Genomic DNA, 114,355 nt, shown 5'->3' with positions numbered 1-114,355 from the left:
CTGACACGCAGTGGCAGGGTGAAAACATCAGCCGCTTCTGCAACGAAGAGTTTGACAAGCTGCACGGCCAACTGGCCGAAACCGCTGGTCTGGAAGCGCGCGCTGAAATCGCGAAAAAGCTGAATGACATCATGGTTGAAAATGGCGGCATGATCCCGCTGGTACACCGTGGTCGTCTGTCGGCCCACGCAAACACACTGGGTGGTGTTGTCCTGAACGTTTGGGACAGCGAGCTGTGGAACATTGCGGACTGGTACCGCAAAACCGGTTCCTAAGCCTTAACCTTGCAAAGCCGCGCCCCGACATTGATCGGGGCGCGGTCGTTTGCATCACCCCTACAAGAAGACGCATCAACAAAGGCGCCTTTGAATGCTCAACTTTACTGTTAGACGACTGGTGCTGGCGGTACCCACGCTACTCTTCATCAGCCTCGTCATTTTCCTGCTGCTCGAGCTCGCCCCCGGCGACCCGATGGCGCAGGTTCCGCTTACTGTTCCGCCCGAAGTCAAAGAAAAAATGCGCGAAGCGCTGGGTCTTGGCCAGCCGATGCATATCCGGTTCTGGAAATGGATCGTGCAGTTTTTCTGGATCGAACCGCAGGTTCTGATCGACCACATGTTTGGCACCACCTTTTCCGAAGGTGACCTGCGTGTGATTTCGTGGCAGACCCGCTCGCCCGTTATGGACATCGTCGTTCAGCGTATCCCGCAGACCCTGTGGGTTGTTGGCACCGCCTATGTGGTCGCCATCCTGATCGCTTTGCCCATCGGTATCTATTCCGCGTACCGCCAGTACTCGTGGTTCGACCAGATGGGCACATTCGTGTCGATGGTCGGTTTCTCGGTTCCGCCCTTCTTCTCGGGCGTGTTGGTGATCGTGATCTTTTCGGTCCAACTGGGCTGGTTCCCATCGATCTATGACACCACCCATGTGGTGAACAGCTGGGACAGCTTTGTCGTGCAACTGAAGCAAATGATCATGCCCGTCATGGTTCTGGCCCTTCAGATCACCGCGCAGCTCAGCCGGTTCATGCGCGCCTCGATGCTGGACAACCTCAATCAGGATTACGTCCGCACCGCGCGCGCCAAGGGCCTGAGCGAATACACCGTGGTCATGGTGCATGTTCTGCGCAACTCGATGATCCCCGTGGTCACGGTGATCGCGCTGGGTATTCCCGCTATCTTTGGCGGTGCCATCATCACCGAACAGGTGTTTAAGGTGAACGGCATCGGCCAGCTTCTGATCGGGGCCATTCAGGCCAACGACCTGCCGATGGTGCAAACTCTGACCTTTATCTTTGCCGTACTGATCGTGTTGTTCAACCTGATCGCGGACGTGCTTTACGGCATTCTGGACCCGAGGATTCGCTATGACTGATATCGACAAATCAGACACGCTGATCCCTGACGAAGGCCTGGCCCCGGTTTCAACCGCCGTTCCCGGCGCCGGGGTTGCCGAAGAACTGACCACCCCACCCCGTAGCCAGTGGCGCGACGTCTGGGACCAGTTCAAGACACACAAAGGTGCGATGATCGGGGCGATCCTGTTCATTTTCATCGTCGCTGGTGTCTATCTGGGCCCCTATCTGTGGAGCATCGATCCAACACAGATCGACATCCGCTCGCGCAATCAGGGCCCAAGCTGGGCGCATCCGTTCGGCACCGATCAGCTGGGCCGGGATATTCTGGCGCGGATGATGTCGGGCGGTCAGACCTCGGTCTCGGTCGGGATTACCGCGATGCTTCTGGCGCTGTTCCTGGGTTCTTTGATCGGTGTTCTGGCCGGGTTCTTCAAGCGTCTGGACGGACCGCTGATGCGCCTGACAGACCTGTTTCTGGCCCTGCCCCTGCTGCCATTGCTGCTGGTCATGATGCTGTTGTTCCGCGAGCCATTGTCGGCGGCCTTCGGGCTGGAGCGCGGGATCTTCATCCTGATCGTCTGCGCCATTGGCATCACCTCATGGATGCCCACGGCCCGGATCGTACGCGGCGATGTGCTGGCCATCAAGGAACGCGAGTTCGTGCTGGCCGCGCGGTCCATTGGCACCAGCAACAGCCAGATCATCACGCGGCATATCCTGCCCAACGTGCTGTCTCCGATCATGGTGTCGGCCACGCTGGGCATTGCAACGGCAATTATCACAGAAAGCGCGCTGTCTTTCCTGGGGCTGGGCTTTCCGCCCGATTTCCCAACCTGGGGGCGGTTGCTGTTTGACGGTGTGGACTATCTTCAGCAATACCCCGAACGCGTATTCTGGCCGGGCCTTGCCATCTCGCTGACAGTGCTCAGCGTGAACTATCTGGGCGACGGTCTGCGTGACGCACTGGATCCCCGCATTCGCGGTCGCTAAACAAGATCAGTCGGCGCGTTTCAGCGCGCCGGCCACCAGAATTGACAGGATCGCCAGCGGCAACAGCACCGCAAAGGCCAGCCGCAACGTCAGAAGATCTGCCAGAAACCCGATCAGAGGCGGTCCGATCAAGAACCCACCATAACCCAATGTCGCAACGCTCGCGATCGCGCGTCCCGGCGGGACCTTCGGGTCATTCGCTGCGCGCGTAAAAGCTATTGGCACCAGAAGCGCATAGCCCACACCCATCATGGCAAATCCAAACAGGACAAGCCCCAAAACCTGACCGGTCACCACGCACAGCACACCTATTGCCGCGCAGACACCGCTGAGCCGTGCCGCCAGCACAGGTCCCAGTTGCGCTATGACAAAGCCGCCCGACAACCTGCACAAAACCATAGTGATCGAGAAGGTGGTGAACCCCAAGGTCGCGATGTTCTCTGCCGCGCCCAGCTCGTCGCGCAAATAGATCGCGCTCCAATCCGTGATGGCCCCTTCGCCCAAAGTGCCGCACAAAGCAGCCAAACCAACCAGGATCAGTATGCCCGATGGCAGCGCAAAAGCAGGCGCATCGGAAGACGCTGAGCGTTTCGACACCCAAGGGAGATGCGACATGGCCAGGGTCAAAACCGCAACCGCAAGACCCGCCCAGAGAAAGTGATCAAAGACCGAAACACCATAGCCGATGGCGAAGAACCCACTCGCCGCCCCAAGCCCGGCTCCAAAGCTCCACATGGCGTGAAACGAGGGCATCAAGGGTTTGTCATAGACCTGCTCAACCTCGGCCGCCCAGGCATTCATCGCCACGTCCATCGACCCGTGAAAAACACCAAAAATGAACAGAAACGCCGCCAGCGATGCGAAATCCCCCGCCAACGCCAGCAGAACAAGCGAGGCCGGATACAAAACGGAAATGATACGCGTCACGCGAAACGCACCAAACCGATCCGTCAATCGTCCGGTGACCGGAAATGAGCAGACCGCTCCTACAGCCACAAACAACAACCCCAGCCCAAGATCTTCATGGCTCAGATCCAGCGCATCGCGTACCGCCGGGATCCGAGACGCCCAGATGCCCAACAAAGCTCCGTTCAAGACAAAGGCTGCCGTCACAGCACGCCAAGCGGAATACACGCTGATCAAGGAAAACCTCTTGTCAGAAACCAGCAAGGCAACGTCAGACACCAAAACGGCAAAGCGCCAATAAGGGTCACTCCAGCCTTTTACGCACCGTCCTTACGCTGAACCATACTGCCAATACAACGGGAATCGTCACTGCTGCCGTCAGCGCTCCTTTGCTCAGACCCATCTGTGTCAGCGGGTACAAAAGATAGCTGACCAGCGACACCGCGTAATAGCTGATGGCAACCACCGAAAGCCCTTCGACAGTATGCTGCAATCGCAGGGCAAGATCGGCGCGGCGATCCATGCTTTCCAGCAAGGCCTGGTTCTGCGCACTGCGTTCCACATCCACACGAGTCCGCAGCAATTCACCGGCGCGAATAGCCCTGTCCGACAGCGCCTTGAGTCGCCGTTCCGTGGATTTCACCGTCCGCATCGCGGGATCATAACGACGCATCATGAAATCAGAAAAGGTCTGTCTGCCATTGAACCGCTGTTCGCGCAGAACGGCGATCCGCTGGGTCACCAACGCCTCATACGCACCGGTCGCGCCGAACCGAAAGGAACACCGGGCCGCTATCGTCTCAAGCTCGGTCGAGGTGCTCAGCAACTGAGGCAACAACTTGTCAGGCGGCGCGGTATCATCTGTCATTTCCACCATCAACTCGGTCAGCTTGCCATCCAACTCTCCGATACGGGGGGACAATTGTTTGACGCGGGCAAAACCCAGCATCGACATCGCTTTATAGGTTTCGATCTCGCACATGCGCTGGATAATGCGTCCGATGCGGCGCTCGCCCGTTCCTTCGCCAACAAACACGGCAAAGCGCATATGCCCCGATGGATCGATCCGGAAGTCACTGCCACAAATGGCCGAGTCATCCAGAACCCGCGAGGCCGCCAGGCTTTCCGGTTCGAACCAATCGTTCAATGCACCTTTGATCGCATCTTCGTTCTCGGGTCGCGGAACGACACGCATCAGGATCGACGTGATCCGCTGCCCGGTGCTGGACATCAACCAATCTTCTGGAAAAACCTCGAAATCCGCCGGATCAAAGGCCCGCTCGCTGACATTCTGGGCGATCGCGGTATATGTGACAAACTCCGTATGTTGCTCCCATTTCAACCAATGGCGGCCAATTTGACCAGCGAAATGCGTCGCGCCCGGCTGCGGATGCGGAGCTCCGTGGCGGTCCAACAAATCGGTCAGATGGGCGATGTCTTGCCCCTTGTCTCGCCCAACCGCGGCTTCTGGGTTCTTGATGGCAAGAAAGATCACCGTGCACGGCGCGTTTGCCACCGGAAATGGCCGCGCGTGCAACTCATTGGCGACAGCATAGCGCAAAGGGTGGTCGTCTATCGGGGTCATTGCGGGCTCCACTTCGGTGCACGCACTATACGCCAGACGCGGATTTGATCAATTATCTTTTTATTTCATATAGTTACGAGAATACTACGGTATACATCCCCACTATCTCATTGATTTGGCTCCCAGAGCTCGATCGGATTGCCCTCTGGGTCATGAATGCGCGCAAATTTTCCGACCTCACTGTCCCAGTCCGGGTTGGTCTCGACCACGATTCCCGCCGCTTCAAGCTGCGCAGTCAAAGCCGCCAGATCATCGACACGGAAATTGATCATCCATTGCTGTTCGGCGCGACCAAAATAGTCGGTGTCCTCAGCAAAGGGTGCAAACACCGTATAGCCTTCGCTCTGTTTCCAGGGCATCGGGTCAAAGTGATTGACCCCAAGATGTGTTTCATACCAGGCGCTCAGCGCTTGCGGATCACGTGCCCGAAAGAACACCCCGCCGATACCGTTCACTTTCTCCAAGACAGATCTCCCGCAGCTTCGATTTTTGATCAGTATACCATGCCCCCGGCTTCTTCTGTTCAAAAATACCTTGAAGGTCAGAAGGCATAGCTTCCTGCAAACCAAAATAGAAAAGGGCGCCCGCAGGCGCCCTTTGCAATTTGCTCAATCCAAAGTTCAGTCGATCATGGGCAACAGCTTGTCCAGGCTCGCCTTGGCATCGCCATAGAACATGCGCGTGTTTTCCTTGAAGAACAGTGGATTTTCGATGCCCGAATAGCCAGTACCCTGACCACGTTTCGAAACAAATACCTGCTTGGCCTTCCAGCACTCCAATACCGGCATCCCGGCGATGGGGCTGTTGGGATCTTCCTGCGCCGCAGGGTTCACGATGTCATTCGAGCCGATGACGATGGCCACATCTGTGTCGGGGAAGTCCTCGTTGATCTCGTCCATTTCCAGAACGATGTCGTAAGGCACCTTTGCCTCGGCCAGCAGAACGTTCATATGGCCCGGCAAGCGTCCCGCAACCGGGTGGATCGCAAAGCGGACGTTCTTGCCCTTGGCGCGCAGCTTGCGGACCAGTTCAGACACTGATTGCTGCGCCTGCGCCACCGCCATCCCGTATCCGGGGATGATGATAACACTGTCCGCGTCGTTCAGCGCGGCTGCAACGCCATCCGCCTCGATGGCAACCTGCTCGCCCTCGACCTCCATCTGCGGGCCCGAGGTGCCGCCAAAGCCGCCCAGGATCACGCTGACGAAATGGCGGTTCATTGCCTTGCACATGATGTAAGACAGGATCGCACCGCTTGAGCCCACCAGCGCGCCGACCACGATCAACAGGTCATTACCCAGCGAGAAGCCGATCGCAGCTGCGGCCCAGCCCGAATAACTGTTCAGCATCGATACAACGACCGGCATGTCAGCACCGCCGATGCCCATGATCAGGTGATAGCCGATGAAAAGCGCCGCCAGCGTCATCAGGAACAGAGGAAAGAATCCACCCGAACTGGTGTACCAGATCAGAAAGATGAACGAGAGGCCAGCAGCCGCCGCGTTCAGCGCATGGCCACCGGGCAGCTTGGTCGCCGCCGAGGTCACCTTGCCCGCAAGCTTGCCATAGGCCACGACCGAACCGGTAAAGGTGATCGCCCCGATGAAGATGCCCAGGAACAGTTCCACATGCAGGATTGCCAGTTCCGCCGCCGTCTTCTTGGCAATAAGCTTGGCAAAGGCGCCCAAATCGGACAGGTCCGCCTGACTGGCACTATCGGCAATCGCCAAGACCTGCGCGACATTACCGATCTCAAAATGCGCGTTGAAGCCCACGAAAACTGCCGCCAGACCAACCAGCGAGTGCATCGCGGCCACCAGTTGCGGCATCTCGGTCATCTGCACACGCTGCGCCACATATTGACCGATCAGGCCACCGCCAATGATCAACAGCAGCGACAACAGCCACAGGCCCGAGCCAGGGCCAACCAGCGTCGCAAAGACCGCCAGCGCCATACCGACGATGCCGTACCAGACCGCGCGCTTGGCGCTTTCCTGGTTCGACAGACCGCCGAGGGAAAGGATGAACAGAACAGCCGCAACAACATACGCGGCAGTGGTGAAGCCAAATTCCATGTGCCCGGCCTCCTTAAGATTTCTGGAACATGGCAAGCATGCGCCGGGTTACGAGGAAGCCACCGAAGATGTTGATCCCGGCCATGAAGACGGACAGCGCCGCCAGCAGAATAACCAGGAACGACCCTGACCCGATCTGCATCAAGGCCCCGACGATGATGATCGACGAGATCGCATTGGTGATCGCCATCAACGGTGTGTGCAAGCTGTGCGAGACGTTCCAGATCACCTGGAAGCCCACAAAGATCGCAAGCACAAAGACGATGAAATGCTGCATGAAACTGGCCGGAGCAACCAGCCCCACCAGCAGCATCAGCGTACCGCCCACACCCAGCAGCGTGAATTGCTGTTTGGTCTGCGCCTTGAAGGCTGCAATCTCTTGCGCCTTTTTCTCTTCCGGGGTCAGCTCCTTGACCTCGGGCTTTTTCTGCGCCGCAATCGCTTGCACCTTGGGCGGCGGTGGCGGGAAAGTGATGTCACCTTCAAAGGTCACGGTTGCACCGCGGATCACGTCATCTTCCATGTCATGATTGATCTGACCGTCCTTTTCAGGGGTCAGGTCAGTCATCATGTGACGAATGTTAGTGGCATAGAGCGACGAAGACTGCGCTGCCATCCGGCTGGGGAAATCGGTATAACCGATAATGGTCACGCCATTATCCGTCACGATCTTCTCATCCGCCACCGTCAGCTTGCAGTTGCCGCCCTTTTCCGCTGCGAGGTCAACAATGACCGAGCCCGGCTTCATAGCCTCAACCATATCCTTGGTCCACAGCTCTGGCGCTTCGCGGTTTGGGATCAACGCGGTGGTGATGACGATGTCCATTTCCGGGGCAAGCTCACGGAATTTGGCCAACTGTGCTTCGCGGAATTCTTCCGACTGCACGCTGGCATAACCACCTGTGGCCGCACCGTCCTGCTGTTCTTCCTCGAAATCCAGATAGACAAACTCGGCCCCCATGGATTCGACCTGCTCAGCCACTTCGGGGCGCACGTCGAAGGCATAGGTGATCGCGCCCAGCGAGGTCGAAGTACCGATGGCCGCCAAACCGGCGACACCGGCACCCACGATCAGCACCTTTGCAGGCGGCACCTTACCGGCTGCGGTCACCTGCCCTGTGAAGAACCGGCCAAAATTGTTGCCCGCTTCAATCACCGCGCGGTAGCCAGCGATATTGGCCATCGAGGACAGCGCGTCCATCTTCTGCGCACGACTGATGCGTGGCACCATCTCCATCGCGATGACGTTGGCGCCTTTGGATTTGGCGGCCTCCATCCCTTCTTCATTCCCGGCAGGATTGAAGAAGGAAATCAGGGTCTTGCCTTTGGTCAGGCGTTTCAGCTCGGTCTCATTCGGCTGGCGCACCTTGGCCACGATATCGGCCGCTTTCCACAGCGAGGCCGCGGTTTTCATCACCTCGACACCGGCTTCTTTATAGGCTGCGTCCGAAAACCCCGCCGCAGCACCAGCGCCTTTTTCGATCAGGCATTGATAGCCCAGCTTTTGCAACTGACGAGCCGAGTCCGGGGTCATCGCCACCCGGTTCTCACCGTCAAATACTTCTTTTGGTGTTCCTATCTTCAACGGTGTTCCCCCTAATTTTCGAACTGTTCGCGCGATTGGCAGGTATTCTTCGTCAACGCTTGGTCTAACTCGCGAAAGATTATTTCGCAAGCGCAGCATCCATTCCGTTGTGTCACATTCATCACAGGCTTAGATCCAGCGTCGGGTTTGGCGTTCATACCGGGCAAAATCGGCTCGGAACTTGCGACGCAACCGGTCTTCTTCGGGCAAGATGAAACGGCGTTCCAGCACCCAGACAAAGATCGGAACCAGAACCAGAGACAGCACAGCGTCAAAGCGCAAGATCAGACCGGTCAGGATCAGCACATCCCCCAGATAGATCGGATTGCGACTGCGTTTATAGATCCCGGCCTGCACCATGGCGCTGGGTGTTTCATGAGGCAAAACCGTTGTTCGGTGGCGCCGGAACTCGACCACAGCCAAAATGGCAATCACGATCCCGGCTCCGATCAATAGGCCACTGAGCAAATCGGTCACCGCACCCTCAAGCGACAATCCCAACGACAGGTTGCGCGCCTGCAGCCATGCCAGCGCTGCAAACGCGATCAGCCAAACGGGTGGAATGTCGATTCGACGCAAGTGTATTCCCTAGGGTAAAGTGTCGCTTTTGACCGTTGTCCTACCGCTTTCCGTCCCCGAAGGCAAAAGCTCAGGTTGACGCAGATCAGGGATTTGGCAACAGGCAGCCGCTGAGCCTTGCGTTTCAGCACGATAGACAGTTGCACCACTATCAGATACGCCGAATGCACCACCCAACTCGCAAGGGCTCAAATGACCGATTTTGCAGCGACCAAATCCAAATTCCATCTGCCGGAAGGTATCATCTATCTCGACGGCAATTCCCTTGGCCCCCTGCCCAAAGCCGCCTCGGCGCGCGTCACCGAAATGGTTGAAGACGAGTGGGGTGAGATGCTGATCACCGGTTGGAACAAAGCCGGGTGGATGGCTTTGCCCCTGGCACTGGGCGACCGGATTGGCCGGCTGATCGGAGCAGAGCCGGGCAGCGTCGTTGTCGGCGACACCTTGTCGATCAAAGTCTATCAGGCCGTCGCGTCAGCGCTGGAACTCGTTCCACAGCGCCGGGTGATCCTGTCAGACAACGGCAATTTCCCGTCTGACCTCTATATGGCCGAAGGATTGCTGCGCTCGCTAGGGCCTGAATACGAGCTGCGGGTTGTCGAACCCGAAGACGTGGCCGCGCAGATGACCGAGGACGTGGCGGTTCTGATGTTGACCGAGGTGGATTACCGCACAGGACGCAGGCACGACATGAAGGCTCTGACCGAATTGGCCCATGCAAATGGTGTGATGACGGTTTGGGATCTGGCGCATTCAGTCGGAGCCATCGAAGTGGATCTGGCCGGGTGCAAGGTCGATTTTGCCGTCGGGTGCACATATAAGTATCTCAATGGCGGCCCCGGTGCTCCGGCCTTCATCTATGTGGCACCGCGCCTGTCAGACAAGGTGCGCCCCGCCCTGTCGGGCTGGCTGGGCCATGCCTCGCCCTTTGCCTTCGATCTGGACTATCGACCGGGCGCGGGGATTGAACGGATGCGCGTGGGCACACCGCCGATCATCCAGATGTCTGCGCTCTCCGCCGCCATGGATATATGGGATATGGCCGACATGGCCCAGGTTCGGGCGAAGTCAATCGAACTGACTGAGCTGTTTATCACGCAGGTCGAAGCAACCTGCCCGGGCCTGACCCTGGCCAGCCCCCGCGATCCGGCCTTGCGCGGCAGTCAGGTTTCGTTCCGGTTTGACGAAGGGTACGCCGCCATGCAGGCGCTGATCGCGCGAGGGGTGATCGGAGATTTCCGCGCACCGGACGTGATGCGCTTTGGTTTCACACCGCTTTACATCGACGAAACAGACGTCGAACGCGCTGTGGATATTCTGGCTGATATCATCGGTAACAGATTATGGGACCGCCCTGAATACAAGATACGTCAGCGCGTTACCTGACCTCAAGCGCTGCACCAAACAGCGCCGCCAGCTGGGCGACCCTCTGTTCGAACTCATCCGCACCAGAGGCCGTCATTTTGATACCTTTCAGCGCGGCGGTCATCGTCTTTGCAGTCTCATAGGCCTCTGTGGTCAGATTGACCCGGCCCGCAGCGGCCTCGCGCTGCAACCAGTTGGCATAGAGGCGGGTCAACTCGGCCTCGCCCGTTTCGACGATATCAGTTGCCATGGACTTAGTGGCATCCAACATCTCAAGCCCGTGGGGTGAGGCCAGGATCGCCGCCATCCCGTCCGATTGTGCATTGATCGCGGCGGCCAAAACGTCAGGAATTGTCCCCTCTTGCGCCAAGGCCTGCCCGACTTCGGTGATCTTCTCGCCGTAGTAGAACTCGGTCAGATGGCGGACGATCGCCTCTTTGTTCTTGAAATGCAGATAGACCGCTGGGCGCGACATCCCCGCCCCCTTGGCGATGTCATCCATCGAGGTTTTTCGAAACCCGTAAGAGGCAAAGGCCTGAAACGCCGAATTCAGGATTGCCGCAAGCTTCGGATCGTCAATCGTTTTTTCCATAACAAACCCTTTGACAGTTTTTGTTTATTTTGTCAATTGACGCCCTGACACTTTTCGACAATTATGTCAGAAACCAATTCCAACCGAAAGAGGTGCGCCATGGCGACCGCTCTGAAGATCAACGGAAAGACCCATCAGGTAGATCTGCCTGATGACGTTCCCCTTTTGTGGGTACTGCGCGATGAGGTCGGCCTGACCGGCACCAAATTCGGCTGCGGTGTGGCCTCATGCGGCGCTTGCACCGTTCACATCGACGGCGAGGCCGTACGATCCTGTCAGGTGGCCCTGTCGGATGTCTGGGGGGACGTGACCACGATCGAAGGCTTGGGCACACCCGACGCGATGGCCGCGATCCAGCAAGCCTGGGTAGACAATCAGGTGGCGCAATGTGGCTATTGCCAGTCCGGTCAGATCATGCAGGCCGCCGCCTTGCTGGCCGAGAACCCGGTGCCGACAGACACCGACATTGACGACGCGATGCAGGGCAACCTGTGTCGCTGTGGGACATACCCCCGGATCCGAGCGGCCATCCATGATGCCGCCGCTAAGCTGAAGGAGGCCTGATCCATGGCAAGCATAGGAAAAATCCTGCGCCGCACCTTCCTGATCGGATCTGCCGCTGTTGTGGGTGGTGTCGCCTTTGGGGCCTATTACGTCACCCGCCCTGCGGCCAACCCGCTGAAACCCCAAGACGGTGAAACTGCGCTCAGCCCCTTTGTGATGATCGACCAAGAGGGGATTACCCTGTTCGCCCCACGCGCGGAAATGGGCCAGGGCGTGATGACAACATGGGCCGCTTTGATCGCCGAAGAGCTGGACGTTGAGCTGGACGACATTCGCGTGCTGCACGGGCCCGCTGCGGCGGCCTATTACAACTCGGCCCTTGTGGGTGAGGGCCTACCGAACAAAGGCTATGACGTCACCGACTTCCAGCACAATCTGGGCGAAGCCCTGGGCGTTCTGGGCCGAACGCTCAGCCTGCAGATCACCGGTGGATCAACCTCGATGAAAGACGGTTTCGAACGGATGCGTCTGGCCGGAGCGTCAGCGCGCGAGACGCTGAAACAGGCGGCAGCCGACCAATTGGGCGTGGATCGCGAGCAGTTGAAAACGGCAAAAGGCGGAGTCATCGCACCCGATGGCACACAGATCCCTTATACCGAACTTGCCGCCGCCGCAGGCCAGATCGAAGCGATTGAAGCCCCTCTGCGCGACCCGTCTAAGTGGCGGCTACTGGGACAGTCGCAGCCGCGTCTGGATATGGCAGGCAAGTCCACTGGGACAGCCGAGTTTGGCATCGATGTCCGGCCCGAAGGTCTGAAATTCGCCAGCGTGCGGATGAACCCAAAACTGGGTGGCGACATGAAAGGGTTTGACGCCAGTGCCGCCGAAGCCATGCCCGGCGTGGAAAAGATCGTTGATCTGGGGACCGGAGTTGCGGTGATTGCATCCAACACCTGGCTAGCCATTCAGGCGGTCGAGGCTATCGACGTGGATTGGGGCGATGCTCCATACCCGCCTGAAACCGAGGGCATTTTCGCCGAAATCGCCAAGGCGCTCGACACCGAGCCGAACTCGACCATGCGCGATGATGGCGATGTGTCGGTGCTGCCCGAAGGCGCGACCGAGATCACGGCAGAATACACTGTACCCTATCTGGCCCATGCCACTATGGAGCCGATGAACGCCACCGCGCTGTTCACCGGCAGCAAGCTGGATCTGTGGTGCGGCAATCAGGCCCCGACCCTGATCCAGATGCGCGTGGCGAATGTGGCCAATCTGGACACTGAGGCGGTCGAGATTCACACCACCTATCTGGGTGGTGGATTTGGCCGCCGGGGCGAGCTGGACTTTGGTGAGATCGCCACCAAGGTCGCGATGGCTATGCCGGGCGTACCGGTCCAGACCACATGGAGCCGCGAAGAAGACATGCGCCATGATTTCTATCGCCCTGGCGCGATGGCCCGGATGCGCGGCGCTGTCAAAGACGGTCAGGCGGTGCTGATCGACGGCAAGGTGGCCGCACAATCCAGCACACAGCAAGCGATGGAACGCTATACCGGTTTTCCCGGCGGCGGCCCCGACAAGGTTCTCGTCGAAGGGTTCTTCAATCAGCCTTACGCAATACCGAACTACCGGATGAGCGGCCATATCGCACCTCTAGACATTCCTGTGGGGTTCTGGCGATCTGTCGGCAACAGCCATAACGGCTTCTTCCACGAGACCTTCATGGACGAAATGGCCCATGCCGCAGGTCAGGATCCGTTGGAATTCCGTCTGGCTCTGGCCAAGTCGGAACACGCGCCTTCGGCCGGATGTCTGGCTGCGGTCAAAGAGATGTCTGGCTGGACCGGGCAAACACCCGATGGCGTAGGGCGCGGCGTGGCTCTGACCTACAGCTTTGGCACTCCGGTCGCGCAGGTGATCGAGGTGGTCGACGAAGACGGCAGCATCCGCATCAGCAAGGCCTGGATTGCCTGCGATATGGGTCTGGCACTGGATCCGGCGACGGTCGAGGCACAGATGATCGGGGGCATGATCTATGGCCTTTCCGCCGCGGTTCAGGGCGAGATCACCTTTGCCGATGGCGAGGTCGAGCAATACAACTTCCCCGACTATGACGGGTTGCGGATGCATAACACTCCGCTCACCGAGGTACGCATCCTTGAGACCAACAAACATATGGGTGGCGCCGGAGAGCCCGGCACACCGCCCTCAATGCCCGCGCTTGGCAATGCGCTTTTTGACCTGACCGGCGAGCGCGCACGCACGCTGCCGCTGAACCGGCAGTTCGATCTGCTGATCTGATCTGAAATGCGGGGCCGGCCCTTGGGGCCGATCCCCTTCGACGCTAGGCCATGCGTTGCAGCGGTGTGGACCGCTTGCATCCGGCCCAAGACCGAGCGGCCTCTCCAAAGGCCTGAAACAAAGGCCGCGACACCGGATCGTTGGCCGCATCCCATTCCGGGTGCCACTGGACCGACAGGGTAAAGCCGGGCGCGCCATCAACGTAAATCGCTTCGGGTGTACCGTCCGGCGCGTGGCCGTCGATGACGACATTCTGCCCGACGCTCTTGATGCCCTGCCCGTGCAGCGTGTTGGTCATCACCTCTTGCGCCCCGAACAGCCGGTGGAACACGCCTCCTTCGCTGAGCGTCACCACATGGCGCAGCGCAAATTTCTCTTCCAGCGTCCCATCCGGCGGCATCCGGTGGTTCTGACGCCCGGGCAGATCACGGATCTCGGGATAGAGCGTGCCGCCCATGGCCACGTTGACCTCTTGAAACCCGCGGCAAATGCCCAGAAACGGCTGACCGCGCTCTACGCAAGCCCGGACCAGAGGCAACGTGATCGCATCCCGTGCGCGGTCAAACTCGCCATGCGCCTCGGTTGCAGACTCGCCATATTCCTCGGGATGCACATTTGGGCGGCCACCGGTCAGCAGAAACCCGTCACAGACCTCAAGCAGTTCTGCGACAGAGACAAACCGCGGGTCCGACGGGATCAGCAATGGGATACAGTCCGAAACATTCGCCACAGCATCAGAATTCATCGTGCCGCCTGTATGGGTCGGGTATTCATCGTTCAGCAGATACGAGTTTCCGATAATTCCGACAACCGGACGCGCCATTCAGTTTTCTCCATGCTCCAAGACGGCTTGTGCCTTAATGCCAAATCCGTTGCAGGTTTCAAAGTGCATGGGCGCAGCTTCGTCTGTGAATTTCTCAACAACCGCATCAAAGCGACAAATATGCGCTTCAAATGCGTGTATTTTTGTCACGAAGACCAACAATTGAACCAGGCAAGATGTCGACCACGGAATCTCAGTTAAAATCACGCAAGCGTTTCGTGGTTCGACACGCACTGCGCCGCCCCGAGCTGTTTCTGGCGGGGTCGCTTAGATCTCGCCGATCAGGCCAGCCGTTTCGATCCCGGCCATCGCCGCCACTGCGTCATTGTCCGAGGTATCGCCGGTCACGCCAACCGCGCCGATGACAGCCCCCTTGCGATCCCGCAGCAAGACGCCACCTGGCACCGGCACCACCTGACCACCGTAAACGCCGTTCACAGCCGCCATGAAATAGGCCTGCGCCTCGGCCCGCTGCATCTGCGCGGTGCCCGCCATGCCCAGCATGACCGACCCATAGGCCTTGCCCTGCGCAATCGCGAACCGTCCGGGTGCCGCGCCATCTTCGCGCTCGAACGCGATGACATGACCACCGGCATCCAGAACCACAACCGAAAGCGGCTTTAGTTCCAGTTCACGCCCTTTTTCCAGAGCCTTGCGAATAATCGTACGCGCCTTGCGCAAGGAAACTGCCATGCCTGATCCCTTTCATTTGACCAAATAGTATACTCGAACGAACACGAGGAGGCAGACAGACTCCTCGTTCCCTATACTTTTCTCTCAGCCCAGGCTGGCCTTGAGCTCTAACCGACGGGCATGCAAAACCGGCTCGGTATAGCCCGAAGGCTGGACACGCCCTTTGAACACCAAATCGCAAGCGGCTTGAAAGGCGATCCCGTCGAACCCAGGCGCCATCGGCTGATAAGACGGATCACCTGCATTCTGACGGTCCACCACAGCGGCCATCTTCTGCATCGCAGCCATAACCTGCTCTTGGCTGATCACCTCGTTGTGCAGCCAATTGGCCAAGGCCTGACTGGAAATTCGGCACGTCGCGCGGTCTTCCATCAAGCCGATATCATTGATGTCGGGAACCTTGGAACAGCCCACGCCCTGATCAACCCAACGCACCACATAGCCCAGAATGCCTTGCGCATTGTTTTCGATCTCACGCGTGATCTCGTCATCGCTCAGGTTGCGCCCGCCCAACAACGGGATGGTCAGCAGATCCTCAAGCGTGCCGCGCGCGCCACCTGCCGCGATCTCGTCCTGTCGGGCCAGTACATCGACCTTGTGATAATGCGTGGCATGCAAGGTTGCGGCTGTCGGCGACGGCACCCAGGCGCAGGTCGCGCCGGACATCGGGTGACCGATCTTGGCCTCAAGCATATCGCCCATCCGGTCGGGCATCGCCCACATGCCCTTGCCGATCTGCGCCTTGCCTTTCAGCCCGCAGGCCAACCCGATATCGACGTTGCGATCCTCATACGAGGCGATCCAGGGCGTGTTCTTGATGTCACCCTTGGGCAACATCGGACCGGCTTCCATCGACGTGTGGATCTCATCCCCGGTCCGATCCAGGAAACCGGTGTTGATAAAGGCGACACGCGATTTAGCGGCCCGGATACATTCCCGAAGGTTGGCCGAGGTGCGACGTTCCTCATCCATGATGCCCAGTTTTACGGTGTTGCGCGGCAAGCCAAGGATGTCCTCGACCATGTCAAAGATCTCAACCGCAAAAGCCACCTCTTCCGGCCCGTGCATCTTGGGCTTGACGACATAGACCGAGCCTTCGACCGAGTTGCCGCCATCGCGGCTCAGGTCGTGCATCGCGATCAACGTGGTACAGAGCGCATCCAACAACCCCTCGCCAATCTCGCGCCCTTCGGCATCCAGAACGGCAGGGTTGGTCATCAAATGCCCGACATTACGTACCAGCATGAGCGACCTGCCTTTCAAACTGGCCGCTTCGCCGCTGGCGCCCGTATAGGCAACATCATCGGCCAGCTTGCGCGTAAAAGTTTTGCCACCCTTGCTGACTTCCTCTGTCAAATCGCCCTTCATCAGGCCCAACCAATTACCATAGGCCACGACCTTGTCGGCCGCGTCCACGCAGGCCACCGAGTCTTCGCAATCCATGATCGTGGAGAGCGCAGATTCCAACCGCACATCCGAAATGCCAGCCGGGTCGCTTGCCCCGATTGTGCTGGAGGCATCAACCATGATCTGAATGTGCAGCCCGTTATTCTTGAGCAGAATAAACTCGGGGGCTTCTGCGCCACCGCCAAAGCCCACAAACTGTGTCGGATCTGCCAGTGTGGGGGTCAAAGCACCATCTGCAACGCTCAGAGCGGACGCATCTGTCCAAGACCCGGACGCCAAAGGTACGGCCTCATCCAGAAACGCCTTTGCCCAGGCAATCACACGCGCACCGCGCACGGTGTCATATCCGCCGCCTGAGGGCAGATCACCCATTGCGTCGGTGCCATAAAGCGCATCGTAAAGGCTGCCCCAACGGGCATTGGCTGCGTTCAATGCAAAGCGCGCGTTGGTGATGGGCACAACCAGCTGCGGGCCCGGAGTTTTCGCGATTTCGGGATCGACATTTGCTGTTTCGATCTGAAAAGCGTCACCCTCTTCGACCAGATACCCAATCTCTCGCAGAAAACCGTGGTATTCGGCGGCGTCAATCTCCTGCCCCTTGCGTGCGGCATGCCAGCCATCAATACGGCTTTGAATATCGGACCGTTTGGCCAGTAGGTCGCGGTTCTTTGGTCCCAGCTCATTGACCAGCTGCGCAAGACCCGCCCAGAACGCCGATGCGGTGACACCCGTGCCCGGCAGCGCCTGTGTCTCGACGAAATCTACAAGCACCGGATCAATTTGCTGCCCGTTTCGGTTTACTCTGTCACTCATATCGATCCCTTTCCGACTGTGCCGAAGTTTCCTCTCGACCTCAGTTAGGGGGAAAATTTCCGATAGGCAACAAAAACGCGTAAATTTTGGTAAAAATAATTTACCAAAATATCAAGAAGCAGTTTCAAATGGCACGATCCCGGTGGCTTGCAGCCATCTTGCGATGCCCCTAACGTCTGCGCCGACCCAACTGATACGAGGCCCCGATGCGCGACGCTGCTCCGACCACAATCTACCTCAAAGACTACACACCCTTTGGATTTCTGGTCGACTCTGTACACCTGACCTTTGACTTGGCAGCACATGCCACGCGGGTCACGTCCCGTATCGCGTTCAGACCCAATCCCGACGCCAGTGATCACCAGTTCTTTCTGCATGGTGAAGAGCTGAAACTGATCCGCGCCGCTATCGACGGCGCGACTATCTCGCCCGAAGTGACTGACAAAGGCCTGACCGCCGATGTCCCAAATGCGCCTTTCATATGGGAGGCCGTGGTCGAGATTGACCCAGGCAACAACACCGCGCTTGAGGGGCTTTATATGTCAAACGGCATGTATTGCACCCAATGTGAGGCAGAAGGGTTTCGAAAGATCACCTTCTATCCCGACCGACCTGATGTGATGTCTACCTTTACCGTACGCATCAATGGCGACCTGCCGGTGCTGCTGTCCAATGGCAACCCGTCAGACCAGGGTGACGGATGGGCTGAATGGGTCGATCCCTGGCCCAAACCGGCCTATCTGTTTGCGCTGGTTGCGGGCGAGCTCGTCGCACACTCTGACCACTTCACCACGATGTCGGGTCGCGATGTTGTCCTTAATCTCTGGGTCCGCCCCGGCGATGAAGGCAAGTGTGCCTTTGGGATGGAGGCGCTCAAAAAGTCGATGAAGTGGGACGAGGACGTCTATGGCCGCGAATATGATCTGGATGTGTTCAACATCGTGGCCGTCGATGATTTCAACATGGGCGCGATGGAGAACAAGGGGTTGAATATCTTTAACTCCTCTGCCGTGCTGGCCAGCCCTGAAACCTCGACCGATATGAATTTCGAACGGATCGAGGCGATCATCGCGCATGAGTATTTCCACAACTGGACCGGCAACCGCATCACCTGCCGCGACTGGTTCCAGCTGTGTCTCAAAGAGGGTCTGACGGTCTTTCGTGACGCACAGTTCACATCCGACATGCGCTCGGCCCCGGTCAAGCGCATTCACGATGCCATCGACCTGCGCGCACGGCAGTTCCCCGAAGACAATGGCCCCTTGTCCCATCCAGTTCGGCCCGAAAGCTTTCAAGAGATCAACAACTTCTACACATCAACCGTCTATGAAAAAGGCGCCGAGATCATCGGCATGCTAAAAACGCTTGTGGGTGACGACAGCTATGCCAAGGCGCTTGATCTTTATTTCAAGCGTCACGATGGTCAGGCCTGCACAATCGAGGATTGGTTGCAGGTCTTTGAGGATGCCACCGGCCGCGATCTAAGCCAGTTCAAGCGCTGGTACAGCCAGTCGGGCACCCCGCGCCTCAGCGTCAGCGAAGACTGGACCGACGGCACCTATACCCTGACCCTGAGCCAGCGGACCGAGCCCACGCCCGGTCAGGATGAGAAGCTACCCCAAGTCATCCCGGTCGCCGTTGGCTTGCTTGGCCCCAACGGAGATGAGCTGCGCGAAACGGAAATTCTTGAGCTGACAGAGGCGGAGCAGAGCTTTGTCTTTTCCGGCCTTCCGGCCAAGCCGATGGCCTCGATCCTGCGCGGGTTTTCGGCCCCAGTGATCCTTGAACAAGACCACAGCGACGCCGAGCGCGCCTTTTTGCTGGCCCATGACACCGACCCGTTCAATCGTTGGCAAGCGGGGCGGTCGCTGGCTCAGGATACGCTGCTGCGCATGATCACGCAGGATGCAACACCTGGCGCGGATTATCTGGATGGGTTGCTGGCCGTTTTGCGGGATGCGGATCTGGATGCGGCCTACCGGGCTTTGATGTTGGGCTTGCCGACCCAATCCGAACTGGCCGCCGCGCTGCACGAACAGGGCCACACGCCCGATCCGATGGCAATCTGGACTGCGATTGAGACTCTGCGACAAACAACCGCCCAACATGTGCAAGACCTGCTGCCGCGCCTGCACAGCGAAACGGTGGTGGACGAACCTTATGCGCCGGACGCCCGCCAATCGGGCAAGCGCGCCCTGGGAGGAGCAGCTCTGGCGCTGACTACGCGTCTGGATGGCGGGGCCATGGCGGCTCAGGCTTATACACGGGCCGACAACATGACCCAACAGCTCGGAGCGCTGTCGTGCCTGCTGCGCGCGGGCAAAGGTCAAGAGGAATTGTCGGCCTTCTACGATCAGTGGCGACATGACAGGCTGGTGATGGACAAGTGGTTTGGGCTTCAGGTCTCGTTGGCGGCGCCTGATGCGGCGGTGCAGACCGCGCGGGCCCTAACCGAACATGCCGATTTCAACTGGAAGAACCCCAACCGGTTCCGCGCTGTGATGGGTGCTTTGGCGATGAATCACGCGGGGTTTCATGCGGCAGGTGGAGCGGGCTATGCGCTATTGGCTGACTGGCTGGTTCGGCTTGATCCGGTCAACCCACAGACCACAGCGCGCATGTGCAGTGCGTTCCAGACCTGGAAACGCTATGATGCCGACCGACAAGCACTGATCAAGACGCAGTTGCAGCGCATCGCAAACACGCCGGATCTGTCACGCGACACCACCGAAATGATCTCGCGGATTCTCAATGCATGACCAAGCCAGTGTTCGAATTCACCCGGCAGAACCGTAACCAGCGCACCGTTACGGTTTTGATCTGCATTTATGCGGTTCTGGTCGGGCTGATTATCGTTCTGAATGCAGCCTGGTGGTTGATGGGCCTTTTGGCCCTGGCGACCCTCCCCGCCCTTTGGGACGTCGCCATGGATACCCGTGCCGGAATGTCCATAACCGACGACAAGCTGAGTTGGTACAGTGGAAAAAGAGAGGGGTCGCTTACTTTGGCCGAGGTAAAAAAGTTCCGGTTCGACACCCGTTGGGACTTTTCCGTCAGGGTTTCGGCCATCTTGAAGACCGACAAGAGAATACGATTGCCAGATGAATCTTTGCCACCCCACAAACAACTCGAGATCGTTCTGCAAAGCGCCGGATTCGACGTTGAGCGGCATCATTTCCGCGTTTTCTAGAAACGATTCACTGGAATCTTACGATATTGGTTTCGGATTCAGAGGTTTTCGGGCGGATTTCTTGAATTAAAAACAAATACTCGTCAAACTGAATACGTTACGAATGTTCAGTTAAATACGAGTTCACTATGTTACGGTCTCTTGGGGCAATGTTCGCCCGAAAACCCGGTCGTTTAGACCAATCCAATCCCGAAACGCTCTCGGCTACTGCTGATGTGCCCGCCCAGCTTTTGGCGTCGGGACAACTGAATATTCCAATTGCCCAGATGCAACCTGAAGATGTAGTCGGTCACAAGCTGATCGAACGCGGAAGATACCTAGCGCGTCAGGACCTTTGGGACGAGCTGTCGCAAGAAATGCACGCCGCCGACGCGGCGCGAAAAGTGACACCGTGCGGCCAACCCGTGGTGGATCTTTTGGCCTTTGGCGCGCGTTCCGACGTAGTTCTGGCTGTCGAACACGCGCTGTCAGATGGGAAAGCCATTCAGGAATACGACCTGTTGTGCGGGATCTCAGAGCTTGAGAATGAATACCGCCTGCATTCGGGCGATCCGATGATCGGCCTGGTGGTTGCCTTGACCCATATCGACATGGCCTGGGCATGGCGCGGAACGGCGACCGACGCGACGTTGCCCCCGCTCCACAGCGCGCGTTGCGCAGCGCATTTCGACCGAGCGGCAGCGGTTCTGCCTTTGTGCCAGTCCAGATTGGCTGACAGCCCGGCTTTGGCCGCAGCCGAATGCGCGCTGCTGGCCTCTCAGCCACAGGCACAGGCGCGGGTTGCACAGAAATACGAGGCGCTGATCGCGCTGGATCCGCAGAACCAACGTCACATGCGCGCCATGGGTACGCATCTGTTGCCGCGCTGGTTCGGCAGCCACCAAGAACTCGAAGTTCAGGCGCTGCGCATTGCAGCTCAGACCCATTCGGTCTGGGGCGCAGGTGGATACACCTGGGTTCAGTTTGACGCGATTGCGCTGGATGACGACGCGCTTGCACAGGTGGATGTTGAGTACTTCCTGGAAGGGTTGTGCGACATCGTTCATCGTCGCCCGGATCAGCAGATGATCAACCTGCTGGCCGCTTATTGCGCCATCACCTTGCAGAAACGCGCGGGGATCAACCCCAAGGCTGATGAAGCGCGTGAACAGATCTGCGAAGCCGCGCAATGGCTGATCCGTGATCACATGACCGAGCTGCACCCGATGATCTGGGCCCACGCCGCAGACGGGTTCAACAACAGCCTGCGGATCAATTCGCCCGAACGTTTTGCCGCTCGTGGCCACACTGACGCGCTGCGCGCCATTTCGGACCTGTTCCGCGAAGAACTGCGAAGCGGTCAAAGCGTGACTTTCACGCCTTCGGGCCTTCAGTTTTCGGGGAACTGATCCTGCGGGGGCGATTTCACTGAATTGCCCCCATTCCCCCTTGCTCCTTTGCCGCACCGGGCCTAATACGCTGGCCTAGACGATTGCGGATATGAGGCGCGCCATGCTCGACCTGACATACGAAATGCCCAAACCAAAGACCATTGCCGGGGCCAAGCACGATTGGGAATTGGTGATCGGGATGGAGGTGCATGCGCAGGTCTCGTCCAACGCCAAGCTGTTTTCGGGCGCATCGACCCAATTCGGGGCCGAGCCGAACTCGAACGTCGCTTTCGTGGACGCCGCGATGCCTGGAATGCTGCCGGTGATCAACGAGTATTGCGTTGAACAAGCCGTGCGGACGGGGCTGGGCCTGAAAGCGGATATCAACCTGAAATCGGCCTTTGACCGCAAGAACTATTTCTACCCTGACCTGCCGCAGGGCTATCAGATCTCTCAGCTGTACCACCCCATCGTGGGTGAAGGCGAAGTGCTGGTTGAACTGGGTGACGGCACCGCGCGCATGGTTCGGATCGAGCGTATCCACATGGAGCAGGACGCGGGCAAATCGATCCACGACATGGACCCTAACATGTCTTTCGTCGATCTGAACCGCACTGGCGTTTGCCTGATGGAGATCGTCAGCCGCCCCGATATCCGCGGCCCCGAAGAGGCCGCCGCCTATATCGCTAAGCTGCGCCAGATCATGCGCTATCTGGGTACCTGTGACGGCAACATGCAAAACGGCAACTTGCGGGCGGATGTGAACGTCTCGATCTGCCTGCCCGGTGCCTATGAGAAATATCAGGAAACGCAGGATTTTTCGCATCTGGGCACGCGGTGTGAGATCAAGAACATGAACTCGATGCGCTTTATCCAGCAAGCGATTGAGGTCGAGGCCCGCCGTCAGATCGCCATCGTCGAGGCCGGTGGCGAGGTCGAGCAAGAAACGCGCCTGTACGATCCGGACAAGGGCGAGACCCGCTCGATGCGGTCGAAGGAAGAGGCGCATGATTACCGCTATTTCCCCGACCCCGATCTGCTGCCGCTTGAGATCGAGCAAGCCTGGGTGGACGATATCGCCGCCAAGCTGCCCGAATTGCCTGACGATAAGAAGGCACGGTTCATCAGCGCGTTTGGCCTGACCGATTATGACGCCTCCGTGCTGACAGCCGAGGTGGAATCCGCCGCCTATTTCGAAGAGGTGGCACAAGGCCGCAATGGCAAGCTGGCCGCAAACTGGGTCATCAACGAACTGTTTGGTCGCTTGAAGAAAGAAGACCACGACATCACCGACTCGCCCGTGTCTCCGGCGCAGCTGGGCGGGATCATCGACCTGATCGCATCGGATGCCATCTCGGGCAAGATCGCCAAGGATCTGTTCGAGATCGTCTATACCGAAGGCGGCGACCCGGCGCTGATCGTCGAAGAGCGCGGTATGAAGCAGGTGACGGATACCGGCGCGATCGAGGCTGCTTTGGACGAGATAATCGCTGCCAACCCGGCGCAGGTCGAAAAGGCCAAGGTGAACCCGAAACTGGCTGGCTGGTTTGTCGGTCAGGTGATGAAGGCCACTGGTGGCAAGGCCAACCCCAAGGCGGTCAACGAGTTGGTCGGCAAAAAGCTCGGGTCCTAAACAACCAATCCAGTTCTGAGCGGAGTCAGGCCATCTGCTTGACTCCGTTTTCGTTTGCGCTCTTTCTTCGGCACCAGAGAGGTAGGTGCCATGAAAAGCAGATTTGATCAGGAACTCGAAACCCGGCTGGTGCGCTACGCGGCCATCGACAGCCAAAGCGACGAGACCTCGGCCTCGACCCCCAGCACCGACATTCAATTCAATATGCTGAACCTGCTGCGTGACGAATTGAAAGAGATTGGCGCGCAGGATGTCGAAATGACCGGTGACAGCGTCGTTGTGGCGACGATTCCGGGCACGGCTGAGGGGCCGACCGTCGGTTTTCTGGCCCATGTAGACACCGCGCCGCAATTCAACGCAACCGGCGTCAAACCGCGCGTGATCAAAGGGTATAACGGCGGTGATATCACCTTTCCCGATGATGCCGAACTGGTGCTGTCCCCCGGTGAACATCCCTATCTGGCGGACAAGATCGGGCATGACCTTATCACCGCGTCAGGAACCACCCTGCTGGGAGGTGATGACAAGGCGGGCGTATCGATCCTGATGACAATGGCCCGGCATCTGATCGAAAACCCTGACATCCCGCACAGCCCGATCCGCATCGCATTTACACCAGACGAAGAAATCGGGCGCGGGGTGACGGAACAATTGCCCAAGGATCTGAAAGCGGATTTTGCCTACACCCTGGACGGGCAGGAAGTGGGGGAGATCGAATATGAAAGCTTCTCGGCTGACCGCGCCGTGATCAAGATCACCGGAGTGTCGATCCACCCCGGGCTGGCCAAGGACAAGATGGTCAACGCGGCGCATCTGGCAGCCAAAATCGTTCAAACTCTGCCACAGGCGACCATGACTCCCGAAGTCACCGACGGGCGCGAGGGCTTTATTCATGTCACCGACATGAATGGCGGCTCATCCGAGATGGAGATCAAACTGATCCTGCGTGACTTTGAAATGGAAGGGCTGGAAGCACAGCGCGACATTGTCCGTCAGGTCTGCGCAGCCGTTCAGGCGACCGAGCCGCGTGCCCAGATCAGCTGCGACATCAGTCACCAATACCGCAACATGCGCTATTGGCTGGAAAACGATATGACACCGGTGGATTTGGCCCGTGAGGCCTGCCGCGCCCATGGGATCGATCCGATCTCGGTTCCCATTCGTGGCGGCACCGATGGCTCGCGCCTGACAGAATTCGGCACGCCCACACCGAATATCTTTACGGGCATGCAGTGCATCCATGGCCCGCTTGAATGGATATCAGTGCAGGATATGGCACTGGCAACCGAGGTTTGCCTGACCCTGGTCGAGAAAGCAGCGCAGGGTTCGCGCAACAGTTCACAGTGAAATTGCAGAATATGCCGAGAGTGCTTTCACCTGCGTGATGGCATGTTAATTTGCGCCGGTAAAAGATCAGGACCAAGTGATGTCGCGTTACGAATACAAAGTTGTTCCCGCCCCGCAGAAGGGCACCAAGGCCAAAGGTGTGAAGACCCCGGAAGGGCGCTTTGCCGTTTCGGTCGAACAGATCCTGAACCAGATGGGTCGTGACGGTTGGGAATATCAGCGCGCGGAACTTCTGCCCAGTGAGGACCGGTCTGGCCTGACCGGATCGTCCACCAACTGGCGCAATCTTCTGGTGTTTCGCCGGCGCGTCGAAGAAGCCGTGCCCCAACCGTTGGTAGAACCCGCATCCGCGATCGAAGACGATGGAACGCCTCGCGCGGTGCCCGTTCCGGGGCCCGAAGAATCGGTTCCAGACCCAGAACCAAAAGTTTCAGCCCCTGCCCCGATTGCCGCGGAAACCAACGACCCACCCTTGACCTTGAGGGCCGAAGACAGCCCCCCCAAGGCCGACGAGTCTGATCCAACCCCCAAGGCCTAGGTCCTTTCGTTTCAATCGCGGCGCGATCACGCGCCTGTTGCGTGAACGTGAGCGCGTTTGCGGGCACACTCTGTCCAGATGCGATTGGAGAGAGAGCCATGATGATAACTCGCCGCCATTTTGCCAGCCTGCTTGGGGCCGGCGCGATGCTGCCCAATATCGGATGGGCCCAGGAAGACCCCGTGCTCGAAGCCGTGCGGTCCTCCTTATTCGGGATCACCTCGGAATTTCAGTATGGGATGGATTTTCTGCGCGAACGCGGCGAGCCCGACGTTGTTGCCGCCCTGTTGACCGGACTACGTTATTCCGGCAGACGTCGCGACGAAATCGCCGCCGTCATGGCCGAGTTAAGCGGGCAGGATCTTGGAACAGATTGGTTCGAATGGATGCTCTGGCAAGAGCGTAATCCGCAGATCGTACCCCACCCCTCGCTGATCCCGTTCAAACGTGAGGTTCTGCTGGGTATCGACGAGAATTTTGACGTCTTCCTGCGCCCCGAGTATTTGCAGCGCGACAAGATGAAAATCCGCCTTGAAGAAATCACCTGGGGCGGGGTCAAGAAAGACGGTATACCGTCGCTGGACAATCCAACGCTGATTTCGGCCAAAGGAGCCTCATACCTCAAAGACGACGATCTGGTCTTTGGTGTTTCAATCAATGGCGATGTGCGTGCCTATCCGCTGCGCATAATGGGCTGGCACGAGATGTTCAACGAGGTGATCGGAGGTGTGCCCGTCGCTCTGGCCTATTGCACCTTGTGCGGATCGGGTATCCTGTTTGAAACGCAGGTTCCCGGACAGCGCAAACCGCTGGTTTTCGGCTCATCCGGTTTTCTCTATCGGTCCAATAAACTGATGTTCGACCGCACCACCCATTCACTGTGGAACCAATATACCGGCAAACCTGTGGTTGGACCTTTGGTCGACAGCGGGATCGAGTTGAAGCAGCGCCCGGTCGTGATAACCCGCTGGGACAGCTGGAAAGCCTCGCATCCCGACAGCAAGGTTCTTTCGCTCAGCACCGGACATCGCCGCAACTATGGGTCGGGCGTTGTCTATCAGGAATATTTTGCATCGCCCGAGTTGATGTTCCCCGCACTGGTGGATCAATCGCAGCACCGCCAAAAGGACTATGTATTTGCCATCCGCCAGTTCGGGGCTGCGCGGGCCTGGCCACTGGATGCGTTCCAGGGCAAACCCGTTATCAACGACGCCATCGCTGACAGACCCGTTGTTCTGATGGGCGATCCCAAGAAACGCAGTGTGCGGGCCTATGAACGCAAGTCGCATAGGTTCAAGACTGTGGATGGCACTTTGCAAGATGCCAAGGGCGTACGCTGGCGCGTTACCGAAGAGGCTTTGATCAGCCCCGATGGCACGGAATTGCCGCGCGTGGCGGGCCATATTTCGTATTGGTTTGCCTGGGACAATTACCTTGGCGATGCGGCCAGCGTCTATGGCGGCTGATCAGGAATGTTCTTCCGCAGCCGTGGCCGCAAGCGCGCGGTTATAAGCCTTTAGGGCGTCCACATGATAGAGAGCCCCGACCGGGTTCTCTTGCCCCGTATCATCCTGAACGACAACGGGGATACACGGTATGTCAGCGCGGTCGAAATAGGGCATCGCGGCCTCAAGCGTTGCGCTGGCGCTGACACACAGCCCCTGTTCGATCAGAGCCTTGGCCTCGTCTTCGGAGATCGCGCGCGGATCTCCGATTGGGCGCATCACCGTGCCCGCTCGCAGCATCGCCAGCAAATAAGCCTGTGGGCCTGCCGCCAGATGCACGTTCCGCCGTTCCAGCTGTGTCAGGAAGAACGACCGATCCACCAGGCGCGAGGCCAAGGCTGTGGACATCGAGACCGAAACCATAACGGCCAGACCGATCTGCCAATCACCGGTCAGTTCAAACACAATCAGGGTCGTTGAAATTGGCGCGCCTAAAACAGCTGCTGCCACCGCCCCCATGCCCGCGAAGGCGTAAAGCGTATGGGTTCCCGACACATCCGGCAGCAAACCGGTAGCAATCAGGCCAAAGGCCAGCCCTGTCAGCGCGCCAATCATCAAGGCCGGAGAGAACACCCCGCCCCCCATACGACCGCCCATGGTGATCGCCAAAGCCACTGTCTTGATCACCGCAAAAAGGATGGCTGTTGTCAGAACCAGATCCCCGGTCAAGGCGCGGATCGTGGTCTCATACCCCACACCAATGATATGCGGAAACCAGATGGCCAGCAGCCCCAGCATCGCCCCCGACACCGCCGGTCGCAGCCAGCGCGGCAGGGACAGCCGGTTCTGGATATGGGTGCCAATGTCCTCGGCAAAAAAGATCGACCGCATCAGGAGCAAGGCCACCAACCCACAGATCAGTCCCAGGATCAGAAAAGCAGGTAGCTCTACGTAGAACTGCAAAGATCCCGGCGTATTGAGCGTGAATTCCGTAACATCGCCATAGGCCAACCGGTTGATCACCGTGCCCGCGACCGAGGCAATGACAATCGGTGCGAACGCATGGACGGCGAAATGGCGCAGCACCACTTCCAACGCAAACAGGGCCCCCGCGATGGGCGCGTTGAAACTGGCTGAAACCGCAGCCGCGACGGCGCAACCCAGCAGGTCGCGCCCGGTGATGCCATCCGCGTGAATTCGATCACTCACCCAGGTGGAAATCACCCCGGCCATGTGAACCACTGGTCCTTCCCGACCGCTTGAACCACCCGAACTGAGCGTGATCAGCGATGCAAAGAAAGAGGCGATGCCAGCCTTCGTCTCGACACGACCATCTGTAATCGCCGCCCCTTCGATGACATCCGCGACCGACCGCACACGTCCGTCATCGGTGAACTTGTGCAGGATTATCCCAACAACCAGCCCACCGAATACGGGCAACAGCAGGATCCACAGCCACGAAAGCCTTTCAGCATGGCTGTGCAGGAATAGAATGTTGTCGGTTTGGTAGAGGAATGCCTGCAGCCAGGTGATCGCCATCCGAAACCCAAGCGCCATAAAGCCAGCGGCGATCCCGATGGCCAAAGCAATGAACCAGAATTGAACCTGACTGGGACCGCGATGGCGCAGGACGCGCCAGGCGTCTCGCAACGCGGAAAGCGCCTGATTGAGCTGATTGCGCAGCACGGTGCGGGTTGACTGGGTCATTGATCCTCGGAAGGTGGTCCTTAACCCTTACTAGGCGACGTGCCTGACCGTGGGAAGACGCTAGGGCGCTGAATTGGCCATCATGCGTCCAACAAAGCACGGGCAGCAGCGCGCGCCTCGTCGGTGATTGTGTCGCCTGCGACCATGCGAGCAATTTCGTCCACCCGGTCAGGATCATCCAGCGGAATCACGGTCGAGAGGGTCTGATCACCTGTCACATGTTTCTGCACCCGCCAATGATGCGCTGCGCGGGCGGCGACTTGGGGTGAGTGGGTCACCACCAACACCTGACCACCCTGCGCCAAAGCGGCCAGGCGGCGCCCCACCGCGTCGGCTGTGGCACCACCGACGCCCCGGTCGATCTCATCAAAGATCATCGTGCGGGCGCTGTCGTCCCCGGTCAGGCAGACCTTGAGCGCCAGAAGAAATCGGCTGAGTTCCCCGCCCGATGCAATCTTGTTCAGCGGTCCAGATGGCGCACCGGGGTTGGTGGCCACAGTAAAGGCCACAGCGTCGATCCCTTCTGGTCCTGGATCGCTTGTGGTGATTTCCGTCCGGAAAACCGCGCGCTCCATCTTCAGCGGGGTGAGTTCCGCCATCACCGCATCGTCCAAGGCGGTGGCTGCCTCTTGCCGCTTCGTGCTCAGCGCAGCTGCTGCGTTGTCATAAGCGACTTGCGCGGCTTCAACAGCCGCGCGTTTTTCCGAGAGATCCGCGTCACCTGCATCCAACCGCCCCAGCCTGTCGCGCAGCGTTTCCGCATACGCGCCCAAATCATCCGGGGCCACATCATGCTTGCGGGCCAATGCACGGATGGCAAAAAGACGTTCTTCTGTTTGCTCCAGCTCGGCCGGGTTGAAATCAAGCGCTTGCAGGCAGGCGTTAACACCATCTTGCGCCTCTCCCAATTCGATCAGGGCGCGCCCCAGTGCAGCGATCGGCTCTTCCAGCTGCCCACCGGCACTGTCTGAAACACTCTCCAGCCAACGCACAGCATCGGCCATCGCAGCTTCTGCACCGTCACCCCCCAACAATGAGAACGCGCGGGCCACATCATCGCGGATCCGCTCGGCCCCCTGCATCATGCGGCGGCGCGCATCCAGCTCGGCATCTTCGCCGGGCTGCGGGTCGAGCTGATCCAACTCGGCAACCGAATGGCGCAAAAACTCTTCTTCGGCACGCATCGCGTTCAACGCCGTTTCGGTCTGTTCCAGCGCCTTGCGCGCCCGCGACATTTCAGACCACGCCGCGCGCACAGCCACCAGTTCGTCCCCAGCAGCCGCATAGGCATCCAGCATCGCCCGATGGCCCCGAGGGTTCAGCAGGCCGCGATCATCGTGCTGGCCATGTAACTCAATCAGCGTCTCCGACAAAGCCCGCAGCACCTCGCCCGAGCAACGGCGATCATTGACCCAAGCAGTCTTGCGCCCCTCAGCCGTGTTGATGCGGCGCAGAATCAACTCGTCACCGCCGGGCAATCCAGCCTCTTCAAGAATAGCATGAGCAGGGTGATTGGCGGGTAGATCAAATTCGGCCACAACCTCACCTTGGGCCGCGCCTTGGCGCACCAATTCCGCACGCCCGCGCCAGCCCAGAACAAAGCCAAGCGAATCCAGCAGGATCGATTTCCCCGCACCCGTTTCGCCAGTCAATGCGTTCAAGCCCGGTTGGAAACTCAGCTCCAACCGGTCGATGATAAGCATGTCGCGAATATCCAAGGCGCGCAGCATCGGGTCTTTAGCGTCCCAAGCCAAAAGCCATAGCGATTACAACCACTCACCCTTGATGGTCTGACGGTAGATCGTGGCAAGCCAGTTGTTGCCCCGGCTCTTCAGATCCAGGCCGCGTGAAGTCAGCAGGGTATAAGCGTCATCATACCATTCGGACGACTGGTAGTTGAACCCAAGGATCGCGCCAGCGGTCTGCGCTTCATCGACCAGACCCAGAGACAGGTAAGCTTCAACCAAACGATACAGCGCTTCGGCCGTATGTGAGGTGGTCTGGAAATCTTCGACCACAACACGGAACCGGTTGATCGCAGCGGTATAGTGATCCTGACGCAGGTAATAGCGACCGATCTCCATCTCTTTGCCAGCCAGATGGTCAAATGCCAGATCAAATTTCAAAACAGCCGAGGTTGCATATTCGCTGTCGGGATAAACCTCGATCACGGTGCGCAAGGATTGTAGGGCCTGGAATGTCAGCCCCTGATCGCGACCAACTTCGTCGATTTGGTCATAATAACTGAGCGCAAGCAGGTATTGCGCGTAGGCAGCATCTTCGTCGGTAGGATAGAAATCGATATAGCGCTGTGCGGCTGCGCGGCTTTCTGCATAGTTCTGATCGGAATGGAACGAAAACGCCTGCATGATCAGCGCGCGTTTGGCCCAATCGGAATACGGATAGAGGCGTTCGACTTCCGAGAAATACCACGCCGCGTCATCCGAGCGATTCTGCGAAAGCTCGTACTCGCCTCGGGTATAGATTTGTTCCGGCGTGAACCCTTCAAGGTTCTGGCTGCGGTCCGCCCCCCGGCTTTTGAAAAGGCCGCCGCTTCCGCATGCCGTCAAAGTTGCTGTCAGAAGAATCGCAACCGCGAACCTGACTGCCGCTTTGGTGCCAACCATTCCGCCCATCCTTGTCGTCTTGCTTATCGGGGCACGCCCCTGATCGGAAACGGTCTAGCACATAAAATTCCGGTGCAAAACGCCTTATAGGGTCTCTGACGCAATTGTTGCCAGAGCTGATCTTTCTCAGGCGACCTGCGGAATTTCACTCGCGACAAGCCCTTGGCCGGGTAAACGCGCGGCTTGTTCAGGCGTGCACAGTACCGGGCGCACCGCACCCGGGGTCTCGAACAGTTTGCGCAACAATTTGTTGGTTGCGGTATGGCCGGACCGTTCACCGATATAGCGACCCAAAATCGGACCACCTGCCAGATAGAGATCACCAAACGCATCAAGCATCTTGTGACGAACTGCTTCGTCCTCATGCCGCAAACCACCCGGTGTCAGGACGGTTTCGCCGTCAACAACGACCGCATTGTCAAGCGTACCACCCTGCGCCAGTCCATTCTCGCGCATCATATCGACATCGGACTTACGGCAGAAAGTACGGCTATCAGACAACTCGCGCGCGAAAGCTCCGTTGGACATGTTCAGAAAAGCGCTTTGGCGTCCGATAATCTTGTCTTCAAAATCGATTGTAAACTCGATTTCAAAATTCTCAGAGGGGACCAAGCTGGCTGTGCCGCCATTGTGCTCTACGCTGACGGGCTTGAGAATCTCATAGGCCAAAACCGGAGCCGCCTGGCGACGCAAACCCGCCGCCATGATGGTGCGAACAAAAGCAACGGACGAGCCGTCCATCACAGGAACTTCGGGGCCATCTATTTCGATCAGAACGTTGTGCAATCCACATCCAGCAAGCGCCGCCATGATATGCTCGACCGTCGAAACCGAAACACCACTGGCATTCACCAGACGCGTACACAAGGGCACATGCTCGGTCATGTCATAGGCGGCTGGAACCATCGTGTCGCCGACCTCGATATCGGTTCGTTTGAACCAGATACCGTGGCCGACAGCTGCCGGTTTCAGAATCATTTTCGCGGGCTTGCCGCCATGCAAACCGTAACCAGTGAACGTGACCGGAGATTTGAGCGTATGTTGCAAATTGTGCCCCCGAGAGTGGTGTCCCGCCGAAGCGGAGTTAACGCATCCTCACCTAAGGAACAGGGCGTCTAGGCTCAACTCACTCTTTGCAACCGATTGAAACATGAATGTGACAGATAAGCGAAACCCTGCTTACCGGAGGTTAGTAGATTGTTTTTAAAATAAAAAGAGCCGCCCGGCGGCGGCTCTTTCCAAGGATTTTGTGACCAGCCTTAGTTCGCTTGACGGCGTAAGAAGGCCGGAATTTCGATGCGATCCTGGTCTGGATCCGCCTCTTCTGCGACAGGTGCCGTAGCGTCAGCTTGGCGCAAACTTGGCTGATGACGCGGTGCTGGGGCCGGAGTGTCACCGGCATGACCGGTCATGCGATCAATCAACCGGTTGAAGCCAAAGCGGGGGCGATCTTCGGCTTCGACCGGGGCCCGCTCGACCGGTGCTTGCGGGCGCTCGGCTGCGAAACGACGCTGTCCGCCCGGTACGTTTTGTACGGCTTTCTGCAGTCGCTCAAGCGCCTCTGGCGAAGGGGTTCCCGGGACAGCAGCAGCGGGTGCGGCATAGGGCTCGGGTTCAACCATTTCCGGCTGCGGTTCGAATGCGGCGACTTGCGGCTGATAGGCCGGTGGAGGCAAACCATCATCCTCTGTTTGCCGCGCAGCAGGTTCCTCACGCCAGTTGTCCTGTGCGTCGGAATTCTCCATCGATTCAAAGAGCGTCGGGGCCACCGTGGTTTCCGCAGCAGGTGCCTGTTCCAGCTCAGCGACCTGCGTCTCGGCCGCCGGAGCTTCGGCAGCGACCGTTCGCGTCAAGGGCTCGGACATGGAACGCCGCGCGACCGGAGTTTCGCCTTGGTCTTCGGCTGCGTCGATCCCGGTTGCGACAACCGATACCCGCATTCCACCTTCCATCGCGGTGTCGAGGGTTGAGCCGACGATGATGTTGGCCTCGGGGTCCACTTCCTCGCGAATGCGGTTGGCGGCTTCGTCCAGTTCGAACAGGGTCAGATCGTCGGACCCGGTGATGTTGATCAGCACACCCTTGGCACCGCGCAGGCTGATTTCGTCCAGCAGCGGGTTGGCAATGGCTTTTTCAGCCGCCTGAATGGCGCGATCCTCGCCGGTCGCTTCGCCGGTGCCCATCATGGCTTTGCCCATCTCATCCATCACGGCGCGGACATCCGCAAAGTCGAGGTTGATCAGACCCGGACGGACCATCAGGTCCGTCACACCTTTGACACCTTGATAGAGAACATCATCGGCCATCGAGAATGCTTCGGTGAAGGTGGTTTTTTCATTGGCCAGACGGAACAGGTTCTGGTTGGGGATGATGATCAGCGTATCGACCACCTTTTGCAGCGAGTCGACACCGTCTTCGGCCTGACGCATCCGCTTGGCGCCTTCGAATTGGAACGGCTTGGTGACAACACCGACGGTCAGAACACCCAGCTCACGCGCGGCCTGTGCAATGATCGGCGCGGCCCCGGTGCCGGTGCCGCCACCCATGCCCGCGGTGATAAAGCACATATGCGCGCCGGCCAGATGATCGACGATCTGCTCGATGCTTTCCTCAGCCGCAGCAGCGCCAACAGCGGGACGCGCACCCGCCCCCAGGCCTTCAGTCACTTTGACACCCAGTTGAACACGGGCAGAGGACTGGCTTTGCTGCAGAGCTTGAGCATCCGTATTGGCAACGACAAAGTCGACACCGTCCAGCTGCTTCTCAATCATGTTGTTAACAGCGTTGCCACCCGCACCACCAACGCCAAAAACCGTAATCCGTGGCTTCAATTCGTCGTGCCCGGGCATCGAAAGATTCAATGTCATGCTCTGTCCGCCTGTCTATAAGTTTTCCGCAAAATGCGGTGTTTTTCTGACCTATCCTGCAGGGATTTTAACTTTCGAATCCGCAAAGGTCACGCCAAAAATCGCGGATTCCTACAAAATATGGAGGAATTATGGCAGTGACCGGCGACATTTCGCGCCATGCATCATATGTTGGGGTCGATAGCAAGCGTACCACAACAACCATGACGTGCACATCGCCGAAAGGGCCATGCGCCATGCAAACTGATTCACATATCTGTGCGGATCACTGCTCAAAGCTCTGCCGCTGGGCCTCTGTCGGACCCTGTGGATATTTTGGGGGATAAAACCCCCGTCCGCAACCACTTTCTTCAACCTATCGGAGTGGCTGGGCAGTCCAGACTGTCTTCGGTGATGCTGCGCACTTCTTGTATCTCGCTGCGTGGAAATTCGACCAGACGTACCATCAGACGATCTTCGTGCAGAAAGGGCCACCAGCACACGGGCAAACCGTCTTCATCATCATCGTAGAGGAAACACAGCTGCCCGTTCGGGGTGGTGATACGCCCGTAAACACAGCCTCTGCCCTCCGCCCGCCAGACGGACAGCGAAGGATTTAGAAATTCTTCGGTGCCGACAAGAATCCCTGACCGTATCTCGTAAAACTGGATCGTCTTACCAACAACGGCCTCCAGAAACGCCTCGGGAGAGATTATCGTTTGCGCTGCGGCCAGCGAAGGCAAGCTGGCCGCGATGGTGCAAGCTGTCGCTTGAAGGCGCTTACCAATTGTCACGGAACCAGCGCACGGCGCGCTTGAAGGGTCGGGCCGAGTAGGTATCGACCGGGATTTCGAAATCCCACCATTCGTCTTGCGGATGCGCTGCAAACAGGCTGAGCCCCACGGCAGAGGAAAAGCCCGGCCCAGTAGCCGATTGCGGCAATCCGTGCACGCGCAGCGGTCGACCGAGACGCACACGCTGGCCAAGGATCCGGCTGGCCAATCCGTCCAGACCCATGATCTGACTGCCTCCGCCCGTGAGCACGATCTGCTGGCTTGGCAAATGGTCAAAGCCTGCGGCATCCAGACAGAGGCGCACCTCTTCCAGAATCTCTTCCACGCGCGGGCGCATGATGCCGATCAGTTCGGCCCGACTGACGGTGCGGCGGTCATGCTCCCAATCGCCGGTGTCGCCTCCGATATCGATCATGTCGCGGTCATCCGCGCCGGTGGCATGAACGCCACCGTTGAAGGTCTTGATCCGCTCGGCCACGCTGGCGGGCACACCCAAGCCCATCGAGATATCGGAGGTCACATGATCGCCGCCCATCCGGACGCTGTCAGCATAGATCATGTGTTTCTTCATAAAGATCGAAACGCTGGTGGTGCCGCCACCCATGTCGATACAGGCCGCGCCCAGTTCCTGCTCGTCCTCAACCAGGGCCGATATGCCCGAGACATAGGCCGAATTCGCAATGCCCGCCAATTCCAGGTCACAGCGTTTGATGCACCGCACCAGATTCTGGATTGCCACGGCATCAACGGTCAGCATGTGCATATCCACCGCAAGTGATTGCCCCAACTGCCCGCGCGGATCAATCAGGCCCGAGCGATTGTCGAGCGCAAAGTTCACCGGCTGCGCATGCAGCACTTCGCGCCCTGCACCGTAATCGGGCACATCGCAGGCATTCAGAACCCGGCCCACTTCGGCCTCGGTGACCAATTGGCCTTCGATATCCACCTGCGCGTCCAGACCGTATGAGCGTGGGTTTGCCCCCGAGAAACAGGCAATCACGTGATCCACCCGGATATCGGCCATCTTCTGCGCCGCTTGCAGGGCGGTCCGAATGGCGCGCTCGGTTTCTTGCATTTCGGTGATTTCACCAAAGCGCACGCCCCGCGACCGAGTTGTCGCTGCTCCGATGACGCGAAACCCGGTCTGACCGGCCATCGAGCCGATTGTGTTGTCCTCGCTTTGCGGCGCGGCACCGTCAAACCGCAAGACAAGACACGAAATCTTCGAGCTTCCGACATCCAGGATCGCAATCACACCGCGCTGCATCGCCTGACGGCGCATTTGCCGCATTGCCCGTTGGGACTGATAAAGGTCGGTCATCATCACGTTATTGCTCGTCACTCACTGTCACTTTAGTATTCCACCACAGGTCACTCGCGACCTGGTTCATCCGAATGGTCGGGCGCTGCCCCAGACGCATATCCACGGCAGCCACATCGCGCTCCAACAGATCCTGAACCTCGTTCACCGCCAGCACCCGTTCCAGAGCACGAACCGGGCGTTCGGTCGGCAGCATGATGCGCTGGTCGCGATCCAGAACCAGATCCCAACGGCGTTCACCAACCCGCACCAGCCCGCGCACGCGACTGCCCAGGCTGCTGGCGGTACGCAAAATCTCAAGCGCTTCGCCAACATGCCGATCCGCGCCTTTGCCCGCGATAACAGGCAGATCGGGGTGATCAGCGCGGGTCGCAATCATTTCGACATGGGCGCCGGTTTCGTCCAGCAATTCGATCCCCTGCCGCGTGCGCCACAGGATCACGGGCTGGCGTTCGATCACATCGACCTGAAGAATTCCCCCGGGCCGAATACGCACGGTGGCAGATTTAACCGGGTCCAATCCGGTAATCGTGTCGCGGATATGCTCGACATCCAGATCCCAGGAACTGATTGGGAAATCCAGCGGCACAAGCTCACGAATATCTTGTGACAACCCGGTACCAGCCCCGTCGATGGCCATTAGATTGACCATGAATTCTGGTCGCTCCTGGATCGAGGTCTTGATATCCGCGAAATAGCTGGCCACCTCGGCGCGCCTGTCTTCAGAGGCAAAGAAACCACCAATTCCTGCGGCCACAATCACAATGGGCAGCCCAATTTTCAGGCCACGACGCACACCGCGCGTCAAAAGCCAGCGTTGCAAGCGATAGCTCAGCCGTGATGGGGCCGGATCGCCTCCCTGTGTTGCGCGACCAAACAGCTTGACCCCGCGCAAATGCAGAACCGGCTGGCGGTCCGTTTCACTGGCGTCACCCGAGGCAAAATCTGCATCGGGGCCCGCCAAAGGTTTGGACCGATGAATCGTCAGACTGCGTGTGGCTTTCAGCGGTCGCATGACGCGTCCTCCACCATCCAGGCGCAAAGTTCACCGAATGTCATGCCGCAATGGACGGCTTGTTCGGGCACAAGCGAGGTCGGTGTCATGCCAGGCTGCGTGTTGGTTTCGAGCAGGAACAACCCTTCGGCGCCCTGGCTGTCATCCCAGCGGTAATCGGTACGCGTTACCCCCCGGCACCCAAGCGCATTATGCGCCGTAACGGCATATTCCATACAGCGGTCAAAAATGTGCTGCGGGATGTCCGCAGGCAGCACATGCCACGAGCCGCCGGGTTTGTATTTGGCATCATAATCGTACCAACCGCCATTGGTCATGATCTCGGTCACGGTCAGCGGGCGGTCACCCATCACCGTCACAGTCAACTCGCGACCCGCAACATATTTCTCGACCATCACATGCTCGGGCATCGTCTCGTCCAGTTGCGGGGGCCCATTCGCGCTTTCGTGCACGATATAGATACCAACGCTGGAGCCCTCATTGTTGGGCTTGGCCACATAGGGTGGCTGCATCACATGCGCTTCGACAACTTCGATTTTGGGTACAATGATGCTTGGAACAACCGGCAGCCCTTCGGCCTGATAGACCTCTTTGCTGCGCTGCTTGTCCATCGCAAGCGCCGAGGCCAGCACGCCGGAATGGGTGTAGGGAATACGCATCCATTCCAACAGGCCCTGCACGCAACCGTCTTCGCCCCAACGACCATGCAGCCCGTTGAATACCACATCCGGCTTGATGTCCAAAAGGCGCGCGTAAAGGTCGGGACCTGCGTCCAGCTCGACCACTTCAAAGCCTTCTCCCCTGAGGGCGGCTGCGCATTCGCGCCCGCTGCTGAGTGACACCTCGCGTTCCGCCGAGGGGCCGCCCATCAATACCGCCACTTTCGGGGTTGTCCTGCTCGACCTACCCACTTAGCGCCTCAATGTCCCCGGACCTTATCTGGTGGCCCGTACTGCGTTTATGCCTTTGATCCGTCGCCTGAATTTGCCTGAGAACGGTCTGACGGATGGGGCTTTATTCTGTCACCGGGTCGCCGACCCGCATGATTTCCCACTCTAGCGTGATGCCGCTTGTTTCGTAAACCTTTTTTCGAACCTCTTCGCCCAGTCCTTCAAGGTCTGCCGCTGTCGCGCTGCCGGTATTGATCAGGAAATTCGAATGCTTTGGGCTCATCTGCGCCCCGCCCCGTGAGGCCCCGCGCATACCGGCGTCATCAATCACCTTCCAGGCTTTCAGATCATGCACGTCGTCCGCCTGCCCCGTTGACGAAAACCCTGCCGGATTTCGGAACGTCGATCCCGCACTGCGGTCTTTGGTGGGTTGGGTTTCGTCGCGCTTTTTCAGTTGCGACTCCATCCGGGCGTGTAACTCTTCTGGCGTGCCCAAGGGGCCTTCAAAAACCGCCGAGACCAGCACGGCGCCATCTGGCAGGTCAGACTGGCGATAGCGAAAGTTCAGCTCTTCCGCGCTCAGGTCCAACAGCTCGCCCGCGCGCGTCACAATGGTTGCCTTGCGCAGCACATCTGCGGTGTAACTGCCATAACACCCCGCATTCATTCGTACCGCGCCGCCAACCGAGCCGGGGATCGTGCGCAGGAACGTCAGATCAACACCCGCATCCGCCGCCCTGCGCGCTACATGCGCATCCAACGCAGCGGCCCCCGCGGTGACGGTGTTGCCGTCGATCTCGATGCTGTTGAACCCGCGCCCCAACCGGATCACCACCGCACGCAAGCCACCGTCCCGAACAATCAGGTTCGAACCTACGCCCATCGGGAAGACTGGGACATCCGCAGGTAGGGTGCGTAGAAAGCTCTGCAAATCCTCAAGATCGGCAGGTTGGAACAGATAGTCGGCCGGGCCGCCCACGCGTAGCCAGGTCAGATCGTTTAGCGGACGATTTTCAGTGAGCTTGCCACGAGGAGTTGGGAGATTGGTCATCCCCGCTAGATCGGAGATTTGGCCCGGCAAGGCAAGGCGTTTTCTCAGATGCGCTTGCGCAGCCAACGTCCCAGATAGATCACAGGCCAACGCAGAACCGACATGCCTGCGGCCAGAACGATCAGCCCGATCCACGGGCCGTTCTGATAGGTGACATAACCCAGTATCGGAATCCCAATGGCAATCAGGAAATGGGCCCGGGTCCAATGATTGTCTTTGCTGGGAATCATCGCCAGCACATTTGCAGCCAGCCCCCAAAGACAGGCCAACAGAAGCGAAGTGTTCATTCCGACACCTCGTGCCCTGTCCATTTCCGCCAATAATAGCGCAGTGGATATCGGAACATCGACAAAAAGCCTGCCAAAGCCAGCAGCCCAACGATCACACCATAATCGTATCCAAGCCACACGATCAGCACCGGCGCACAAATCAGCAATAGCACCCCTGGAGGGAACTGCATACGCATCGGCAGCAAGGCCACTACCGTCGCGCTGATCACCCAAAGCGCGGCAAAAACCACCGAGTATTCCATACGATCCCCCACTAAGAGGTTATTTTTTCGGCAAACTAACACAATTCAAGCAGTTGCGCTACATTCGGGTCAGATCAAACCGCCTCTTTACGCAGCAAACGATCAGGCAGAGCGTTGGCCCAAGCGCTGATCGTGCCCGCACCGAGACACACGACCATGTCGCCCGGACGTGCTTGTTCGCGCACCAAACGTTCCAGATCGTTTTCGTCCAGCAAGGCCCGCGCATGGCGGTGGCCGTGGCGAATTAGACCCTGAACCAGACCGTCCCGGCTGGCGCCGTCGATTGGGTCTTCGCCTGCGGCAAAGACCTCGGCGATGGCAACCACATCGGCGTCGTTGAAACAGGTGCAGAAATCATCAAACAGGTTGGACAGGCGCGAATATCGATGCGGTTGATGCACGGCGATCACACGACCCTCGGTCGCTTGACGGGCGGCTTTCAGCACCGCTGCAATCTCAACCGGGTGGTGGCCGTAATCGTCGATGATGGTGACACCCTCGACCTCGCCGACTTTGGTAAAGCGTCGGTTGACGCCCCCAAAATTGGCAAGCGCGTCGCGGATCTCGGCCGTTTTCATCCCTAGATGACGGGCCACAGCCACCGCTGACAGTGCGTTCGAGACGTTGTGATCGCCGGGCATCGGCAGGGTGCAACCTTCGATCACCTTGTCTTCGTATTGCAGATGAATGTCGAAATGCGCGACGCCCCCCTTATAGGTCAGGTTTTCGGCACGCACATCAGCCTGCGCGTTGAACCCATAGGTGCGCACGCGGCGGTCGGTGATCCGGCCCACCAGCGTCTGAACCTCGGCATGATCCGTGCAACAGACAGCCAGGCCATAGAATGGAAGGTTCGAGACAAACTCGTGAAACCCGTCGCGCAGCCTGTCGAAATCGCCCCAATGCTCCATATGCTCGGGGTCGATATTGGTGACGATGGCAATGGTCGCGGGCAGGCGATTGAACGAGCCATCGCTTTCATCAGCTTCAACCACCATCCATTCACCCTGCCCCATGCGCGCGTTCGAGCCATAAGCATGGATGATGCCGCCATTGATGACAGTAGGGTCAAAGTCTCCGGCGACCATGAGCTCGGCCATCATGGTGGTGGTGGTGGTTTTGCCGTGTGTCCCCGCAATCGCGATATTCGATTTCAAACGCATCAGCTCTGCCAGCATATCGGCGCGGCGCACCACCGGCAGGCCCTGCCTGCGCGCTTCGTCCAGTTCCGGGTTTCCCGGCTTGATCGCGGTCGACACGACGACGACGGCTGCGCCTTCCAGATTCTCGGCCTTTTGACCGACGAATATCTCGGCCCCCAAACCAGCAAGCCTGTCTGTAATCTTGGACGCCTTCAGATCCGAGCCCCTGACCTGATAGCCAAGGTTGAGAAGAACCTCGGCGATGCCGGACATCCCGATCCCGCCGATCCCGACAAAATGGATCGGCCCCACATCTTGCGGCAGTTTGGTTGCAGGATTCATGTGCTCTCCTTCTGCGCCAGCTGTTCGACAAGAGCGACCAGACGCTCGGTTGCGTCAGGCGCCCCAACCGACAGGGCAGCATGGGCCATTTTTTGCGCGGCTTTGGGGTTATTCAGAACCAGCGCGATTTGCGCGGTCAACGCGGGAACGTCAAGTGCATTTTCAGGGATCATGATCGCAGCCCCTGCCTGAACCAACCCGCGCGCGTTCGCGGTTTGGTGATCGCCTGCGGCAGCGGCAAACGGAATCAAAATCGAGGGCCGCCCGATGACAGAGATATCGGCGACGCTGGACGCCCCTGCGCGCGAGATGACAAGCTGAGCGTCCGACATGCGCCGGGGCACATCGTCAAAGAATGGCTTCACCTCAGCTCGAATGTTGTGGTCGTTGTAGAAAGCTGTCACCCGGGCACCGTCTTCGTCACGCGCCTGATGGGCCACACGAATGTGGCTGCGCAAGCCTTCGGGCAGGGCTGCTATCGCGCCGGGCACAATGTCGCTGAGGATGCGCGCGCCTTGCGAGCCGCCCATGACCAGTACCGACATCGGATAGTCACCGGGCGGGATATAGCCCGCCTCGGCGCGTTCCAAGACAGCGCCACGCACCGGGTTGCCGGTGTGAACGCCTTTGGCCCCGTCGGGCAGATCGGTGGGCCAGACACCACAGGCCACTTGGGCAACACGTGACGCGAACAGCTGATTGACCCGACCCAGAACACCGTTCTGTTCGTGGATCATGCGCGGGATCTTGAGCAAAGTCGCGGCGGCCAGAGCGGGAATGGACGGATAGCCGCCAAAGCCCACAACCACATCCGGCTTGTCCCGCATCATCTGCGCTACCATACCACTGGCCCCGGCGGCGATCTTGGGTCCGACCATCAGCTTGGCCACCACTCCGCCCCGGGCGAATGTGGCTGAGGATGCCTCGACGATCTCGGTCGCTGGTGGGAACGCACCAGTATAGCGCGCGCCGCGCTCGTCGGTTGACAGGCGCACACGCCATCCCTTTTGCAACATCGCCTCGGCCAGCGCCTGGGCCGGGAACATATGCCCGCCAGTGCCTCCGGCTGCGATCAAAAGGTACGGTGCCGCCATCACCCTCGTCCGCGCAAAATGTCACCCAGCTCGCCCTGCGGGCGGATACGGGTAAACGCCAGCAACATGCCCACCGCGATTCCACCCGCAATCAATGAGGACCCGCCATAGCTGACAAAGGGCAGCGTCATACCCTTGGCCGGCAACAAGCGCACGGCAACCCCCATATTGATCATCGCCTGAACGCCGAACATACACGCCAGACCGGTCCCGGCCAGACGGATGAACATGTCGCGTTCACGCATCAGGCGCAGCAAGGAGCGCACCACGATGATCGAATAAAGCGCGATGATAATCAGCACGAGGATCAAACCGTATTCCTCGGCGGCAACGGCGATGATAAAATCGGTATGCGCGTCAGGCAGCGACCATTTCACCTGCCCCTCGCCCACACCCACACCGAACAGCCCGCCCTCACGAATTGCGTTGGTGGCATATCCCAGCTGGGTGGTCGGATCGACCTCCTGGTTCAGAAAGCCGTCGATGCGGCGGGCGAAGTGTTCCGAGTTGGAATAGGCGAACATCCCGGCCAAAACCACGATACCCGCCATGCCCACCAGCAACAGCATCGGTGCCCCGGCGACGAAATACATCACGCCCCAACCAAAGAGGATCAGGCAGGCTTGCCCGAAATCCGGTTGCATGACCAGCATCCCAACAATCGCCATACACAGCGCGAACGACCACAACCGTCCCGGTGGACCGTTGATTTCCTGCGAGGCAGCCAAAAGCCACGCCGCAACAACAATGAACCCCGGTTTCAGAAACTCAGACGGTTGCAACGATGCAAAGCCCAGCGAATACCAACGCACCGCGCCCTTGCCAAAATCCGTCCCGAAAATGGGCAAAAAGGCCAAAGCAACAAAGGCTGCGAGAAAGCCCAACACAGCCAGACGCCGCACCAAAATGGGCGACATCATCGAGGTCAACAGCATCGCGATCAAAGCCAGAATGCCAAAGAAGGCCTGCCGCTCGACATAGTGGAAAGGATCAAACCCGTTGCGACCTGCCAGCGGCGGAGATGAGGCCAGACCCAAGAGCAGCCCGATGGCAAACAGGATCAGGACGCATGTCATCGTCCAGCGATCAATTGTGCGCCACCATTTTGGTAGAATCGGTTCGCCGCGCTGGTTCTGGACCGCGCCATACACCATCTCAGTCATGAGATACCGCCACTTTCTGCCTCGTTCACGCCCCGTTTTCAGGGTCTGACTGAAAGTGTATCGCGAAAATCTTGTTCAGGCCAGTAGAATAAGGGGCATCCGGGGGGATTTCCGCCGGTCGAGGCAGTGCTCTATCGCGTTCAGCGCATGGCCTCGACCCTAAGAGAGGATAGGTTTGCTGTTCTTCACGTGACGGTTGACCAACGCACGCATCTCGCGCCCCTTATGAGGGACCAGTCGCGCGGTTTCAGGTGAAAAATCTTCAGCCAAAAGCTCGGGGAACAATTCCGCAATTTCCGAGATTGACGCATCCCCGACTGCTTTGCGGGCCTCGCTGCCCAGATACAAGCTTTCGCAAGGTGCACCTTCGGCAAAGATGATCTCGTGGTGGTCAAACAGGATGTGAAAATAGCTGACTGCAGAGGTCTGTTCATCAATCGAGACGCTGGGGATGTCGACCAGTTTGATCGCAGGGATCAGCACTTCGGATTTCGCAAACATTCTGACCGCAATCGGTGAACGCACCAGCATCCGGTGCTGAGGCGAAACCCGAAGATCCCGTTTGGGAAAACCGCCGCCCAACGCGCCCTGTGCGATGCAAACAGGCCGTAGCTTCGGCTTGGCGTGCAGGTCGATGCTGTCCAACTGCCGCGACCCGATCCAGCGGATCACTTGCTGGCCGTTGTCCAGCGTCATGACTGCGTCACCAGGGCAAAGCGTTTCGACCGGTTTGGGACCCTCTGCCGTCTCGATCAGCGTGCCCGCCGTAAAACAGGGGACAACGGTATCGATGTCGATGCTCGGGCCATTGTCGATAATCGCCGTGATCGTCAGCGTCGTGTTCAACGGCGGCACCGTTCCACCAATGAAACCCATGAAGAACGCGTCTTCGGCATCTACGCCGATAGAATTTCCGTCCCCGTCGATATCGTAGTCAAAAAAGCCGACCTCGTACGTATTGGTTCCATCCGTCACGGTAACGGTGAAGTCCCAGAAAATGGTTTCGCCAAGGTAAGTCTGCGTCGGGTCGTTGGCGGTTTCGTTCGAAACGCTGTCACCGGCAAAAATCGTCGGGTCCACACCAGTGTCGATATCAATCTGGCTGTAGGCCGAGATTTCGAAGGTCGACCCGACCACAGCTGTCGACGCGCCTGCGTTGGACAATGTCGTGTCGCTGCGAAAAGCTCCGAAGACAGGCGTTGGCATAACTGAAAACCCTCTTACTCTGGCGCATATCACCCAAGCGTGGGCTGCAACTTGCTGGCCTTCAGGTGCGAGGTCAAGCACGGCGTCAGATTTTTGCAATGACTGTCGTATGGATGCCTGTATTCGATCTGTCGCCAAGATGGCCCGGATCCTGACTAAGCGTATTCGCGCAGGTTCTACCCCTTGTCATCGCCGTCATTCCGCGCCATGGGCCTTTTCATGAAGTTCGACACAATCATACTTGGCGCCGGTGCTGCCGGCCTAATGTGCAGCGCACATTGCGGTGGACGCACGCTGGTGATCGACCACGCAAAAGCACCAGGTGAAAAGATCCGTATTTCTGGAGGCGGGCGGTGCAATTTCACCAACCTTTACGCGGGGCCATCGAATTTTCTGTCGAAGAACCCGCATTTCTGCAAATCAGCACTGGCGCGATATACGCAATGGGATTTCATCGATCTGGTCGATCGGCATGGTATCGCATGGCATGAGAAGACGCTGGGACAGTTGTTCTGTGACGGCTCATCGAAACAGATCATTTCGATGCTTTTGGCCGAGAAGGAGCGCGCAGGCGCTCTACTCTGGCTACAAACTTCGGTGCGTGGCTTGTGCAAACTCGAAACGGGGTTTGCGCTCGACGTCGAAAAAGACGGCCAGTCCCATAGCCTGATTTGCAGGAACCTGGTGCTGGCGACCGGGGGCAAATCCATCCCGAAAATGGGCGCCAGCGGTTTGGCTTATGACATTGCGCGCCAGTTTGGCTTGAACGTCACGGACACACGCGCGGCATTGGTGCCGTTTACCTTCACTGACGGTCGGTTCAAAGAGTTGTCCGGCGTGTCCCTGCCCGTCCGCTTATCCAATCAACGCACCAGCTTTGACGAAGCATTGCTTTTTACTCATCGCGGGCTCAGCGGCCCTGCCGTGCTGCAGCTTTCGTCCTATTGGCGGGAAGGCGAGCCCATATGCGTCAACCTGCTGGCCGACCTTCCGTTGGTTGATATTCTACGTCGGGACAGGCAGACCTCGGGCCGCAAGGCGCTGACCACCGAATTGGCAAAACACCTACCGGCGCGTCTGGTCGAATACCTCAGCCGAAGCATCAACATGCAAGGCAATCTCGCTGATCAATCGGACGCTGCCCTGTGGTCGCTTGCTGATACGTTGTCGAATTGGCAGCTAACGCCCTCTGGCACCGAAGGCTACCGCACGGCCGAGGTAACGCTTGGCGGGATCGATACCGATGGGCTGTCGTCCAAAACAATGGAGGCCAAGGAAGTCCCTGGCCTCTATGCAATTGGCGAAGCGGTGGATGTTACCGGTTGGCTCGGAGGCTACAACTTCCAGTGGGCTTGGTCGTCGGGTTATGCCGCTGGAACTGCAATTGCTGCCCGTCAGCCGACGACGTTATAACCGCGACCGCGCATGCAATTGCGCACGATGACTTCCTGGTTTTGGGTATTTTGCAGAGCGCTGGCTCCGGCACCCACCAATGCACCGGCCACAGCAGCACGCCCCAGATCGCTTGCGCTGTCGTCAATGATGGCCTTGGTTCCCGCAGCGCCTGCTGCACCTATCGCCGCCGCTCCGGCGGTATTGCCGTCCACGGTGGGCTGCGTCCGTGCCAACGCCTGACATTGAGCGAGATCCGCGTTGTAGTTCGGACCAACTGGGCCGTCGACAATCGGCTGATAATTGGCGCCCACATTTGTGCAGGCCGCAGCCGTCAACAAGATCGGGAGGATCAAAGCAGATTTACGGATAAGCATTTTCAGAACCTCTTTCTTCAGCCAAAACTATGTAATGTCCGCCTGCACTACATCAAGCAATCTGGTCTACAGACTTGCCGAACCAGTGACCAAATGCAACCTGCCCGTTATTCTAGGCCCTCTTGCACTCGCGAGACGAAATCATCGCCGCGCTGCTCAAAGTTGTCATATTGGTCAAAACTTGCCGCCGCCGGGGCCAACAGCACAACATCACCCGGTTCTGCATCGGTCATGGCTTGTGCGACAGCGGCCTCCATCGTCGTGCAAACAGCGCTCTCAACACCCAGCTGCATCGCAAACCCTGCGGCTTCACGGCCGATCACATAGGCCTTGATGACCGCGCCCGTCGCGTCTTGCAGAGCATCAAGCCCACCTTCTTTCTCCAACCCACCGCAAATCCAGCGGATCTTCTTGAACGCGCTCAACGCTTTGACCGCGCTGTCCACATTGGTGGCTTTGGAGTCGTTGACATAGGTAACACCGCCAGCTTCGGCGATGATCTGGCTGCGATGCGGCAGGCCGGGATAACTGTGCAGCGCATCTTCGATCACGCGCGGTGCCAATCCAAGCGCACGGCAGGCCGCATAGGCGGCGCAGGCATTCTGGTGGTTATGACTGCCCGGCAGGCTCTTTATTTCGCGCAGGTCAATCGCACCGGTCTGCCGCCCCTTGCGGTATTCCGACAAGAACCCTTTACGGGCAAAGACCTGCCACCCGGGACCGGTCAGCTTTCGTGTCACTGACAGACGGATAACCCGATCATCGGAAGGGCCCTCCGCCAGTTGACCGGCTAGAAATGCGCCTTCGTTTTCATCGACGCCAATAATGGCCCGGTCCGGCCCACCTTCGGCGAACAAACGCCTCTTGGCCGCGAAATAGCCACCCATACCGCCGTGGCGATCCAGATGATCCGGCGACAGGTTGGTGAACACCGCCACATCCGGGGTCAAGGCGCGCGCCAGCTCGGTTTGGTAACTGCTCAGCTCCAGCACCACGACCGATCCGTCCTCACCCGGTTCAATATCCAGCACCCCGCGCCCGATATTGCCGGCCAACTGAACCGGACGCCCAGCCTCGTTCAGGATATGGTGGATCAATGCCGCCGTGGTGGATTTCCCGTTCGAGCCAGTGACCGCGATCACCCGAGGGGGTGTATCGAACTGATGCCATTCCGGCCCTGCGAAGGATCGGAAAAACAACCCGATATCATTATCCACTGGCACCCCGGCCTCAAGGGCTGCGGCGACAATTGGATTGGGCTGCGGGTAAAGATGCGGAATGCCAGGAGACACGATCAAAGCAGAGACATCGTCAAATGCGCCCGCGCGCCGCAGATCAACACAAAGCAGCCCATCCTCTTCCGCAGCTTCACGGGCCGCAGGGTTGTCATCCCAACACACGGGCTCTGCCCCGCCTGCCCGCAGCGCGCGCGCAGCCGCCAGGCCCGAACGGCCCAACCCCAGTACAGCAACCTTCTGTCCGGAATACCCTTTCACTGGGATCATTCTGCTTCACCCCGATCGCTTCTTTGATGTTGCGCCACACTGCACTCAGGAATTCCACAATGGCAAGAGGCACAAAAAGGCTCGCGCATCTTCGCGAGCCGGGCCCAACAGGTGGCAGGTGAACCGAAGGTTCGCCGAACCTGGCGGGAGCGCTACCTGACTTTAAGTGTCGCCAAACCGATCATCGCCAGGATCAGCGATACAATCCAGAAACGGATCACGATTGTGGGTTCGGCCCAGCCCTTCTTTTCATAATGATGATGGATCGGTGCCATCAAAAACACCCGTTTTCCCGTACTCTTGAAATAGAGCACTTGAATGATCACGCTCAGCGCTTCGACCACAAAAAGCCCGCCGACAACGGCCAAAACCAACTCATGTTTGGTTGCGACCGCGATCGCTCCCAATGCCCCTCCAAGCGCCAAAGATCCGGTATCGCCCATGAAAACCGCCGCCGGTGGCGCATTGTACCACAAAAAGCCCAGACCTGCCCCAAACAGGGCCGAGGTGAAAATGAAGATCTCACCCGTCCCCGGCACGTAATGCACATCCAGATATTCGGTAAAGTCCACACGCCCCACAGCATAGGCGATGACCCCTAGCGTTGAGGCCGCGATCATCGCAGGCATGATGGCCAACCCATCCAGGCCGTCGGTCAGGTTCACCGCATTCGCAGCTCCGACGATTACGACAATCGCAAACGGAATATAGAACAGTCCCAGATTGACCAGCGTGTCCTTTAGCACAGGTACAGCCAACTGGTTTTGCAGCGCTTCGGGGTGATGAAACGTTGCCCAAAGCGAGGCCAAGACCGCGATTACTACCCCCAGCGCCAGGCGCATCCGGCTGGACACACCTTTGGTGTTTTGCTTCGACACTTTGGCATAGTCATCGGCAAAACCAATACCCGCATAGGCCAGAGTTACGAAAAGAACCATCCAGACATAAGGGTTATCCCATCGCGCCCAGACCAGCGTGGACGTGACCAACGCACCGACGATCAGCAAACCGCCCATGGTAGGTGTACCAGCCTTGGAGAAATGGCCCTCTGGCCCGTCATCCCGGATCGGCTGGCCTTTGCCCTGTTTGCGGCGCAGCACATTGATCAGAGGTTTTCCAAAGATGAATCCAAACACCAGCGCCGTCAGAAAAGCTCCGCCAGCGCGGAAGGTAATATAACGAAAGAGGTTCCAGAAATCGCCCCCGTCCGACAGGGCGGTCAACCAATACAGCATTACAAAACCTCTCTCACAAAGCGCCTACGCCTCAGGCGCGCTCCCTTGCCCCAATTTCCGAAGACCGTCAACAATATGCGCCAGCGCCATGCTGAGCGAGCCCTTGGCCAGCACAACATCGCCGTCCCGGATCAGTTCGGGAAGGTGGCAAGCCATGTCCTGGCTGGTTTCAGACCACTTCCCGCGCTTGTCTTCCGGCAAAGCCTGATGCAGCGCCTGCATCAACGGGCCGATGCAATGCACCTGATCGACACTCGCGATGGCATCAATATCGGCCAAGGCCGCGTGCATTTGCATTTCATCCGGCCCGAGCTCTTTCATGTCGCCAATGAAAGCAATCCTGCGCGCACCTTTCGCCGCAGCCAGCACATCCAACGCAGCAGCCATCGATGTTGGGTTGGCATTGTAGCTGTCATCCAACAGCTCTAGGGATCCACCGTTTGAAAGCGAAACAACCTCGCGCACGCCGCGCCCTTTGACCGGAGCCCATGCCCGCAGACCTTCTATGGCCTGCTCCAGATCTACGCCCAGTTCGACACAGGCGGCCAGCGCGCCTAGGGCGTTCATCGCGAAATGCGTGCCCGCAGACTGAACTTCAAAGGTGATCTCTGTGTCACCTACTCTGGCCTGCGCAGCGACAGCGGTGTCGGATTGCGCGACGTCCAGCAACGGATAGTCAGCCGCACTACGCCCAAATTCCACGACCTTCGCGCCGCAACCGAGGGCATGATCGCGCACGATAGCGGCATGCTCGATATCCGCGTTAACAATGGCCGTTCCCCCGGCGACCAACCCATCAAAGATGGCAGCCTTTTCGCGGGCGATACCAGCAACCGAGTCGAACGCCTCAAGATGAACCGCCGCCACCGTCGTGACCAAAGCCACATGCGGGCGCGCCTGTTTGGCGAGGGGTGCGATTTCCCCGGGGTGGTTCATGCCAATCTCGATCACCGCAAATTCGGTCTCGCGCGGCATCCGGGCCAATGTCAGCGGCACACCCCAGTGGTTATTGTAACTGGCCACGCTGGCATGTGTCGCGCCTTGCGTTTCCAAAATGGTGGCCAGCATTTCCTTGGTCGAGGTCTTGCCAACGCTGCCAGTCACGCCGACCACGCGTGCCGAACAGCGCGCGCGCGCGGCTTGGCCCAAAGCCTCCAGCCCGGCTTGCACATCCTCAACGATCAGCAATGGCGCGGTCTCATCAACACCGTCGGGAACATATGAAACCAAGGCGGCACCCGCGCCCTTCCCAAGCGCTTGTGCCACGAAATCATGCCCGTCGCGGGCCGCTTTGAGCGCCACAAACAGATCGCCGGGTTGCAATGTGCGCGTGTCGATCGACACGCCGTTGGCCTCCCAATCGCCAGTGGCGCGCCCGCCGGTTGCGGCGGCGGCCTCTGCCGCTGTCCAAAGCGTCATGCCACCCTCCCGTCCAGCGCCGCAACGGCGATGCTGGCCTGTTCGACATCATCAAAGGGCAGAACCTGATCGCCAACAATCTGCCCGGTTTCATGGCCTTTGCCCGCAATAAGTAATGCGTCACCGGGTTGCAGCGCGTCCACGCCGCGCAGGATCGCCTCGGCCCGGTCGCCCACTTCGGTTGCTTCAGGCGCGCCCAACATCACTGCTGAGCGGATTTCTGCGGGATCTTCGCTGCGTGGGTTGTCGTCGGTGACAAAAACCACATCCGCATTCGCCGCAGCTGCCTGCCCCATCAAAGGCCGCTTGGTGGCATCGCGGTCTCCGCCCGCGCCCACAATCGCAATCAACCGCCCCATCACATGCGGACGCATGGCGCGCAAGGCAGTGGCAACCGCGTCAGGCGTATGGGCATAATCGACAAAAACCGCCGCGCCATTTTCCCGCGTGGCGGCAAGCTGCATCCGACCGCGCACCGTTTTCAGATGCGGGAGCGTGTCAAAGACATGCTGAGGCTCATCGCCGCTGGCGATCACCAGCCCGCAGGCCAGCAGCACGTTTTCAGCCTGAAACCCGCCGATCAGGTTCAGACGGGTCTGAAACACCTTACCCTGCCAGGAAAACCTCAGATCTTGCCCGGTTGCATCAAAGCGCTGATTGAGCAGACACAGGTCCGCCTCACCCAGCCCGACCGTCAACACCTGTTGACCTCGCGCTTCGGCAATGCGGCGAACCTGGGCACCCTTCGGGTCGCTCATGTTGATCACAGCGGTGCCATCTTGCGGCAGAACCCGATCAAACAGGCCGGCCTTGGCCGCGAAATACGCCTCAAACGTTTCGTGATAGTCCAGATGATCCTGCGTAAAGTTCGAAAACCCTGCGGCTGTCAGATGCACACCGTCCAACCGTCGCTGTTCCAACCCGTGCGACGATGCCTCCATCGCAGCATGGGTGACACCGTTTTGGGCGGCTTCAGCCAGGCAACGATGCAGCGTAATAGGCTCGGGCGTCGTGTGGGCCAAAGGTGCGGTCCATGCACCTTCAACACCAGTGGTGCCCAGATTGACGGCCTTGTGGTCCAGCTCGGCCCAGATCTGGCGCACGAAACTGGCCACCGATGTTTTTCCGTTGGTGCCGGTCACGGCCACAATCGTTTGCGGTTGCTCCCCAAACCAAAGGGCCGCCGCACCCGCCAAAGCTTGTCGAGGATCCTCGACAACAACAAGCGCAGCCTCCGATCCGGCCAGCTCGGCAGCGGCGATTTCGGCCCCTTCCGCATCGGTCAGAATCGCCGCAGCCCCCATGCGCAAGGCGTATTGGATGAACTCCCCACCATGCACGCGGGTTCCAGGCAATGCCGCAAACAAAAAGCCGTCTTGCACATCGCGGCTGTCAACGGCCAGACCGGTGATCTGCGGGTTCGCCCCTGCGCGTGCGGTCAGGGCCAGTTGGCTGAGTTTCTTTGACTGTTTGCCCATGCCCACCTCGTGTCAGACAGCCTAATTTGAGGTCAGCGTTATAGCAGCGCCCGCCTCAGGCTCAAGCCGGGGACGCAGCCCCAAAAGTGGCGCTATGCGCCCGATCAGTTCCGAGGCCACTGGCACCGCAGTCCACCCCGCCGTGCGACGCTTTTCACCATGCGCCACAATCGAAGGTTCGTCCAACGTGACGACCAGTACATATTGCGGATCATAAGCCGGGAAGAAGGTCGCGAAAGTTGCGATCACCTTGTCATCATAGTACCCGCCGCGCGGCTTGGGTTTGTCCGCCGTTCCGGTTTTGCCCGCCACCGCATAGCCCGGCACATCGCCGAAACTGGCGGTGCCATCGGTGACCACCTTGCGCAACATCTTCTGCGACTGCCGCGCTGCATTGGCCGACATCACGCGCGGGCCGTATTGCGGGCCGTTTTTGCGCAGGATCGTCGGGCTGACGTAATGCCCCCCGTTGGCAATCGCCGCATAACCCGCCGCCAGATGCATAGGGCTGGTCGAAAGCCCGTGGCCATAGGAAATCGTTACGGTGCTCAGCTCACCCCATTTCTTGGGCTTCAAAGGTGCTCCACCCTTGGCTTCGACAATCTCGAACGGTGTCGGCTCAAACATCCCCAACGTTTCCAGAAAGCTCTGCTGCCGCTTGGCCCCGATCATCAAAGCCAGCCGCCCGGTTCCCCGGTTCGAGCTGTGGACAATTACATCCGCAACGCTGATCTCGCCATAATTCTTGCCGTTGAACTCTCCAATTGGAAAGCGTCCGATCTTCATCGGGCCAGAGGTATCGATGATGGTTTCGGAATGTACCAGACCCAGTTCAACTGCCTGAGCGGCGGTAAAGATCTTGAACACCGATCCCAGCTCATAAACGCCCTGCACGTAGCGACTGAACAAAGGGCTATCTGACGGATCATAGCCCGAGGTCGGTGGGCGCGGTCGGTCGTTGGGATCAAACGAGGGCAAAGAGGCCGCCGAGACGACCTCGCCCGTATGCGCATTCATCAGGACGGCTGATGCGCCTTTGGCATTCATGATCTTCATGCCGCCATAGAGCACCTGCTCGACCGCAGCCTGAATGGTCAGGTCCAGCGACAGCTGAAGCGGCTTGTTGCCGTTCGCCGGGTCGCGCAGATAGTCGTCGAACTGCTTTTCAACACCCGCAACGCCAATCAGCTCAGCCGCGCTGACGCCTTCGCGTCCAAACCCTGACCCGCCCAGAATATGCGCCGCCAATTGCCCGTTGGGATAAAGCCGCATTTCGCGCGGGCCAAACAGAATGCCGGGATCACCGATGTCATGCACCGCCTGCTTTTGCTCGGGCGAGATCCGCTTTTTAATCCAAAGGAATTTACGATCACCGGTGAAGTCTTTGACCAGACGCTCTTTTTCCAGATCCGGGAAGATTGCAACCAGCTGATCCGCTGCGGCCACCGGATCAATCATCAAAGGCGGCTGCGCGTAAACCGAATAGGTTTCCAGATTGGTCGCCAGAATACGCCCATCCCGGTCGACTATATTGGCCCGCTGCATCGCAATCGACGCCCCTTGAGCACTGGCCAAAGGCTCTTGCGCCTCGGACGTGGCCAACATGCCCATGCGCACGCCAACCACACTGAAAGCACAAAAGAAAAAGAGCCCCAATACCAGCAACCGCCCCTCGGCCCGGGCTCGGGCGCGGTCTTTCATGTCTTCGTGGCGCTGACGAATATTCTCGCGCTCGATGGCCTTTGGGTTTTCGCCCTTGGCACGGGCTTCCAGAATGCGGGCCAGAGGGCGCAGCGGGGTACGTGTCATGGCACTTGCACCTCAACCAACGCCTGCGTCCGCGTGATGGCCTCCAGCTCTTCCGGGGTCGCCACAGGCAAATCAGGGTCCTCACCATAGGCGATCATGTCTGCACGCCCGAATTGCTCGGCCCGTAAAGGCAACAGTCCCAAACGTTCGAAATTCAGGTCCGCCAGTTCCCGCAGCCGGTCGGGGCGGTTCAGGTAAGCCCATTCCGCGTTCAAAACCGCCAACCGCGCCTGCGCCATCCCGATCTGCCGTTGCAGCGCCTGGGTCTCCTTGACCACTTGCTGCGTGCGATAGTTCTCTTGATAGGCCCACAGCGCCAATCCGAACACCGACAACGCTGTCAATACATACAGAATGCTCTTCATTTTGCCCGCCCCCCCAGTTGTGGCATGCCGATTGCGCGCGCATCAACTTCGCCCGCCGGAGCCTCAGTTCTGATGGCCACACGCAGCTTTGCAGATCGCGCGCGTGGATTATCCTGCAGTTCCTGCGCATCAGGCCCAACGGCCTTGCGCGTCTTTAACGTGAATTGCGGCTGCTCTTGCTCAAGTTCGGGCGCATAGCGATTTGCTCGCCCAGTCTTGCCCGCCCGCGCCTGAAAGAACCTTTTGACCATGCGATCTTCGATCGAATGGAACGTCACCACCGCCAATTGACCACCGGGCTTCAAGGCACGTTCCGCCGCCATAAGCCCCTGAAACAGCTCGTCATATTCTGCGTTCACGGCAATCCGCAGCGCCTGAAAGCTGCGCGTCGCGGGATGGGACTGGCCCGGTTTGGGGCGCGGCAGACAGGATTCGATGATCTCGGCCAAGGCAAGCGTGGTTGTGATCGGAGCTTCGGCCCGCGCCTTGATGACAGCCTTCGCGATCCGGCGGCTGGCCCGTTCCTCTCCGTAGTGGAAAAGGATATCTGCCAATTCGGCCTCGCCTGCTTCATTGACCAGATCCGCAGCACTTGGTCCGTCCTGACTCATCCGCATATCCAACGGACCGTCCTTCATGAAGGAAAACCCGCGCTCAGCCTGATCCAGCTGCATCGACGACACCCCAAGGTCCAGAACAACACCGTCCAGACCCGAGGCATATTCATCCATGCGCGAAAACACACCCTGCTGCAGAACCAGCCTGTCGCCAAATTGCGCGACCCAGCCTTTGGCCATCTCAAAGGCCAAAGGATCACGATCCACGCCGATGACTTTGCTGGCTCCGGCCTCCAGCAATCCGCGTGTGTAGCCCCCCGCTCCAAAAGTGCCATCCAGCCAGACACCTGTAACTGGTGCGACTGCCTCCAACAGGGGGCGCAGCAGAACGGGGATATGAGATTTTTCGACTTGAGTTTCCGCAGCAGCCATTCCGTCAGGCTCCGGGGCCGTCCAGGAATTGCATCGGATCGAAGTCTTCCGAGTATTCCTCGACCCACTCTTCCGCATCAGATTCAGCCTCTGCCTCATAGACTTCGGGCTTCCAGATCTGGAAGGTATCGCCTGCCGCGATAAAGAATGCCTCTTTCTCAAGCCCGATCTTGTCGCGCAGCTTTACCGGCAAAACCAATCGCCCGGTTTCATCCACGGTTGTCGGGAAGGACTGACCATGGAACATGCGTTGCAACATCTTTCGCTGAGTCGAGCCACGCGGCAATGCATCGATCTTGGCGTCGACCTCGTCAATCGCCTCCATCGAATAGCATTCAAGGAATTTTCGGTTGGGGCCGCCGTAGACAATTACAAGCTCGGGGCTGCCGCCAGGTTGCCAGTTGGGATCAGAGGCCTCAAGCACACGGCGAAACAGGGCCGGGATCGAGACCCTGCCCTTCGTGTCCACCTTATGGTGGCTTTCACCTCTAAACCTGCGCGCCAAGACGACTGTCCCTTTCGCTTGCGCCTCACTTCAAAACGCTCCCCCCTTCAAGAAAAACGGCGGGTTGATCTGCTGCCACTGATCAACCCGCCGCATTGACCCGCTGTGCGGGATGTCCAGCTGCGCGCGCCACCTGGGGGGATGTCTGCTCGCTCGCGCGCCGGATCTGTTGACTGATGAAAGCGAGATGCCTGTATGAAACCTAATTTTGTATTCTTGGTTCGGGGTCGTTTAGCGCCCCATGTGCCTCGTCCTCATCGGATGAATAAGGGATGCCACGGGATTTCATGGAAATCAATAGGAAATTACACCACGACATGGCCCCAGCTACCGTTTGCAGCAGGACAGCAACGACGAACGAGCGCCGAAACACACCCTAAATTGACATACAAGACAAAAACGCCACCACATATAGTGCCAACGCAGCAAGTTGGCGCTTCCCACGATTTCCCATTTTTTTCTCATTAAATGTGAAAAATGGCGCTGAAACCCACCGAACTGACCCAGATGGATCGAATCAAACACCCACAGTTCAGCGCCAGATCAGGGTGAAAACGCATCTCGCCCATGGTTTCCCATGCAGGAGCGTTCGCGCGGTGAATCGCGGTCACGCGATTTCTTTCCGCACAAATTTCAGCCAAATCCGATCAATCAGGCGGCAGTTTCACAGCTGATGTTAGCGCCCAAAAAATCGTACCGCAAAACCCGACCTCGAAAAACCCATATTTTAAAGGCGCTTTTCTTCGTTTCAGGAAATCTTCATTTAATCTATGCACTTGCTGCATAGCAGCATTGTCTCTGCGCCCTATTGTGCAAACGCAGCATTTGCCTATCTTCAATCTCAAGCAAGGGCCGGACAGTTCCGGTCATACGGAAAAAGCGGGTAACCAAAATGGCAATCGCAACACATCCTACAGCGCTGAAAAGCGCATCTTCGAGCGGGCTGAACACTGTTCTGGGCGGGCTGAAACTGCGTTTCAACCGGTACCGGACTTTCCGCCAGACATATAACGCTCTGGCCGCGCTGTCGAACCGCGAATTGGCGGATCTGGGTCTGAACCGCAGCATGATCCGGCGTTTGGCGCTGCAGGCCGCGGAAGAATACTGCGCGAAGTAAGCGCACAGAGAATTACGAGATCAGGTCCATCCTCCTCCCTTGGGCCTGTACTTAAGCGGCAACGTCTCTCCTCCTCCCTGACGTTGCCGCACCATATACCGGCCTCAGATGTCGGAAACTGATACATCGGGACTCTCCTCCTCCCTGTCTCGATGTTGAAAGTGCGCGGTGACGTCTACCTCCTCCCTGACGTCACCGCGTCTGTCACGTACCGGGCTCAAACCCGGAAAAGGATACTTCGGGGCTCTCCTCCTCCCTGCCTCGGAGTTGAAAAGAACGGCGGTTCCCTTCCTCCTCCCTGGGAACCGCCGTTTTTGTTTTGTCACAGCATGATGTACGTTGGGGTCGTGAACGCGTTTCAGGAGTACCTCATGGCCGCCTATTTCATCGCCCAGATTTCCATTCACGACCCCGACGGGTACCAGAGTTATCTTGAAGGCTTCATGCCAATCTTCGACCGGCATGGTGGGCGCCTACTGACGGTTTCTTCAAAACCTGTCGAAGTCATTGAAGGCAGCTGGGCTGAAGACGGCATCGTATTGATGGAGTTCCCCGACATCGCCTCGGCCCGGGCGTGGAAAGATGATCCAGACTATGTTGAGCTCGCCAAAATCAGGCAGGAAACAGCGACTGCCAATCTGGTACTGGTCGAAGGACTGTAAGCGTCAGAACGGAACATCGTCCTTATTGGTCAGAAAGCGTGAGACCACCTTTTTGACACCGGCCTTGTCAAAGTCGACCTCGACCTTGTCGCCTTCAATCCCGATCACCGCGCCATAGCCGAATTTCTGGTGAAACACGCGCTCACCCAGCGTAAAACTGGCCACAGCGGTTGCATCAATCACCGTGTTGCGGCTTTCGCGCGGCTGCGACATGCCATATTGCCCTTGCCGCGCCTGCATCCGTTTCCAGCCCGGCGAGTTATACACATTGGCTTCGGCCGCGCGGGTTTCGATCCCGGCACTTTGCTGGCCACCCCCATAAAGCCCCGGAGGCGTCAGAATCTCCACATGCTCTTCGGGCAACTCGTCAATGAACCGCGACGGCATGGAATTCTGCCACTGCCCGAACACCCGCCGATTACCGGCAAACGAGATGGTACAGACCTCCTCGGCCCGCGTAATCCCCACATAAGCCAGACGCCGCTCTTCCTCGAGCCCCTTGATCCCGCTTTCATCCATCGAGCGTTGCGACGGGAACAGCCCATCCTCCCAGCCGGGTAGAAAGACCACCGGAAACTCCAGCCCCTTGGCCGCGTGCAAGGTCATGATCGAAACCTTTGCCCCGTCGCTCTCCTGTTCGTTATCCATGACCAGGCTGACATGTTCCAGAAACCCTTGCAGGTTCTCGAAATTGTCCAACTGGTTGACCAACTCCTTCAGGTTTTCCAGCCGTCCGGGCGCTTCGGGGCTGATGTGCACAAGCGGATCACCACGTTCACGTTCCTCTGCTGTCTGCGGCTTGAAAAAGGACAGTGTATAGCCTGATTCATCCAGAATCGTCTGGGCAAGTTCGACATGATCTTGGCGCTGCGAAGCCTCCGATGAGATCACCTCTACCACTGGTTCCAAAACATCATCGGCGCCTTCATCTTGACGATATGAAGCATCATAGTCTTCACTGATGAGCGAACGTGGGGATTTTTTTTGAGTTTGCGACGTCAGCGGTCGTCCTGCAGCGCCAATCATCGCGTTCCACCGCTCCAGCCCGTCCACTAACTCGCGCAGAGCATTGACGCCTCTTGCGCCGATTAGCTTTTTCTCGACCACAATCCGCGCGCCTTCGACCAAAGACACACCGTTTTCGCGCGCCACCACCTGAATCGTCTGCTGCGCCTTGTCTCCAAGGCCACGTTTGGGTGTATTCACGATCCGCTCAAAGGCCAGATCATCCTCGGGGCTGACCACCAGCCGGAAATAGGCCATGGCGTCGCGAATCTCCATCCGCTCATAGAACCGAGGGCCACCGATCACCTTATAAGGCAACCCGATGGTCAGGAACCGATCCTCAAACGCCCGCATCTGATGTGAGGCACGCACAAGAATGGCCATTTCATCCAGGTTCATCGGGCGAATGCCACGTGTGCCGCCCTGCATCGCGTCGATCTCTTCACCGATCCAGCGCGCCTCTTCCTCACCATCCCAATGGCCGATCAGCCGAACTTTGTGCCCCTCTTCGGCGTCTGTCCAAAGTTCTTTGCCCAACCGGTTCTCATTGCCTCGGATCACATTCGAGGCTGCGGCCAGAATATGCGGGGTCGAGCGGTAGTTCTGCTCCAACCGCACGACAAAGGCACCGGGGAAATCCTTCTCAAAGCGCAGGATGTTGCCCACTTCGGCCCCGCGCCAGCCATAGATCGACTGATCATCGTCGCCGACACAGCAGATATTCTTATGCCCCCTCGCCAGCAGACGCAGCCAGAGATACTGAGCGACGTTGGTATCTTGATACTCGTCCACCAGGATATAACGGAACCAACGCTGATATTGCTCCAACACGTCCGCGTGGGTCTGGAAAATCGTGACCATATGCAGCAGCAGGTCACCAAAATCCACTGCATTCAGCTCGCGCAGACGGGTCTGGTATTGCGCGTAAAGCTCAATACCTTTGTGATTGTACGCACCCGCGTCAGCGGCAGGCACTTTGTCGGGTGTCAGTGCCCGGTTTTTCCAGTCGTCGATTATTCCGGCCAGCATCCGAGCCGGCCAGCGCTTGTCATCGATATTAGCCGCCTGCACCAACTGTTTGAGCAAACGCAACTGGTCATCGCTGTCCAGGATCGTGAAGTTCGACTTCAGGTCCACAAGTTCCGCATGACGACGCAACAGCTTGACACAGATGGCGTGGAACGTGCCCAACCACGGCATGCCCTCAGCAGGCTGGCCCAATGATCGGCCAACTCGGTCTTTCATTTCGCGTGCGGCCTTGTTGGTAAAGGTCACCGCCAAAATCTCGTTTGGGCGTGCCCTGCCCGTGGTCAGCAAATGCGCGATCCTTGCCGTCAACGCCTTGGTCTTGCCCGTGCCCGCGCCTGCCAGCATCAGCACCGGGCCGTCCAGCCGTTCAACCGCCTCCCGTTGCGCCGGGTTCAATTCGTCCAGGTATGGTGTAGGGCGCACGGCCATCGCCTGTGCAGACAAAGATGCGCCCTCAAAGGCGTCCATATCGTCAAAACTGCTCATGGCTCCAAACTACGCTGGATACGCGCCAAGGGTAAAGAGTTTGTTCACGGCTTGTTCACGTCCAATCCGAAAAAATTTGACGCTTATTCTTCCAACACGCCGCACGGGCGTTAACCCTCTGTCAAGTCGCTGAGTTGAAAACTGCCCTTGTCGAAGTGCAGGAGGCAAAGATGGAGCACAAGCATACTGCAGGCCGAAAAGGAGGCCTGCTGGCGCAGACTGCGACTATCATCAGCCTCATTTGTGCCATCGGCCTTGCTGGCTTGATCGCCATATATGGCGCCATCCCGATCGTGAACCGCATGGTCGAAGCCGATGTCCGGCATCGATCCGAGGCCTGGAGCGAACAGATCATGACGTTCATTCCTGACCTTCAAACAGCTTTCGGCGAAGGCCAAATCGCGCAACCCGACGCGGCGTTGCTGCGGCGTGTACTGGGCGCGTCCGAAATCTACCGTCTTCAGATATATGACGCGACTGGCAAGATGATCTGGTCATCGGCGGGGCCGCACAGTCACGCCGCCCCACTTATGCCCGAGCGGCGCAATGCGACTGTTTTGGGTGATATGTATTATGCCTTGTCGCAAAGATCTGCGCTTGAAGTGCTCTATCGCGAGACAGAGAACCTCAACACGTCCGACCAGATGCGCGATGTGGCCGAAGTGGTTAGCGCGGTGACCAACGGTGGTGCCTATTTGGGCGCTTTGGAGTTCTTTACGGATGTTACAGAACTCAGGCGCGCTTTCATGGTGCAGGTCCGGCCTCTGCTTGCGCTGATCGGCGCGCTTGTGGTTTCGGCAGTTTCGATCGTGTTCTTCATGTCGTATCGCGGAAACCGGCTACAACTGCGCGCGATGCGCAACCGGTCTCGGGCTGAACGCAAGCTACTGGACGATCAGCTTAAGCTGGCGCGAGAAGTGCAGTTTTTGGGCGAGTTGAACGAATGGCTGCAATCGAGCCGCAGCCTGGATGAACTGTTCGATATGGTTGGCCGGTTCATGACCCATATTCTGCCGCAGGCAGAAGGCAGCGTTTATGTCTATTCCAATTCGCGCGACGTGCTGGATGGCTGTGCCAGTTGGAACGGTGGGACGCATAAGGCGCATATTCACCCCGAAGGCTGCTGGGGCCTGCGCCGTGGGCGCACCTATCAATATGGCGCCTCAGAGATTGACTTTGTCTGTGAACATGCAGAACCGCATGACGAGCGACCTTATTTCTGCTTCCCCATTCTCGCTCATGGCGAAACGGTCGGCCTGCTGCATTTGCGTGCCATCGAGGGGCAGAAAGAAGGTTTTCGTGACAGCCGCAAACTGGCGCAGCTTTGCGCCGAACAGATCAGCATGGCCATCGCCAATGTACGGATGCGCGACCAATTGCATGACCAATCGGTGCGGGATCCTCTGACTGGCTTGTTCAACCGCCGCCACATGACCGAAACGCTGCGCAAATCGATCAGCCGCAGCCAGCAAACCGGCGCATATCTCAGCCTGATCGCGGTCGATGTGGACCATTTCAAAAAGTTCAACGACACCCATGGCCATGATGCCGGTGACATGGTTCTGCGGGCCGTCGGTGCCGCTTTGGAGCAAGGCTGCGAACGGGATGAGGTCGCCTGCCGGATCGGTGGAGAAGAGTTCATGCTGATCCTGCCGGACAACAGCCCCGAAGATGCAGTATCGCGCGCCGAACAGCTGCGCCAAGCGGTCGAGGCGGTGACCGTCCGCTATGGTGAAAAGGCGTTGCCGCGCATCACGATCTCGGTCGGTGTTTCCCATTACCCTGCGCACGGAACCATGCCGCAAGATCTAATGCGCGCGGCGGATGACGCGCTCTATCAGGCCAAGGATAAGGGGCGGAATCAGGTTCAGGTCGCTGGCTCAAAAGAGACATCTCAAAAGGACAAGAACCCAAAACAGATCAAATCACCGCCCGCGGCATCTGCGGCATAATCCGGAGCCGGGGAAAGGTTTGATGCGCAATCTCGGGCTTGGCGCCTTTGCTGAACAACAATATTTGCGCCCGTCAACATCGCATGGCGCGCCAAAGGAAAACGGTGCTGCGCAGTCAAATAACCGCCAAGGTCCCGAGTTTTCGACGGCTTCAATCGGCAATTGCCCGGAATAATCATAAAAATAGGAATAAAACGTTACAAAACGTTGATGCTGCACCGCCGCATGGGTAAAAGGTCGACACCAACACTTGGCGTTTGCGAGCGTTAACATGCCGGTTCTACCCAAAAGAACGGATATGTCAGCGCGTATTCACGCGCTAGAGCAACGGCCAAACGTAAAAAAGACCGGGACCAGACATGACCGACTTCAAGAAAATTCTGATCGCCAATCGCGGCGAGATTGCCATCCGCGTCATGCGTGCCGCCAACGAAATGGGCAAGCGCACCGTTGCGGTCTTTGCCGAGGAGGACAAGCTGGGCTTGCACCGGTTCAAAGCCGATGAAGCCTATCGCATTGGTGAAGGTCTGGGGCCGGTTGCGGCCTATTTGTCGATCGACGAGATTATCCGCGTCGCCAAGGAGTGTGGCGCTGACGCGATCCACCCCGGCTATGGTCTGCTGTCCGAGAACCCGGATTTTGTTGATGCCTGCGTGCAGAATGGTATCACCTTCATCGGCCCCAAGGCCGAAACCATGCGCGCCCTGGGCGACAAGGCCAGCGCCCGAAAGGTGGCTATTGCCGCCGACGTGCCAGTCATCCCTGCAACCGAAGTGCTGGGCGATGACATGACGGCGATCAAGGCGGAGGCGGCCGAAATCGGTTACCCGCTGATGCTCAAGGCAAGCTGGGGCGGTGGCGGGCGCGGCATGCGTCCGATCCTGTCCGAAGATGAGCTGGAAGAAAAAGTGCTGGAAGGCCGCCGCGAAGCCGAAGCGGCTTTCGGCAATGGTGAGGGTTATCTTGAAAAGATGATCACCCGCGCCCGCCATGTCGAGGTGCAGATTCTGGGCGATAAGCATGGCGAGATCTATCACCTCTATGAACGCGATTGTTCGGTCCAGCGGCGCAACCAGAAAGTGGTCGAACGCGCACCGGCCCCTTACCTGACCGAAGACCAGCGCGCCGAGCTATGCGAATTGGGTCGCCGCATCTGCGCGCATGTGAATTATGAATGCGCGGGCACCGTTGAATTCCTGATGGATATGAACACCAGCAAGTTCTACTTCATCGAAGTGAACCCGCGGGTGCAGGTCGAACATACGGTGACTGAGGAAGTCACTGGCATCGACATAGTGCAGGCCCAGATCCTGATTGCCGAAGGCAAAACCCTGGCCGAAGCCACGGGCAAAGCCAACCAGGATGAGATCCGTTTGAACGGTCATGCGCTGCAAACCCGCGTGACAACCGAAGATCCGCTGAACAACTTCATCCCCGATTATGGCCGGATCACCGCCTATCGTTCGGCCACCGGCATGGGCATTCGTCTGGATGGCGGCACCGCCTATGCGGGCGGCGTAATCACACGCTACTACGACTCGCTGCTGACCAAGGTCACGGCCTGGGCGCCCACACCGGAAAAGGCGATCGCGCGGATGGACCGGGCCTTGCGAGAATTCCGCGTGCGCGGTGTTTCGACCAATATTGCCTTTGTCGAAAACCTGCTGAAACACCCGACCTTCCTGTCGAACGAATATACCACCAAGTTCATCGACGAGACTCCGGACCTGTTCCATTTCAAAAAGCGCCGCGACCGGGGCACCAAGGTTCTGAACTATATCGCCGACATCACGGTGAACGGGCATCCCGAAACCAAAGACCGCCCGACGCCCAGACCCGACCTGAAAGAAGCCCGCCCGCCCGCGCTGAAGGCCGAGCCGCAAATGGGCACGCGCAACCTGCTGGAGCAGAAAGGCCCGCAGGCCGTTGCCGACTGGATGAAGGCCCAGCGCCAGCTGTTGATCACCGACACCACCATGCGCGACGGGCATCAGTCGCTGCTGGCCACAAGGATGCGGTCGATCGACATGATCAAGGTGGCACCCACCTATGCGGCCAACCTGCCGCAACTCTTCAGCGTCGAATGCTGGGGCGGCGCCACTTTTGACGTGGCTTATCGGTTCTTGCAGGAATGCCCGTGGCAGCGTTTGCGTGACCTGCGCGAGGCGATGCCGAACCTGATGACCCAAATGCTGCTGCGCGGCGCAAACGGGGTTGGCTATACCAACTATCCTGACAACGTGGTGCAGGAATTTGTGCGTCAGGCCGCGCAGAATATCGATGTGTTCCGCGTGTTCGACTCGCTCAACTGGGTCGAGAACATGCGCGTTGCCATGGATGCCGTGGTCGAAAGCGGCAAGATCTGTGAAGGCACGGTTTGCTACACCGGTGACATCCTTGACCCGGATCGTGCCAAATATGACCTGAAATACTACGTCGGCATGGCGAAAGAACTGCGCGATGCCGGTGCGCATATTCTGGGCCTCAAAGACATGGCGGGCCTGTTGAAACCAGCCTCGGCAAAGATCCTGATCCGGGCGCTTAAAGAAGAGGTCGGCTTGCCGATCCACTTCCACACGCACGACACTGCCGGTATCGCAAGCGCCACCATTCTGGCGGCCTCTGAAGCAGGCGTAGACGCCGTGGATTGCGCGATGGACAGCTTCTCGGGCAACACCTCGCAAGCGACGCTGGGCACCGTGGTCGAGGCCCTGCGCCATACCGAGCGTGACACTGGGCTCGATATCAAGGCCATCCGTGAGATCAGCGACTATTTCGAGGCAGTGCGCGGCCAGTATGCCGCCTTTGAATCCAGCCTCCAGGCCCCGGCATCCGAGGTCTATCTGCATGAAATGCCCGGCGGTCAGTTCACCAACCTCAAGGCACAGGCTCGCAGCTTGGGGCTTGAGGAGCGTTGGCACGAAGTGGCGCAGATGTATGCGGATGTGAACCAGATGTTTGGTGATATCGTCAAGGTGACGCCCTCGTCCAAAGTGGTGGGTGACATGGCGCTGATGATGGTCAGCCAGGGCCTGACACGCGATGATGTTGAAAACCCGTCAACCGAGGTCGCCTTCCCGGATTCGGTCATCGACATGATGCGCGGCAATCTGGGCCAGCCTCCGGGCGGGTTCCCCAATACTATCGTTCATAAAGTGTTGAAGGATGAAACCCCCAACACCGAGCGTCCGGGCAAGGACGTTCCAGCCGTCGACCTTGAGGCCACGCGTGCCGAACTGTCCACACAACTGGAAGGGATGGAGGTCGATGACGAGGACCTGAACGGATATCTGATGTATCCCAAGGTGTTCCTGGATTATATGGGTCGCCACCGCCTCTATGGCCCTGTCCGCACCCTGCCGACACGCACCTTCTTTTACGGGATGGAACCGGGCGAAGAGATCACCGCCGAGATCGATCCGGGCAAGACGCTGGAAATCCGCTGTCAGGCCATCGGGGAAACCGACGAAAAGGGTGAGGTCAAAGTCTTCTTCGAACTCAACGGTCAACCGCGTGTGATCCGTGTTCCGAACCGCATGGTGACCGCTGCCACCGCACAGCGCCCCAAAGCCGAGGTGGGCAATCCCAACCATATCGGCGCGCCGATGCCTGGTGTTGTGGCCACGGTCGCGGTCACAGTCGGGCAAGAGGTCAAAGAAGGCGATCTGCTTCTGACCATCGAAGCGATGAAGATGGAAACCGGCATCCATGCCGAGCGCGACGCAGTTGTCAAAGCCGTTCACGTACAACCGGGCGGGCAGATCGACGCCAAGGACCTGCTGGTCGAGTTGGAATAGCAACCAAATCTGATTAGACTTCGTGGGGCCGGGTGCGAAAGCATGTGGCCCTTCTTTTTTGCCAGAGGTTCAAATGCTTACCATCACACCGATCTACGCCGCGCTGATTGCATTGCTCTATGTCTGGCTCAGCATCAATGTGATCAAGTGTCGACGGGCTGAGAAAGTCTCGGTCGGCGATGGCGACAACAAAGCGGTACGAAAGGCCATGCGCACCCATTCGAACTGCGCCGAATATGCGCCTTTCGGGTTGTTGTTGATCGCTATGGTCGAACTGCAGGGCGCCGGGGGGCTGCTTGTGAACCTGTTAGGATTGGCGCTGCTCGCGGGGCGGCTATCACATGCTTATGGCTTTGGTCGCACACCCCAAATCGTCATACTGCGTCAGATCGGTATGGTGCTCACCTTTTCCGCCATAATTCTGGCCGCTATTGCGAATTTGATACTGGCGATCTGAGGTGTCGGGCCCTGGATGAGGCTTACCCTTCGGCAAGCTCCTCCAGTTCTTCCTCGACAGGCGCACCATCTTCATCCTCGGCAAGCTCTTCGGTCTCGTCTTCGTCCAAGGGTTCGACGCTGTCATCAATGGACGCCTCGTAATCTTTGGGTGCAGGCAAATCCAGAAGATCATGCAGTTCGTTCAGAGCGTCTTCAGACAGGTCACGCCCACCGGTCAGAGTGTCCAGCGCTTCTTCGGGGTTGGATTCATCCAGCGCCATTTCCGCTTCGGTCACCGCCTCTTCGGCATCTTTCAGCGCAGCATCATACTTGTCTTGTGCTGTCAGATCCGGGTCTTCGGCAAGCTCTTCCTCAGTCGGCGCAAACGTGTCTTCGATTTCGTCATCTGTCAGTCCCAAGAGATCTGACAATTCCTGCTCTTTGTCTTTCAGATCCATTGAAGCTTCAGAGTAATCCAGGACGCTCTGCTGGTACGAGTAAAGCTTGCCCGGCATACTGTTCGGAGAAGCGTTTTTCAAAGCATTCGGGTTGGCATGGGCCGCGTTCAGCCCTTTCAACTCGGACGAGATCTTTCCGTGCTTGTTGGGATGTACCGGCTCTTCCTCGACAATTGCGGGTGCGACCACTGCTGTGGCTGCAACTTTTTTCGATTTCTTTTTACCGTTTACCAGGTTTTCGAGCGACGCAATCAAGCCAGGCTTCTTCTTGCCTGAATTGGCGGTCGTGGTGGTGTTCTTTTTCTCGGCTTTCTTTTTCTCCAGATTTCCAAAAAGCCCGCGCCCCTTCGAGGCAGATTTCTTGTCGGCACCGCTTTTGCCACTGGCCTTGGATCCACCGGACTTATCACCGCTATTCCCGTTGCCTTTTCCGCCGCCTTTGCCACCATCGCCGCCGTTTCCTCCACCGTTACCGCCGCCGTTGCCATTACCGCCGCCGTTGCCATTTTTGGCGATGGCGACATCCGGGGCGGCCAGAACAGCGACAAAACCGACTGTGCCGGCAAGCATCAATGATGTGGCGAGAATGCGGGAAAAACGTTTCATTTTTTGTCTTCCTTTTGTCACTGGAGCGGCAGAGGGCACCAGGTTGAGCAGACGAATTCAGGTTAATGCATAGATATCTTGTCAAAAAGGCAAAATCTGGGCAAAAAACCCGTAAACAAAGGGTTAATAGGTCGACAATACAACCCGCTTTCTTCGAATTGTTCTGCAGTTAAGCGACAATCTGGCAAAATCTTTGAGCCCGTTCGACTTCTCGGATTTGCGAAGGTGATGGGTGAATATGTGGGGCAGAAAGCAAATCCGGCTGCGACAATGCCGGAGACCGCTCTTCAAGCCATGCCACCGCGAAGGCCAACGAGATCATTGCCGCCAGCAAAATCAGTTTCAGGTCTTGCATGCGCACAATAAGGTCCCCCTCCACAGTCTTGTCACGTTGCTGCATCCTGTCTTCAACGGGCACAGAGCATCTTTCCGTCGAAAGATTTTTGCATTTTTTTGTGCTTTTCCGCTTGCAGGCTTGCGTGGGACTTTATACATCCCTCCTCACTCAACGGCGCGGGCGTAGCTCAGGGGTAGAGCATAACCTTGCCAAGGTTAGGGTCGGGCGTTCGAATCGCCTCGCCCGCTCCATTGAGAGGTCTTTGGACCACATGTGTATCTGATGCGGGCGTAGCTCAGGGGTAGAGCATAACCTTGCCAAGGTTAGGGTCGGGCGTTCGAATCGCCTCGCCCGCTCCAGATACCAAGCCTTTCGATCATACTGGTCCTTTCGCAAGCGATGCGCCATTCTGGCCGCATTCCAAAACGCAGGACCGTTCCTTATGTCTGATTATGAGATCCGCCCCCTTACCGCCGATGAAGTGCAACATGCTGTGGATTGGGCGGGGCGCGAGGGGTGGAACCCGGGTGTTCATGATGCAGAGTGCTTTCGCCCAACCGACCCCGATGGGTTTTTGGGCGGGTTTCTGGATGGCGAGATGATCGCCTCGGTCTCGGCCGTGAATTACGATGACAGTTTCGCCTTTCTGGGCTTTTACATCGTGAAACCCGAATTCAGGCATCATGGCCATGGGCTTGAGATTGCCCAACACGCGCTGGCCCATTGCAAGGGGCGCAATATGGGGCTGGATGGCGTGGTCGAACAGCAGGACAACTATCGCAAATCCGGCTTTACATTTGCCTACAATAATTACCGTTTTGCAGGAACGAAAAGTAGAATGCTGGGCAAGTTGGATGTCGGTTCAAACGCCCCGATTGTTGACCTGACACAGGCCTCGGACGCTTTGAAAGACTATGATCGCGACCTGTTCCCGGCACCGCGTGATCTGTTCTTGAACAGTTGGCTGAGCGCGCAGCACCATGTGTCCAAAGCTTATGTCCAAGACGGCGAGATCAGAGGATACGCTACCCTGCGACCCTGCCTGACCGGATATAAGGTGGGGCCGCTATTTGCAGATACGCCCGACATCGCCGAAGCGTTGCTGGCAGCGCTTTTGACCTCGGTTCCAGAAGACCACAACGAACACGAGATCTTTGTGGACATGCCGCAGCCGAATGAATCGGCCTTTGCTCTGGCCGACAAACTGGGGCTGGACAAGGTGTTTGAAACGGCACGGATGTATTCCGATCATGAGCCGGACATCGATCTGAGCCGTATCTTCGGTGTGACAACGTTCGAGCTGGGCTAGAACGCCTTGAAGGTCATGGTGGTCAGCGACCGCTCGATATTCGGAATATCCAGCAGGTTTTCATTGATGAAGTGACCCACATCCTGATCTTGCGGAATGTAGAGCTTGAGCAGCAAATCATACTCTCCGCTCGTGGAAAACAGCTCGGAGTGTATTTCGCGCAGCGCTATATCTTCGGCGACCTGATAGGTGGTGCCGGGTTTGCAGCGGATCTGGATGAAAACGCAGGTGGACATGATCTGACCCCGTCGGTTTGAATTGCCTGCACGCTGGCACGGGTCGCGCCGGGGTGCAATCCCCTGCAACAGTTTGCGTCGAAGGCACCAAGACCTCTGGATATACCCGGGGGACCGCGTCTATAAGCGCCCTGTAGCAAAAGGAAGTCGCCCATGCGCAGCGCTCAGATCAGCCGTCAGACCGCCGAGACCGAGATCTCGGTTGAGGTCAATCTTGACGGGACAGGCCAGTATGACAACCAGACAGGTGTCGGGTTCTTCGATCATATGCTGGATCAACTGGCGCGCCATTCGCTGATCGACATGACCGTTCGGGCGAAGGGCGATTATCACATCGACGACCATCACACGGTTGAGGATACCGGCATTGCGCTGGGTCAGGCATTGACGCAGGCTCTGGGCGACAAGAAAGGCATCCGTCGGTATGGCGAGTGTCATCTGCCCATGGATGACGCACAGGTGCGCTGCGCGCTGGATCTGTCAGCCCGCCCCTTTCTGATCTGGAATGTGGATCTGCCGACACCAAAGATCGGCACTTTCGATACCGAGTTGGTGCGCGAGTTCTTTCAGGCGTTCAGCACCCATGGTGGCATCACGCTGCATATCGATCAGATACACGGGTTCAACAGCCACCACATTGCCGAGGCCGCCTTTAAGGCTGTCGCGCGCGCACTGCGGCAGGCGGTTGAAACCGACCCGCGGAAGGCGGATGCGATTCCGTCCACCAAAGGCGCGCTATAGGCAACCGGTGTGAGGGGCGCTGCCCCTCTTGGCCTTCGGCCAATTCACCCCGCCATATTTGGAACAAGAAGAAGAGTGGAACTGCGCTATGCTGACTGCGATCATTGATTATGAATCGGGCAATCTGCACTCGGCGGAAAAGGCGTTTCAGCGCATGGCGCGTGAGGTGGATGCGGGTGAAGTTGTTGTGACCTCGGACGCGGATGTTGTCGCGCGCGCCGACAGGTTGGTATTACCCGGCGACGGTGCCTTCCCTGCCTGCGCGGCAGAGCTGCGCGGGCATAAGGGCATCTATCAGGCCATGGTTGAAGCGGTTGAGCAGAAAGGCCGCCCCTTCCTGGGTATCTGTGTGGGGATGCAGCTGATGGCGACCACAGGCCACGAATACACCGACACGGAAGGTTTGGGCTGGGTTGCGGGTGATGTTGTCAAGATCGAACCTTCAGACGGCGCTTTGAAAGTGCCGCATATGGGGTGGAACGATCTGGTTCTGGAAAGCGACCACCCGGTCTTTGACGGGGTCAGCGCGGGTGATCACGCCTATTTCGTGCATTCCTACCACTTTCGGGTGGCCGATCCGGCACAACGTCTGGCCTATGTGGACTATGGGCAGGAGGTCACGGCCGTGATTGGCCGCGACACTATGGTTGGGATGCAGTTCCACCCTGAGAAAAGTCAGGATGTCGGACTGCGCATGATTGGAAATTTCCTGACCTGGGCGCCCTGAGGCTTACTCGATACGGGTCCAGGTCTGGCCGCGACACACAAGCCCGCCTGCAACGCATCCTTTGACGGTCAGCTCATTCTGGCCGTCCAGCGACATTTTCGACTTATAGGTCTTGTCACTTTCCGGATCCCAGATCTTGCCGCTGTCGTAGCTGCCGTCGCCTTCGGGCACCATATCCCAGATGATTTGCTTGCCGAGGTTCGCATATTCCAAATTCTGGTTTCCGTCGGCGCTGAAGGCGCTGTCGATCGTCCCACAAATCGCACTGCCACATTCCGAAATCGAAACGTGCAAGTATCCGCCGGTTTCGCCCGGCTCAGTCTTCCAAAGGCCGTCAACCGAATCCTCAGCAAGTGCTGACGTTGCAAACACCGCAAAACCTGCCGTCACAAGTGCTTTTCTCATCTTTTTCTCCCTATTTGTGCCCGAGTCTTACCGGTGATGATCCATCCGGCAAGATTGACTTAGCGTCGCGTTGATCCCCTGCCCTGCCTGTGCCATACGCCCCGCGTGTAACAGTGATATAGGGCCTCTCGACATGATCCTCTACCCCGCCATTGATCTGAAAGACGGTAACGCCGTTCGCCTGCTGCGCGGTGAAATGGACAAAGCCACCGTTTTCAATGAGGATCCTGCCGCTCAGGCCCGTGCTTTTGTCGAAGCAGGCTGTGCGTGGTTGCATCTGGTCGATTTGAACGGAGCTTTTGCGGGCGAGCCTGTGAATGCCACCCCGGTCGAGGCGATTCTGCGCGAATGCAAGGTACCGGCCCAGCTTGGCGGTGGCATCCGAGACATGGCCACCATCGAAACATGGGTCGAAAAGGGTCTCGCGCGCGTGATTCTGGGCACTGTCGCCGTCGAAAACCCGGATCTGGTGCGCGAAGCGGCCAAAGCTTTCCCCGGCAAGGTCGCCGTCGGCATCGACGCGCGCAACGGCATGGTTGCGACAAAGGGCTGGGCCGAAGAGACTGACGTTCAGGTCACCGATCTGGCACGCAGCTTCGAAGATGCCGGTGTGGCCGCCATCATCTATACCGACATCAACCGCGATGGTGCGATGCAGGGACCGAATATCGAGGCGACAGCAGATCTGGCCCGTGCAGTGTCGATCCCGGTGATTGCCTCGGGCGGCGTCAGTTCACTGGACGACCTTATCGCATTGCGCGATTGCGGGGTGTCCTTGAACGGCGCCATCTCTGGTCGGGCCCTTTATGACGGCGCGATTGACCTGGCAGAGGCCATTCGCGCCCTGAGTTGAGTTATTGCGCAGCCGCTGCGGTCAGTTTTGCCAAAGCGCCGCGCATTTTTTCGATGACCGGCGCGTTTTCAACATCGTCAAGATCGTCCATCGTTTCCTTGGGGTCTTCATAGGCCAGCCAGACCTGCCCGTTCGCGTCCTCATACGCCTGCACCTTCAGCGGCAGGAACAGACCGGCCCGCGCGTCGATCTGCATCGCCGGTGTACCCAGAGCGGGGTTGCCGAAGATCAGAACCTGATTGGGCGGGATGGGCGTTCCAACCTTCTCGGCCCCTGCGGCGTGATCGACGCGGGCAAAGACGGTCGCGCCCGCATTGCCCACAGCGGCTTCTAGCGCGTCCAACGCTTCAGCCACCGATTTGTTGGTTTCCACTTTGATGATGTCGTCTGCCATTGCAGCCCCTACTCCTGCCAATAGGAATGTGGTGGTGAGAATGAAGTTTCGCATAACATTGATCTCCGTTTGAATTTAAGACCAGTTTTCACAGGTTTGAGAGGCGTGACAATCACAAGTCTGGCATCGGCAGGGCTTTGCCGGTAGAGGTGCAGGCAACAAAGGAAAGTCTATGCTGAAAACCCGTATCATACCCTGTCTGGACGTCGCTGATGGCCGTGTGGTCAAAGGGGTAAACTTCGTTGGCCTGCGAGATGCGGGTGACCCGGTGGAATCGGCCAAGGCCTATGATGCAGCAGGGGCGGATGAGATCTGCTTCCTGGACATTCACGCCACCCATGAAAATCGCGGCACCATGTTCGATGTGGTTCAGCGCACGGCTGAACAGTGCTTTGTCCCCCTGACCGTAGGTGGCGGTGTTCGCACCAAGGATGACGTGCGCGCCTTGCTGTTGGCGGGGGCAGACAAGGTCAGTTTCAACTCTGCCGCAGTGGCCGACCCGGATGTGATCGCCGACGCCGCAGATCAGTTCGGAAGCCAATGCATCGTGTGTGCCATAGACGCCAAAACCGTGAGCCCCGGCAAATGGGAGATTTTTACTCATGGCGGGCGCAAACCGACCGGGATTGATGCGGTGGACTTCGCCAAAACCGTCGTGGCCAAAGGCGCCGGTGAGATCCTGTTAACCTCGATGGATCGTGACGGCACCAAAGCGGGTTTCAACCTGCCCCTGACCCGCGCGATCAGCGACGCGGTAGACGTGCCGGTGATCGCCAGCGGAGGGGTCGGAAATCTGGATCACCTGGTCGAAGGCGTGACCAAGGGCGGTGCCAGCGCCGTGCTGGCGGCCTCGATCTTTCATTTCGGCGAATACACCATCCGCGAGGCCAAAGAGCACATGGCCGCTGCCGGCATACCGATGAGGTTGACATGAACATTCTGCAAGACCTTGCTGCCACGATCGAGGCGCGCAAAAGCGCTGATCCCGACAGCAGTTGGACAGCCAAGCTGTTGGCGAAAGGCCCCGAAAAATGTGCCGAGAAATTTGGCGAAGAGGCTGTTGAAGCAATCATCGAAGCTGTCAAAGGCGACAAACCCGGGTTGACGGCTGAAGCGGCAGATGTGCTCTATCACCTGCTGGTTATGCTCGCCGCGCGTGATGTGGCGCTCGAGGATGTGCTGACCGAGTTGGCCCGCCGTCAGGGCACCAGCGGCATCGCGGAAAAGGCCGCGCGACCCAAAGGGTAAGCCTGACTTCCACCCAAGCGCCCTGCCCGATATACTCCAAAGCTATTGGACTTCGGATTTGGGACACCTGCATGATCAGAGCATTGCTGTTTGCAGCTGCGTTGGGCGTTTTGGCCGCCTGCGCCTCGGCACCACCGCAGACAGGCGATGAGGTTCAGCGCCTTGCAACCCAAATCCAAAGCCTCGGCCCCGATATCGACCCGGAAGAGGCACAACGCGCCGCTCAGGTTACCTATACCTATACTGCGCAACTGGTGCGGGACTATCAAATCACAGACCCGCCCTTGATCCACAACGCCAAGGTCAACGCAGGCCTGCGTCCGCGCGGACTGTGCTGGCACTGGGCTGAAGATATTGAACGTCGATTGGCACAGGAAAACTTCCAAACTCTGGACCTGCACCGTGCCATCGCAAACGCTGATAACCGGTTCAGGATTGACCACAGCACCGCAATCATCAGCCGACGCGGCGCACCGATGCAAGACGGTGTGGTTCTGGATCCCTGGCGCTATGGTGGCGTTTTGTTTTGGGCCCCTTTGCAAGACGACACGCGCTATGACTGGGTGCCGCGCGAGATCGTGCTGGAAGAGCGCCGACAAGATCAAGCTGCTAGGCTATCGACCAGAGGCAACTAAAGCTTAGACGATATGATCCCGGTTGAGAAACCGCCCATGCGCAGTTCTCCGAACAAGCGTTGATATTCGATCTTGGGACAGCGGTTCATCACGACGTCCACACCTTGGGCTTCCGCTTTGGCCGCAGCTTGGGCATGTTCCACACCGATCTGCATCCAGATCGTGGCCAGATCCGGAAAGGCCGCTAACGCTGCATCGACAATCGGTGGCACGGCTTCTGACCTGCGGAAGATGTCGACCATGTCCACCGGCTCGGAAATCTCGTCCAACGCGCCCCGCACTGTCTGGCCAAACAGATCCTTGCCAGCATGGCCCGGGTTGACCGGTATCACCGTATAGCCTTTCAGCGACAAATACCGCGCGACGTAATAGCTGGGCCGCACCGGGTTCATTGATACGCCGACGACGGCAACTGTCTTGGTCCGCTGCAGGATGCTTTTCAGGTACGTGTCGGTGTAGTTTGTCATGCCCGCACCCTAGTCATAGTCTGCAAAAGAAAAAAGCGCCCAGGTCTTACCTGAGCGCCAGTTGTTGGAACGAGGGACAGTGAAATGACCCGCGGCAGTTCCGTTCCGCGGTCACTGTGACATTTAGGCATGGATTTTCGAAAAAAAAGAGGCGGCGCGCTTTTTTGTGATGACAGCTCACAAAAACGTGGAATCGGACGGTTATCCGTAGAGCACCTTGGGCCAGTAGCGCTCTGCTCTGATAATGTTCACCTTGGTGTTCTGCCGCCAGACTTTTTCAATCTCAAGGCTGCTTGTCAGATACAGGCTTCCATCCACGATCTGCCATGCCAGAGGGTCTGTGGCGCTTAGCTGACCGGTGACCATGGCATAGGCGCAGTAACCGCCAAATGCCGGGGCAAACGCCCGTGGGTTACGCTCGAAACGGTCGCGGTTTTCAACCGATGCAAAACGCCAGGTTGCCTCTTTCCACCTCAGTGAAATGTCCTCACGGCCGATTTGCGGCCTGCCCAATTGGAAATAGGACACGGCGTCATACCCGGTTAGGGCTGCGCCATCCGCAGAGAAATACAACGGCGCAGTGCGTGCTTGCGCAGCTGTCACGAAGACAGAACCAGAGAGGCCGGTCAGAAATGAACGTCGTGTCAACATGGGCGATTCAGCAGTGTTTCGGTTTGAGGGCCCAAACATGCATGTTTATATCACCATTAGAAACCCTGTTGACGGGGATGTGAACCAATGTTTCGCTGTCAGTCAAACACGTCCTCGACGATATCCCAGGCCTCATCGATGAACCGTGAAAACATGCTTTTCTTCTTTTTCTTGCGCTTCACGTTCGGATTTCCACCGTATTTCTGTAACTTCTCGGGTTTTTTCTTCAGCTTTTCTTTCGGAACCATCTTGAGATTGTGCAAGGGCGCGCCACAACTGGAACAGCTGAGTTCATGCTGCTCTTTGCCCTTCAGCACCAATGCGGCGCGCGTCCCGCAATAGCAGCAGGTGGCAATTTTGGATGGAATTGAAATGTTAGCCTCCTGTCATCTTTGCTGTGATGCATATAGGGCAATTGCGGCAGCATTTGAGACGTTGAGCGATCCAAACCCACCTGCAGCATCAATTTTCACCAATTGATCCACCGTTTCTTTGGTTTTCTGCCGCAGCCCTGGCCCCTCGGCCCCCAGAACCAGTGCAACCGGTCTGTCCAGCCGGCCTTGCAGGGCGGTTTCAATTGTCTCCTCCGCCTCGCCATCGAGTCCAAGAACCACAAAGCCCATGTTTTGTAACTCGACAATGGCGTCCGCAAGATTTCGAACGCGGAGATAGGGTTGCCGCTCCAACGCACCGCTGGCGGTCTTTGCCAATGCGCCGGTTTCTGGGGCCGAGTGGTGGCGTGTGCCTATCACAGCACTGGCGCCCAACACTTCGGCTGAACGCAGAATTGCACCCACGTTATGCGGGTCGGTGACGCGGTCCAGCATCAACACACGCGGTCTTTCCTGACCAATGCAGTTTTCCGTCAGACCTCCCCATTCCAGAGGTTTGACTTCAAGCGCAGCACCCTGGTGCACAGAGCTTGGATCAAGTGGCGCGTTGAACTTTCGCGGATCAACGATTTCCGCCTCGATCCCGGCTGTCGCAATGGCTTCGTCCAACTTGTCTTTGGCGTTACGGGTCACGATCAGTCGGATTTTGTGCCGTTTTGGGTTCATAAGCGCGTCACGGACCGCATGAAGGCCAAACAGCCAAACCGTTTCCGAGGCGGCAGCCTTGCGCGCCTGTTCCTTTGCGACAACCCACTTGGGTTTCTTCATTTCATGGGCCTCCGGGCCGTGGAATACGTTTCTGCGCCAAGGTCGTATTTTCCTGTTGACGCTCCTTAGACGCGCTTGTAATCACGCCTCCACGTCAGGTGCAACGCCTGACAGTGGGCGACAGGCCGCAAGGTGTGGCAGGGGACTGTAACTCCCTCGCGGAGACGCACGCCTGGTTCGATTCCAGGGTCGCCCACCACTTAGTCTCCACAAAACCTTAGCATACGCGCGCCTCCCGGATAGTGTCTATATTTCCGTGAGTTACGATGGACGGTGACGATCGAGTCCTCACTTATTGCCTCTGATCCGGTCCATTTTGGCTCGATTTCGACAGAAGTCTCAGTGGGGCATTCGCGCTTGAGGTCTTGGGGCAAGCCCAGATGCTCTATTGATGTGGAAAGCCCAGAATCCTCCGCTGTTCATACCAGTCAAGCGGTAGCTCCGGAAGACTACGCAATTTCTTTGCTGTGAGATGTTCTGGCTGACGGCCTTCGAGAATGGCAGTTGAGATATCCGGTGCTAGCCAGGCCAGTGGCAGGGCGCGACTGACCGATCCACTTCGGAGCCCTTCGCGGTTTTCGATCTGGCGGATGGTGCCGGACGTGCCGTCAAGAAGTTCAGCTGACCACCGTATCGCATCAGCGACGAGGTTGATGAGGTCTCGGTCTGGCCGCGGTGCATCCGGCGGCGCAATTATGATCGGCCTTGCCTGTCCGGCCTGTCGCTTTTGGAACGGGATCTCGAAGTCCACATGGATTGGCAGTTCAGCTTTCTCAGTTGGCTGTATCGCACCTAAATCCAACCGAACACAAAACTGTTCCTTTGATAGATCAATACGATCAACCAAGCCGCTTAGGTGATGTGCATCTGTGTGTTCACTCTCATCGGCAATCTGGTTGCTCAGAGAATCCGCTGACCGAAGGATGTCCGTGATCGATGAAGGATCCAAATCGACAGCCGATCTGATCTGCCGGGTCAGCCATGACTGATCGTCCAGGCGGGTCTTGAGCCCCCTCAGAACCAGCCGCTCGACTTCTCCGGCCGGAAAACGTTCAATACGGCATTGGTCGTCTGAACTGGTTGGCTTGGATGTGTAATACCAGTACCGCTGCGATTGTTCTGTTCCTCCCGAGCGCTTCGACTTGATGGCGTAGGTCGTGCGCATCGGGCGGCCTTTTGAATCGTAGAGAAGCCCATCCAACAGGCGCTTCGCCGACCGTCGGGACGCTCTGATCTTCTTGCCACCGTGGTCTGCAAGTTGGTCCTGCACCTGCTGCCAGGCGGCATCGTCTATGATGGCGTCATGTAAGCCATCATGGAGCTCATCCTTGTGACGAGTCTTGCCGATGTAGACGGGGTTGCGCAGGATGTTGTAGAGCGCGCCACGAGAGAAGGACTTACCTCCAGTAGTCCGACCGTACCGGTCGGTCCGGCGTTTGCTTACGATACCAAGCGCGCCAAGCCTATCGGATAGTTCGCGTACCGATCCAACCGCCAAATACTCAGCAAATATGGTGCGGATCGCTTCGGCCTCAACCGGATTAACAATCAACGCTTTATCGTTGACGTCGTACCCCGTTGGCACCGCACCCCCCATCCACATTCCCTTACGTTTGGAAGCTGCAACCTTGTCCCGGATACGCTCAGCCGTCACCTCACGCTCGAACTGGGCGAATGACAATAGGACGTTAAGGGTCAGGCGACCCATAGACGAGGTTGTATTGAAGGCTTGGGTGACCGACACGAACGACACCCCTGCCTCGTCAAAGACGATCGACCATCTTAGCAAAGTCCGCCAGCGACCGGGTCAGGCGGTCAACCTTGTGGACAACGATGACGTCGATGCGGCCTGCCCCGACATCGTTGAGCAATTTTGTGAGTCCGGGTCGGTCCATAGATCCGCCGGAGAACCCGCCATCGTCATAGAGATCGGAGAGCTCTGCCCAGCCCTCGTGCTTCTGGCTGAGTACATAGGCGGCACAGGCCTCACGTTGCGCATCCAGCGAGTTGAAGTCTTGCTCCAGGCCCTCTTCGGTCGACTTGTGGGTGTAGATGGCGCAGCGTTGGCGGATCACGGCTTTGCGACCTCTCGCAACCCGAAGAACCTGGGTCCGTTGCGGTTGGTCCCGGTCATCGCCCGCGCCACCGCCGACAGCGAGGAATAATTCTGGCCGTTCCAGATCGCACCACCGTCCGCTGTGATCATCACTTCATGAGTGTCCCCGCCCCAGGCCTTCAGGATCCGGGTGCCGTCGCTGACCCTTGCCGGTACGGCGCCCCTACAGCTCTTTTGGAAACGCGAGCCAGTCCGGGCCTGAATGACCCGCTTCCAGGCATGGCGTGCAAAGGCGCTCCCGCCTCCCGCCGAAACAGCTTGTGCGTCCCATGCCAGCGACAACCGCATCAGGCGCGCGGTAAAGGTTTTGGGCGGCGCGGTGCCCTTGGTCTCCTGCCAGAGCCGGCGCAGCGTTGCGGCGTCGGCGTCTGCCAGTCGGCAGATATCGGGGGCGGTCACGGTCAACGTCATCGTCCTTCCCCGGGCACGGTAAGGTAGCGGGCCACCCTGCCCGACCGGTCAATTTCGACAGGTACGCCTGACGACCGCAGCCACGAGATTACCGCGCGTATCGTATGCAGCTGCCAGTCCAACTGCTTTTGGATCTGCACGACTGTTGCTCCGGTGCTGCGCGCCGGGAGTTTGCGCAGCGTCTCAGTCTTGGGCTTGGCAATCGGTCTCGCCGCTTTGTGTTTGGCCGGATCGGAGGTAAGGTTTTCGATGGGTTGAAAGGTCATCCGGGTCTCCTCTTGGTTGCGGGCATTCGCGCGCCCCGTACTGACCAAAGCCCGGCGTTCCGGGCGGGAGACTCAAATTTATTTGTCGACGTCAGTGACGCTTACTCTTGCCCGGAATTCCAGTGGAAGATCGTGAAACAAACGACAATCGAAGGCACGGAATGGCGAGCGGCGGTTGCCGCCCGCGTGAGCCTCATATATCGATCCGTTCCGCAATGCTCAGTGCGTCTTCCAACTCAACACCAAGGTATCGCACCGTACTGTCCACCTTGGTATGGCCAAGCAGGAGCTGAACAGCGCGCAGGTTGCCCGTCTTGCGATAGATCAGCGCCGCCTTGGTGCGCCTCAGAGAATGCGTCCCGTAACCGCTTGGATCCAGTCCAATCGCACCCACCCAGTCCCGGACCAGACGTGCATATTGCCGGGTCGATACATGCGGCCTGTCGTGGAAGCGGCTGGGAAACAAGAACCCGCAGCCCAGCATCTCCGGGCGACACACCCAATTCCAGATAGAATCACGGGAGTTCTCGGACACCTCGAACCGGACGGGTCGCCTAGTCTTGCTCTGGATCACTGTCACGCGTTCACGAACCCGGTCACCAATTACAAGATCGTTGACTTTCAACCGAACGAGGTCACAGCCTCGCAGCTTGCTGTCGATTGCAAGATTGAACAGTGCCAGATCCCTGAGATTTCCCGCAAGTTCCAGCCGGGCGCGGATGGCCCAGACCTGTTTGGCAAGAAGCGGGCGTTTCTGACCGATCAGGCGCCTTTTGTTCCATGGTGTGCGTTTCGGTTTGATAGCGGGAAATAGAATATTGGACATTGATCGTCCTCCATCCGTCCCTCCCGCTCCCTGCGTCGACACAACGTCAACCAACCAACACTACCAACCGATGAATTGCCGGTTCTTCCCGATAAGCGACCTTCGTGCTGCACGCGGCGGAAGGTCCAGAAGAGCCCAATGCGGAACTGTTAAGTCTGAGCTGCGTGCTCCTGCAGCAAGAATTTTACTGCAGAAGCAAAGCTGCTTATGCTGCCTTGCAACAATCAAACCAGTCATTTGTTCAAGCCATACTCAAAGCCGGGTCAACAGCTGACAGGCAAGGCTTGGACGTCTCATGGGGAATACGATAACTTGCATCTCTGTCTGGTTACTCAAGAGGAGCGCCTTGGCTGTTACGGTTCTGACGGTGGTGCTCGCAGCATAAGTTGGAATCATGGTGTCTCGTTGCTTCAGCAATTCCGGGTCTTGCTATTTATTGATCTTTTTGACCCGGTCGACCGACGTAAGATGCAGTGCTGTGTGCGGTGATTCGGCTGCGCACTACCCCCAGAGAGTGCCCAACAACAAGTTTACCCCCAGCAACGAAAATGCGCCCAGGAAAAAGCCTTTGAAGGTTTCGGGATTTGCCCCATAACGCAGTCGTTCACCTGCGGAAAACCCAATCAGGGTCGGAACCAGCAAGAAGACAGAGACTGCCAGATCCGCTGGCGAACTGTGCCCGACAGCTATGAACATCGCCAAAACGGACACACTACCAGCCGTGATTAAGAACCCGAGTGCCTGAACAAATGCGTCACGCTCCAGTCGGAGACCGGTCAGGTACATAGCCAATGGTGGTGCCCATGCGGCAGTCAACCCACCAACCAGCCCGGCGACCACAGCGCTGATCACTTCGAATAGGCGCACACTGCTTGACGGGATCGGAGGCACCATGTCACGCCAGCTGAAAAAGCAAAACGCCAGTACAAATACACCTAGCACAGCGCGCAAAAACCGATCTGGAGTAGATTGACTGAACCAGACGGTTCCAGCGACGCATACGATCAAAACGGCAGCGTAGCGCCAATGCCGTTTCGCACATCCGATCATGTCAGGTCCGCGCCAGAACTGCCAGACGTTGCTCAGCAACATTGGGATCAGGATCAATGTGACGGCAGATCTTGCGTCTAGCTGAAACGTTAACAGAACCAGCGCGACGGTCGGCATTCCTAGCCCCACGAAACCTTTCACCGCGCCTGCCAGCAGCAGGACGGCGCTGGCAAACGCGATCAGGGAAAAGTCATGCATTGCTGCTTCGATTTACTTCATCTGCCCGCCGCGGCTTTCGCGGCAAAGCTTGAGAGCCGCAGGTTTCGTCTTATCCTAGCCCGGCGATAAATTTTCGGCAATGCTTGCAGGTTTATGTGCGAACAGGCGATTGCCGTTCATGACTGAATAGAAACGACGCGGAGCGTGTGCCGTTGGAACATCTTACAGTTGCTAAGCAAGCAAAAAACCGTTCAGCTTCTGAGTGTACATTAAGAAACAAGCAGCTAAAGAGAAGGACCAGCATGTCGAAGGCACCCCAATCGGACTTGCAGCGCGCCCTCGCGGCGCGTTTCAGCGATGCACCTTCACAAATTGAAAGCACCGCACAATCGGACCTTTTGTATTCCATGGCGGCCCGTGGGTCTTGTCGTGCATTCATGGATAAGCCAATCCCATCCGATTGGGTCCGCACCATCGCTGCGATCGCCCTATCGGCGCCTACAAAGAGCGATCTGCAACAGTGTGATATCATCTTGCTGGAATCTGAAGACATCCAAAGACGTCTTGCATCACTTGTGTCTGGTCAGCCTTGGGTCGCGGATGCGCCGATGATTGCCGTTATTTGTGGCAACAACCGTCGCCAAAGGTTGCTGCACGAATGGCATGGTGTCCCCTTCGCAAACGAACATCTTGACGCGTTTTTCAATGCAACAGGGGATGCAGCAATTACGCTGGGCGCTTTCGTGACAGCGGCAGAAGTGCTTGGACTCGGCTGCTGCCCGATCAGCGCTGTGCGAAATAGGGCTGCAGCGGTCTCTGACCTGCTTGATCTGCCGGACCATGTTTTTCCGTTTGCAGGCCTCGCATTTGGTTTTCCCGCGCAAACGCCAAAGATCTCTAAGCGGCTGCCACTACAGGTCACATGTCACGTCGACCATTATAGGGAGGTCAATTTGAAAGAGGCAATTATGCAATACGATGAAGAGCGCGCGACGTCGCAGCCTTATGAAAAACAGAGATTTCCAAAGAAATTTTCGGACAGCGAAAGGTATTGCTGGTCTGAAGACAAAGTTCGACAGTATAGCGAGCCCGAACGTGCTGACTTTGGTAACTACGTTCGGTCATGCGGCTTCGAGCTTAATTGATTTGTACGATAGGATGCTAAGCACTTCAGGACGCGGAGGGTTGATGTCAGAAGTCGTAACACACGAGCCAGAGAACGTCCTTTGCCAACAATTCACAATGGGCGAACAAATTCCTTCACAGTGGGCTTTGGAGGAATACATTTCGAAGACTGTGGTGCAGCACGGTTGGCATTTGATTCCCGGGAGTCGCAACAAGGTTTGCTTTGACGCTTACGGGTACCGAGCTATCACAACACTTGCAAGGTCAGAACACGAAACTGAATTACTGTCGGCCGAAACCATTTTTTCTCCGTTGCCCAATAAAGGAGCTCGGTGGGTTGACGTAGGACTGATCCTGATCTGCTGCGTTCTGGTCTTCATTCTGCCGGAGTGGTGCTTGGGTGCCATAATGTTCGCCGCAATCGTTTATGTTGCAGCTCCTATTTTCCTTCGCAACAGATATGCGAAGGCAGAAATCAGAAAATTTGTGATGTCGCTAATGGACTGAAGCAAATACCTTCTCGGGTTCACTACCGTGATATTTTTTCATCAGGTCAAAGTGAGACGGCTCTTGAAATAAGATACTTTGTTTATTTCGCGATTGTCACTTTTTGCGATATCTCAATGGCATGCATGAGCGCCTCGAATAACTCGTCGAGAACCCGCTTTTTGACTTGGTTGTCTCTGTAAACAAGGCCGAGCGTTCTTATTGGCGCACCCGGGCCGAGGCCAATGCGCATTACTGGGACGGCATCAAACGGCTTGACCGCAAGATCAGGGACGATGGATACGCCAAGGCGGGCGTGTACCATCGATACAATCGCTTCCGGGCTATCCAATTCCATTGTCTCAGCCACCTGAATACGTTTCGAGAGAAGCCAATTGTCTATTAGTGTCCCTGCAACAGCATTCCTATCGTATCGAATAAATGGTCTGGATTTCAAAAGAACCACCGGGTCCACTTCTGTTTCGTCGATGGATGCGATCAGTTGCATTGGCTCTTGCGCCAGTTCTCGAAAGGTGAGACCGGCAGGCATCAAGTTTGGTTTGACAACAATTGCAGCGTCCAGGCCTCCTCGTTCAATCTCTGTTAGCAAGGCGCCTGTCAGCCCAGGGCGAATGTGAAGCCCAATCTCAGGCCACTTGGATTTCAAGGCTGCCATCGCCTTTGGCGTTAGCCCTGTCAGTGTCGTACGCAGAGTTCCAAGAGTGATAATGCCTTTGAGGCCGCCGTCTTCTAAGGCGGACGGTACTAGATTGTCATACGCATCGACTAGCGTTCGGGCCTTTGCAACGATCAGATGCGCCGCTGGGGTAAGCTTTGGCGTGCGCGTGCTCCGATCAAACAGTTCAATGTCCAGCTGGGCCTCAAGTGCCTGCATTTGCTGACTGATCGCGGCATGGGTCACGTGAATGACATTCGCGGCTTCACCAAATGTTCTGGTGTCAGCAATAGCAACTAGCGTTCGGAGTTGCCGGATCGTCATGTCCAATCCTTTCACCTATTGGGTCGATTTTTCAGCCAATGTAGGGCCGCTTGAGGCCTTAGATTCGCAGGAGCTAATGACTGTCTCTAAAACGACCGCATGGGATTTTGAAAGCTTTACTAAATTTTATTTAAATATTTTTTCGCTTATTTACAGATTGTCTTACTGTTAATCAGGGTCACTAACGTGGCTTTTCGGCTGTGTCCGGTGCGCTTTTGATAGCTTGTTTAGAGGGAAATTCCATGAGTGATTATGGTGACATGTTGCAACAGGCCAACTTGATCGGCGGCGCTTGGAGCGGATCGGAAAACGGTGAGACCATTTCGGTGACGAACCCGGCAACTGGTACAGTCATCGGACATGTGCCTAGTTGCGGCACAAGCGAGACCAATCGCGCGATTGCGGCAGCGACGGAAGCGTTCGACGGCTGGTCAACCAGCAATCTGTCTTTCCGTGTTGGTCTGCTGCATAAGTTGCACGACGCTGTGATGGACAACCAGGAAACCCTGGCGCAGCTGCTGACAGCAGAGCAAGGCAAGCCGCTTGCCGAGGCGCGTGGCGAAATAGCCATCGGCGCGGCCTATGTGCGTTGGTTTGCTGAAGAGGTGCGGCGCGCCAAAGGCGAGATTGTGCCGTCTCCGACCGCCGATCGCAAACTCATGGTGACACGCCATCCTGTGGGCGTTGTGGGGGCAATCACACCGTGGAATTTTCCGTCTTCCATGTTGGCGCGAAAGCTGGCACCCGCGCTTGCCGCAGGATGCACGATAGTTGCAAAACCAGCGACGGCTACGCCTTTTTCTGGTCTTGCCTGGGGCAAGCTGTGCCAGGATGTCGGTTTTCCTGACGGTGTCGTCAGCATCCTGACCGGCTCCGCCCGAGAAATCGCCGGAGCCATGATGGCCAGCCCTGATGTGCGCAAGGTCACCTTTACCGGGTCAACAGACGTTGGCAAAGTGTTGATCCGCCAATCTGCAGACACGGTCAAGAAAGTGTCGATGGAGCTAGGGGGCAATGCACCGTTCATCGTTTTTGACGATGCAGATATTGATGCGGCTATCGAAGGGGCAATGATCGCGAAGTATCGCAACATGGGCCAGACCTGCGTGTGCACGAACCGCTTCTACGTACAGGCAGGTATTCACGACGCCTTTGTCGCGCGGCTAAAGCAGGCGTCCGAAGAATTGGTTGTCGGGGATGGCGCGCAGGATGGTGTCGCACAAGGGCCGATGATCGACATGGCAGGCGTCGAGAAAGTGGAAGATATGATCGCGGATGCGACTTCCAAGGGTGGCAAAATCGTCTCTGGTGGCAAAAGGCACGAGATAGGCGGCACCTTTTTTGAACCAACAGTGATCATCGCTGCAAACGCCGACATGAAATGCGCAACCGAAGAGATCTTTGGCCCGCTTTCCGTTGTCTTCAAGTTCGAGACCGAAGAAGAAGCTATTGAAGCCGCTAACGCCACGGAGTTCGGCCTTGCAGCTTACGCCTACACCAAATCGCTCGGGCGCACTTTTCGGCTAAATGATGGGCTTCAGTATGGGTTGATCGGGATCAACTCCGGCCTGATCACGACCGTCGAAGCTCCGTTCGGAGGAATCAAGGAAAGCGGTATGGGCAAGGAAGGCGGTAGTCAGGGTTTGGAGGATTACCTGTCTGTCAAATACATGTGCGTTGCCGGTTTGGACGCCTGACAAGAAACCACCGCGTCCCGAGAGGACAGAGCCGCAGAGAGCTTGGCTCAACAAATAAGGGAATGAACGATGCGCGCCGCTGTTGTCAGAGACTTCAATGAAGATCTTTCCATTGAAACGGTAGAGGACCCAAGCTGCCCCGAGAACGGCGTTGTTCTCGAAGTGGCTGCCTGCGGGGTGTGTCGTTCTGATTTTCATGGATGGGTGGGCGGTCATCCCAAAGTCACCAGTGGTTCAATACTAGGGCATGAATACTGCGGAACAGTGGTCGAGGCAGGCGCGCTGGCCAAACACAAGATCGGCGACAAACTGATCGCCCCGTTCATTTTGGGCTGTGGTGATTGCCTTGCGTGTCAGACGGGTCACTCGAACACCTGTGAAAGTGCTATTGTCCCCGGTTTTGGCGCGCCGGGCGCCTACGCAGAATTTGTTGCCGTTCCGTTTGACCACAATCTGGTTCACTTGCCTGAAACAATGCCAGAAGCACTGGCCGCTGGTCTTGGCTGTCGGGTCACAACCGCGTGGCACGCATTGACTGATCGCGCTAATGTGCGGGCAGGTGAATGGGTCGCCGTACATGGCACGGGCGGCATTGGCCTGTCGGCTTTGCTTCTGGCCAAAATGCTGGGGGCGCGGGTTGTTGTCGTCGATGTCGTTCAGGAAAAGCTGGATCATGCGCTGACGCTGGGCGCAGATGCAACCGTGAACGCAGCGACAGAGAATGTTCCGGACGCCATCCGCGAGATCACCAAGGGCGGTGCGCAGGTTTCACTTGAGGCGCTTGGCATTGCGCAGACGACGAACGCATCTGTTGAATGTCTCGCCACCCTTGGTCGGCACGTGCATGTGGGCATGCCCGCCGGTGATGGCATGATGGAGGTTAACATGCGTGCCATCTATTCCAAACAATTGGCCTTTTTCGGGACCCGCGGCATGCCTGCATGGAAATACCCGTCTTTGTTGGAGATGATCGAACGGGGCGACGTGGATCTTACCCCCATGTTGGATCGCGAAGTCACCCTATCTGGGGCAAGTGCTGAATTGCGCTCGATGAAGGGCCCGACGCGTCCCGGAACAGCAGTGATTACGGATTTCTCCAAATGACGGCAGAGGTTCTGAAAGTCACCATTCAGCGCGATGCAGACCGCGTCGAAATTTTCGATGTGCCCGCCTATGAGAACCAGACTGTATTGGATGTAGTGTCCTGGGTGCAGCAAAACGCGGACCCGACCTTGAGTTATCGGTTTGCATGTCGTGTCGGCATGTGCGGCAGCTGTGCGATGATGGTCAACGGTGTCCCGCGCTGGACTTGTCGCACACACATCTCCAAGGTTGTTGATGGCAATGCGGTGATGATCGGACCGTTGCGCAACTTGCCCGTCATCAAGGATCTGGCCGTTGATATGGATCCGTTTTTTGACAAATGGGTTGCCGCCGAAGGTGTGCATCACGGCGCTCTCACACGAGATGACGAGATTGCCCCGGTGGATGAGACAAGCGCCACGAGGGTTGAAGCGAATGCCGGAATTGAATGCATCAATTGTTCTGTGTGTTACGCCGCTTGTGACACAGTTGCGAGCAACCCCGACTACCTCGGTCCGGCTGCTTTACAGCGGGCCTGGACACTACTGAACGATGCGAAGGACGAAGGGAGCGTCGCGATTTTGGATGCTGTTTCCGGCAGTGGTGGATGTCACAACTGTCACTCGATGGGATCATGCACGATGTATTGTCCGAATGAGCTGGACCCAATGTCAGCTATCGCGGGGCTGAAACGAGAAACCGCAAAAAACTTCTTCAAGAAGGGGCGCTGATGCTGAGTTTGCGGCTTTACATGTTTCAACGGCTAAGCGCGCTGCTGATGGCCCCTTTTGTGGTCGGGCATCTGGCGGTGATGATCTATGCCATTCAGGGTGGGTTGAGTGCCGCCGAGATTTTGGGGCGTACCCAAGGGTCTGTGCTCTGGTTTCTGTTCTATGGCATCTTCGTAGTAGCGGTTTCCATCCATGGCGCCATTGGCTTGCGTGCTATCGCGTTGGAATGGGGCGGATTGAAAGGCGCTGCGTTGGAAGGGTTTATGTGGCTTGTTGGACTGGGTTTGTTCGCGCTTGGCGCGCGCGCCGTTTGGGCGGTGACTTTTGCGCAAGGAGTGGGCGTATGAAGGCGGCAAAAGGCATCACATCCCGCGCGCATCCCCTGTGGCTTGCCTATATCCTGCACCGCCTGTCCGGGCTCGCGCTGGCCTTGTTCCTGCCCCTACATTTCTGGGTGCTGGCCATGGCGATGACAGACCCCGTTAGGCTGGACGGCTTCCTTCATCTCACCGAAGCGGCCGCGGTGAAGATCGCCGAGTTTGGTCTCGTTTTCCTTCTGGCTATTCACATGTTTGGTGGTTTGCGTTTGATAGCGATGGAATGGCTGCCGTGGAGCGCACCCCAAAAGACACTAGCGGCAGGTGCAACGGCGGGATCATTTTGCATTGCGATTCTCTTTTTCATGAAAGCGATTTGACATGAAAGTTTCTGACATTGAACGCCACGACACCGACATTCTTATCCTCGGCACCGGAGGCGCTGGCTTGTTCGCTGCACTTCACGCCCAGCAGACGGCACCAGAGGGGACGAAAATCACCATCGCGGTGAAGGGCTTGATCGGAAAATGCGGCTGCACTCGAATGGTTCAGGGCGGGTACAACGTGGCCCTTGGGGGCGGCGATACGGTTGAACGGCACTTCATGGACACGATCAACGGCGGCAAATGGCTGCCCAATCAGGACATGGCATGGCGCTTGTGTGAGCAGGCCGTGGTCCGCATTCGCGAGTTGGAAAACGAGGTCGGGTGTTTCTTTGACCGCAACGCGGACGGGTCGCTACACCAAAAGGCATTTGCCGGACAAACGGCGGACCGGACGGTTCACAAGGGTGATCTGACGGGGATCGAGATCATCAATCGGCTGATGGAAAAGGTCCTCGCCTCCGGTGTTGAGAAACTGCAAGAACACCGCGCGGTGGGTCTGATCCCGACCAAAGACAGCCGTGCGATGGCGGGCGTTCTGATGATCGACATGCGGACTGGCAAGTTCCGTCTGGTGCGTGCCAAAACGGTGATGATGGGCACGGGCGGCGGGCCGACCATGTACAAATACCACACTCCATCCGGTGACAAGACCATGGATGGTCTGGCCATGGCTTTGCGTGCGGGGCTAACTTTGCGGGACATGGAAATGGTGCAATTTCACCCAACAGGACTGCTTGCCGGGGATCATACCCGCATGACCGGCACCGTTCTGGAAGAAGGCCTGCGCGGCGCTGGCGGACGGCTCATCAGCCACACTGGTCAGCGGTTCATGTTCGATTATGACGACAGAGGCGAACGTGCCACCCGTGATGTGGTCAGTAGGGGTATCTATGCCGAGATGCGCAAGAACAACAACCCCGAACAAGAGGGCGTATTCATCTCAATGGCACATCTTGGGCCGGATAATGTGCGTAAGAAGTTTAGAGGCATGGTAAACCGCTGCGCTGACAGCGGCTTTGATCTGGCCGCCGGTAAGGTCGAAGTTGTGCCAACGGCGCATTACTTCATGGGCGGCGTCGTCGTCGATGTCGACACGCGCACAGAGATGGAGGGGCTCTATGTCGCCGGCGAGGACGCCGGCGGCGCCCATGGGTCCAACCGCTTAGGCGGGAATGGTGTGGCCAATTCCACTGTCTATGGTGGTATCGCAGGCGACACGATGGGGCGCGATGTGGCAGGCATGAGCCTACGTGACCCAGACGAAGATGTGCTGGCGGCAGAGTTCGAACGCGCCATCTATCCGCTGAGCCGCAAGCCGGATCTTGTCCTACCGCTGCGAAAGCAGTTGCAGAATATCATGTGGGACGACGTGGGTGTCATGCGCACCGAGACTGGCATGAAGCGCGGGTTGAAAGGGATAGCAAGCGTTTCTGAGGCCTTGATGGATGTAGGTGTTGAGGACAGTAGTCTTGCGTTTAACCTGACCTGGCATGACTGGCTCAATCTGCGTTCACTGTGCGATGTATCCGAGGTCATTGCCAAAGCCGGGATTGCTCGTGAAAACTCCCGCGGTGCGCATTTCCGTGAAGACTATCCAGAGCCTGGTGCGATGGAAGACAGCGCATTTACGGTCGCAACACTGCAAAACGGCAAGGTGGCCGTGAACAATGAACCCGTTCAATTCACCATCGTGCGCCCGGGCGAGACTGTCTTGCCCGAAGGTGCGCCTGAAACATTGGTTGCAGCACAATGATACCCATAAACCTGATCCAATCCACCGCCGAAACCCTGATGGACAAGGCCGCTATTGAAATCCCGCAAGACTACCTTGATGGCTTACAAGAGGCCGCTAGGACAGAAGACGGCGATCTGTCGTCATTTGTTCTCAAGGCGATGCTGGAAAATTACGAGGCCGCCAAGGAAGACCGCCGCGCGATGTGCGGCGATACTGGTGTGCCGCGCTGGTTCGTCAAGATGGGCAACGAAGCGCAGGTTGAAGGCGGTATGGTCGCACTTGAAGCCGCTCTGCGCCGAGCAACGGCGAATGCCACCAACGGTGTTCCGCTACGCCCGAACCGAGTGCATCCATTGTGGCGGACGGATCACAACAACAACGTGGGTATCGGCGCGCCGGAGATCGAATATGGCTATGAGCCCGAGGGCGCATGGGTAGATCTGATCACCGTCCACAAGGGCGGGCTTTTTGGTTCGGATTACCGGATGCTGTTCCCGTCTGACGGTATTCAGGGGATCAAGCGTTTCTACCTCGACAGCCTTATGGCTTTCGGCAAACGCGGCCTTGCCTGCCAGCCTGCCATCATCGGCATCGGGTTGGGGGGATCCAAGGATATCTGCATGACACTGGGCAAACGCGCCTCGACGTTGCGGATCGTCGGATCGCATAACAGTGATCCAGAAATCGCCAAGATGGAGGATGAATTCAAAGAACTTGGTAACTCTATCGGTATGGGTGCCATGGGGTTTGTCGGCAAGAACATGGTAATCGATTGTAATATCGAAGTTGGGTATTGCCACACGGGCGGAATGCCCATGTCGGTGCATGCGTTCTGCCTAAGCTCGCGCCGCGCCGTCGCCCGCATCCACGCGGACGGGAAAGTCGAACATCGCACGGACCCAGACTGGTTCACCGACTATCAGCGTCGTGAAACCATTGACTGGGAACCTGTGCGGGAGGCAGCAGAATGAGCGCACCACGTGAAATCATCCTGTCCACCACACCCACCGACGAAGAAATCGCAGATCTGCGCCTGGGCGATGTCGTCTACCTTGATGGCCTGATGTACACAGCTCGAGAAGGTGTCTATATGCGCGCGTTAGAGGATAAGGCGAATATCCCGATGGAATTGCCCTCCCAATCCGCCGCCAACTTCCACTGCTCACCCGCCGCTCGAATCAACCCGGATGGGTCTTTTGACATGGGCGCTGTGACGGCGACGGCATCTTTCCGCTTTGCCAAATGGTTGCCTGAATGGATGGCCAAGACCGGGGCAAAGTTGATCGTCGGCAAGGGCGGCATGACATCGAAGGACTACAAAGAATACTTCGTGCCTAATGGCGCAGTCTACCTGTCGACCGTCGGATACGGCACGGGTGCGCTTCTTGGGCGCGGCGTTGAGAATGTGGAGGCTGTGCACTGGAACGAGGAACTGGGCCTCGCGCAGGCGATGTGGGTTCTTAAATGCAATCGCATGGGCCCCTTCATCGTCGCCTCCGACATGTACGGCGACTGTCTTTTTGAACGGGAAAACGCAAAAATCGCTAAGAACGTAGCACGGCTCTACGAAGGCACCAGGCCTGCAACCCTTAAACGCTACGGCGAAAGTGATGACCGCACAGATGAGGTCATTTGAAGGTATGCCTATCGATGCGCACAAAGATGAGGTCGCACCGGAATCGGAGTGCCTCATACCATTGTTTATCCTAGTGACATTGGCGAAATCAGATCGACCGATGTCCGTGGCTGACATAGGTAAATCCTTGGATGTAGAGACAGCGATGCTGTAACCGCATTTCGAGGCATTGGAAGTGCAACAGTTCATCCAGAGTTCTGGATCGCAGAGTGTCTTTGTTTTGTCATAGATTGGTGATGCTTTGTACGGCGTTAGGAACCGGTGATTTCACTTAGGGCGCTAACCTTCAGGCAACTGGCATGTGAAATACGGTCAAGTATTCGGCGATATTCAGGGTACCTGCAATTTCTCACATTCGCGCGAAGACCTTTCATTAGGGTACCTCGAATTAAGTAATCAGCGCGCGCAGCATAAGAATGATGCCCGACAGAAACATCATTGCGATGATCAAGCGACGAAATTGATCATCGTCCAGCCGCTTGAACAACGTGATCCCGATTTGAGCAAAGATCATCGTTACAGGAAGCGCTAAGCCGATGAGTATCAAAGTATCCCACGAATAGGCTCCATTGAAAGCAAACATGATACAAGCGAGCGCCAGTACAGCCACGTTAAAAGGCTGAAGCACGGCACGGGTTTCAGCCTTAGACCAAGGGCGCATGGCGCACCACATCGTCGGCAATGCGCCCGACAAAGATGCGGCACCTCCAAGTAAACCACCAAAGAATCCGATGATACATTCGATTATTGGTAAGGGGCGTTCGAGTTTTGGCAACGTGGTGCGGAAAGTGAAGAATCCGCCATAGAGCAGCATGAAACCTGCGATGATCATCTTAAGTGTCTCCACCGGAATGTACGAAAGAGCTGCTACGCCCATCGGTATCCCTGGAAGAGCGGGCAGCAAGAAGCGCGCAAGGCGCCTTGGCTGATCTGCAATGGACCTTCGTACCAACCAAACGCCTTGCAAACCGCTGGCGACGGACATCACAACAACCACTGAAACCGCCTGAACCGGCGGCATGACATTTAGCCAGAAGCCAAGTGAAAATAGAGCTGTTCCGAATCCCGCCAATCCGTTGATGAGCCCACCAGCTGCCGCCCCCATGAGAAGGTAAACATAGAGCTCAGTTGGCAATTGCAATGTCCTTAATTTCAAAGCCCAGCGAGATAAAACGTAGTCTTAATAGACTATGAAGACGCCCAGCAATTTTGCGCGCTTTCGCCACCAATTCCAAGCCCAATCGACAGCGATTGCGGTTTTGGTTGCAACCGACAAAAATTCTTAACGCCCCGTATTTCTCTCTGAATCTTCATCCTCCCACCGATGCTGGCCGGTGGCACCAAACTTTGGGTGATTTTCAACTGCTTCCCCTCGTAGTTCATTTTGCTCGGTCTGATTCCGTACAGCACACTCAGCCAATTTGCCTCGGTGCCAAATCGCGATCTTAGTGGTGCTGTAGCGGTAAATAACGAACATGATTTTGATCTCAACGCTTCCCATGGCTATGCAAAACCCTTTGGCGCTAAAAAGTCCGTATTGTCGGCGTCTTTCGATTCTAAACACAATTCGGAGAAAGCTCGGTCTCAGGTCTAGCAAGATCAACACTCATGAATGGCCAGATTGACGACACGCGCTGCGTTGCATCAGCACATGTGCCGCAGCCGCGAACAAATGCTGCGCTAGCAAAGCGCGAAAAGCGAATGTCGGGAAGGTCCGCATGTGAGACGCTCGAACCCGGCGCAGCGAAGGTCCGGTTTGGATTTCGGCCATTTTGACTATTTTGAATGACCGCTTTCGGGGAATCGCGCGGCGGTGGAGCGATCAGCTACGAAATTCGGCTATCGCGAGGAGGCCGATTTTGCGGCATCAGCAACCGGCAGAAATGTCCGAAACTCGGACGTTGGTCCTGTTCAAACCGTTGAGCAGTTTCAGTTGCTTTCTGAGTATTCGACAATGGTGCTCAGATGGCCGCGTCGACTCGGCGCGCCTCTGGGTTTGAAATCGGAACACTGCTAAGTCCCCAAGAGCAGCGCAACGAAGGAGCACATCATGAAAATTCACCGCGCCGGGGACCGGCCCTCTCAATTTCCCGGCAATGAGTATTTCACCGGCACGGTCCGCTTTGATCCCGTTGTGACAGGGAATGATCCCTCGCCGGTCAAGATCCTCACGGTGACTTTTGAGCCCGGCGCACGGACAGCGTGGCACACACACCCTGCCGGTCAAACGCTGCATGTTTTGTCGGGCGTGGGCCTAGCTGCGTCTGAAGGGCAACCAGTGCAGGTGTTGCGCCCTGGCGATACGGTGTGGTTCGCGCCAGGAGAGCGGCATTGGCACGGTGCGTCGCCAGACTGTGCGATGACCCATCTGGCTGTGCAGACGTCTGTCGAGGGCACGACTGCAGACTGGATCGAGCATGTCTCAGACGAGGATTACAGCGCAGCGCGCACACAATGAAGCGCGTGAGCCCTGCCGAGCAAGTCGCAGCAGAATATACCTTCAGAATCCTTCCTGAGTTATTCGACGCCCATTAAAAGGAGGGTAACGGATTTTTTTCGCATCCTAGGCAAATGCGGCCTTCGTGTCGTTCCTGAGCGGTCTGCACGGCGCGTTTTCACTTTTCTGGATTTCTGGCTTCCTAGGCCACCCATTTACCCCGCAAAATTCCATCGTTGCAGAACGTCTCTCGCCCGTGCCATTTTCTGCGCGTTGGCCACAACCTCATGCGCTCCGTCGAGCACCTCATCATCAAGCAGAAAAGGCTCCTCGTACCCACATGCATTACAGGCAGCTTTCTCACCCGTAATCACCGTATCCGGCGATCCACATTCCGGGCATCGAGCCTGGACGTCATCGTTGAACATATTTCGACCTCTCCTTCGACTACCGATTGGCAGAACCGGGTCCACCCGCCAGCATCGCTGATTGGCGCATCCGCTTGAACTCGCCTGGGGTGACGGTTCCGCTGCTGACATCGATACCTTTTGGAATCCGCGCTCTCTTGTGTCCGATCGCGCGAACGCTGCCCCTCGTGATCTCCAGACATGTCGACTGGTAACATGTCAGCCCGCTTGTGTTGATTTGGATGGCAGACTGACCGTTCGCGTCAGTGACCAACGGAGCCTGGGGAGGTGGGCTGCACGCTGAAACCAGCAAAGCGAACCCAAAATAAACCCATCTGTTCACACGAAATTCCCTTTTTCTCAAAGATAGGCCGGCATCTGTTCAGTCAAATCTGTCGGATGTCAGCTTCAAGCCACCATAGGCGACCTTACGGTTGCTCGCCGTAAGCATGAACACTATGGTGGCGCATGACTGATATTGAGATTACATCCCGTGATCAGCTGTGGGAGTGGCTGAGCACGCATTTTACCCAACGAGATAGCGTCCGCCTGATCACGTGGAAGTCGGCACATCCGCAGAAATATGTCAGTCGGGGAGAGGTGCTGGATGCGCTGATCGCGCATGGTTGGATTGATGGAAGACGATTTATGATCGATGAAGACCGGACGTCGCAACTGATCAGCCCGCGAAAACAGCAAGCTTGGTCCCAAAGCTACAAGGACAGAGCAGAGCGCCTTAGGCAAGCAGGCTTAATGCACCCCGCAGGAGAGGCGTCCATACAATCCAGTAAGGCATCAGGATTATGGAACTTTTTTGATGACGTCGATGCTCTGATTGTGCCAGACGATTTATCGGGTGAGTTGGACATGGACAAATGGGAGCAATTGCCCCCGTCTTACCGACGCAACGTCCTTCGCTGGATAAAGATTGCCAAGAACCAAACAACGCGCCAGCGGAGGATCAACAAGACGGTCGAAACAACGCATGCTGGAAAAAGAATGCAGCAAATGTAACGCCTTCTGGTTTGCCTTTGGTTTTCAATCGCAATCTGAGATTTCGTGGTGAATGCGTGTGGACACCAAACGAGCCTGCGCTGAAGACGAACCCGTTGTTTTGCCGTCCTATCAGACTTGGCACGGTGGTCTGGTGGACTCGGGGATCGATTTAAGTGCGGTGCATGGGAATTCGATAGGACCTGTTGGCTGAACCGCTATATTCAAAAGGCACAAGTCTGATCCAAGGAAGCTGCCAGAGCGTATTTGTCAGGTACATGTCGAAAGGAGACAAACATGATTCCGACCAGAATTATTGCGATGTGCCTCGTACTTTTCGCAGCTACCTCGCTTCAAGCCGGAGTTCAAATTCGCTTCATAGAAGGTGCACCCAAGGACCGTTTTGTCCTGACGAATGTCGGAACGTGCGAAATAGAAACCTCGACCCTCAAAATTGACTTGTCGCAATCTGCCGGACGCCTGATTTTCGATGTCACCGAAAATGGTGCAGGAGTAGAGGTGTTCCAGCCGCTTGAATTCGTTGAGGGCGTTGAAGCACTGCGGCAAATTCCTTTGGTGGTGGACGGGCAAAATACAGTTGAACTTGAGATCGCCTCCCTCGCAGTCGGGGACAATATCGCCTTTACCATCGATGTTGATGATACAATCGGGCAACGCGAAATCACCGTAACCGGGTCTGAGATCGAAGGCGCCACAGTGTCCTATGCAGATGCAGGTGAGACCAATACTGCAACCTTCTCGTCCGAAGCGGTTGTCAACGTATCGACCCAGGACTGCTGAAAGCTGCGTTACAATGTCGAACTGGATGCTCCGCATATCATTTCTTGCACTCGTGATCGGAGGCGGCATGCTAATCGGGATATTGACCGCACCCGCCGATTGGTATGCGCAGCTTTCTAAACCTGCCTTCAACCCACCAAACTGGATTTTTGGCCCGGTTTGGACGGTGCTTTAAATCTTGATCGCTGTGGCGGGTTTCTTTGACATTATTCGAGATCGAAGTGTGTTAAAACAAACTGCAAAACTTGATTTTGGATGTCGGCTTTGGGCTGACTGCGATCCTTTGGAGCAATACTGCGAATGTCCGCAAAGTCCACGGAGCAGAAATTCGCCCAAACTCTGCGAGCGACCGCTTCGAGCCCGAAAGAGCCGTTTGGCCAGTCTTCCAACACTGCATACAAGGGCAAACGTCACCGGTGGATCGCGCAGACGCAGGCCACGCAAAGCGTACGTCGGAAACATCTATTGAAGCTCTACTGATTGATCCTGGCCTAAGAAATCCAATACTGCTTGGCAGAACTCTTCTGGCCTCTGAACGGGTAGCAAGTGTCGGGCACCTTCAATCACTTTCAACTCGCTTGATGGGATCGGAGCGTGCGCCGTATGAGCTGTTATTCTGTAGAAAGAGCGACTTTGGCTGCCCAGAGCGATAGTCACAGGCAATGCTAAATCCTGAAGGTCTTTGTCTTTGACTGGTGGTGGCGGTGGTCCAGTAAAAAGCAGCGGCAACATCCGAGCATTCTCAGTCATCACCTTCCGAACATCCGTCGAAAGCCCACTGAATGCGCCGGTCTGTGAGTTCACGCCATCCATGAATTTGTGTACCGTGCCTTCAAGAGCTCCCGCTTCGGCCAGCATTCGAGCTTGTTCGCTCATGGCAATACGATCCTGCAGAGCTGCTTGTGAAGTCTTCTTGTCCGCGACAAACGTTGCCAACGCAGGTTCGTACAGAAACATGCGCTTAACGAGGCTAGGATCCTGGACAGCCATCGTCAGACACACCCCTGCGCCCCATGACCATCCGACAAGCGTTACGGGCTCGAGCTTCAGGCCTCGAATGAAGGCAGCGAGATCCTCAGCATGGACTTGCATGCTGAAATTCTCTCCATTGTCTGGCCATGCGTCTGTCCCAAAGTATCGCATGGTCAATCTGATCATGCGGCAGTGTTGTGCCATTAGATCCCGGTGCGCATCCCAAACTCGGTGATCCGCGTTCGAACCGTGAACGAACAGGACAGGGTCTCCCTCGCCGTCTTGGGCGTAAGGCAATCTTACTGCATTGATCGAAACTTTGTCTTCTATCACGGTAGTGAACGACCCTTATTGCGTCTGTTTGTGGAAGAATAACTGCGCAACAATCCGGGCGCGATCGAAGCAATAGCTCAGCTGTGTTCGGCCAAGAAAGCCAAAGCGTCTCTTTCAAAACGTGGCCACTCTGGATCGTTGTCCGGGATGGTATGGTTAGAGCTTTCGTAGGCGATGAACTTCGCGTTGGGCAATCCCTTTGCAAACAATCGGCCTTGTTCGACTGGTTGCATCCTGTCACCTGTCCCATGACAAACAAGGCACGGAACCTCGACCTTGGACAATATCGGTGTGATATCGATATTATCAATCACGCCGCGATATCGCCCCATGTTTTCGGGTGAAATCATCTCGCGCATATCTTCGGCATATTGCCGCTGTTCTTCATGGCTCGCGCCCGGCACGATAATTTGCGCCATTAAATCGCGCAGAGACGGATAATCATCGTCCCAACCGGCAGTCATCATTTGTTTAATTGCGGTAGCGCGTTTCACATCTTTTTGTGACGTTCTCTTTGCCCGACCAATGGGGAACCCACCTATCATTACGATCGCAGACACGCGGTCAGGCCGGCGCGCTGCGAAGGCGGCTGCCACCGCGGATCCCTGCGATATCGCAAGGATTGGCGCGCGCTTGATACCCGCTGCGTCGAAAACGGTTTCCAAGTCATCAACGAACCGTTCGAACGTGCATGTTGCGGCGATCCAGTCAGATAGACCGTTGAGCCTGGCATCAAAACGGACCAAACGATGTCGTTGAGCGATGGAAGTGTAAATTGGAGCTTTCCCCGGGTTGCGCCAGTCAAGCTCCAAGTGTCCAATCCAACTTGGCGCCTTTACGACCGGAGGACCGTCTCCAACTGAGCTCCAGGCCAGACTAATGTTGTCGTCAGTTTTGCAAAACCGAATTTCCTGTGTTTTGGAGAAGTTAGCGCGCGATTTGGACACATGTTCATCGGTGAAGTTGATCGACAACACTTCGATCGGCTGTTCAATGCCTTTGAACGTGTGTAGCCCTTCTCGGCGCAAACGTTTAGCGTAATCCGCTCCGGCAAGATCACAAAGTACCTTTGAGGCCAGAATGCCCCCGGGTTCAGCTGACGATTGGAGCCGCGCAGCGATGTTGACTCCATCTCCGAAGATATCGTCGCCGTCGACGGTGACGTCGCCGACGTGCAAACCCGCTCTAAGCTGGATACGTTCCGGAACCAGATAAGGATGGTCTGGCTCTCTCAACTCGGTTTGAATTGCAATTGCCGCTTCTAGGGCGTTTCCTGCTGACGGAAATTCAATCAATGCTCCGTCGCCCAACAGTTTGACCACCCGGCCAGATTTTTGTTCAACGATCGGCGTTACCAAATCGCGGTACAAGGTGTTCAGTGTTTTGAGAAGTGGCTTGGAGCCACCCTGCATCATCCGACTGAAGCCGACGACATCGAGAGACACGATTGCAGCAAGGCGAAGTTGACTCATTGTTACTTCCCGAGGTGTATCTCGAGGACAATATCATGTTCATGCTTTGTTAGAACCGGCAACTTGCCCAGTACCTGTATTTATGCTCGCAAACGGCGGCTTCGTCCGCATGGCAGTCGTTCGGGTCATGTTCGCTATGTGGCTGCTTTTGCCCAAATCGGTCGATGCTGCTGCAAAAAACTACAAAGCACCGACCAAGTGTGTTTTTGCCACTTATTGAAGTGCCGCGAGGCTTCTTGCTCTGTTTGGAGAAAGATCCAGCGTCGCCCGATAAGCGACCGCAGCTTCATTGGGTTTTCCAAGCTCCATCAGCATGTCCCCAAGAAGTTCTCGAGCCGGAAGGACGTGGCCGGGTGTGACCGGGCTTTTGCCAATCTTATCCTCGAGATCAGACGCGGCTGCCTGCTTAGCAAATGCGGTCTCAGAGTCCCCACCCGCCAGTTCAATCCAGGCTTCCACCGACATGATCTGTGCTTCAGTCAACTGCGCCCAATAGCCCTGCTCACGCTCTTTCATCACAGCGTGCAAAGACTTGAGCTCGGCAAGCGCACTCTTCGCTGTATCGACATCACCGCTGCGGGCAGCTCCGATACCGATCGCGAACCACCGCATGGCAACAGTTTGTGGAAATTTCTCCCATGGAATTACCGGATGCATCTCAGGCGACAGTGCCGCCGCGACGTCCCATTGTCCCTGCTCAAGAGGCAGGCGAACGGGTGCAGCCGCTAACGCATATGCGCTTCCGAAACTGGCCTGATGATTTTGAATTTCGAGCATTTCGTCGACCAGCCCTGCAGCTTCGTCTGTATTCCCAAGTTGTAGGTGGCCGTAAACCATGTAGTCGATCGCATGCGCATAGTGGCTTTGTATCACGTCCTTTGATTGCTCAAGAGCTGCTTCGGCGGACCGGCTGTTCAGATCAATTGATTTTTCCCATTCTCCTGTTCGTGTAAATATATGAGCGGGCATATGCAGCGCATGTGGAGCGCTTGGAGCCGTTTTATCGTAAATCTCGGCGTACGGCCTGCCTCGCTCCTTGAGTGGCGGATTGTCATAGGCGTGGATCGCGTAGTGAATGACGCCAGGATGTTCTGGTGCCTTTTGATGAAGCGCGTCCAGCGTATCTCCCACCTGCGATTTTACTTTGATTCCGTCGGCCCCTCGCGGCGCCGTTGCAAGGCGCGCCAGCGCCGCAAACGCCGCGGCGTCCAAGTCGTCTGCATGTTGGTCCGCAGCTGCAACCTGTTTCTCCGCCCACGATTTAAGCTGAGCGCGGTAGCCTTCCTGGCTTGAGGCGTAGAAAGCCACGGCGGCGTCGATCAATGCTTGTTCAACGGCGCTTTCGGAGGACATTGACGCGAGTTTTTCTGCTGCAGCAGAGCCTCTCTCTGTTTCGGCTTCACTGGGAGTGCCCGGCCAAAGAGGATGAAAGTTCGACATCGCGATTCCCCACTGTGCCATGGAACAAGTTGGATCCGCGGACGCTGCTTTGTTGAACGCTTCTTCGGCTTGAATGTACATCATGTTGTGAATGAGATTCAGACCTTCGTTGAAAGCCTGGTCCGCTTTTGGGTTGCATGTCGTCTGGAAATTAGCCTCCGCCGAGACTGCGGGCACGAAAACAAAAAACGAGCTAATACAGGCGACAAAAGTATTGCGGGCTTTGGTTTGCAAATGCTGCATCTATCGTCTCCACATTAAATATTGTCCGAAATTGTTTGAGCGTATGGCTCGGCGGCATCATACACAAAATTGTGCGATGTGTCCGAACAGTCAGCTGAGCGGTGATGCGCTCTGTTCGATCGAATATTTTCTTCCGCGGCGTATCAGCGTTATCCGCTGAGCAGTCGTTCAAGAAAAGCAAACGTGCCGCAGCGCAGCTAAGGGCAGCTTAGTCCTGCATTGCGGTCGTTCGCGGCAACTTGCTTGAACGTCTACTTTGCGGACTTTGCAGACATCCGCAGTATTGCTCCAAAGGACTGCAGTTCAGCCCAAAGCGGACCTTCAAAACCGAGTTTGCAATGTCCGAGAGGCGAACAAGTCCGTTCATTCGCATTTACCGCTGCAATACCCGCAACCGGTCCGGCCGGGCATTTTCGGCTAAAAGTCCAGCCGAACAAACCTTAAAGCAGTTTGTTAATTGGGTTTTGAAACAAATACGCTGGTTTCTGGGTTCAGATCATCATTCGGATCCGTCAAAATGCCAGCTGGAAAGGAAACCGAGATAGGTCGATCCTTAGTATCAAGGCAGAGCATGTGGTTATTGTCACCGTCACCCAGATCGGCAAGTTCGGCGGGCGCAACTGTGCGTTGAGATCCATCTTCGGCCTCTACGACGATCCTGTACAGATCACGTTCCGCATCGCCAGGCTCCTTGCCGTTCGCCAGCGTAACGCCACCCGCCCAAGTTACCCGAATGGCCTGTACGACGTTGTCACTTGGACAAAGGCTTCCTCTGGTTCGGCGTGGCCCCAAGTTTCCGACCAAAGTCCAATCTTCAACAACCTCGGCAAAGATCAATGACGGCCCGTCTTCCAGCGGAGTCACGGCTACAGTGGCACCTCGAAAATCAAGCGTTCCATCGATGGAATGAAGGTGTCCAATAACCTCGACTTGAACCGGTGGATCCTCGGAAGCGTTCCCAATATCCCCGATGAGAAGCACCGTGCGCAACTCACCGGGATCGGTGGCAGGCAATACTGATGCGCAATGCATTGTTCCGATCTGACCTGATTTTGTTACGACTCTGAAGTCGCCAGCTTGCAAAGTTTCCAGATCTACCTCGGCAGAAAAAATAACAGGCATCCCATCTTTGCCCCTAGAACCTCTGCAAATGAGATTTGCTACTCGGGGCAACGCCTCGAGCCCGTGGAACGCAGAAAGCAACTCGGCATCTTGTCCTCCAGCTGAACTCGGCAATCCGAGATTTGCGGTTGAGTCTTCAAGCTCTCTACTTGAGACGTCCTGCGCGCGCACAGCCGTTCCCGACAGGGCAATCGCAGTGGCAAGTGCAAGCAATCTGATCGCTTGGCTCCATTTCCTAAACTGCTTAAGCAATAGGGTATTTCTCCACTTTTTGGTCCTCAGCGCTGCGGGCTTTCGAGCTGTTACGTGTTGGAATTCAAGAAAAACACGCAAACAAGTTTTGTCGAACATGCCGCTATGCGCTTGCTAACAACGCATCGGAAAGCTCGTAATCCGAAAGAGCTCCGGGTGCACCTATTGCAACAAGCCTTGTTTCGGGTTTTCGGTGGCCCCATGCGCCATCCCTTGCGATGTCCATGCGTTTTCCGACTACCTGTACAAGAATGCGATGATCCGGATCCTCCTCGCTAAAAACAAAGCCCTTGAGGCGATAAACGTCGCCTGGAAGCTTTCGAATTGCACTCCGAAGAGAAGACAAGCTTATCGGGCTTTCAGCTTTCATCATAGTTGTTGAGAAGCTGTCCGAGTGATCAGAGTGGTGGCAACCACAATCCGGTCCATGCTCGTGATGATCGGGTACTTCTGTTTCTAGCTGTTCGGCGGCAAAGCGACCAACGGAAAGAAGTATATCCAGTGGGACGTCTGCGTTGATGGCTTCGACCAGACGATATCGACGGAAGCGAGACCCAAGCCAATCGTGCACCCTTTGAACAGCTGCCCTGTCGACGAGGTCGACCTTGTTCAAAATAACCATGTCCGAGAACGCGATTTGACGGAGCTTCAGTTCCATTTGTTCCGGCGCAGAAAATAGCTGTTCCGCATCGACCAGGCACATGAGGCTGTCCAAGCGGATCATGTCCCGAAACTTTTGATCGGTGAATGTCATTGCAATTGATGACGGGTCCGACACTCCGCTTGCTTCAAGGACGATGTATTCCGGTTTCTCGGGCCGGGCGAGAACGGCCTCTACCGTTTCGATCAGGTCATCTCGGATCGAGCAGCACACGCAGCCATTTGCCAAACTCATCACATCATCTTCGAGACCGACTACCAAGTCGGCGTCAACGTTTATTGATCCAAAGTCATTCACCAGAACCGCAACCCGCAACCCGTGATTGCCGGTCAGGATGCGGTTCAAAAGTGTTGTCTTACCGGCTCCAAGAAAGCCGGTAAGGATCGTTACAGGGATTGCGGATGACGACCCAAATTCGATCATGCCGTTACTCCGCCTTCTTCTTGCGATTCGGGATGACGTCATCGACCTTGATTACGAAATCGCTGGGCCACTCGGGATCGGGAGCACGGAATACGTCAGCTGGATAGTATTCTTTCGGATCGATCTCCATATCGCGGTATTTCTGGTCCTGCTGTTCGGCACGTGATGACCGCGGTGCTGGCGGCTTGATTTCATCCGGCAACGTGATCTTGCCTTCTGCTTCCATCTTGCCCAATTCGCGGAATGGCGCGACCGAACCAGATTTTCCGGGAAGTGTCGCCTTGCGATACCAGATTGCATCTTTGGTGACGTTGACGACAGCGACGTCCAAACCCCAAGCGAACAGCCCATCATAGTGGGCACGGATTCCCGCCAGCATTTCGGCATCGATATCCTCGTCTTGCGTATAGTGGGTTACCATTGCAAGCCGTGGGCGCGCCTCAGCCATCATCTTACCGACCGCATAGTGCGATGTATGATGCGTATCGATTGTGTAGTTGAACAGCTCTTGCGGCAGGCCGTACTTGTAGGTCATCAACTGACCGATATCCTGTCCAGACATTTCGGTCACAAACACATCGACGCCTTTTCCGTATTCAAGGCTCAGTTCATCGGGGCGGCCGTCGCCGGTCCAAACAAAGCTCAGTCCGTTCCAATCCAGCCGATACCCGACTGCACCGTCTTTGGCGTGGCTACGAGGCCAGGACCGAACAGTCACGCCATCTTCGTCATAGACGATGCCGCCTTCTTGACGGAAATCGAATTCGTTAACTTCGATCTCGTAGCCGTCCCCAATCGGGAACACATCGAAGGCCTCAAGATGCCATTTGAGCATCTGCTGCATGCCTTTCACCATTCCGGCTGTACCAAGCTCCGGTGTCCGACCAGAAGGGCCGTGAATGCGCAGCGGCGTGTATCCACCAGACCAAGCCCGGAACGGGTAGATGTAAGGGATGTCTGCATAGTGATCGACATGCAGGTGTGTGATGAAGATGTCGTTGATCAACTGCCCCGGAACCTGCATCCCGATAATGTTGCGGACGCAGCCCGAGCCAAAGTCGAAGAAGAACCTCTTTCCATTACCCAATTCGACCATAATGCAAGTCCCAGCCTGATCTTCGCGGGGCGGAAAGGGCGTCGAACCACAGAACGATATCCGCATTTCGTCGGGCCCGAGGTCCTCGGAAAGCGGGAAATAGTTCGCATTCGAGCCCGTCATGTATTTGGTAGGACGGAAGTACTCCGGCAGAGTGATGCCCCCGGCAGGCCTGCCGCCGTACGGGTTCTTTAGGCTTTCGCCTAGTGGCCCATCACCGGGGTGCGCCTGTGCAGTTCCTGTACCGTAGCTAACGGCACCGGTTGCGACCGCACCTGCTGCCAGTCCCTGCATAACGTGTCGCCGGGAAGGGTTTTCGATGTCGTCAGATTTCTGGATCTGTTCGTTCTTAAGTTCTTTGCCGTTGTCTTCTTTTGTCATGGCTGTGCCCTCAGTTGGAAATGCTACGAAAGTTGCGCTTCATCATCCGGCGAAGCTCGTTCACGAGTTCGGATCTGATGTGGGCCCATTCCGCGCGCTCTTTGGCTGTGATCGATGTGTCATCCAACAGCGCAGTAACTTTCTTTAGGTCTTCGATTGCCTCGTTGAGTAACGCATCCGTTTCGGTACGCCCTGAAAGCGCATCGGAAAGATCTGGAAGCTCGTCACTCTGTTCCCAAGTCACTGGATAATCCCCGGTTCCCACTATCTATTCTCACATCAAGATGAGTGCGGTTGACGACATGCGCCAAGTGAGTCACCGTGAGTTGGGGGTGAGTTTGCTTTGAACCAAGCTAATGAATTGCCGATAGATCAAGATGTTGCACCGCCATCGCCGGAGCTTGTCCGACAGGCACTTCAGAGCGTTGTCTCCAGCGTCGCGTTCCAGGCTTCGCCTCGACTCCAACAATTTCTTACATACGTGGTCGAAGAAACTCTCGCGGGTCGTGGTACCCAGATCCGGGGTAAAGCAATCGCGGTCGAAGTCTACGGTCGGAGTATTGATGGCACTGGTGGTCGAAACCTTGTCCGCGTCGAAGCCAGGCGCCTGCGGCGACTGCTGCATGAGTTTTATGAAGATCAATGGGACGGTGAGGGAGTTCGAATTTTTGTTGATTCCGGCGGATACAAGCCACGGTTTTCGCAAGGAAGAAAGACAGGAAGCGACGACTCAACCGCTCAGGACAGCGATCTGATTGGTGGGAATCAACGTCTGGTACAACTGCTGCCAATTGGGCTGGGTTGCCTAGTGTTGATTGCGGTGGCTGGCTTTTGGTTCACTCGGGATAACAAGGTAGCTTTGCCCTCAGCCCAATCTATCGAACAGGCTGAGCGAACTGCTCTTGGTGAGCAATCTTTGACAAGGCTTCAGGCGGCTAATCTTGCGGATCAAGCCCGAGGGATGTTTTTCCCTGTTTTTGATATCAAGCGCCAGCAAATAGCACTGGGAATGTTTCAGCATGCCGCGGAGCTCGACCCCGCACTCTCCGACGGTTATGCCGGATCGGCACAGGTCCTGGCGACTTTGGCCATGCTGTCCCCTGATGAGGCACAAAGAGACGACCTTTTTAGCCAAGCTGCCGAGATGTCGGGAATAGCGCTTGATCTATCTCCCACTGATGCGTGGGCAAACGGTGCAAATGGTTGGGTTTTGGCCGCCCAAAACAATCCAGTCGAGGCTATGAAATACGCAAGACTTTCGGTCAAGCTTGCGCCGAATGATGGTCACATTCTGGATCTTGTCGGCATCACCGCCATCATGGCGAACGCTCCGGATCTTGCGGCTGAGGTCAGCAATCCAGAAAGACTAAGGTCAGGATCGGGCCGCTTTGGCGCACGAAATATTTGGGGTGTATCGCAACTGATGCTCGGGAATTACAAAAAGGTTGTCGAAGCTTTTCAAGGAGCGCCCGCAGCCGGTGCGCCTGTAAGTGCTCCTTCCCTCCTATTCCAAGCCGTTGCGCAAGATCAGTTGGGACATACCGAAGAAGCTCAGCGACTTATCATCGAAATGCGCAAAACGTGGCCGGAGTTTCCATCTGAGTTTCTGGCCGGCAGGATTTTCCAAAATGATGACGCAACGCGGCAAGCGATACTGGATACTCTGATCAGATACCGATGAAACGCGTCGCATGTTTGTCGACGCAAAGTCTGCTTTCCGCGCATAGCTGTCATTGGGGCAACGCGCAGCACCGGCCAAAGTGGGCTCGGAGCAGACGTTCGGCAGAATTCAGTGAATGTCTGCTACGTGGACATTGCTGCCATTGACTTTGGTTTTCCGAATGTCCGCTTGCAAAACGGTACTTGTCGTACTAGCTCACTTTCACCTGCTGCACGAACGCAGGGCGATGGAGAATTTATGTCTACGATTGCGGCCCGCCGCTAAGGTCCACCTGATTGGACCAACTTGAACCAGAAGACTTCTGCGCGAGATGCTGGAAGCCTTTTCTGCTGACATAAACTAAAGAGACAATCTGTTGAATATCTCAAAACACGAACAGCGTGTTTTGCACGTTCTGGCGCAAGGTGTAGCCATCCATTTTGAGCGTATGGCGAACGGCAAAGTGTGCGAAGTTTCATGCTTCACCAGCGACGGCCACGTATTGGCTGATTGCTCGCTAAAGCTCTTTGACCGCCTGAAGAAACGGCGGCTCATCAAATCTGAAAACGGACGACCCTACCGCGCCACAAGGCTCGGCATTCGCTCCGTGAACCCTCAATACGACAACCGATCAGGATAAACAGAAAATGACAAACACAATCATTAAAGCGACTTCAACCGACGACATTGCAGGACTTCAGGCAGTGCTGGATGGGACAGAGCTTTTCCCGAGCGAAATGCTCCCAGACATGCTGGCGCCATCATTGGCAGGCGAAACAGAAGCCTTTTGGCTGACCTGCCATAGCGACGGAGAAGCTGTGGGCCTGTGCTACACAGTGCCCGAGGAACTCGCCGACGGGACGTGGAACATGCTCGCCCTCGCGGTGCACCCTGATTTGCAAGGCAAACGGCTGGGGGCGGCATTGGTAAGTGCAGCCGAGCAGCGCCTAAAGGAAAAGGGGCAACGCATCTTGATTGTAGACACGTCCGGCACGGACGACTTTGCATTGACGCGCAAGTTCTACGCTCAGAATGGCTATGAAGAAGAAGCACGTATCCGCGACTTTTGGGCCGATGGCGACGACAAGGTGGTCTTCCGCAAAGCGCTTTAAACGGCAAAGCCCTCCGCCATTGTTGTGGCGGGGGCACTTCGTAGCCGACATTCGCTACGATGCAACAACTCGGTAAGTTTGGGCTCAGAGCAGTCATTTACGCAATCGCGACGAATGACCGCTCTGCGGACTTTGCTGCCGTTCATCCCGATGGTCTGAAAGACCGCTTAGGTTCCTAGGCAGTCAGTTATCTTCGGCCGAGCGCGCCTTAAGCCACGTCACGACATTGATGACCGTCTCGCTGTTCTTGGCTGTTCGCGGCATGAGGACATAGAAATCACTTCCACCCGCGTCCAGCGCTGCGCCAACCTCGACCAAGCGTCCAGCCGCAAGGTCATGAGCCACCAGAAACCGGCTTACTAAGGCCAGACCTTGCCCGGCGATAGCGGCATCGACCGCAAGAGACGTTTGGCTCAGACGAAGGCGCCGAGGCGACTGTTCCTGTACACCCAAATGCGCGAGGTAGCTGGGCCATTGGTCGTGGGTGTCATGGATCTTCGGCATACTTGCAAGTTTATCTGGTTCAAGAGGAGTGTCACCCATGTCCCCAAACTGCGGCGCAGCGACCGCGATCAGCGATTGCCTGAACAAAAGCGTTACGTCCAGTGACGCGCCAAACGGCGGCGATCCCTGACGCACTGCAAGGTCAATCCCGTCGCTGTGGAAGCTGGAAACTCTTTCGGTCGCCATAATCCGCAAATCGATATCAGGATGGGCTACGGTGAAGTCCGGCAGATTGGGGATCAGCCATTTCGCAGCAAAGGTCGGTGTGACGCTGATGACGACTTTGTTTGGCTCCGGCTTCAATTCTGCCGTTGCGGATCGAAGGTCAGCGAAGATCCCCGCAATCCTGTTGTGATAGCTGCGCCCGACCGATGTGAATGCCAGACCCTTTGGAACACGCTCAAACAAGATCAGATCAAGATGCGCTTCTAGTTGGCGCACGTGCTGTGCAACAGCCCCTTGCGTAACGCCCAATTCATCAGCGGCAGAGCGGAAACTGAGGCGGCGGCCTGCAGCATCAAACGCACGCAAACTGTTGAGCGGGGGAAGTTCAGTCATTCTGCAATAGTATTTCTACTGTCATGTGACATCAATTCTGAATCGAAATTTCTCAGATAACAGACAATTTGGGAATCAACCAGAAAGGATTCTCGATATGACAGTAGAAAAAGTAGCTTTAATTACAGCAGGCGGAAGCGGCATGGGTGCAGATGCAGCACGCAAACTGGCAGAAGATGGCTTCAAAGTTGGCATCCTGTCCTCGTCCGGCAAAGGTGAGGCACTCGGTGGCGAACTTGGTGGCTTTGGCGTTACTGGCTCTAACCTTGATGGAGAAGCGCTGAACGCTTTGGTCGAAGGTGCGAAGGATCGCTGGGGTCGCGTCGATGTCTTGGTGAACTCTGCCGGCCACGGACCAAAAGGTCCGGTTCTCGAAATCAGCGACGACGACTGGCATCAAGGTATGGAAGTCTACCTGATGAACGCGATCCGTCCGACACGGCTTGTCACCCCCTTGATGCAGGCGCAGGGCGGCGGAGCAATCATCAATATCTCAACCTTCGCGGCATTCGAACCTGATCCTCTTTTCCCCACGTCGGGCGTCTTCCGGGCCGGGCTCGCCGCGTTCACAAAACTCTATTCCGACAAGTACGCGACAAAGAACATCCGCATGAACAATGTTCTTCCGGGTTTCATCGACAGCCTGCCCGAAACCGAGGACCGTAAAGCGCGGATTCCTATGGGGCGGTATGGCAATGCCTCTGAGGTCTCGTCCTTGATTTCGTGGCTCGCCTCAGCGGAAGGCGGCTACATGACAGGGCAAAACCTGCGCATCGACGGTGGGTTAACCCGTGCCGTCTGACATCTTGGCCTTCGCGTCATCGCGCGAGCGCCTGGTTTTCGCGGTCAAGTGGGGCGCATCCGCCGTTCAAATCATGGGATACACCGCGACGGGGTTTGGCTGGACGCCTTGGAACCTCTACTTGTTTCTTGTGGGTGTCGTGGGGTGGTTCGCAGTCGGCGCACTGTGGAATGACAAAGCGCTCATGCTTGTCCACCTTGTCGCCCTGGGCGCAATGATTACTGGAATGGCAAGCGGCTGATGAGCAAGAGCAGTCATTCGGGCGTTGCGTAGCATCTGGGAGGTTTGGGCTCGAAGTGGACATTCGCCGCGCCAGGCATGAATGACTGCTCTGCGGGACAAAGTTGCCGTTTATTGCCACTGGCAATCGCTTTGTGAAATCGCAGAAGTTGCAGTTGCGCACGCTGCTCTGGGCCGAACTGCCAGAAGACGAGGAAGACGGCGGCCTCAAGGAACTTGGCATCCCAGGCTTCCGGTGATCGAATTGGCTGTATTAGTTTCGGCCCTTGGCGCGATCCCTGTTCCCGGCAATCGCTTCCCTGTTCACACCGGCGCAATCCCTGTTCCAATGCGCAAAATCCCCTGTTCCTGAAAGAACAGGGAATTGCCCCCTAAACCCCTGTAAAACGTCATTTAATCTGAGCAGAAATCGGCGGAATTGGCGTTTCCGAGGCCAAAACCTCAGATTTTCCCTGTAAATTCCCTGTAAACAGGGAAATCCGAGGCAGAGACCGGTTCGCCGAAGACTGCGACCACCACCACTTCTCTTAACCACATGACACCTTTCATTACAGGTGCCACCGATGGTGCTCGCAAGGTCTTGGCCTCAAATACTTGCAAGCCTGTCAACTCCTCCGCCGGTGCACAGACCGTGCGAGCTAACAGCCAACTTCGGGTAGATCAGCAAAGGGTCAAACTTCAGCCGCACGTGTTGCGTCGACACGGTCAAACCAGTCGACGATTGCGTCTCCGTTTGGCTCCAGTTGCTCGGCCTGACCGCCTGTGAAGTCTTTGAATTTTTCGGCATTCAGACCGTTTACACCAAGCAACACTGGTATGCCCAAAGCCAGCGCCTCGCCGATGACCGGGCGGAACCCGCGCCCGTCTGCTTCGTGCTTGCCGAATTTATTGATGATCAACAGTTGCGGCGCTTGTGACAACGACCCGCTGACATAGCCGACCGCCTGCTCCAACGCTGCGGGATCCAGGCGACAGCCGCGCGAATGCGACCCAAGCGATTGCGAAATGCGAATTGTATCGCCATCAGGCAAGACCCGCAGGTCCATGTCACATTTGGCATCGTCGGCGCATTCCGTATTGGTCTGGACCACACCCGACAATAGGATACCACGCGTCAGAAGACGTTCGGCCACAGCGCTCAGCAGGCGATCGGTAGCGCCGCGATCCGTGGTTGTGACATAGGCCAGGTGCATCAGTTGGCTCCGTTGGTTCATTGCGTGACGGTCCAAATAGCACGGAACAACACAGTCGACCAGTTTTTGCAGAATGGAATCAGGCAGGGCGACGGTATCGCCCCTGCCTGTTACTCAAAGCCCCAACGCCTTCCGGCGCTCTTCCGCAAAGCCCTGAACCATGCGGTCGGCGATCAAAGCCAGAATGGCCATTGCGGCCCCTGCCGAGACCCCAAGCCCCACATCCGCCTGGCCCAGCGCCAGATAGATGGATTGGCCCAGCCCCGTCGTTCCGATCAGGGCAGCGATTACCAACATGGCAAAGGCATAAAGGATCGTCTGGTTCAGCCCCAGCAGAATGGTCGGTGCGGCATAAGGCGCGCGCACGTCGCGCATGATCTGCCACTCGGTCGCGCCGCTCGAGATTGCGGCCTCCATCATCTCGTCAGGCGTGTTGACCAGCCCGTGCCGCGTATAACGGATCATCGGAACAATCGCGTAGGCACAGATCGCTAGAAAGGCAGAAAACTCGCCAATCTGGAACACCATCAGGACCGGGATCAGGAAGACAAACAGCGGGATCGTTTGAAGCATGTCACAAATCGGCCGCACAACCTTCCAGACCGGCGCCCAGACAGCGCTGGCCAGACCGATCAACCCGCCAAAGACCGCGCAGCTAAAGACCGCCGCACCACTTAAATACAGCGACAGCAAAGCCCGTTCCCACAGGCCGGACACCAAAATTGTGCTGAGCAGCCCCACCGACAGAGCAGCCAGACGCAACCCGCCCGCAACATAGCCCAAGGCCGCTGCTCCGGTCAGGACAAAGGGCCAGGGTAGGTTCGAGATACCGGTTTCCAGAATACCGATCAGGATCATTACGATCAGCCCGCCGGTCAGGTGACCACGCCAGGCCATCAGGCCAGCAATCACAGCGCCAACAGCAAACAGCCCAAAGCTCATGCCAGAGGTCCATTGGAACCCCCAGGTGAACGGCAAAACAGCCTGGTCCAGACCAATGCGCAGTGGCAGCAGCACATAGAACAGCGAGTTGTTCTTGAGAGCATCCAGCCAGGGCCCGTTGTTCTGGGTAAAGGCGGTCAAGCCGCTGTCAACAGCCTGGGCCATCGGGTCCAGTACCGTCAATTCCGAGGGGTTGGGCAACCAATTGCGGAACGCCACGGTGAACAGAACCGCAAAGCCCAGCATCGCCCACACCACGCGGCGGTCATAGCGTTTTCGTTCGGTCGCCAAGGTGCCGCTCATCCGGTCAATGACCACAGCAAACACCACGATCACCAACCCGGCCATCAGGGATTCGCCAAATTGCGCCTTACGCATGGTCAGAAGAACTTCCCAACCGATATCGTTGAACCCGCCGATCACAGCCGCGATGATCACCATGGACAGCGCCGCCATCAGGCATTGGTTCACACCCACCATGATCTGCGTCGTGGCGGCTGGAATTTCGACCTGAAACAGCTGTTGCAACCGCGTGCCACCGGACATGATGGCCGCTTCCTTGATCTCGGGCTCGACCCGTTCCAGCCCCAGCAGCACGTTCCGGGCCATGGGGGGTGCCGCATAGATGGCCGAGGCGATCAGGCCAACAACCGGGCCAAACCCAAAGAGCAGCAACAAGGGCGTCAGATAGGCAAAGGTCGGCACGGTCTGCATGATGTCCAGAACCGCCTGCACGGCGCTTTTGACGCGTGGGACTTCATTGGCCAGAATGCCGATGCCCCCGCCCATGATCAGCGCGACCGGCACGGATACGGCCACAAGCGCCAGCGTGTTCATGCTTTCGGCCCAATAGCCCGAGGCCAGCACAAAGCTGAGCCCTAAAAAGCCCAAAGCGGCCATAGGCAAACCACCCAGATACCAGCCCAGCGCCGTCACGATCCCGATCACAATCGGCCAAGGCGTGTTGCCAAGAACAAAATTGGCCCAATTCATCGGGTAGGCCATCAGGTCCGAAAACATGCGCATTGCCGGTTTGATCAGATTCAGAAACCAATCGAGGAAAGCTCCAACCCATTTCGTCGCAGGCAGTTCCCATGCCGCAGGCCATTTGACCAACCAAGGGGCGACGCCTTCGAGCGCGAGGCAGACGGCGCCGACAACCACCGTGATCAGCGCGGCTTTGGCACCAGTTGTCAGATGAAGTGAAGGCTGCGTCGGCAGATCTGTAACGGCCGTCATGCCTCGTCCACCTGCAACGCGGCGGCCAGATCAGACGGGTTCACAGTGCCGACAACCTTGCCATCGGCATCGCGCACCGGAACCGGCTCATACAGCTCCATACACCGCGCCAGGGCGGCATCCAGCGTCATGGCAGTTGTCAGCCCCGGATCATCAGGGCCCTGCGCCTCACCCTCTCGCATGACCGAGGCGACCTTGGCATGCTGGCCTTTGGCCACATCTTTGGAAAACTCGCGCACATAGTCATCGACGGGGCGCAACACGATATCCGTCGGCGTTCCAATCTGAACAATCTTGCCGTCGCGCATGATCGCAATGCGGTCAGCCAGTTTCAGCGCCTCTTGGATATCATGAGTGATGAAAACGATGGATTTCTTCAATGTCGCCTGAATGCGCAGGAATTCGTCCTGCAACTGGCGGCGGATCAGCGGATCGAGCGCCGAGAATGGCTCGTCCAGAAACCAGATATCGGGGTTCACAGCCAGGCTGCGTGCAATCCCCACACGCTGCCGCTGCCCCCCGGACAGTTGGCGAGGAAAGCTGTCTTCACGCCCTTCCAGCCCAACCAGTGAGATCACCTCTTGCGCGCGGGCCAGACGTTCCTTGCGGCCAACACCTTGCACGCGCAGCGGGTAGGCTACGTTTTCGGCAACGGTCATATGCGGGAAAAGGCCAAAATGCTGGAACACCATTCCCAGCTTTTTGCGGCGCAGCTCGGTCAGCTTTTTCTTGGAGGCCCCGACGACATTCTCTCCATCCACCCGGATTTCGCCACCGGTGCCCGGCAACAGCTGCGAAATGCAACGGATCAATGTGGATTTGCCCGAGCCGGACAGGCCCATGATGACAAACAGCTCGCCTTCCTTGACCTCGAAATTGGCGTCCTGCACAGCCGGGATAAACCCGTTTTCGCGAAGATCAGCGGCGGCTTTGTCAGCGTCATTCCCTGACCGAGACAGCGCGTCGGTCAGGGCTTTTTCGGCGCCATTGCCAAACACCTGCCAGAGGTTCTGGCAGGCGATGGCTGGCGGGTTCGTTTCAGTCACTAATGCAAGCTCACTGCGTTGCGGCGTCAACAACCGGGCGCCATTTGCCTTCGTTTTCCGACATCCACGCCGCGACAACCTCTTCAACAGAGCCGCCGTCAACGTCGATGGCCCCCATCATCGGCTGCTGATCTTCCACGGCCAGTTGATAGTTGCTGAGGATTTCGTAAGCCGCAGGCCATTTGTCTTCCATGCCGCTCCAGCTGGCTTTGAAGATACGCGAGGGTGAAAAGTCGCAATCATTGACGGCGTTCGGGTTCGGACCCCAGGCAGGATCGTTAAAGCAGGCTTCTTCGCCTGCAGGCAGATCAACGAATTGCACATCATAGGCCGACATCGCCCAATGCGGCTGCCAGAACGTAATCAGCAGCGGCGATTTGC

General features: G+C 57.2%; 110 protein-coding genes and 3 tRNA genes (2 of these 113 only partly in view). 48 read left to right on the top strand and 65 right to left on the bottom strand.

What is annotated here, in order from left to right:
- The 3 genes from GOV38_RS11265 to GOV38_RS11255 form a co-directional block, all read left to right on the top strand.
- A protein-coding gene (locus GOV38_RS11265; protein ID WP_171096901.1) for a peptide ABC transporter substrate-binding protein crosses the window boundary here: on the top strand, positions 1-275 show its 3' portion. 1,432 nt of this gene lie to the left of the window's left edge; only the last 275 of its 1,707 coding nucleotides appear in the window; its start codon lies beyond the left edge, outside the window; it ends in the stop codon at positions 273-275.
- Positions 276-369: 94 nt separating this feature from the next.
- Positions 370-1,377, top strand: coding sequence for an ABC transporter permease (locus tag GOV38_RS11260; protein WP_171096899.1), 1,008 nt, complete (start codon positions 370-372; stop codon positions 1,375-1,377).
- The gene (locus tag GOV38_RS11255) at positions 1,370-2,350 is read left to right on the top strand and encodes an ABC transporter permease (RefSeq protein WP_171128097.1); all 981 of its coding nucleotides are present in this window, start codon (positions 1,370-1,372) and stop codon (positions 2,348-2,350) included. Before GOV38_RS11260 ends, GOV38_RS11255 begins: the two co-directional genes overlap by 8 nt.
- Positions 2,351-2,356: 6 nt before the next feature.
- Here the strand turns inward: GOV38_RS11255 and GOV38_RS11250 are convergent, their stop codons facing one another.
- The 6 genes from GOV38_RS11250 to GOV38_RS11225 all read right to left on the bottom strand — a co-directional run bounded on the left by GOV38_RS11250 (position 2,357) and on the right by GOV38_RS11225 (position 9,080).
- Entirely contained in the window at positions 2,357-3,484 is a 1,128-nt protein-coding gene (locus GOV38_RS11250) for an MFS transporter (protein ID WP_371808536.1), read from the bottom strand.
- 76 nt (positions 3,485-3,560) lie between these two features.
- Positions 3,561-4,841 carry a DUF3422 family protein gene (locus GOV38_RS11245; RefSeq protein ID WP_171209777.1) on the bottom strand — a complete coding sequence of 427 codons (1,281 nt, stop codon included), beginning with the start codon at positions 4,839-4,841 and terminating at the stop codon, positions 3,561-3,563.
- Positions 4,842-4,948: 107 nt separating this feature from the next.
- On the bottom strand, positions 4,949-5,305 hold the full coding sequence (locus GOV38_RS11240; protein WP_171096893.1) for a VOC family protein: 357 nt from the start codon (positions 5,303-5,305) through the stop codon (positions 4,949-4,951).
- A gap of 156 nt (positions 5,306-5,461) precedes the next feature.
- Positions 5,462-6,916, bottom strand: a complete 1,455-nt coding sequence (locus GOV38_RS11235) for an NAD(P)(+) transhydrogenase (Re/Si-specific) subunit beta (RefSeq protein ID WP_171209778.1) — start codon at positions 6,914-6,916, stop codon at positions 5,462-5,464.
- 13 nt (positions 6,917-6,929) lie between these two features.
- Entirely contained in the window at positions 6,930-8,501 is a 1,572-nt protein-coding gene (locus GOV38_RS11230; RefSeq protein WP_171209779.1) for a Re/Si-specific NAD(P)(+) transhydrogenase subunit alpha, read from the bottom strand.
- Between the two features lie 129 nt (positions 8,502-8,630).
- Positions 8,631-9,080 (bottom strand): isoprenylcysteine carboxylmethyltransferase family protein, encoded by a 450-nt coding sequence (locus GOV38_RS11225; protein ID WP_171096887.1) that lies wholly within the window; start codon positions 9,078-9,080, stop codon positions 8,631-8,633.
- A gap of 192 nt (positions 9,081-9,272) precedes the next feature.
- Between GOV38_RS11225 and kynU the strand changes: the two genes are divergently transcribed.
- Positions 9,273-10,466 carry a kynureninase gene (kynU, locus tag GOV38_RS11220; protein ID WP_171209780.1) on the top strand — a complete coding sequence of 398 codons (1,194 nt, stop codon included), beginning with the start codon at positions 9,273-9,275 and terminating at the stop codon, positions 10,464-10,466.
- Here the strand turns inward: kynU and GOV38_RS11215 are convergent.
- Positions 10,459-11,037: a TetR/AcrR family transcriptional regulator gene (locus tag GOV38_RS11215; RefSeq protein ID WP_171096884.1), complete on the bottom strand. Its 579-nt coding sequence runs from the start codon at positions 11,035-11,037 to the stop codon at positions 10,459-10,461. The two genes, kynU and GOV38_RS11215, sit on opposite strands and share 8 nt — an antisense overlap.
- Positions 11,038-11,136: 99 nt before the next feature.
- Between GOV38_RS11215 and GOV38_RS11210 the strand changes: the two genes are divergently transcribed.
- Together GOV38_RS11210 and GOV38_RS11205 are read left to right on the top strand one after the other, a co-directional pair.
- Positions 11,137-11,601 (top strand): (2Fe-2S)-binding protein, encoded by a 465-nt coding sequence (locus GOV38_RS11210; RefSeq protein ID WP_171096882.1) that lies wholly within the window; start codon positions 11,137-11,139, stop codon positions 11,599-11,601.
- Between the two features lie 3 nt (positions 11,602-11,604).
- The gene (locus GOV38_RS11205) at positions 11,605-13,845 is read left to right on the top strand and encodes a xanthine dehydrogenase family protein molybdopterin-binding subunit (protein WP_171209781.1); all 2,241 of its coding nucleotides are present in this window, start codon (positions 11,605-11,607) and stop codon (positions 13,843-13,845) included.
- 43 nt (positions 13,846-13,888) lie between these two features.
- Here the strand turns inward: GOV38_RS11205 and GOV38_RS11200 are convergent, their stop codons facing one another.
- The 3 genes from GOV38_RS11200 to GOV38_RS11190 form a co-directional block, all read right to left on the bottom strand.
- Positions 13,889-14,668 carry a gamma-glutamyl-gamma-aminobutyrate hydrolase family protein gene (locus GOV38_RS11200; RefSeq protein ID WP_171096871.1) on the bottom strand — a complete coding sequence of 260 codons (780 nt, stop codon included), beginning with the start codon at positions 14,666-14,668 and terminating at the stop codon, positions 13,889-13,891.
- A 267-nt stretch (positions 14,669-14,935) separates the two neighbouring features.
- Positions 14,936-15,361 (bottom strand): heme-binding protein, encoded by a 426-nt coding sequence (locus tag GOV38_RS11195; protein ID WP_171209782.1) that lies wholly within the window; start codon positions 15,359-15,361, stop codon positions 14,936-14,938.
- Positions 15,362-15,445: 84 nt separating this feature from the next.
- Positions 15,446-17,581, bottom strand: a complete 2,136-nt coding sequence (locus GOV38_RS11190; RefSeq protein ID WP_171209783.1) for a malate synthase G — start codon at positions 17,579-17,581, stop codon at positions 15,446-15,448.
- Between the two features lie 206 nt (positions 17,582-17,787).
- Here GOV38_RS11190 and pepN point away from each other — a divergent pair, with 206 nt between their 5' ends.
- The 7 genes from pepN to GOV38_RS11155 all read left to right on the top strand — a co-directional run bounded on the left by pepN (position 17,788) and on the right by GOV38_RS11155 (position 27,125).
- Entirely contained in the window at positions 17,788-20,340 is a 2,553-nt protein-coding gene (pepN, locus tag GOV38_RS11185; RefSeq protein ID WP_171209784.1) for an aminopeptidase N, read from the top strand.
- On the top strand, positions 20,337-20,771 hold the full coding sequence (locus GOV38_RS11180) for a hypothetical protein (protein WP_171209785.1): 435 nt from the start codon (positions 20,337-20,339) through the stop codon (positions 20,769-20,771). The genes pepN and GOV38_RS11180 overlap by 4 nt, the downstream gene beginning before the upstream one ends.
- Before the next feature lie 128 nt (positions 20,772-20,899).
- Positions 20,900-22,159 (top strand): hypothetical protein, encoded by a 1,260-nt coding sequence (locus GOV38_RS11175; RefSeq protein WP_254430618.1) that lies wholly within the window; start codon positions 20,900-20,902, stop codon positions 22,157-22,159.
- Positions 22,160-22,262: 103 nt separating this feature from the next.
- A complete protein-coding gene (gatB, locus tag GOV38_RS11170) occupies positions 22,263-23,774 on the top strand; it encodes an Asp-tRNA(Asn)/Glu-tRNA(Gln) amidotransferase subunit GatB (protein WP_171209786.1) in 1,512 nt (503 codons plus the stop codon).
- A 90-nt stretch (positions 23,775-23,864) separates the two neighbouring features.
- Positions 23,865-25,121 carry a peptidase T gene (pepT, locus tag GOV38_RS11165; protein ID WP_171209787.1) on the top strand — a complete coding sequence of 419 codons (1,257 nt, stop codon included), beginning with the start codon at positions 23,865-23,867 and terminating at the stop codon, positions 25,119-25,121.
- A 79-nt stretch (positions 25,122-25,200) separates the two neighbouring features.
- Complete coding sequence (locus GOV38_RS11160; protein WP_171096857.1) at positions 25,201-25,659, top strand: DUF4177 domain-containing protein; 459 nt, start codon at positions 25,201-25,203, stop codon at positions 25,657-25,659.
- Between the two features lie 98 nt (positions 25,660-25,757).
- Positions 25,758-27,125, top strand: coding sequence for a DUF3179 domain-containing protein (locus GOV38_RS11155; protein WP_171209788.1), 1,368 nt, complete (start codon positions 25,758-25,760; stop codon positions 27,123-27,125).
- Here GOV38_RS11155 and GOV38_RS11150 read toward each other — a convergent pair whose 3' ends face one another.
- From GOV38_RS11150 to GOV38_RS11075, 16 genes are all read right to left on the bottom strand, one after another.
- The gene (locus tag GOV38_RS11150; RefSeq protein WP_171209789.1) at positions 27,126-28,811 is read right to left on the bottom strand and encodes a chloride channel protein; all 1,686 of its coding nucleotides are present in this window, start codon (positions 28,809-28,811) and stop codon (positions 27,126-27,128) included. It lies immediately after the preceding gene.
- Between the two features lie 80 nt (positions 28,812-28,891).
- Entirely contained in the window at positions 28,892-30,541 is a 1,650-nt protein-coding gene (recN, locus tag GOV38_RS11145; protein WP_171209856.1) for a DNA repair protein RecN, read from the bottom strand.
- Between the two features lie 36 nt (positions 30,542-30,577).
- Complete coding sequence (locus GOV38_RS11140; protein WP_171096850.1) at positions 30,578-31,438, bottom strand: outer membrane protein assembly factor BamD; 861 nt, start codon at positions 31,436-31,438, stop codon at positions 30,578-30,580.
- 126 nt (positions 31,439-31,564) lie between these two features.
- Positions 31,565-32,485, bottom strand: coding sequence for a UDP-3-O-acyl-N-acetylglucosamine deacetylase (gene lpxC, locus GOV38_RS11135; RefSeq protein WP_171128064.1), 921 nt, complete (start codon positions 32,483-32,485; stop codon positions 31,565-31,567).
- Positions 32,486-32,697: 212 nt separating this feature from the next.
- The gene (gene ftsZ, locus GOV38_RS11130) at positions 32,698-34,305 is read right to left on the bottom strand and encodes a cell division protein FtsZ (protein WP_171209790.1); all 1,608 of its coding nucleotides are present in this window, start codon (positions 34,303-34,305) and stop codon (positions 32,698-32,700) included.
- A 350-nt stretch (positions 34,306-34,655) separates the two neighbouring features.
- On the bottom strand, positions 34,656-35,078 hold the full coding sequence (locus GOV38_RS11125) for a hypothetical protein (protein ID WP_171096844.1): 423 nt from the start codon (positions 35,076-35,078) through the stop codon (positions 34,656-34,658).
- Entirely contained in the window at positions 35,065-36,399 is a 1,335-nt protein-coding gene (gene ftsA / locus GOV38_RS11120; RefSeq protein ID WP_171209857.1) for a cell division protein FtsA, read from the bottom strand. Before ftsA ends, GOV38_RS11125 begins: the two co-directional genes overlap by 14 nt.
- A 7-nt stretch (positions 36,400-36,406) precedes the next feature.
- A complete protein-coding gene (locus GOV38_RS11115) occupies positions 36,407-37,414 on the bottom strand; it encodes a cell division protein FtsQ/DivIB (RefSeq protein ID WP_171209791.1) in 1,008 nt (335 codons plus the stop codon).
- Complete coding sequence (locus GOV38_RS11110) at positions 37,402-38,325, bottom strand: D-alanine--D-alanine ligase (protein ID WP_171209792.1); 924 nt, start codon at positions 38,323-38,325, stop codon at positions 37,402-37,404. The genes GOV38_RS11115 and GOV38_RS11110 overlap by 13 nt, the downstream gene beginning before the upstream one ends.
- Before the next feature lie 103 nt (positions 38,326-38,428).
- Positions 38,429-39,355, bottom strand: coding sequence for a UDP-N-acetylmuramate dehydrogenase (murB, locus tag GOV38_RS11105; protein WP_171209793.1), 927 nt, complete (start codon positions 39,353-39,355; stop codon positions 38,429-38,431).
- Between the two features lie 44 nt (positions 39,356-39,399).
- The gene (locus GOV38_RS11100) at positions 39,400-39,642 is read right to left on the bottom strand and encodes a DUF2484 family protein (RefSeq protein ID WP_171209794.1); all 243 of its coding nucleotides are present in this window, start codon (positions 39,640-39,642) and stop codon (positions 39,400-39,402) included.
- Positions 39,639-39,887: a DUF2484 family protein gene (locus tag GOV38_RS11095; protein WP_171209795.1), complete on the bottom strand. Its 249-nt coding sequence runs from the start codon at positions 39,885-39,887 to the stop codon at positions 39,639-39,641. The genes GOV38_RS11100 and GOV38_RS11095 overlap by 4 nt, the downstream gene beginning before the upstream one ends.
- Before the next feature lie 74 nt (positions 39,888-39,961).
- A complete protein-coding gene (gene murC / locus GOV38_RS11090; RefSeq protein WP_171128050.1) occupies positions 39,962-41,371 on the bottom strand; it encodes a UDP-N-acetylmuramate--L-alanine ligase in 1,410 nt (469 codons plus the stop codon).
- Positions 41,368-42,465, bottom strand: coding sequence for a UDP-N-acetylglucosamine--N-acetylmuramyl-(pentapeptide) pyrophosphoryl-undecaprenol N-acetylglucosamine transferase (locus GOV38_RS11085; protein WP_171209796.1), 1,098 nt, complete (start codon positions 42,463-42,465; stop codon positions 41,368-41,370). The genes murC and GOV38_RS11085 overlap by 4 nt, the downstream gene beginning before the upstream one ends.
- Positions 42,465-43,628, bottom strand: a complete 1,164-nt coding sequence (gene ftsW / locus GOV38_RS11080; RefSeq protein WP_171209797.1) for a putative lipid II flippase FtsW — start codon at positions 43,626-43,628, stop codon at positions 42,465-42,467. The genes GOV38_RS11085 and ftsW overlap by 1 nt, the downstream gene beginning before the upstream one ends.
- Before the next feature lie 159 nt (positions 43,629-43,787).
- Positions 43,788-44,834, bottom strand: a complete 1,047-nt coding sequence (locus GOV38_RS11075) for a Hint domain-containing protein (protein WP_171209798.1) — start codon at positions 44,832-44,834, stop codon at positions 43,788-43,790.
- 219 nt (positions 44,835-45,053) lie between these two features.
- On the opposite strand from GOV38_RS11075, the gene GOV38_RS11070 reads away from it, so the two are divergent.
- Positions 45,054-46,247, top strand: a complete 1,194-nt coding sequence (locus GOV38_RS11070; RefSeq protein ID WP_171209799.1) for an NAD(P)/FAD-dependent oxidoreductase — start codon at positions 45,054-45,056, stop codon at positions 46,245-46,247.
- On the opposite strand, the gene GOV38_RS11065 is transcribed toward GOV38_RS11070, so the two are convergent.
- The 9 genes from GOV38_RS11065 to mraZ all read right to left on the bottom strand — a co-directional run bounded on the left by GOV38_RS11065 (position 46,229) and on the right by mraZ (position 55,908).
- A complete protein-coding gene (locus GOV38_RS11065) occupies positions 46,229-46,603 on the bottom strand; it encodes a glycine zipper family protein (protein WP_254430619.1) in 375 nt (124 codons plus the stop codon). The genes GOV38_RS11070 and GOV38_RS11065 overlap by 19 nt on opposite strands.
- 107 nt (positions 46,604-46,710) lie before the next feature.
- Entirely contained in the window at positions 46,711-48,108 is a 1,398-nt protein-coding gene (gene murD / locus GOV38_RS11060; RefSeq protein ID WP_171209800.1) for a UDP-N-acetylmuramoyl-L-alanine--D-glutamate ligase, read from the bottom strand.
- A 152-nt stretch (positions 48,109-48,260) separates the two neighbouring features.
- Entirely contained in the window at positions 48,261-49,343 is a 1,083-nt protein-coding gene (mraY, locus tag GOV38_RS11055) for a phospho-N-acetylmuramoyl-pentapeptide-transferase (RefSeq protein WP_171128041.1), read from the bottom strand.
- A 24-nt stretch (positions 49,344-49,367) separates the two neighbouring features.
- Positions 49,368-50,762 carry a UDP-N-acetylmuramoyl-tripeptide--D-alanyl-D-alanine ligase gene (gene murF / locus GOV38_RS11050; protein ID WP_171209801.1) on the bottom strand — a complete coding sequence of 465 codons (1,395 nt, stop codon included), beginning with the start codon at positions 50,760-50,762 and terminating at the stop codon, positions 49,368-49,370.
- Positions 50,759-52,240 (bottom strand): UDP-N-acetylmuramoyl-L-alanyl-D-glutamate--2,6-diaminopimelate ligase, encoded by a 1,482-nt coding sequence (locus tag GOV38_RS11045; RefSeq protein ID WP_171209802.1) that lies wholly within the window; start codon positions 52,238-52,240, stop codon positions 50,759-50,761. The genes murF and GOV38_RS11045 overlap by 4 nt, the downstream gene beginning before the upstream one ends.
- Positions 52,241-52,261: 21 nt before the next feature.
- Positions 52,262-54,049 (bottom strand): penicillin-binding protein 2, encoded by a 1,788-nt coding sequence (locus GOV38_RS11040; RefSeq protein WP_171209803.1) that lies wholly within the window; start codon positions 54,047-54,049, stop codon positions 52,262-52,264.
- Complete coding sequence (locus GOV38_RS11035) at positions 54,046-54,414, bottom strand: cell division protein FtsL (RefSeq protein ID WP_171209804.1); 369 nt, start codon at positions 54,412-54,414, stop codon at positions 54,046-54,048. Before GOV38_RS11035 ends, GOV38_RS11040 begins: the two co-directional genes overlap by 4 nt.
- Positions 54,411-55,403, bottom strand: a complete 993-nt coding sequence (gene rsmH, locus GOV38_RS11030) for a 16S rRNA (cytosine(1402)-N(4))-methyltransferase RsmH (RefSeq protein WP_171209805.1) — start codon at positions 55,401-55,403, stop codon at positions 54,411-54,413. Before rsmH ends, GOV38_RS11035 begins: the two co-directional genes overlap by 4 nt.
- Before the next feature lie 4 nt (positions 55,404-55,407).
- A complete protein-coding gene (mraZ, locus tag GOV38_RS11025; protein WP_171209806.1) occupies positions 55,408-55,908 on the bottom strand; it encodes a division/cell wall cluster transcriptional repressor MraZ in 501 nt (166 codons plus the stop codon).
- Between the two features lie 892 nt (positions 55,909-56,800).
- On the opposite strand from mraZ, the gene GOV38_RS11020 reads away from it, so the two are divergent.
- Both GOV38_RS11020 and GOV38_RS11015 read left to right on the top strand, forming a co-directional pair.
- Positions 56,801-57,025 carry a DUF1127 domain-containing protein gene (locus GOV38_RS11020; protein ID WP_171096821.1) on the top strand — a complete coding sequence of 75 codons (225 nt, stop codon included), beginning with the start codon at positions 56,801-56,803 and terminating at the stop codon, positions 57,023-57,025.
- Between the two features lie 371 nt (positions 57,026-57,396).
- A complete protein-coding gene (locus GOV38_RS11015) occupies positions 57,397-57,687 on the top strand; it encodes a DUF1330 domain-containing protein (protein ID WP_171096820.1) in 291 nt (96 codons plus the stop codon).
- Positions 57,688-57,690: 3 nt separating this feature from the next.
- Here GOV38_RS11015 and GOV38_RS11010 read toward each other — a convergent pair whose 3' ends face one another.
- A complete protein-coding gene (locus GOV38_RS11010) occupies positions 57,691-60,207 on the bottom strand; it encodes an ATP-dependent helicase (RefSeq protein WP_171209807.1) in 2,517 nt (838 codons plus the stop codon).
- A gap of 170 nt (positions 60,208-60,377) precedes the next feature.
- Between GOV38_RS11010 and GOV38_RS11005 the strand changes: the two genes are divergently transcribed.
- The 3 genes from GOV38_RS11005 (at position 60,378) to GOV38_RS10995 (ending at position 66,413) form a co-directional block, all read left to right on the top strand.
- Positions 60,378-62,159, top strand: coding sequence for a sensor domain-containing diguanylate cyclase (locus GOV38_RS11005; RefSeq protein WP_254430620.1), 1,782 nt, complete (start codon positions 60,378-60,380; stop codon positions 62,157-62,159).
- Positions 62,160-62,518: 359 nt separating this feature from the next.
- Positions 62,519-65,956, top strand: coding sequence for a pyruvate carboxylase (locus GOV38_RS11000; protein ID WP_171209808.1), 3,438 nt, complete (start codon positions 62,519-62,521; stop codon positions 65,954-65,956).
- A gap of 73 nt (positions 65,957-66,029) precedes the next feature.
- Positions 66,030-66,413: an MAPEG family protein gene (locus GOV38_RS10995; protein WP_171209809.1), complete on the top strand. Its 384-nt coding sequence runs from the start codon at positions 66,030-66,032 to the stop codon at positions 66,411-66,413.
- Between the two features lie 22 nt (positions 66,414-66,435).
- On the opposite strand, the gene GOV38_RS10990 is transcribed toward GOV38_RS10995, so the two are convergent.
- Entirely contained in the window at positions 66,436-67,458 is a 1,023-nt protein-coding gene (locus tag GOV38_RS10990) for a hypothetical protein (protein ID WP_171209810.1), read from the bottom strand.
- 513 nt (positions 67,459-67,971) lie between these two features.
- On the opposite strand from GOV38_RS10990, the gene GOV38_RS10985 reads away from it, so the two are divergent.
- The 3 genes from GOV38_RS10985 to GOV38_RS10975 all read left to right on the top strand — a co-directional run bounded on the left by GOV38_RS10985 (position 67,972) and on the right by GOV38_RS10975 (position 69,104).
- A tRNA-Gly gene (locus GOV38_RS10985) sits at positions 67,972-68,046 on the top strand.
- A 33-nt stretch (positions 68,047-68,079) separates the two neighbouring features.
- Positions 68,080-68,154, top strand: a tRNA-Gly gene (locus GOV38_RS10980).
- Positions 68,155-68,237: 83 nt separating this feature from the next.
- A complete protein-coding gene (locus GOV38_RS10975; protein WP_171209811.1) occupies positions 68,238-69,104 on the top strand; it encodes a GNAT family N-acetyltransferase in 867 nt (288 codons plus the stop codon).
- Here the strand turns inward: GOV38_RS10975 and GOV38_RS10970 are convergent.
- Positions 69,101-69,340 carry an Lrp/AsnC ligand binding domain-containing protein gene (locus GOV38_RS10970; RefSeq protein WP_171209812.1) on the bottom strand — a complete coding sequence of 80 codons (240 nt, stop codon included), beginning with the start codon at positions 69,338-69,340 and terminating at the stop codon, positions 69,101-69,103. The genes GOV38_RS10975 and GOV38_RS10970 overlap by 4 nt on opposite strands.
- Positions 69,341-69,493: 153 nt before the next feature.
- On the opposite strand from GOV38_RS10970, the gene hisB reads away from it, so the two are divergent.
- Together hisB and hisH are read left to right on the top strand one after the other, a co-directional pair.
- Positions 69,494-70,081, top strand: coding sequence for an imidazoleglycerol-phosphate dehydratase HisB (gene hisB, locus GOV38_RS10965; protein ID WP_171209813.1), 588 nt, complete (start codon positions 69,494-69,496; stop codon positions 70,079-70,081).
- Between the two features lie 88 nt (positions 70,082-70,169).
- A complete protein-coding gene (gene hisH / locus GOV38_RS10960) occupies positions 70,170-70,808 on the top strand; it encodes an imidazole glycerol phosphate synthase subunit HisH (protein WP_171096811.1) in 639 nt (212 codons plus the stop codon).
- Positions 70,809-70,811: 3 nt separating this feature from the next.
- On the opposite strand, the gene GOV38_RS10955 is transcribed toward hisH, so the two are convergent.
- On the bottom strand, positions 70,812-71,213 hold the full coding sequence (locus GOV38_RS10955) for a DUF2147 domain-containing protein (RefSeq protein WP_171209814.1): 402 nt from the start codon (positions 71,211-71,213) through the stop codon (positions 70,812-70,814).
- Between the two features lie 133 nt (positions 71,214-71,346).
- On the opposite strand from GOV38_RS10955, the gene hisA reads away from it, so the two are divergent.
- Complete coding sequence (hisA, locus tag GOV38_RS10950) at positions 71,347-72,066, top strand: 1-(5-phosphoribosyl)-5-[(5-phosphoribosylamino)methylideneamino]imidazole-4-carboxamide isomerase (protein WP_171209815.1); 720 nt, start codon at positions 71,347-71,349, stop codon at positions 72,064-72,066.
- A 1-nt stretch (position 72,067) separates the two neighbouring features.
- On the opposite strand, the gene GOV38_RS10945 is transcribed toward hisA, so the two are convergent.
- Complete coding sequence (locus GOV38_RS10945; protein ID WP_254430621.1) at positions 72,068-72,514, bottom strand: DUF302 domain-containing protein; 447 nt, start codon at positions 72,512-72,514, stop codon at positions 72,068-72,070.
- A gap of 118 nt (positions 72,515-72,632) precedes the next feature.
- Between GOV38_RS10945 and hisF the strand changes: the two genes are divergently transcribed.
- The 3 genes from hisF to GOV38_RS10930 all read left to right on the top strand — a co-directional run bounded on the left by hisF (position 72,633) and on the right by GOV38_RS10930 (position 74,343).
- Positions 72,633-73,394: an imidazole glycerol phosphate synthase subunit HisF gene (gene hisF, locus GOV38_RS10940; RefSeq protein WP_171209816.1), complete on the top strand. Its 762-nt coding sequence runs from the start codon at positions 72,633-72,635 to the stop codon at positions 73,392-73,394.
- A complete protein-coding gene (locus GOV38_RS10935; RefSeq protein ID WP_171209817.1) occupies positions 73,391-73,708 on the top strand; it encodes a phosphoribosyl-ATP diphosphatase in 318 nt (105 codons plus the stop codon). Before hisF ends, GOV38_RS10935 begins: the two co-directional genes overlap by 4 nt.
- Before the next feature lie 71 nt (positions 73,709-73,779).
- Entirely contained in the window at positions 73,780-74,343 is a 564-nt protein-coding gene (locus tag GOV38_RS10930; protein ID WP_171209818.1) for a hypothetical protein, read from the top strand.
- Here the strand turns inward: GOV38_RS10930 and GOV38_RS10925 are convergent.
- The 4 genes from GOV38_RS10925 to rlmB form a co-directional block, all read right to left on the bottom strand.
- On the bottom strand, positions 74,340-74,810 hold the full coding sequence (locus GOV38_RS10925) for a CoA-binding protein (protein WP_171209819.1): 471 nt from the start codon (positions 74,808-74,810) through the stop codon (positions 74,340-74,342). The two genes, GOV38_RS10930 and GOV38_RS10925, sit on opposite strands and share 4 nt — an antisense overlap.
- Before the next feature lie 201 nt (positions 74,811-75,011).
- Positions 75,012-75,461, bottom strand: a complete 450-nt coding sequence (locus GOV38_RS10920) for a YHS domain-containing (seleno)protein (RefSeq protein ID WP_171209820.1) — start codon at positions 75,459-75,461, stop codon at positions 75,012-75,014.
- 98 nt (positions 75,462-75,559) lie between these two features.
- Positions 75,560-75,835: a hypothetical protein gene (locus tag GOV38_RS10915; RefSeq protein ID WP_371731816.1), complete on the bottom strand. Its 276-nt coding sequence runs from the start codon at positions 75,833-75,835 to the stop codon at positions 75,560-75,562.
- A 12-nt stretch (positions 75,836-75,847) separates the two neighbouring features.
- On the bottom strand, positions 75,848-76,621 hold the full coding sequence (rlmB, locus tag GOV38_RS10910) for a 23S rRNA (guanosine(2251)-2'-O)-methyltransferase RlmB (protein WP_171209821.1): 774 nt from the start codon (positions 76,619-76,621) through the stop codon (positions 75,848-75,850).
- A 115-nt stretch (positions 76,622-76,736) separates the two neighbouring features.
- Here rlmB and GOV38_RS10905 point away from each other — a divergent pair.
- Positions 76,737-76,820, top strand: a tRNA-Tyr gene (locus tag GOV38_RS10905).
- Between the two features lie 186 nt (positions 76,821-77,006).
- Here the strand turns inward: GOV38_RS10905 and GOV38_RS10900 are convergent.
- The 6 genes from GOV38_RS10900 to GOV38_RS10875 form a co-directional block, all read right to left on the bottom strand.
- Positions 77,007-78,365, bottom strand: coding sequence for a recombinase family protein (locus tag GOV38_RS10900; protein ID WP_371810523.1), 1,359 nt, complete (start codon positions 78,363-78,365; stop codon positions 77,007-77,009).
- A 19-nt stretch (positions 78,366-78,384) separates the two neighbouring features.
- The gene (locus GOV38_RS22295) at positions 78,385-78,696 is read right to left on the bottom strand and encodes a recombinase family protein (RefSeq protein ID WP_171209823.1); all 312 of its coding nucleotides are present in this window, start codon (positions 78,694-78,696) and stop codon (positions 78,385-78,387) included.
- Positions 78,693-79,148: a DUF2924 domain-containing protein gene (locus GOV38_RS10890; RefSeq protein WP_171133881.1), complete on the bottom strand. Its 456-nt coding sequence runs from the start codon at positions 79,146-79,148 to the stop codon at positions 78,693-78,695. Before GOV38_RS10890 ends, GOV38_RS22295 begins: the two co-directional genes overlap by 4 nt.
- On the bottom strand, positions 79,145-79,414 hold the full coding sequence (locus GOV38_RS10885; protein WP_171096800.1) for a DUF3489 domain-containing protein: 270 nt from the start codon (positions 79,412-79,414) through the stop codon (positions 79,145-79,147). The genes GOV38_RS10890 and GOV38_RS10885 overlap by 4 nt, the downstream gene beginning before the upstream one ends.
- 193 nt (positions 79,415-79,607) lie before the next feature.
- Complete coding sequence (locus GOV38_RS10880) at positions 79,608-80,240, bottom strand: tyrosine-type recombinase/integrase (RefSeq protein ID WP_171209824.1); 633 nt, start codon at positions 80,238-80,240, stop codon at positions 79,608-79,610.
- 501 nt (positions 80,241-80,741) lie between these two features.
- Positions 80,742-81,488, bottom strand: coding sequence for a sulfite exporter TauE/SafE family protein (locus tag GOV38_RS10875; RefSeq protein WP_171209825.1), 747 nt, complete (start codon positions 81,486-81,488; stop codon positions 80,742-80,744).
- A gap of 263 nt (positions 81,489-81,751) precedes the next feature.
- On the opposite strand from GOV38_RS10875, the gene GOV38_RS10870 reads away from it, so the two are divergent.
- Together GOV38_RS10870 and GOV38_RS10865 are read left to right on the top strand one after the other, a co-directional pair.
- Positions 81,752-82,594, top strand: a complete 843-nt coding sequence (locus GOV38_RS10870; protein WP_171209826.1) for a nitroreductase family protein — start codon at positions 81,752-81,754, stop codon at positions 82,592-82,594.
- 43 nt (positions 82,595-82,637) lie between these two features.
- A complete protein-coding gene (locus tag GOV38_RS10865) occupies positions 82,638-83,081 on the top strand; it encodes a hypothetical protein (RefSeq protein ID WP_171209827.1) in 444 nt (147 codons plus the stop codon).
- 82 nt (positions 83,082-83,163) lie between these two features.
- Here the strand turns inward: GOV38_RS10865 and GOV38_RS10860 are convergent, their stop codons facing one another.
- Positions 83,164-84,060, bottom strand: a complete 897-nt coding sequence (locus GOV38_RS10860; protein WP_171209861.1) for a LysR family transcriptional regulator — start codon at positions 84,058-84,060, stop codon at positions 83,164-83,166.
- A 242-nt stretch (positions 84,061-84,302) separates the two neighbouring features.
- Here GOV38_RS10860 and GOV38_RS10855 point away from each other — a divergent pair, with 242 nt between their 5' ends.
- From GOV38_RS10855 to GOV38_RS10820, 8 genes are all read left to right on the top strand, one after another.
- The gene (locus GOV38_RS10855) at positions 84,303-85,757 is read left to right on the top strand and encodes an NAD-dependent succinate-semialdehyde dehydrogenase (RefSeq protein ID WP_254430623.1); all 1,455 of its coding nucleotides are present in this window, start codon (positions 84,303-84,305) and stop codon (positions 85,755-85,757) included.
- Positions 85,758-85,826: 69 nt separating this feature from the next.
- Complete coding sequence (locus GOV38_RS10850; RefSeq protein ID WP_171209828.1) at positions 85,827-86,861, top strand: zinc-binding dehydrogenase; 1,035 nt, start codon at positions 85,827-85,829, stop codon at positions 86,859-86,861.
- Positions 86,858-87,571 carry a succinate dehydrogenase/fumarate reductase iron-sulfur subunit gene (locus tag GOV38_RS10845; protein WP_171209829.1) on the top strand — a complete coding sequence of 238 codons (714 nt, stop codon included), beginning with the start codon at positions 86,858-86,860 and terminating at the stop codon, positions 87,569-87,571. The genes GOV38_RS10850 and GOV38_RS10845 overlap by 4 nt, the downstream gene beginning before the upstream one ends.
- Complete coding sequence (locus GOV38_RS10840) at positions 87,571-87,918, top strand: succinate dehydrogenase (RefSeq protein ID WP_171209830.1); 348 nt, start codon at positions 87,571-87,573, stop codon at positions 87,916-87,918. The genes GOV38_RS10845 and GOV38_RS10840 overlap by 1 nt, the downstream gene beginning before the upstream one ends.
- On the top strand, positions 87,915-88,268 hold the full coding sequence (locus GOV38_RS10835) for a succinate dehydrogenase (protein ID WP_171209831.1): 354 nt from the start codon (positions 87,915-87,917) through the stop codon (positions 88,266-88,268). Before GOV38_RS10840 ends, GOV38_RS10835 begins: the two co-directional genes overlap by 4 nt.
- 1 nt (position 88,269) lies before the next feature.
- Positions 88,270-90,027 carry an L-aspartate oxidase gene (locus tag GOV38_RS10830; protein WP_171209832.1) on the top strand — a complete coding sequence of 586 codons (1,758 nt, stop codon included), beginning with the start codon at positions 88,270-88,272 and terminating at the stop codon, positions 90,025-90,027.
- Positions 90,024-90,980: a fumarate hydratase gene (locus tag GOV38_RS10825; protein WP_171102668.1), complete on the top strand. Its 957-nt coding sequence runs from the start codon at positions 90,024-90,026 to the stop codon at positions 90,978-90,980. The genes GOV38_RS10830 and GOV38_RS10825 overlap by 4 nt, the downstream gene beginning before the upstream one ends.
- A complete protein-coding gene (locus GOV38_RS10820; RefSeq protein WP_171209833.1) occupies positions 90,977-91,645 on the top strand; it encodes a fumarate hydratase C-terminal domain-containing protein in 669 nt (222 codons plus the stop codon). Before GOV38_RS10825 ends, GOV38_RS10820 begins: the two co-directional genes overlap by 4 nt.
- Before the next feature lie 388 nt (positions 91,646-92,033).
- On the opposite strand, the gene GOV38_RS10815 is transcribed toward GOV38_RS10820, so the two are convergent.
- Positions 92,034-92,780, bottom strand: a complete 747-nt coding sequence (locus GOV38_RS10815; RefSeq protein ID WP_371808535.1) for a sulfite exporter TauE/SafE family protein — start codon at positions 92,778-92,780, stop codon at positions 92,034-92,036.
- A gap of 915 nt (positions 92,781-93,695) precedes the next feature.
- Between GOV38_RS10815 and GOV38_RS10810 the strand changes: the two genes are divergently transcribed.
- Positions 93,696-94,103 (top strand): cupin domain-containing protein, encoded by a 408-nt coding sequence (locus GOV38_RS10810; protein WP_171209834.1) that lies wholly within the window; start codon positions 93,696-93,698, stop codon positions 94,101-94,103.
- 194 nt (positions 94,104-94,297) lie between these two features.
- Here the strand turns inward: GOV38_RS10810 and GOV38_RS10805 are convergent, their stop codons facing one another.
- Positions 94,298-94,510: a hypothetical protein gene (locus tag GOV38_RS10805; RefSeq protein ID WP_171209835.1), complete on the bottom strand. Its 213-nt coding sequence runs from the start codon at positions 94,508-94,510 to the stop codon at positions 94,298-94,300.
- Between the two features lie 447 nt (positions 94,511-94,957).
- Between GOV38_RS10805 and GOV38_RS10800 the strand changes: the two genes are divergently transcribed.
- The 3 genes from GOV38_RS10800 to GOV38_RS22570 all read left to right on the top strand — a co-directional run bounded on the left by GOV38_RS10800 (position 94,958) and on the right by GOV38_RS22570 (position 96,458).
- Entirely contained in the window at positions 94,958-95,503 is a 546-nt protein-coding gene (locus tag GOV38_RS10800) for a YdeI family protein (RefSeq protein ID WP_171209836.1), read from the top strand.
- A 276-nt stretch (positions 95,504-95,779) separates the two neighbouring features.
- Complete coding sequence (locus tag GOV38_RS10795; protein WP_171209837.1) at positions 95,780-96,283, top strand: aggregation factor core; 504 nt, start codon at positions 95,780-95,782, stop codon at positions 96,281-96,283.
- The gene (locus GOV38_RS22570; protein WP_371810522.1) at positions 96,207-96,458 is read left to right on the top strand and encodes a tryptophan-rich sensory protein; all 252 of its coding nucleotides are present in this window, start codon (positions 96,207-96,209) and stop codon (positions 96,456-96,458) included. Before GOV38_RS10795 ends, GOV38_RS22570 begins: the two co-directional genes overlap by 77 nt.
- A gap of 287 nt (positions 96,459-96,745) precedes the next feature.
- Here GOV38_RS22570 and GOV38_RS10785 read toward each other — a convergent pair whose 3' ends face one another.
- The 7 genes from GOV38_RS10785 to GOV38_RS10755 form a co-directional block, all read right to left on the bottom strand.
- Positions 96,746-97,588 carry an alpha/beta fold hydrolase gene (locus GOV38_RS10785; RefSeq protein WP_171209839.1) on the bottom strand — a complete coding sequence of 281 codons (843 nt, stop codon included), beginning with the start codon at positions 97,586-97,588 and terminating at the stop codon, positions 96,746-96,748.
- Between the two features lie 77 nt (positions 97,589-97,665).
- Positions 97,666-99,060 (bottom strand): alpha/beta fold hydrolase, encoded by a 1,395-nt coding sequence (locus tag GOV38_RS10780; protein WP_171209840.1) that lies wholly within the window; start codon positions 99,058-99,060, stop codon positions 97,666-97,668.
- Between the two features lie 213 nt (positions 99,061-99,273).
- Positions 99,274-100,743, bottom strand: a complete 1,470-nt coding sequence (locus GOV38_RS10775; protein ID WP_171209841.1) for a lipopolysaccharide assembly protein LapB — start codon at positions 100,741-100,743, stop codon at positions 99,274-99,276.
- 453 nt (positions 100,744-101,196) lie between these two features.
- Positions 101,197-102,216, bottom strand: a complete 1,020-nt coding sequence (locus tag GOV38_RS10770) for a hypothetical protein (protein ID WP_171209842.1) — start codon at positions 102,214-102,216, stop codon at positions 101,197-101,199.
- A 4-nt stretch (positions 102,217-102,220) separates the two neighbouring features.
- Positions 102,221-103,201 (bottom strand): GTP-binding protein, encoded by a 981-nt coding sequence (locus GOV38_RS10765; RefSeq protein WP_171209843.1) that lies wholly within the window; start codon positions 103,199-103,201, stop codon positions 102,221-102,223.
- A gap of 4 nt (positions 103,202-103,205) precedes the next feature.
- Positions 103,206-104,678: a guanitoxin biosynthesis MBL fold metallo-hydrolase GntH gene (gene gntH / locus GOV38_RS10760; RefSeq protein WP_170473967.1), complete on the bottom strand. Its 1,473-nt coding sequence runs from the start codon at positions 104,676-104,678 to the stop codon at positions 103,206-103,208.
- 10 nt (positions 104,679-104,688) lie between these two features.
- Entirely contained in the window at positions 104,689-104,922 is a 234-nt protein-coding gene (locus tag GOV38_RS10755) for a hypothetical protein (RefSeq protein ID WP_171209844.1), read from the bottom strand.
- A gap of 99 nt (positions 104,923-105,021) precedes the next feature.
- On the opposite strand from GOV38_RS10755, the gene GOV38_RS10750 reads away from it, so the two are divergent.
- The 3 genes from GOV38_RS10750 (at position 105,022) to GOV38_RS10740 (ending at position 107,450) form a co-directional block, all read left to right on the top strand.
- A complete protein-coding gene (locus GOV38_RS10750; protein ID WP_171209845.1) occupies positions 105,022-106,359 on the top strand; it encodes a hypothetical protein in 1,338 nt (445 codons plus the stop codon).
- Between the two features lie 355 nt (positions 106,360-106,714).
- The gene (locus tag GOV38_RS10745) at positions 106,715-106,978 is read left to right on the top strand and encodes a YjhX family toxin (protein ID WP_171213005.1); all 264 of its coding nucleotides are present in this window, start codon (positions 106,715-106,717) and stop codon (positions 106,976-106,978) included.
- 7 nt (positions 106,979-106,985) lie between these two features.
- Positions 106,986-107,450 carry a GNAT family N-acetyltransferase gene (locus GOV38_RS10740; protein WP_174860045.1) on the top strand — a complete coding sequence of 155 codons (465 nt, stop codon included), beginning with the start codon at positions 106,986-106,988 and terminating at the stop codon, positions 107,448-107,450.
- A gap of 183 nt (positions 107,451-107,633) precedes the next feature.
- On the opposite strand, the gene GOV38_RS10735 is transcribed toward GOV38_RS10740, so the two are convergent.
- Positions 107,634-108,512 (bottom strand): LysR substrate-binding domain-containing protein, encoded by an 879-nt coding sequence (locus GOV38_RS10735; protein WP_171209864.1) that lies wholly within the window; start codon positions 108,510-108,512, stop codon positions 107,634-107,636.
- Between the two features lie 97 nt (positions 108,513-108,609).
- Here GOV38_RS10735 and GOV38_RS10730 point away from each other — a divergent pair, with 97 nt between their 5' ends.
- Positions 108,610-109,314 carry an SDR family oxidoreductase gene (locus GOV38_RS10730; RefSeq protein ID WP_171209865.1) on the top strand — a complete coding sequence of 235 codons (705 nt, stop codon included), beginning with the start codon at positions 108,610-108,612 and terminating at the stop codon, positions 109,312-109,314.
- The gene (locus tag GOV38_RS10725) at positions 109,304-109,555 is read left to right on the top strand and encodes a DUF6552 family protein (RefSeq protein WP_171209866.1); all 252 of its coding nucleotides are present in this window, start codon (positions 109,304-109,306) and stop codon (positions 109,553-109,555) included. The genes GOV38_RS10730 and GOV38_RS10725 overlap by 11 nt, the downstream gene beginning before the upstream one ends.
- Before the next feature lie 670 nt (positions 109,556-110,225).
- On the opposite strand, the gene GOV38_RS10720 is transcribed toward GOV38_RS10725, so the two are convergent.
- The 4 genes from GOV38_RS10720 to GOV38_RS10705 form a co-directional block, all read right to left on the bottom strand.
- Positions 110,226-110,747, bottom strand: a complete 522-nt coding sequence (locus GOV38_RS10720) for a DUF2478 domain-containing protein (RefSeq protein WP_171101929.1) — start codon at positions 110,745-110,747, stop codon at positions 110,226-110,228.
- A gap of 114 nt (positions 110,748-110,861) precedes the next feature.
- Positions 110,862-112,928, bottom strand: coding sequence for a proline/glycine betaine ABC transporter permease (locus GOV38_RS10715; protein WP_171209867.1), 2,067 nt, complete (start codon positions 112,926-112,928; stop codon positions 110,862-110,864).
- A complete protein-coding gene (locus GOV38_RS10710; RefSeq protein WP_171209868.1) occupies positions 112,925-113,974 on the bottom strand; it encodes a betaine/proline/choline family ABC transporter ATP-binding protein in 1,050 nt (349 codons plus the stop codon). The genes GOV38_RS10715 and GOV38_RS10710 overlap by 4 nt, the downstream gene beginning before the upstream one ends.
- 10 nt (positions 113,975-113,984) lie before the next feature.
- Positions 113,985-114,355, bottom strand: the 3' end of a protein-coding gene (locus tag GOV38_RS10705; protein ID WP_171209869.1) for an ABC transporter substrate-binding protein. 580 nt of this gene lie beyond the right edge of the window; the window shows 371 of its 951 coding nt (coding positions 581-951); its start codon lies beyond the right edge, outside the window; its stop codon occupies positions 113,985-113,987.

The organism is Ruegeria sp. HKCCA5839 (genome assembly GCF_013035585.1).
In the GTDB taxonomy this organism is placed as follows: Bacteria; Pseudomonadota; Alphaproteobacteria; order Rhodobacterales; family Rhodobacteraceae; genus Ruegeria.
Note: the sequence above shows the minus strand (reverse complement) of the source record. Positions and strands in the feature narration are given on the sequence as shown.

What these genes read in the sequence shown, in the direction of transcription:
- hisH (WP_171096811.1), top strand. Translation starts at nt 70,170, where the DNA reads ATGCTGACTGCGATCATTGATTATGAATCGGGCAATCTGCACTCGGCG.
- GOV38_RS10770 (WP_171209842.1), bottom strand. Translation starts at nt 102,216, where the DNA reads ATGTTCGACAAAACTTGTTTGCGTGTTTTTCTTGAATTCCAACACGTA.
- GOV38_RS10715 (WP_171209867.1), bottom strand. Translation starts at nt 112,928, where the DNA reads ATGACGGCCGTTACAGATCTGCCGACGCAGCCTTCACTTCATCTGACA.
- GOV38_RS11260 (WP_171096899.1), top strand. Translation starts at nt 370, where the DNA reads ATGCTCAACTTTACTGTTAGACGACTGGTGCTGGCGGTACCCACGCTA.
- ftsZ (WP_171209790.1), bottom strand. Translation starts at nt 34,305, where the DNA reads ATGACATTGAATCTTTCGATGCCCGGGCACGACGAATTGAAGCCACGG.
- GOV38_RS10870 (WP_171209826.1), top strand. Translation starts at nt 81,752, where the DNA reads ATGTCGAAGGCACCCCAATCGGACTTGCAGCGCGCCCTCGCGGCGCGT.
- GOV38_RS11075 (WP_171209798.1), bottom strand. Translation starts at nt 44,834, where the DNA reads ATGCCAACGCCTGTCTTCGGAGCTTTTCGCAGCGACACGACATTGTCC.
- GOV38_RS10850 (WP_171209828.1), top strand. Translation starts at nt 85,827, where the DNA reads ATGCGCGCCGCTGTTGTCAGAGACTTCAATGAAGATCTTTCCATTGAA.
- GOV38_RS22570 (WP_371810522.1), top strand. Translation starts at nt 96,207, where the DNA reads ATGCAGATGCAGGTGAGACCAATACTGCAACCTTCTCGTCCGAAGCGG.
- GOV38_RS11005 (WP_254430620.1), top strand. Translation starts at nt 60,378, where the DNA reads ATGGAGCACAAGCATACTGCAGGCCGAAAAGGAGGCCTGCTGGCGCAG.
- murF (WP_171209801.1), bottom strand. Translation starts at nt 50,762, where the DNA reads ATGACGCTTTGGACAGCGGCAGAGGCCGCCGCCGCAACCGGCGGGCGC.
- GOV38_RS10780 (WP_171209840.1), bottom strand. Translation starts at nt 99,060, where the DNA reads ATGAGTCAACTTCGCCTTGCTGCAATCGTGTCTCTCGATGTCGTCGGC.
- GOV38_RS11200 (WP_171096871.1), bottom strand. Translation starts at nt 14,668, where the DNA reads ATGGCGCGTCCGGTTGTCGGAATTATCGGAAACTCGTATCTGCTGAAC.
- GOV38_RS10935 (WP_171209817.1), top strand. Translation starts at nt 73,391, where the DNA reads ATGAACATTCTGCAAGACCTTGCTGCCACGATCGAGGCGCGCAAAAGC.
- GOV38_RS11205 (WP_171209781.1), top strand. Translation starts at nt 11,605, where the DNA reads ATGGCAAGCATAGGAAAAATCCTGCGCCGCACCTTCCTGATCGGATCT.
- pepN (WP_171209784.1), top strand. Translation starts at nt 17,788, where the DNA reads ATGCGCGACGCTGCTCCGACCACAATCTACCTCAAAGACTACACACCC.
- GOV38_RS10990 (WP_171209810.1), bottom strand. Translation starts at nt 67,458, where the DNA reads ATGAAACGTTTTTCCCGCATTCTCGCCACATCATTGATGCTTGCCGGC.
- GOV38_RS11245 (WP_171209777.1), bottom strand. Translation starts at nt 4,841, where the DNA reads ATGACCCCGATAGACGACCACCCTTTGCGCTATGCTGTCGCCAATGAG.
- GOV38_RS10800 (WP_171209836.1), top strand. Translation starts at nt 94,958, where the DNA reads ATGACTGATATTGAGATTACATCCCGTGATCAGCTGTGGGAGTGGCTG.
- GOV38_RS11175 (WP_254430618.1), top strand. Translation starts at nt 20,900, where the DNA reads ATGTTACGGTCTCTTGGGGCAATGTTCGCCCGAAAACCCGGTCGTTTA.
- GOV38_RS10810 (WP_171209834.1), top strand. Translation starts at nt 93,696, where the DNA reads ATGAAAATTCACCGCGCCGGGGACCGGCCCTCTCAATTTCCCGGCAAT.
- GOV38_RS10880 (WP_171209824.1), bottom strand. Translation starts at nt 80,240, where the DNA reads ATGTCCAATATTCTATTTCCCGCTATCAAACCGAAACGCACACCATGG.
- GOV38_RS10875 (WP_171209825.1), bottom strand. Translation starts at nt 81,488, where the DNA reads ATGCATGACTTTTCCCTGATCGCGTTTGCCAGCGCCGTCCTGCTGCTG.
- GOV38_RS10865 (WP_171209827.1), top strand. Translation starts at nt 82,638, where the DNA reads ATGTCAGAAGTCGTAACACACGAGCCAGAGAACGTCCTTTGCCAACAA.
- GOV38_RS10740 (WP_174860045.1), top strand. Translation starts at nt 106,986, where the DNA reads ATGACAAACACAATCATTAAAGCGACTTCAACCGACGACATTGCAGGA.
- GOV38_RS10945 (WP_254430621.1), bottom strand. Translation starts at nt 72,514, where the DNA reads ATGCGAAACTTCATTCTCACCACCACATTCCTATTGGCAGGAGTAGGG.
- GOV38_RS10735 (WP_171209864.1), bottom strand. Translation starts at nt 108,512, where the DNA reads ATGACTGAACTTCCCCCGCTCAACAGTTTGCGTGCGTTTGATGCTGCA.
- GOV38_RS10955 (WP_171209814.1), bottom strand. Translation starts at nt 71,213, where the DNA reads ATGAGAAAAGCACTTGTGACGGCAGGTTTTGCGGTGTTTGCAACGTCA.
- GOV38_RS10885 (WP_171096800.1), bottom strand. Translation starts at nt 79,414, where the DNA reads ATGACCTTTCAACCCATCGAAAACCTTACCTCCGATCCGGCCAAACAC.
- GOV38_RS10845 (WP_171209829.1), top strand. Translation starts at nt 86,858, where the DNA reads ATGACGGCAGAGGTTCTGAAAGTCACCATTCAGCGCGATGCAGACCGC.
- GOV38_RS11210 (WP_171096882.1), top strand. Translation starts at nt 11,137, where the DNA reads ATGGCGACCGCTCTGAAGATCAACGGAAAGACCCATCAGGTAGATCTG.
- GOV38_RS11155 (WP_171209788.1), top strand. Translation starts at nt 25,758, where the DNA reads ATGATGATAACTCGCCGCCATTTTGCCAGCCTGCTTGGGGCCGGCGCG.
- GOV38_RS11235 (WP_171209778.1), bottom strand. Translation starts at nt 6,916, where the DNA reads ATGGAATTTGGCTTCACCACTGCCGCGTATGTTGTTGCGGCTGTTCTG.
- GOV38_RS11000 (WP_171209808.1), top strand. Translation starts at nt 62,519, where the DNA reads ATGACCGACTTCAAGAAAATTCTGATCGCCAATCGCGGCGAGATTGCC.
- GOV38_RS10855 (WP_254430623.1), top strand. Translation starts at nt 84,303, where the DNA reads ATGAGTGATTATGGTGACATGTTGCAACAGGCCAACTTGATCGGCGGC.
- GOV38_RS11180 (WP_171209785.1), top strand. Translation starts at nt 20,337, where the DNA reads ATGACCAAGCCAGTGTTCGAATTCACCCGGCAGAACCGTAACCAGCGC.
- GOV38_RS10765 (WP_171209843.1), bottom strand. Translation starts at nt 103,201, where the DNA reads ATGATCGAATTTGGGTCGTCATCCGCAATCCCTGTAACGATCCTTACC.
- GOV38_RS10825 (WP_171102668.1), top strand. Translation starts at nt 90,024, where the DNA reads ATGATACCCATAAACCTGATCCAATCCACCGCCGAAACCCTGATGGAC.
- GOV38_RS11140 (WP_171096850.1), bottom strand. Translation starts at nt 31,438, where the DNA reads ATGGTTGGCACCAAAGCGGCAGTCAGGTTCGCGGTTGCGATTCTTCTG.
- hisF (WP_171209816.1), top strand. Translation starts at nt 72,633, where the DNA reads ATGCTGAAAACCCGTATCATACCCTGTCTGGACGTCGCTGATGGCCGT.
- GOV38_RS11100 (WP_171209794.1), bottom strand. Translation starts at nt 39,642, where the DNA reads ATGAACACTTCGCTTCTGTTGGCCTGTCTTTGGGGGCTGGCTGCAAAT.
- gatB (WP_171209786.1), top strand. Translation starts at nt 22,263, where the DNA reads ATGCTCGACCTGACATACGAAATGCCCAAACCAAAGACCATTGCCGGG.
- murD (WP_171209800.1), bottom strand. Translation starts at nt 48,108, where the DNA reads ATGATCCCAGTGAAAGGGTATTCCGGACAGAAGGTTGCTGTACTGGGG.
- recN (WP_171209856.1), bottom strand. Translation starts at nt 30,541, where the DNA reads ATGCTGCGCGCCTTGGATATTCGCGACATGCTTATCATCGACCGGTTG.
- GOV38_RS10930 (WP_171209818.1), top strand. Translation starts at nt 73,780, where the DNA reads ATGATCAGAGCATTGCTGTTTGCAGCTGCGTTGGGCGTTTTGGCCGCC.
- GOV38_RS10920 (WP_171209820.1), bottom strand. Translation starts at nt 75,461, where the DNA reads ATGTTGACACGACGTTCATTTCTGACCGGCCTCTCTGGTTCTGTCTTC.
- rlmB (WP_171209821.1), bottom strand. Translation starts at nt 76,621, where the DNA reads ATGAAGAAACCCAAGTGGGTTGTCGCAAAGGAACAGGCGCGCAAGGCT.
- pepT (WP_171209787.1), top strand. Translation starts at nt 23,865, where the DNA reads ATGAAAAGCAGATTTGATCAGGAACTCGAAACCCGGCTGGTGCGCTAC.
- GOV38_RS10840 (WP_171209830.1), top strand. Translation starts at nt 87,571, where the DNA reads ATGCTGAGTTTGCGGCTTTACATGTTTCAACGGCTAAGCGCGCTGCTG.
- hisB (WP_171209813.1), top strand. Translation starts at nt 69,494, where the DNA reads ATGCGCAGCGCTCAGATCAGCCGTCAGACCGCCGAGACCGAGATCTCG.
- mraY (WP_171128041.1), bottom strand. Translation starts at nt 49,343, where the DNA reads ATGCTGTATTGGTTGACCGCCCTGTCGGACGGGGGCGATTTCTGGAAC.
- GOV38_RS10830 (WP_171209832.1), top strand. Translation starts at nt 88,270, where the DNA reads ATGAAAGTTTCTGACATTGAACGCCACGACACCGACATTCTTATCCTC.
- GOV38_RS10970 (WP_171209812.1), bottom strand. Translation starts at nt 69,340, where the DNA reads ATGTCCACCTGCGTTTTCATCCAGATCCGCTGCAAACCCGGCACCACC.
- GOV38_RS11045 (WP_171209802.1), bottom strand. Translation starts at nt 52,240, where the DNA reads ATGGGCAAACAGTCAAAGAAACTCAGCCAACTGGCCCTGACCGCACGC.
- GOV38_RS11115 (WP_171209791.1), bottom strand. Translation starts at nt 37,414, where the DNA reads ATGCGACCGCTGAAAGCCACACGCAGTCTGACGATTCATCGGTCCAAA.
- rsmH (WP_171209805.1), bottom strand. Translation starts at nt 55,403, where the DNA reads ATGGCTGCTGCGGAAACTCAAGTCGAAAAATCTCATATCCCCGTTCTG.
- murC (WP_171128050.1), bottom strand. Translation starts at nt 41,371, where the DNA reads ATGAATCCTGCAACCAAACTGCCGCAAGATGTGGGGCCGATCCATTTT.
- ftsW (WP_171209797.1), bottom strand. Translation starts at nt 43,628, where the DNA reads ATGACTGAGATGGTGTATGGCGCGGTCCAGAACCAGCGCGGCGAACCG.
- GOV38_RS11160 (WP_171096857.1), top strand. Translation starts at nt 25,201, where the DNA reads ATGTCGCGTTACGAATACAAAGTTGTTCCCGCCCCGCAGAAGGGCACC.
- GOV38_RS10925 (WP_171209819.1), bottom strand. Translation starts at nt 74,810, where the DNA reads ATGACAAACTACACCGACACGTACCTGAAAAGCATCCTGCAGCGGACC.
- GOV38_RS11195 (WP_171209782.1), bottom strand. Translation starts at nt 15,361, where the DNA reads ATGGCAGTTTCCTTGCGCAAGGCGCGTACGATTATTCGCAAGGCTCTG.
- GOV38_RS10860 (WP_171209861.1), bottom strand. Translation starts at nt 84,060, where the DNA reads ATGACGATCCGGCAACTCCGAACGCTAGTTGCTATTGCTGACACCAGA.
- hisA (WP_171209815.1), top strand. Translation starts at nt 71,347, where the DNA reads ATGATCCTCTACCCCGCCATTGATCTGAAAGACGGTAACGCCGTTCGC.
- GOV38_RS11190 (WP_171209783.1), bottom strand. Translation starts at nt 17,581, where the DNA reads ATGAGTGACAGAGTAAACCGAAACGGGCAGCAAATTGATCCGGTGCTT.
- GOV38_RS11070 (WP_171209799.1), top strand. Translation starts at nt 45,054, where the DNA reads ATGAAGTTCGACACAATCATACTTGGCGCCGGTGCTGCCGGCCTAATG.
- GOV38_RS11020 (WP_171096821.1), top strand. Translation starts at nt 56,801, where the DNA reads ATGGCAATCGCAACACATCCTACAGCGCTGAAAAGCGCATCTTCGAGC.
- GOV38_RS11215 (WP_171096884.1), bottom strand. Translation starts at nt 11,037, where the DNA reads ATGGAAAAAACGATTGACGATCCGAAGCTTGCGGCAATCCTGAATTCG.
- GOV38_RS10720 (WP_171101929.1), bottom strand. Translation starts at nt 110,747, where the DNA reads ATGCACCTGGCCTATGTCACAACCACGGATCGCGGCGCTACCGATCGC.
- GOV38_RS10775 (WP_171209841.1), bottom strand. Translation starts at nt 100,743, where the DNA reads ATGCAGCATTTGCAAACCAAAGCCCGCAATACTTTTGTCGCCTGTATT.
- gntH (WP_170473967.1), bottom strand. Translation starts at nt 104,678, where the DNA reads ATGACAAAAGAAGACAACGGCAAAGAACTTAAGAACGAACAGATCCAG.
- GOV38_RS10795 (WP_171209837.1), top strand. Translation starts at nt 95,780, where the DNA reads ATGATTCCGACCAGAATTATTGCGATGTGCCTCGTACTTTTCGCAGCT.
- GOV38_RS10975 (WP_171209811.1), top strand. Translation starts at nt 68,238, where the DNA reads ATGTCTGATTATGAGATCCGCCCCCTTACCGCCGATGAAGTGCAACAT.
- murB (WP_171209793.1), bottom strand. Translation starts at nt 39,355, where the DNA reads ATGACCAATCTCCCAACTCCTCGTGGCAAGCTCACTGAAAATCGTCCG.
- GOV38_RS11150 (WP_171209789.1), bottom strand. Translation starts at nt 28,811, where the DNA reads ATGACCCAGTCAACCCGCACCGTGCTGCGCAATCAGCTCAATCAGGCG.
- kynU (WP_171209780.1), top strand. Translation starts at nt 9,273, where the DNA reads ATGACCGATTTTGCAGCGACCAAATCCAAATTCCATCTGCCGGAAGGT.
- GOV38_RS10730 (WP_171209865.1), top strand. Translation starts at nt 108,610, where the DNA reads ATGACAGTAGAAAAAGTAGCTTTAATTACAGCAGGCGGAAGCGGCATG.
- GOV38_RS11085 (WP_171209796.1), bottom strand. Translation starts at nt 42,465, where the DNA reads ATGGCGGCACCGTACCTTTTGATCGCAGCCGGAGGCACTGGCGGGCAT.
- GOV38_RS11035 (WP_171209804.1), bottom strand. Translation starts at nt 54,414, where the DNA reads ATGAAGAGCATTCTGTATGTATTGACAGCGTTGTCGGTGTTCGGATTG.
- GOV38_RS10820 (WP_171209833.1), top strand. Translation starts at nt 90,977, where the DNA reads ATGAGCGCACCACGTGAAATCATCCTGTCCACCACACCCACCGACGAA.
- GOV38_RS11095 (WP_171209795.1), bottom strand. Translation starts at nt 39,887, where the DNA reads ATGGAATACTCGGTGGTTTTTGCCGCGCTTTGGGTGATCAGCGCGACG.
- GOV38_RS10835 (WP_171209831.1), top strand. Translation starts at nt 87,915, where the DNA reads ATGAAGGCGGCAAAAGGCATCACATCCCGCGCGCATCCCCTGTGGCTT.
- GOV38_RS10890 (WP_171133881.1), bottom strand. Translation starts at nt 79,148, where the DNA reads ATGACGTTGACCGTGACCGCCCCCGATATCTGCCGACTGGCAGACGCC.
- GOV38_RS10805 (WP_171209835.1), bottom strand. Translation starts at nt 94,510, where the DNA reads ATGTTCAACGATGACGTCCAGGCTCGATGCCCGGAATGTGGATCGCCG.
- GOV38_RS11040 (WP_171209803.1), bottom strand. Translation starts at nt 54,049, where the DNA reads ATGACACGTACCCCGCTGCGCCCTCTGGCCCGCATTCTGGAAGCCCGT.
- GOV38_RS11010 (WP_171209807.1), bottom strand. Translation starts at nt 60,207, where the DNA reads ATGAGCAGTTTTGACGATATGGACGCCTTTGAGGGCGCATCTTTGTCT.
- GOV38_RS10995 (WP_171209809.1), top strand. Translation starts at nt 66,030, where the DNA reads ATGCTTACCATCACACCGATCTACGCCGCGCTGATTGCATTGCTCTAT.
- GOV38_RS11255 (WP_171128097.1), top strand. Translation starts at nt 1,370, where the DNA reads ATGACTGATATCGACAAATCAGACACGCTGATCCCTGACGAAGGCCTG.
- GOV38_RS11015 (WP_171096820.1), top strand. Translation starts at nt 57,397, where the DNA reads ATGGCCGCCTATTTCATCGCCCAGATTTCCATTCACGACCCCGACGGG.
- ftsA (WP_171209857.1), bottom strand. Translation starts at nt 36,399, where the DNA reads ATGACCGACCTTTATCAGTCCCAACGGGCAATGCGGCAAATGCGCCGT.
- GOV38_RS11065 (WP_254430619.1), bottom strand. Translation starts at nt 46,603, where the DNA reads ATGCTTATCCGTAAATCTGCTTTGATCCTCCCGATCTTGTTGACGGCT.